The organism is Nitrosopumilus sp., from assembly GCF_025699125.1.
Lineage (GTDB): Archaea > Thermoproteota > Nitrososphaeria > Nitrososphaerales > Nitrosopumilaceae > Nitrosopumilus.
The window spans coordinates 57672-173014 of the sequence record NZ_JAILWC010000002.1 but is presented as its reverse complement, the minus strand read 5'-3'; the positions used below and the strand labels follow the sequence as shown (position 1 = coordinate 173014).

Annotated in this window: 133 protein-coding genes, 8 tRNA genes and 1 rRNA gene (2 of these 142 cut by a window edge); 77 read left to right on the top strand and 65 right to left on the bottom strand. The window is 34.2% G+C overall.

Annotation, left to right across the window (positions count from 1 at the left end; genetic code table 11):
- From K5783_RS06410 to K5783_RS06380, 7 genes are all read right to left on the bottom strand, one after another.
- A protein-coding gene (locus tag K5783_RS06410) for a fibronectin type III domain-containing protein (protein ID WP_297473130.1) crosses the window boundary here: on the bottom strand, positions 1-1341 show its 5' portion. Its footprint begins 1263 nt before the window's first position; the window shows 1341 of its 2604 coding nt (coding positions 1-1341); it begins with the start codon at positions 1339-1341; the stop codon falls past the left edge of the window.
- Positions 1342-1434: 93 nt separating this feature from the next.
- Positions 1435-3069, bottom strand: coding sequence for an Ig domain-containing protein (locus K5783_RS06405; protein ID WP_297473127.1), 1635 nt, complete (start codon positions 3067-3069; stop codon positions 1435-1437).
- A gap of 79 nt (positions 3070-3148) precedes the next feature.
- On the bottom strand, positions 3149-3565 hold the full coding sequence (locus K5783_RS06400; protein WP_297473125.1) for an archease: 417 nt from the start codon (positions 3563-3565) through the stop codon (positions 3149-3151).
- 71 nt (positions 3566-3636) lie between these two features.
- Positions 3637-4197, bottom strand: a complete 561-nt coding sequence (locus tag K5783_RS06395; protein ID WP_297473124.1) for an HD domain-containing protein — start codon at positions 4195-4197, stop codon at positions 3637-3639.
- Positions 4198-4438: 241 nt separating this feature from the next.
- On the bottom strand, positions 4439-4570 hold the full coding sequence (locus tag K5783_RS06390; protein WP_263970059.1) for a hypothetical protein: 132 nt from the start codon (positions 4568-4570) through the stop codon (positions 4439-4441).
- A gap of 151 nt (positions 4571-4721) precedes the next feature.
- Positions 4722-4856 (bottom strand): hypothetical protein, encoded by a 135-nt coding sequence (locus K5783_RS06385; protein ID WP_278974863.1) that lies wholly within the window; start codon positions 4854-4856, stop codon positions 4722-4724.
- A gap of 130 nt (positions 4857-4986) precedes the next feature.
- Positions 4987-5157 (bottom strand): hypothetical protein, encoded by a 171-nt coding sequence (locus tag K5783_RS06380; RefSeq protein WP_297473119.1) that lies wholly within the window; start codon positions 5155-5157, stop codon positions 4987-4989.
- A 128-nt stretch (positions 5158-5285) separates the two neighbouring features.
- Between K5783_RS06380 and K5783_RS06375 the strand changes: the two genes are divergently transcribed.
- Positions 5286-5834 (top strand): DedA family protein, encoded by a 549-nt coding sequence (locus K5783_RS06375; protein WP_297473117.1) that lies wholly within the window; start codon positions 5286-5288, stop codon positions 5832-5834.
- A gap of 107 nt (positions 5835-5941) precedes the next feature.
- Here the strand turns inward: K5783_RS06375 and K5783_RS06370 are convergent, their stop codons facing one another.
- Positions 5942-6721 (bottom strand): DUF72 domain-containing protein, encoded by a 780-nt coding sequence (locus K5783_RS06370; RefSeq protein ID WP_297473115.1) that lies wholly within the window; start codon positions 6719-6721, stop codon positions 5942-5944.
- 633 nt (positions 6722-7354) lie between these two features.
- Between K5783_RS06370 and K5783_RS06365 the strand changes: the two genes are divergently transcribed.
- Positions 7355-7501 (top strand): hypothetical protein, encoded by a 147-nt coding sequence (locus K5783_RS06365; RefSeq protein ID WP_200829044.1) that lies wholly within the window; start codon positions 7355-7357, stop codon positions 7499-7501.
- Positions 7502-7507: 6 nt separating this feature from the next.
- Here the strand turns inward: K5783_RS06365 and K5783_RS06360 are convergent, their stop codons facing one another.
- Complete coding sequence (locus K5783_RS06360) at positions 7508-8983, bottom strand: sorbosone dehydrogenase family protein (RefSeq protein WP_297473112.1); 1476 nt, start codon at positions 8981-8983, stop codon at positions 7508-7510.
- 605 nt (positions 8984-9588) lie between these two features.
- On the opposite strand from K5783_RS06360, the gene K5783_RS06355 reads away from it, so the two are divergent.
- Together K5783_RS06355 and K5783_RS06350 are read left to right on the top strand one after the other, a co-directional pair.
- Positions 9589-9984, top strand: coding sequence for a DUF6659 family protein (locus tag K5783_RS06355; RefSeq protein WP_297473110.1), 396 nt, complete (start codon positions 9589-9591; stop codon positions 9982-9984).
- 70 nt (positions 9985-10054) lie between these two features.
- Positions 10055-10189, top strand: coding sequence for a hypothetical protein (locus K5783_RS06350; RefSeq protein ID WP_297473108.1), 135 nt, complete (start codon positions 10055-10057; stop codon positions 10187-10189).
- A 195-nt stretch (positions 10190-10384) separates the two neighbouring features.
- Here the strand turns inward: K5783_RS06350 and K5783_RS06345 are convergent, their stop codons facing one another.
- Complete coding sequence (locus K5783_RS06345; protein ID WP_297473106.1) at positions 10385-11044, bottom strand: uracil-DNA glycosylase; 660 nt, start codon at positions 11042-11044, stop codon at positions 10385-10387.
- 483 nt (positions 11045-11527) lie between these two features.
- On the opposite strand from K5783_RS06345, the gene K5783_RS06340 reads away from it, so the two are divergent.
- Positions 11528-12994, top strand: a complete 1467-nt coding sequence (locus K5783_RS06340; protein WP_297473105.1) for an ABC transporter substrate-binding protein — start codon at positions 11528-11530, stop codon at positions 12992-12994.
- Positions 12995-13168: 174 nt separating this feature from the next.
- Positions 13169-13495: a helix-turn-helix domain-containing protein gene (locus K5783_RS06335; protein WP_297473102.1), complete on the top strand. Its 327-nt coding sequence runs from the start codon at positions 13169-13171 to the stop codon at positions 13493-13495.
- A gap of 8 nt (positions 13496-13503) precedes the next feature.
- Here the strand turns inward: K5783_RS06335 and K5783_RS06330 are convergent, their stop codons facing one another.
- The gene (locus tag K5783_RS06330; RefSeq protein WP_297473099.1) at positions 13504-14091 is read right to left on the bottom strand and encodes a hypothetical protein; all 588 of its coding nucleotides are present in this window, start codon (positions 14089-14091) and stop codon (positions 13504-13506) included.
- Positions 14092-14238: 147 nt separating this feature from the next.
- On the opposite strand from K5783_RS06330, the gene K5783_RS06325 reads away from it, so the two are divergent.
- Complete coding sequence (locus K5783_RS06325) at positions 14239-14367, top strand: hypothetical protein (RefSeq protein WP_297473096.1); 129 nt, start codon at positions 14239-14241, stop codon at positions 14365-14367.
- Positions 14368-14530: 163 nt separating this feature from the next.
- Here K5783_RS06325 and K5783_RS06320 read toward each other — a convergent pair whose 3' ends face one another.
- Both K5783_RS06320 and K5783_RS06315 read right to left on the bottom strand, forming a co-directional pair.
- Positions 14531-15847 (bottom strand): dicarboxylate/amino acid:cation symporter, encoded by a 1317-nt coding sequence (locus K5783_RS06320; protein ID WP_297473094.1) that lies wholly within the window; start codon positions 15845-15847, stop codon positions 14531-14533.
- 243 nt (positions 15848-16090) lie between these two features.
- Positions 16091-16861, bottom strand: coding sequence for a PAC2 family protein (locus tag K5783_RS06315; protein WP_297473091.1), 771 nt, complete (start codon positions 16859-16861; stop codon positions 16091-16093).
- Positions 16862-16935: 74 nt separating this feature from the next.
- On the opposite strand from K5783_RS06315, the gene K5783_RS06310 reads away from it, so the two are divergent.
- A complete protein-coding gene (locus tag K5783_RS06310; RefSeq protein WP_297473089.1) occupies positions 16936-17409 on the top strand; it encodes a cupin domain-containing protein in 474 nt (157 codons plus the stop codon).
- A 127-nt stretch (positions 17410-17536) separates the two neighbouring features.
- On the opposite strand, the gene K5783_RS06305 is transcribed toward K5783_RS06310, so the two are convergent.
- Complete coding sequence (locus tag K5783_RS06305; protein WP_297473087.1) at positions 17537-18133, bottom strand: plastocyanin/azurin family copper-binding protein; 597 nt, start codon at positions 18131-18133, stop codon at positions 17537-17539.
- 229 nt (positions 18134-18362) lie between these two features.
- Here K5783_RS06305 and K5783_RS06300 point away from each other — a divergent pair, with 229 nt between their 5' ends.
- The 5 genes from K5783_RS06300 (at position 18363) to K5783_RS06280 (ending at position 22142) form a co-directional block, all read left to right on the top strand.
- A complete protein-coding gene (locus K5783_RS06300) occupies positions 18363-19943 on the top strand; it encodes a hypothetical protein (protein WP_297473084.1) in 1581 nt (526 codons plus the stop codon).
- 3 nt (positions 19944-19946) lie between these two features.
- Positions 19947-20378, top strand: coding sequence for a universal stress protein (locus K5783_RS06295; RefSeq protein ID WP_297473082.1), 432 nt, complete (start codon positions 19947-19949; stop codon positions 20376-20378).
- 27 nt (positions 20379-20405) lie between these two features.
- Positions 20406-20837 (top strand): hypothetical protein, encoded by a 432-nt coding sequence (locus tag K5783_RS06290; RefSeq protein ID WP_297473080.1) that lies wholly within the window; start codon positions 20406-20408, stop codon positions 20835-20837.
- A gap of 60 nt (positions 20838-20897) precedes the next feature.
- The gene (locus tag K5783_RS06285) at positions 20898-21416 is read left to right on the top strand and encodes a CBS domain-containing protein (protein WP_297473078.1); all 519 of its coding nucleotides are present in this window, start codon (positions 20898-20900) and stop codon (positions 21414-21416) included.
- 261 nt (positions 21417-21677) lie between these two features.
- Positions 21678-22142 (top strand): pyridoxamine 5'-phosphate oxidase family protein, encoded by a 465-nt coding sequence (locus K5783_RS06280; RefSeq protein ID WP_297473075.1) that lies wholly within the window; start codon positions 21678-21680, stop codon positions 22140-22142.
- Positions 22143-22483: 341 nt separating this feature from the next.
- Here K5783_RS06280 and K5783_RS06275 read toward each other — a convergent pair whose 3' ends face one another.
- Positions 22484-23470 (bottom strand): aldo/keto reductase, encoded by a 987-nt coding sequence (locus K5783_RS06275; RefSeq protein WP_297473072.1) that lies wholly within the window; start codon positions 23468-23470, stop codon positions 22484-22486.
- Positions 23471-23553: 83 nt separating this feature from the next.
- Between K5783_RS06275 and hisS the strand changes: the two genes are divergently transcribed.
- A complete protein-coding gene (hisS, locus tag K5783_RS06270; protein WP_297473069.1) occupies positions 23554-24837 on the top strand; it encodes a histidine--tRNA ligase in 1284 nt (427 codons plus the stop codon).
- Here the strand turns inward: hisS and K5783_RS06265 are convergent.
- Positions 24818-25483 (bottom strand): translation initiation factor IF-6, encoded by a 666-nt coding sequence (locus tag K5783_RS06265; RefSeq protein WP_109876524.1) that lies wholly within the window; start codon positions 25481-25483, stop codon positions 24818-24820. The genes hisS and K5783_RS06265 overlap by 20 nt on opposite strands.
- A gap of 124 nt (positions 25484-25607) precedes the next feature.
- On the opposite strand from K5783_RS06265, the gene K5783_RS06260 reads away from it, so the two are divergent.
- The 3 genes from K5783_RS06260 (at position 25608) to K5783_RS06250 (ending at position 26924) form a co-directional block, all read left to right on the top strand.
- Entirely contained in the window at positions 25608-26117 is a 510-nt protein-coding gene (locus K5783_RS06260) for a ferredoxin family protein (protein ID WP_109876523.1), read from the top strand.
- Positions 26118-26218: 101 nt separating this feature from the next.
- Positions 26219-26767: a ferredoxin family protein gene (locus tag K5783_RS06255; RefSeq protein ID WP_297473065.1), complete on the top strand. Its 549-nt coding sequence runs from the start codon at positions 26219-26221 to the stop codon at positions 26765-26767.
- Between the two features lie 73 nt (positions 26768-26840).
- Positions 26841-26924: transfer RNA gene (locus tag K5783_RS06250), tRNA-Ser, on the top strand.
- Positions 26925-26927: 3 nt separating this feature from the next.
- On the opposite strand, the gene K5783_RS06245 is transcribed toward K5783_RS06250, so the two are convergent.
- On the bottom strand, positions 26928-27878 hold the full coding sequence (locus K5783_RS06245; protein WP_109876521.1) for a replication factor C small subunit: 951 nt from the start codon (positions 27876-27878) through the stop codon (positions 26928-26930).
- A 192-nt stretch (positions 27879-28070) separates the two neighbouring features.
- On the opposite strand from K5783_RS06245, the gene K5783_RS06240 reads away from it, so the two are divergent.
- From K5783_RS06240 to K5783_RS06220, 5 genes are read left to right on the top strand one after another with little or no spacing between them, the layout of a single operon-like run.
- The gene (locus K5783_RS06240; RefSeq protein ID WP_297473062.1) at positions 28071-28592 is read left to right on the top strand and encodes a DNA replication complex GINS family protein; all 522 of its coding nucleotides are present in this window, start codon (positions 28071-28073) and stop codon (positions 28590-28592) included.
- On the top strand, positions 28582-30669 hold the full coding sequence (locus K5783_RS06235; protein WP_297473059.1) for a minichromosome maintenance protein MCM: 2088 nt from the start codon (positions 28582-28584) through the stop codon (positions 30667-30669). Before K5783_RS06240 ends, K5783_RS06235 begins: the two co-directional genes overlap by 11 nt.
- Positions 30666-32792 (top strand): DEAD/DEAH box helicase, encoded by a 2127-nt coding sequence (locus tag K5783_RS06230; protein ID WP_297473056.1) that lies wholly within the window; start codon positions 30666-30668, stop codon positions 32790-32792. Before K5783_RS06235 ends, K5783_RS06230 begins: the two co-directional genes overlap by 4 nt.
- On the top strand, positions 32793-33785 hold the full coding sequence (locus tag K5783_RS06225) for a glycosyltransferase 4 family protein (protein ID WP_297473054.1): 993 nt from the start codon (positions 32793-32795) through the stop codon (positions 33783-33785).
- Positions 33782-34012, top strand: a complete 231-nt coding sequence (locus tag K5783_RS06220) for a hypothetical protein (RefSeq protein ID WP_297473051.1) — start codon at positions 33782-33784, stop codon at positions 34010-34012. Before K5783_RS06225 ends, K5783_RS06220 begins: the two co-directional genes overlap by 4 nt.
- Here the strand turns inward: K5783_RS06220 and K5783_RS06215 are convergent.
- The 6 genes from K5783_RS06215 to K5783_RS06190 form a co-directional block, all read right to left on the bottom strand.
- The gene (locus tag K5783_RS06215) at positions 34009-34485 is read right to left on the bottom strand and encodes an acyltransferase (RefSeq protein WP_297473049.1); all 477 of its coding nucleotides are present in this window, start codon (positions 34483-34485) and stop codon (positions 34009-34011) included. The genes K5783_RS06220 and K5783_RS06215 overlap by 4 nt on opposite strands.
- A gap of 4 nt (positions 34486-34489) precedes the next feature.
- Positions 34490-34759 carry a Trm112 family protein gene (locus K5783_RS06210; RefSeq protein WP_297473046.1) on the bottom strand — a complete coding sequence of 90 codons (270 nt, stop codon included), beginning with the start codon at positions 34757-34759 and terminating at the stop codon, positions 34490-34492.
- The gene (locus K5783_RS06205; protein WP_297473043.1) at positions 34756-35691 is read right to left on the bottom strand and encodes a Gfo/Idh/MocA family oxidoreductase; all 936 of its coding nucleotides are present in this window, start codon (positions 35689-35691) and stop codon (positions 34756-34758) included. Before K5783_RS06205 ends, K5783_RS06210 begins: the two co-directional genes overlap by 4 nt.
- Positions 35692-36609 (bottom strand): branched-chain amino acid transaminase, encoded by a 918-nt coding sequence (locus K5783_RS06200; protein ID WP_297473040.1) that lies wholly within the window; start codon positions 36607-36609, stop codon positions 35692-35694. It lies immediately after the preceding gene.
- A 74-nt stretch (positions 36610-36683) separates the two neighbouring features.
- Entirely contained in the window at positions 36684-37298 is a 615-nt protein-coding gene (locus tag K5783_RS06195; RefSeq protein WP_297473038.1) for a hypothetical protein, read from the bottom strand.
- 66 nt (positions 37299-37364) lie between these two features.
- Positions 37365-38210, bottom strand: a complete 846-nt coding sequence (locus K5783_RS06190) for an FAD-binding oxidoreductase (protein WP_109876510.1) — start codon at positions 38208-38210, stop codon at positions 37365-37367.
- A 124-nt stretch (positions 38211-38334) separates the two neighbouring features.
- On the opposite strand from K5783_RS06190, the gene K5783_RS06185 reads away from it, so the two are divergent.
- Positions 38335-38408, top strand: a tRNA-Ala gene (locus K5783_RS06185).
- Here the strand turns inward: K5783_RS06185 and K5783_RS06180 are convergent.
- Entirely contained in the window at positions 38409-38942 is a 534-nt protein-coding gene (locus K5783_RS06180; protein WP_297473036.1) for a HEAT repeat domain-containing protein, read from the bottom strand. It lies immediately after the preceding tRNA gene.
- Positions 38943-39056: 114 nt separating this feature from the next.
- Here K5783_RS06180 and K5783_RS06175 point away from each other — a divergent pair, with 114 nt between their 5' ends.
- Positions 39057-39344: a DNA-binding protein gene (locus tag K5783_RS06175; RefSeq protein WP_109876508.1), complete on the top strand. Its 288-nt coding sequence runs from the start codon at positions 39057-39059 to the stop codon at positions 39342-39344.
- Positions 39345-39372: 28 nt separating this feature from the next.
- On the opposite strand, the gene K5783_RS06170 is transcribed toward K5783_RS06175, so the two are convergent.
- The gene (locus tag K5783_RS06170) at positions 39373-40221 is read right to left on the bottom strand and encodes an isocitrate lyase/PEP mutase family protein (RefSeq protein ID WP_366939171.1); all 849 of its coding nucleotides are present in this window, start codon (positions 40219-40221) and stop codon (positions 39373-39375) included.
- A 280-nt stretch (positions 40222-40501) separates the two neighbouring features.
- The gene (locus K5783_RS06165) at positions 40502-41011 is read right to left on the bottom strand and encodes a PadR family transcriptional regulator (protein WP_297473031.1); all 510 of its coding nucleotides are present in this window, start codon (positions 41009-41011) and stop codon (positions 40502-40504) included.
- 91 nt (positions 41012-41102) lie between these two features.
- On the opposite strand from K5783_RS06165, the gene K5783_RS06160 reads away from it, so the two are divergent.
- The 4 genes from K5783_RS06160 to K5783_RS06145 are packed head-to-tail and all read left to right on the top strand — an operon-like array spanning position 41103 to position 44362.
- Positions 41103-42815, top strand: a complete 1713-nt coding sequence (locus K5783_RS06160) for a succinate dehydrogenase/fumarate reductase flavoprotein subunit (RefSeq protein ID WP_297473029.1) — start codon at positions 41103-41105, stop codon at positions 42813-42815.
- Positions 42816-43247, top strand: coding sequence for a succinate dehydrogenase (locus K5783_RS06155; protein WP_297473027.1), 432 nt, complete (start codon positions 42816-42818; stop codon positions 43245-43247).
- 1 nt (position 43248) lies between these two features.
- Complete coding sequence (locus K5783_RS06150) at positions 43249-43593, top strand: succinate dehydrogenase (protein WP_109876504.1); 345 nt, start codon at positions 43249-43251, stop codon at positions 43591-43593.
- A 1-nt stretch (position 43594) separates the two neighbouring features.
- Entirely contained in the window at positions 43595-44362 is a 768-nt protein-coding gene (locus K5783_RS06145; protein ID WP_297473025.1) for a succinate dehydrogenase/fumarate reductase iron-sulfur subunit, read from the top strand.
- On the opposite strand, the gene K5783_RS06140 is transcribed toward K5783_RS06145, so the two are convergent.
- Positions 44359-44682, bottom strand: a complete 324-nt coding sequence (locus K5783_RS06140) for an iron-sulfur cluster assembly protein (RefSeq protein ID WP_109876502.1) — start codon at positions 44680-44682, stop codon at positions 44359-44361. The genes K5783_RS06145 and K5783_RS06140 overlap by 4 nt on opposite strands.
- A 49-nt stretch (positions 44683-44731) precedes the next feature.
- On the opposite strand from K5783_RS06140, the gene argH reads away from it, so the two are divergent.
- The gene (gene argH / locus K5783_RS06135) at positions 44732-46192 is read left to right on the top strand and encodes an argininosuccinate lyase (RefSeq protein ID WP_297473021.1); all 1461 of its coding nucleotides are present in this window, start codon (positions 44732-44734) and stop codon (positions 46190-46192) included.
- Positions 46193-46207: 15 nt separating this feature from the next.
- Here the strand turns inward: argH and K5783_RS06130 are convergent.
- Positions 46208-46281 (bottom strand) — tRNA-Lys (locus K5783_RS06130).
- A gap of 96 nt (positions 46282-46377) precedes the next feature.
- Between K5783_RS06130 and K5783_RS06125 the strand changes: the two genes are divergently transcribed.
- The 6 genes from K5783_RS06125 (at position 46378) to K5783_RS06100 (ending at position 49630) form a co-directional block, all read left to right on the top strand.
- Positions 46378-46455, top strand: a tRNA-Asp gene (locus K5783_RS06125).
- Between the two features lie 275 nt (positions 46456-46730).
- Positions 46731-47033 carry a hypothetical protein gene (locus tag K5783_RS06120; RefSeq protein ID WP_297473018.1) on the top strand — a complete coding sequence of 101 codons (303 nt, stop codon included), beginning with the start codon at positions 46731-46733 and terminating at the stop codon, positions 47031-47033.
- Positions 47034-47247: 214 nt separating this feature from the next.
- Entirely contained in the window at positions 47248-47619 is a 372-nt protein-coding gene (locus tag K5783_RS06115; protein WP_297473016.1) for a response regulator, read from the top strand.
- A gap of 16 nt (positions 47620-47635) precedes the next feature.
- Positions 47636-48040 carry a response regulator gene (locus tag K5783_RS06110; protein WP_297473014.1) on the top strand — a complete coding sequence of 135 codons (405 nt, stop codon included), beginning with the start codon at positions 47636-47638 and terminating at the stop codon, positions 48038-48040.
- Between the two features lie 329 nt (positions 48041-48369).
- Positions 48370-48972 (top strand): response regulator, encoded by a 603-nt coding sequence (locus tag K5783_RS06105; protein WP_297473012.1) that lies wholly within the window; start codon positions 48370-48372, stop codon positions 48970-48972.
- 22 nt (positions 48973-48994) lie between these two features.
- Positions 48995-49630, top strand: a complete 636-nt coding sequence (locus K5783_RS06100; RefSeq protein WP_297473010.1) for a transcriptional regulator — start codon at positions 48995-48997, stop codon at positions 49628-49630.
- A 144-nt stretch (positions 49631-49774) separates the two neighbouring features.
- Here K5783_RS06100 and K5783_RS06095 read toward each other — a convergent pair whose 3' ends face one another.
- Positions 49775-50455 carry a winged helix-turn-helix domain-containing protein gene (locus K5783_RS06095; RefSeq protein ID WP_297473009.1) on the bottom strand — a complete coding sequence of 227 codons (681 nt, stop codon included), beginning with the start codon at positions 50453-50455 and terminating at the stop codon, positions 49775-49777.
- 93 nt (positions 50456-50548) lie between these two features.
- Between K5783_RS06095 and K5783_RS06090 the strand changes: the two genes are divergently transcribed.
- The 3 genes from K5783_RS06090 to K5783_RS06080 all read left to right on the top strand — a co-directional run bounded on the left by K5783_RS06090 (position 50549) and on the right by K5783_RS06080 (position 52388).
- Complete coding sequence (locus tag K5783_RS06090) at positions 50549-51322, top strand: SIMPL domain-containing protein (protein WP_297473006.1); 774 nt, start codon at positions 50549-50551, stop codon at positions 51320-51322.
- 615 nt (positions 51323-51937) lie between these two features.
- The gene (locus K5783_RS06085) at positions 51938-52096 is read left to right on the top strand and encodes a hypothetical protein (protein WP_297473004.1); all 159 of its coding nucleotides are present in this window, start codon (positions 51938-51940) and stop codon (positions 52094-52096) included.
- Positions 52097-52229: 133 nt separating this feature from the next.
- Positions 52230-52388 carry a hypothetical protein gene (locus tag K5783_RS06080; RefSeq protein ID WP_297473002.1) on the top strand — a complete coding sequence of 53 codons (159 nt, stop codon included), beginning with the start codon at positions 52230-52232 and terminating at the stop codon, positions 52386-52388.
- 157 nt (positions 52389-52545) lie between these two features.
- Here the strand turns inward: K5783_RS06080 and K5783_RS06075 are convergent, their stop codons facing one another.
- Positions 52546-53367: a ParB/RepB/Spo0J family partition protein gene (locus K5783_RS06075; RefSeq protein ID WP_297473000.1), complete on the bottom strand. Its 822-nt coding sequence runs from the start codon at positions 53365-53367 to the stop codon at positions 52546-52548.
- Between the two features lie 306 nt (positions 53368-53673).
- Between K5783_RS06075 and K5783_RS06070 the strand changes: the two genes are divergently transcribed.
- From K5783_RS06070 to K5783_RS06050, 5 genes are all read left to right on the top strand, one after another.
- On the top strand, positions 53674-54537 hold the full coding sequence (locus tag K5783_RS06070) for a hypothetical protein (RefSeq protein WP_297472998.1): 864 nt from the start codon (positions 53674-53676) through the stop codon (positions 54535-54537).
- Between the two features lie 23 nt (positions 54538-54560).
- The gene (locus K5783_RS06065; RefSeq protein WP_297472996.1) at positions 54561-55451 is read left to right on the top strand and encodes a TFIIB-type zinc ribbon-containing protein; all 891 of its coding nucleotides are present in this window, start codon (positions 54561-54563) and stop codon (positions 55449-55451) included.
- Between the two features lie 37 nt (positions 55452-55488).
- On the top strand, positions 55489-55614 hold the full coding sequence (locus K5783_RS06060) for a hypothetical protein (RefSeq protein WP_297472994.1): 126 nt from the start codon (positions 55489-55491) through the stop codon (positions 55612-55614).
- A gap of 234 nt (positions 55615-55848) precedes the next feature.
- A complete protein-coding gene (locus K5783_RS06055) occupies positions 55849-56610 on the top strand; it encodes a hypothetical protein (protein ID WP_297472992.1) in 762 nt (253 codons plus the stop codon).
- A gap of 12 nt (positions 56611-56622) precedes the next feature.
- Complete coding sequence (locus K5783_RS06050) at positions 56623-57699, top strand: glutamyl-tRNA reductase (RefSeq protein ID WP_297472991.1); 1077 nt, start codon at positions 56623-56625, stop codon at positions 57697-57699.
- 3 nt (positions 57700-57702) lie between these two features.
- On the opposite strand, the gene K5783_RS06045 is transcribed toward K5783_RS06050, so the two are convergent.
- The 4 genes from K5783_RS06045 to K5783_RS11255 all read right to left on the bottom strand — a co-directional run bounded on the left by K5783_RS06045 (position 57703) and on the right by K5783_RS11255 (position 60667).
- The gene (locus K5783_RS06045) at positions 57703-57870 is read right to left on the bottom strand and encodes a DUF1059 domain-containing protein (protein WP_109876491.1); all 168 of its coding nucleotides are present in this window, start codon (positions 57868-57870) and stop codon (positions 57703-57705) included.
- 109 nt (positions 57871-57979) lie between these two features.
- Positions 57980-58822, bottom strand: a complete 843-nt coding sequence (locus K5783_RS06040; protein WP_297472987.1) for an FAD-binding oxidoreductase — start codon at positions 58820-58822, stop codon at positions 57980-57982.
- Between the two features lie 128 nt (positions 58823-58950).
- The gene (locus tag K5783_RS06035; protein WP_297472984.1) at positions 58951-59751 is read right to left on the bottom strand and encodes an inositol monophosphatase family protein; all 801 of its coding nucleotides are present in this window, start codon (positions 59749-59751) and stop codon (positions 58951-58953) included.
- A gap of 865 nt (positions 59752-60616) precedes the next feature.
- Complete coding sequence (locus K5783_RS11255) at positions 60617-60667, bottom strand: hypothetical protein (RefSeq protein WP_366939170.1); 51 nt, start codon at positions 60665-60667, stop codon at positions 60617-60619.
- A gap of 291 nt (positions 60668-60958) precedes the next feature.
- Here K5783_RS11255 and K5783_RS06025 point away from each other — a divergent pair, with 291 nt between their 5' ends.
- The 5 genes from K5783_RS06025 (at position 60959) to K5783_RS06005 (ending at position 66090) form a co-directional block, all read left to right on the top strand.
- Positions 60959-62116 carry an AAA family ATPase gene (locus tag K5783_RS06025; protein WP_297472980.1) on the top strand — a complete coding sequence of 386 codons (1158 nt, stop codon included), beginning with the start codon at positions 60959-60961 and terminating at the stop codon, positions 62114-62116.
- Positions 62113-62424 (top strand): hypothetical protein, encoded by a 312-nt coding sequence (locus K5783_RS06020; protein WP_297472978.1) that lies wholly within the window; start codon positions 62113-62115, stop codon positions 62422-62424. Before K5783_RS06025 ends, K5783_RS06020 begins: the two co-directional genes overlap by 4 nt.
- A 105-nt stretch (positions 62425-62529) precedes the next feature.
- On the top strand, positions 62530-64077 hold the full coding sequence (locus tag K5783_RS06015) for an acyl-CoA carboxylase subunit beta (protein ID WP_297472975.1): 1548 nt from the start codon (positions 62530-62532) through the stop codon (positions 64075-64077).
- 6 nt (positions 64078-64083) lie between these two features.
- A complete protein-coding gene (locus K5783_RS06010; protein WP_297472972.1) occupies positions 64084-65571 on the top strand; it encodes a biotin carboxylase N-terminal domain-containing protein in 1488 nt (495 codons plus the stop codon).
- 6 nt (positions 65572-65577) lie between these two features.
- Positions 65578-66090: an acetyl-CoA carboxylase biotin carboxyl carrier protein subunit gene (locus tag K5783_RS06005; protein ID WP_278974791.1), complete on the top strand. Its 513-nt coding sequence runs from the start codon at positions 65578-65580 to the stop codon at positions 66088-66090.
- Between the two features lie 15 nt (positions 66091-66105).
- Here the strand turns inward: K5783_RS06005 and K5783_RS06000 are convergent, their stop codons facing one another.
- Positions 66106-66570: a peroxiredoxin gene (locus tag K5783_RS06000; RefSeq protein WP_297472969.1), complete on the bottom strand. Its 465-nt coding sequence runs from the start codon at positions 66568-66570 to the stop codon at positions 66106-66108.
- Between the two features lie 155 nt (positions 66571-66725).
- On the opposite strand from K5783_RS06000, the gene K5783_RS05995 reads away from it, so the two are divergent.
- Genes K5783_RS05995 through K5783_RS05945 form a run of 11 tightly spaced genes read left to right on the top strand, consistent with a single transcriptional unit; the run spans position 66726 to position 77068 of the window.
- Complete coding sequence (locus tag K5783_RS05995) at positions 66726-67058, top strand: NADH-quinone oxidoreductase subunit A (protein ID WP_109876566.1); 333 nt, start codon at positions 66726-66728, stop codon at positions 67056-67058.
- A 40-nt stretch (positions 67059-67098) separates the two neighbouring features.
- Positions 67099-67623: an NADH-quinone oxidoreductase subunit NuoB gene (gene nuoB / locus K5783_RS05990; protein WP_014964441.1), complete on the top strand. Its 525-nt coding sequence runs from the start codon at positions 67099-67101 to the stop codon at positions 67621-67623.
- Positions 67623-68210 carry an NADH-quinone oxidoreductase subunit C gene (locus K5783_RS05985; RefSeq protein ID WP_297472966.1) on the top strand — a complete coding sequence of 196 codons (588 nt, stop codon included), beginning with the start codon at positions 67623-67625 and terminating at the stop codon, positions 68208-68210. Before nuoB ends, K5783_RS05985 begins: the two co-directional genes overlap by 1 nt.
- Before the next feature lie 2 nt (positions 68211-68212).
- Complete coding sequence (locus K5783_RS05980; protein ID WP_297472964.1) at positions 68213-69349, top strand: NADH-quinone oxidoreductase subunit D; 1137 nt, start codon at positions 68213-68215, stop codon at positions 69347-69349.
- On the top strand, positions 69350-70648 hold the full coding sequence (gene nuoH / locus K5783_RS05975; protein WP_297472961.1) for an NADH-quinone oxidoreductase subunit NuoH: 1299 nt from the start codon (positions 69350-69352) through the stop codon (positions 70646-70648). It begins immediately after the preceding gene.
- Entirely contained in the window at positions 70648-71145 is a 498-nt protein-coding gene (locus tag K5783_RS05970; RefSeq protein WP_297472958.1) for an NADH-quinone oxidoreductase subunit I, read from the top strand. The genes nuoH and K5783_RS05970 overlap by 1 nt, the downstream gene beginning before the upstream one ends.
- Positions 71138-71650 carry an NADH-quinone oxidoreductase subunit J gene (locus K5783_RS05965; RefSeq protein ID WP_278974783.1) on the top strand — a complete coding sequence of 171 codons (513 nt, stop codon included), beginning with the start codon at positions 71138-71140 and terminating at the stop codon, positions 71648-71650. Before K5783_RS05970 ends, K5783_RS05965 begins: the two co-directional genes overlap by 8 nt.
- The gene (gene nuoK, locus K5783_RS05960) at positions 71631-71936 is read left to right on the top strand and encodes an NADH-quinone oxidoreductase subunit NuoK (RefSeq protein WP_109876478.1); all 306 of its coding nucleotides are present in this window, start codon (positions 71631-71633) and stop codon (positions 71934-71936) included. The genes K5783_RS05965 and nuoK overlap by 20 nt, the downstream gene beginning before the upstream one ends.
- Complete coding sequence (locus K5783_RS05955) at positions 71936-73489, top strand: NuoM family protein (RefSeq protein WP_297472952.1); 1554 nt, start codon at positions 71936-71938, stop codon at positions 73487-73489. Before nuoK ends, K5783_RS05955 begins: the two co-directional genes overlap by 1 nt.
- A gap of 3 nt (positions 73490-73492) precedes the next feature.
- Positions 73493-75571: an NADH-quinone oxidoreductase subunit L gene (locus K5783_RS05950; RefSeq protein WP_297472948.1), complete on the top strand. Its 2079-nt coding sequence runs from the start codon at positions 73493-73495 to the stop codon at positions 75569-75571.
- 12 nt (positions 75572-75583) lie between these two features.
- Positions 75584-77068 carry an NADH-quinone oxidoreductase subunit N gene (locus tag K5783_RS05945; protein WP_297472946.1) on the top strand — a complete coding sequence of 495 codons (1485 nt, stop codon included), beginning with the start codon at positions 75584-75586 and terminating at the stop codon, positions 77066-77068.
- On the opposite strand, the gene K5783_RS05940 is transcribed toward K5783_RS05945, so the two are convergent.
- The gene (locus tag K5783_RS05940; protein ID WP_225866826.1) at positions 77058-77936 is read right to left on the bottom strand and encodes a polyprenyl synthetase family protein; all 879 of its coding nucleotides are present in this window, start codon (positions 77934-77936) and stop codon (positions 77058-77060) included. The genes K5783_RS05945 and K5783_RS05940 overlap by 11 nt on opposite strands.
- A 14-nt stretch (positions 77937-77950) precedes the next feature.
- A tRNA-Glu gene (locus K5783_RS05935) sits at positions 77951-78044 on the bottom strand.
- Positions 78045-78124: 80 nt separating this feature from the next.
- Here K5783_RS05935 and K5783_RS05930 point away from each other — a divergent pair.
- Positions 78125-78757 (top strand): TenA family transcriptional regulator, encoded by a 633-nt coding sequence (locus tag K5783_RS05930; protein ID WP_297472943.1) that lies wholly within the window; start codon positions 78125-78127, stop codon positions 78755-78757.
- Positions 78758-78798: 41 nt separating this feature from the next.
- A tRNA-Ile gene (locus tag K5783_RS05925) sits at positions 78799-78872 on the top strand.
- Positions 78873-78985: 113 nt separating this feature from the next.
- Here K5783_RS05925 and pyrE read toward each other — a convergent pair.
- Positions 78986-79591 (bottom strand): orotate phosphoribosyltransferase, encoded by a 606-nt coding sequence (pyrE, locus tag K5783_RS05920; RefSeq protein WP_297472941.1) that lies wholly within the window; start codon positions 79589-79591, stop codon positions 78986-78988.
- Between the two features lie 50 nt (positions 79592-79641).
- Here pyrE and K5783_RS05915 point away from each other — a divergent pair, with 50 nt between their 5' ends.
- Complete coding sequence (locus tag K5783_RS05915) at positions 79642-80724, top strand: transcriptional regulator (protein WP_297472939.1); 1083 nt, start codon at positions 79642-79644, stop codon at positions 80722-80724.
- Here K5783_RS05915 and K5783_RS05910 read toward each other — a convergent pair.
- Complete coding sequence (locus K5783_RS05910; RefSeq protein WP_297472937.1) at positions 80716-81822, bottom strand: site-2 protease family protein; 1107 nt, start codon at positions 81820-81822, stop codon at positions 80716-80718. The genes K5783_RS05915 and K5783_RS05910 overlap by 9 nt on opposite strands.
- Before the next feature lie 74 nt (positions 81823-81896).
- On the opposite strand from K5783_RS05910, the gene rimI reads away from it, so the two are divergent.
- Positions 81897-82394 (top strand): ribosomal protein S18-alanine N-acetyltransferase, encoded by a 498-nt coding sequence (gene rimI, locus K5783_RS05905; protein WP_109876470.1) that lies wholly within the window; start codon positions 81897-81899, stop codon positions 82392-82394.
- A gap of 37 nt (positions 82395-82431) precedes the next feature.
- Positions 82432-82650, top strand: coding sequence for a transcriptional regulator (locus tag K5783_RS05900; protein ID WP_297472932.1), 219 nt, complete (start codon positions 82432-82434; stop codon positions 82648-82650).
- On the opposite strand, the gene K5783_RS05895 is transcribed toward K5783_RS05900, so the two are convergent.
- Together K5783_RS05895 and K5783_RS05890 are read right to left on the bottom strand one after the other, a co-directional pair.
- Positions 82651-83478 (bottom strand): class I SAM-dependent methyltransferase family protein, encoded by an 828-nt coding sequence (locus K5783_RS05895; RefSeq protein WP_297472929.1) that lies wholly within the window; start codon positions 83476-83478, stop codon positions 82651-82653.
- Positions 83479-83483: 5 nt separating this feature from the next.
- Positions 83484-85271, bottom strand: coding sequence for a ribosome biogenesis/translation initiation ATPase RLI (locus K5783_RS05890; RefSeq protein WP_297472926.1), 1788 nt, complete (start codon positions 85269-85271; stop codon positions 83484-83486).
- Between the two features lie 91 nt (positions 85272-85362).
- Here K5783_RS05890 and rrf point away from each other — a divergent pair.
- Together rrf and K5783_RS05880 are read left to right on the top strand one after the other, a co-directional pair.
- Positions 85363-85482, top strand: a 5S ribosomal RNA gene (gene rrf, locus K5783_RS05885).
- A gap of 54 nt (positions 85483-85536) precedes the next feature.
- A complete protein-coding gene (locus K5783_RS05880) occupies positions 85537-85665 on the top strand; it encodes a hypothetical protein (protein WP_297472924.1) in 129 nt (42 codons plus the stop codon).
- Here K5783_RS05880 and K5783_RS05875 read toward each other — a convergent pair.
- Both K5783_RS05875 and K5783_RS05870 read right to left on the bottom strand, forming a co-directional pair.
- Positions 85662-87140 (bottom strand): leucyl aminopeptidase, encoded by a 1479-nt coding sequence (locus K5783_RS05875; protein WP_297472922.1) that lies wholly within the window; start codon positions 87138-87140, stop codon positions 85662-85664. The two genes, K5783_RS05880 and K5783_RS05875, sit on opposite strands and share 4 nt — an antisense overlap.
- A gap of 35 nt (positions 87141-87175) precedes the next feature.
- On the bottom strand, positions 87176-87553 hold the full coding sequence (locus tag K5783_RS05870; RefSeq protein ID WP_297472920.1) for a hypothetical protein: 378 nt from the start codon (positions 87551-87553) through the stop codon (positions 87176-87178).
- A 76-nt stretch (positions 87554-87629) separates the two neighbouring features.
- Between K5783_RS05870 and K5783_RS05865 the strand changes: the two genes are divergently transcribed.
- From K5783_RS05865 to fsa, 3 genes are read left to right on the top strand one after another with little or no spacing between them, the layout of a single operon-like run.
- On the top strand, positions 87630-89297 hold the full coding sequence (locus tag K5783_RS05865; protein WP_297472917.1) for a ribulose-phosphate 3-epimerase: 1668 nt from the start codon (positions 87630-87632) through the stop codon (positions 89295-89297).
- Positions 89294-90268, top strand: a complete 975-nt coding sequence (locus K5783_RS05860) for a transketolase family protein (RefSeq protein WP_297472915.1) — start codon at positions 89294-89296, stop codon at positions 90266-90268. The genes K5783_RS05865 and K5783_RS05860 overlap by 4 nt, the downstream gene beginning before the upstream one ends.
- Complete coding sequence (gene fsa, locus K5783_RS05855) at positions 90265-90933, top strand: fructose-6-phosphate aldolase (RefSeq protein ID WP_297472913.1); 669 nt, start codon at positions 90265-90267, stop codon at positions 90931-90933. The genes K5783_RS05860 and fsa overlap by 4 nt, the downstream gene beginning before the upstream one ends.
- 49 nt (positions 90934-90982) lie before the next feature.
- On the opposite strand, the gene K5783_RS05850 is transcribed toward fsa, so the two are convergent.
- Positions 90983-91255 carry a hypothetical protein gene (locus K5783_RS05850; RefSeq protein ID WP_109876462.1) on the bottom strand — a complete coding sequence of 91 codons (273 nt, stop codon included), beginning with the start codon at positions 91253-91255 and terminating at the stop codon, positions 90983-90985.
- A gap of 86 nt (positions 91256-91341) precedes the next feature.
- Entirely contained in the window at positions 91342-92367 is a 1026-nt protein-coding gene (locus K5783_RS05845; RefSeq protein ID WP_297472911.1) for a magnesium transporter CorA family protein, read from the bottom strand.
- A gap of 268 nt (positions 92368-92635) precedes the next feature.
- Between K5783_RS05845 and K5783_RS05840 the strand changes: the two genes are divergently transcribed.
- A tRNA-His gene (locus tag K5783_RS05840) sits at positions 92636-92707 on the top strand.
- A 10-nt stretch (positions 92708-92717) separates the two neighbouring features.
- Here K5783_RS05840 and K5783_RS05835 read toward each other — a convergent pair.
- The 4 genes from K5783_RS05835 to K5783_RS05820 are packed head-to-tail and all read right to left on the bottom strand — an operon-like array spanning position 92718 to position 94503.
- Positions 92718-93065: a hypothetical protein gene (locus K5783_RS05835; RefSeq protein WP_297472909.1), complete on the bottom strand. Its 348-nt coding sequence runs from the start codon at positions 93063-93065 to the stop codon at positions 92718-92720.
- Positions 93066-93105: 40 nt separating this feature from the next.
- Entirely contained in the window at positions 93106-93864 is a 759-nt protein-coding gene (locus K5783_RS05830) for an SAM-dependent methyltransferase (protein ID WP_297472906.1), read from the bottom strand.
- A 25-nt stretch (positions 93865-93889) separates the two neighbouring features.
- Positions 93890-94159 carry a UPF0147 family protein gene (locus K5783_RS05825; RefSeq protein WP_109876458.1) on the bottom strand — a complete coding sequence of 90 codons (270 nt, stop codon included), beginning with the start codon at positions 94157-94159 and terminating at the stop codon, positions 93890-93892.
- Between the two features lie 35 nt (positions 94160-94194).
- Positions 94195-94503 carry a non-heme iron oxygenase ferredoxin subunit gene (locus K5783_RS05820; RefSeq protein WP_297472902.1) on the bottom strand — a complete coding sequence of 103 codons (309 nt, stop codon included), beginning with the start codon at positions 94501-94503 and terminating at the stop codon, positions 94195-94197.
- Positions 94504-94542: 39 nt separating this feature from the next.
- Here K5783_RS05820 and K5783_RS05815 point away from each other — a divergent pair, with 39 nt between their 5' ends.
- Complete coding sequence (locus tag K5783_RS05815) at positions 94543-95331, top strand: GNAT family N-acetyltransferase (RefSeq protein ID WP_297472900.1); 789 nt, start codon at positions 94543-94545, stop codon at positions 95329-95331.
- Here K5783_RS05815 and K5783_RS05810 read toward each other — a convergent pair.
- The 9 genes from K5783_RS05810 to K5783_RS05770 are packed head-to-tail and all read right to left on the bottom strand — an operon-like array spanning position 95328 to position 103392.
- Positions 95328-96197, bottom strand: coding sequence for a fumarylacetoacetate hydrolase family protein (locus K5783_RS05810; RefSeq protein ID WP_297472897.1), 870 nt, complete (start codon positions 96195-96197; stop codon positions 95328-95330). The two genes, K5783_RS05815 and K5783_RS05810, sit on opposite strands and share 4 nt — an antisense overlap.
- A 6-nt stretch (positions 96198-96203) precedes the next feature.
- The gene (locus K5783_RS05805; RefSeq protein ID WP_297472895.1) at positions 96204-97913 is read right to left on the bottom strand and encodes a glutamate--tRNA ligase; all 1710 of its coding nucleotides are present in this window, start codon (positions 97911-97913) and stop codon (positions 96204-96206) included.
- Between the two features lie 20 nt (positions 97914-97933).
- Complete coding sequence (locus tag K5783_RS05800; protein WP_297472891.1) at positions 97934-98914, bottom strand: polyprenyl synthetase family protein; 981 nt, start codon at positions 98912-98914, stop codon at positions 97934-97936.
- Positions 98901-99551: an isopentenyl-diphosphate Delta-isomerase gene (idi, locus tag K5783_RS05795; RefSeq protein WP_297472888.1), complete on the bottom strand. Its 651-nt coding sequence runs from the start codon at positions 99549-99551 to the stop codon at positions 98901-98903. Before idi ends, K5783_RS05800 begins: the two co-directional genes overlap by 14 nt.
- A 1-nt stretch (position 99552) precedes the next feature.
- On the bottom strand, positions 99553-100296 hold the full coding sequence (locus tag K5783_RS05790; RefSeq protein ID WP_297472886.1) for an isopentenyl phosphate kinase: 744 nt from the start codon (positions 100294-100296) through the stop codon (positions 99553-99555).
- A 23-nt stretch (positions 100297-100319) separates the two neighbouring features.
- A complete protein-coding gene (gene mvk / locus K5783_RS05785; RefSeq protein WP_297472883.1) occupies positions 100320-101261 on the bottom strand; it encodes a mevalonate kinase in 942 nt (313 codons plus the stop codon).
- 23 nt (positions 101262-101284) lie between these two features.
- Positions 101285-101908: a 30S ribosomal protein S2 gene (rpsB, locus tag K5783_RS05780; protein WP_297472881.1), complete on the bottom strand. Its 624-nt coding sequence runs from the start codon at positions 101906-101908 to the stop codon at positions 101285-101287.
- A gap of 7 nt (positions 101909-101915) precedes the next feature.
- Positions 101916-103154 (bottom strand): enolase, encoded by a 1239-nt coding sequence (locus tag K5783_RS05775; RefSeq protein WP_297472878.1) that lies wholly within the window; start codon positions 103152-103154, stop codon positions 101916-101918.
- Position 103155: 1 nt separating this feature from the next.
- The gene (locus K5783_RS05770; RefSeq protein WP_048117776.1) at positions 103156-103392 is read right to left on the bottom strand and encodes a DNA-directed RNA polymerase subunit N; all 237 of its coding nucleotides are present in this window, start codon (positions 103390-103392) and stop codon (positions 103156-103158) included.
- Positions 103393-103444: 52 nt separating this feature from the next.
- On the opposite strand from K5783_RS05770, the gene K5783_RS05765 reads away from it, so the two are divergent.
- Positions 103445-103529: transfer RNA gene (locus K5783_RS05765), tRNA-Leu, on the top strand.
- A 14-nt stretch (positions 103530-103543) separates the two neighbouring features.
- On the opposite strand, the gene K5783_RS05760 is transcribed toward K5783_RS05765, so the two are convergent.
- Positions 103544-104158 carry an RNA-binding protein gene (locus K5783_RS05760; protein WP_297472874.1) on the bottom strand — a complete coding sequence of 205 codons (615 nt, stop codon included), beginning with the start codon at positions 104156-104158 and terminating at the stop codon, positions 103544-103546.
- Positions 104159-104231: 73 nt separating this feature from the next.
- On the opposite strand from K5783_RS05760, the gene K5783_RS05755 reads away from it, so the two are divergent.
- The 3 genes from K5783_RS05755 to cobT are packed head-to-tail and all read left to right on the top strand — an operon-like array spanning position 104232 to position 106556.
- Complete coding sequence (locus K5783_RS05755; RefSeq protein ID WP_297472872.1) at positions 104232-104879, top strand: NAD(P)H-hydrate epimerase; 648 nt, start codon at positions 104232-104234, stop codon at positions 104877-104879.
- Positions 104876-105484, top strand: a complete 609-nt coding sequence (locus K5783_RS05750) for a hydroxyacylglutathione hydrolase family protein (protein WP_297472869.1) — start codon at positions 104876-104878, stop codon at positions 105482-105484. Before K5783_RS05755 ends, K5783_RS05750 begins: the two co-directional genes overlap by 4 nt.
- 7 nt (positions 105485-105491) lie before the next feature.
- Positions 105492-106556: a nicotinate mononucleotide-dependent phosphoribosyltransferase CobT gene (gene cobT, locus K5783_RS05745; RefSeq protein WP_297472866.1), complete on the top strand. Its 1065-nt coding sequence runs from the start codon at positions 105492-105494 to the stop codon at positions 106554-106556.
- On the opposite strand, the gene glmS is transcribed toward cobT, so the two are convergent.
- The 4 genes from glmS to K5783_RS05725 form a co-directional block, all read right to left on the bottom strand.
- On the bottom strand, positions 106543-108303 hold the full coding sequence (gene glmS, locus K5783_RS05740) for a glutamine--fructose-6-phosphate transaminase (isomerizing) (protein WP_297472863.1): 1761 nt from the start codon (positions 108301-108303) through the stop codon (positions 106543-106545). The two genes, cobT and glmS, sit on opposite strands and share 14 nt — an antisense overlap.
- A 51-nt stretch (positions 108304-108354) precedes the next feature.
- Positions 108355-108966 carry a 30S ribosomal protein S4 gene (locus K5783_RS05735; protein WP_297472860.1) on the bottom strand — a complete coding sequence of 204 codons (612 nt, stop codon included), beginning with the start codon at positions 108964-108966 and terminating at the stop codon, positions 108355-108357.
- 9 nt (positions 108967-108975) lie between these two features.
- On the bottom strand, positions 108976-109524 hold the full coding sequence (locus K5783_RS05730; protein WP_297472857.1) for a 30S ribosomal protein S13: 549 nt from the start codon (positions 109522-109524) through the stop codon (positions 108976-108978).
- A gap of 122 nt (positions 109525-109646) precedes the next feature.
- A complete protein-coding gene (locus K5783_RS05725) occupies positions 109647-109799 on the bottom strand; it encodes a hypothetical protein (protein WP_297472854.1) in 153 nt (50 codons plus the stop codon).
- Positions 109800-109884: 85 nt separating this feature from the next.
- On the opposite strand from K5783_RS05725, the gene K5783_RS05720 reads away from it, so the two are divergent.
- The gene (locus K5783_RS05720) at positions 109885-110196 is read left to right on the top strand and encodes a hypothetical protein (RefSeq protein WP_297472852.1); all 312 of its coding nucleotides are present in this window, start codon (positions 109885-109887) and stop codon (positions 110194-110196) included.
- Here K5783_RS05720 and K5783_RS05715 read toward each other — a convergent pair.
- Together K5783_RS05715 and K5783_RS05710 are read right to left on the bottom strand one after the other, a co-directional pair.
- Positions 110188-110691 carry a hypothetical protein gene (locus K5783_RS05715; RefSeq protein WP_297472849.1) on the bottom strand — a complete coding sequence of 168 codons (504 nt, stop codon included), beginning with the start codon at positions 110689-110691 and terminating at the stop codon, positions 110188-110190. The two genes, K5783_RS05720 and K5783_RS05715, sit on opposite strands and share 9 nt — an antisense overlap.
- Before the next feature lie 176 nt (positions 110692-110867).
- Entirely contained in the window at positions 110868-112220 is a 1353-nt protein-coding gene (locus tag K5783_RS05710) for a cation-efflux pump (protein WP_297473410.1), read from the bottom strand.
- Positions 112221-112320: 100 nt separating this feature from the next.
- On the opposite strand from K5783_RS05710, the gene K5783_RS05705 reads away from it, so the two are divergent.
- Positions 112321-115343, top strand: the 5' portion of a protein-coding gene (locus tag K5783_RS05705) for a peptidase (RefSeq protein WP_297473409.1). Its footprint extends 172 nt past the window's final position; only the first 3023 of its 3195 coding nucleotides appear in the window; it begins with the start codon at positions 112321-112323; the stop codon falls past the right edge of the window.

Sequence of the window (115343 nt, the reverse complement as noted above, 5' to 3'; positions counted from 1 at the left end):
CTCTGAATTGATAGCATACACTCTATAAAAATAAACATTCTTTGAATCAAGTCCTTGATGAATAAATGATGTAGAAGTGCTAGCAGTATTTGCAGTAATTATCATAAAATCTTCTGAGCCAATTTTGTACTCAATTTTATATCCTGTTATTTCAGGCACGTTTTCATCAATTACGGGTTCATCCCACGAAATTATTACTGAAGTTGGTGATATTGGAAATGCTTTGAGATTACTTGGTTTTTCTGGAATTAATGCAATTGGTTCTGGATTTACATTAAATGCCTGAATTCTATTATTGTCAGAATCTGCAACAAACAGTAATTCATTTGTTGGATCTAGTGTTATTCCTAATGGAGCGTCAAAATTTCCATTACCTGTTCCTAAAGTACCAAACTCGTCTACAAAACATACGCCGTCTACTATTTCTTCTGTTCCACTAGGACATGTTGTACCGTCAATTATTTCAAATATCTGAATTCTATTGTTGTCTGTATCTGCAACATATAACAAATTATTGGTTGAGTCAAATGCTAGCCCTGATGGATCATCAAATTCTCCATTGTCGTCACCTGAAGAACCAAACTCGTCTACAAAACATACGCCGTCTACTATTTCTTCTGTTCCACTAGGACATGTTGTACCGTCAACTAGCTCAAAGATTACAATTCTGTCATTTCCTGAGTCTGTAACATACAACATTTCCTCCGAGTTGTCAATTACCATGTATGTTGGATTTTGAAAATCATCATTTCCATCAAATGAGTCAAACTTGAACAGAAAATCACCTGTAGAATCAAAAACAGAAACTGAATCTCTTTCAATATCTGAAACTAGAATATTCTTTGTTGATTCTTGTATTGCAATTCCTTTAGCTGATCCTAGGTATTCATCAATACCACTATCTGATGATCCAAATTTTGATTGGAACTCTCCATCATCATCAAATATCTGAATTCTTGAATTATCTGAATCCACAACAAAAAATTTTCCTAATGCATCTCTGGCAATACTGATTGGATCATTAAATTGACCATCTCCTATTTCATTTGCTCCATCTGCATTGTTATCACAATTCTGAATTACCGTAATATCACAAAATGAGCCATAAATAAAATCATCATCTCCATCATCTTCAAAGACATTGATTCTGCTGTTCTTGTTATCTATTACATAGATATTTTTTCCATTTTTATCCATTACAAGATCAGTTGGAGTATCAAGTTCGTCATTATCTGAACCTAATGTACCAAACTTGAAAGCAAATTCTGGTTCTGCATGTGCTATTTGGATAGATGCTATACAAAGCACAAACAATAAACTGAAAATTATTTTTCTCTTCAAGTTGTAATTTCCTTGAATACAAATTTAATAAACTGAATAATTAATTTCACTACTCATTTGATCAATTGAGATTTACAATATTTCCAGATTTTTCTAAATTTTGATGTATTTTCTAGATTTTAAAATCACTATGACTGGTGCTACAAAATACATTCCTATGTTCATCAAAATCACGCCTATCCCATATCCCAAGACCTCTGATTCAGACTCAGCATGTGATAAAATAACTAGTGATGATAGCAATGGAGTGATTCCAATCTTTACTGCTTCTCTAAACACTGGATTCTCTCTTTCCATGTCTGCAATTATTGGTGAGAATGAATAGTAGATTTGGTTGAATCCTGCCATAAATGATGCGCCTGAGTGTGTATTCATCAATTGATTGTCTCGAATTTCTCTGAGTAGTTGAACTTGTGGTGCTAATTCAGTCCCATATGTTGCAGTTGCAATAAGACAACCGCCACCTTCGGAATTGTCTATAATGACACACATCCCATCAATCAACTCTGTTCCTTCACCACATTCGCCAAATTCAGATTCTTCAACTACTGGCTCTTCAATTTCAGGCTCTTGAACTCCAACTGCATCATAAATTGTAATGTCAGGATATGTTTTATCAAACCATTTTTTGTAAGTATCTTCTCTGTTGTATCTGTCAATGTAATACTGAGGATCCAGATTTGGATCGACAAATGCTGCTAATTCTTTTGGTTCCTCCAATCCTACTGCTTGATAAATTGACTCATACTCTGCAAAATTATCATCAAACCATTTTTTGTAGCTTGCCTCATTGTTGTATCTGTCAACATAACTTTGTGGATCTTTTGTTTCATCAACAAATGAAGCCGGCACTTGCAATGGTTCCTCCAATCCTACTGCTTGATAAATTGACTCATACTCTGCAAAATTATCATCAAACCATTTTTTGTAGCTTGCCTCATTGTTGTATCTGTCAACATAACTTTGTGGATCTTTTGTTTCATCAACAAATGAAGCTGGAATCTCTAATTCTTTAGGTTCAGGCTCTGGTTCAGGTGTTGTTTGTTTTGGTTTAGGCTTTGGTTCTTCATATGCTTTCTTGACTGTAATTGTAATCTTCTCCCTGTCTTCCTGATTTCCTTTATTTACAACAATATCGAAAGTATAAAAAACATCTTGTATATTTCCTTGCGATTTTGTTGGAGTCCAAACAAAATGACCTGAATTTGGATCAATTGTAGCTCCAGTTGGTTCATTCTCTAAACTAAATATTGCATCACTAATTGAACTATCAGTAAGACTTGCAGTAAATGAAACAGTTTTCTCTACTTCAACTGATTTATCTGCAATTGTATTTAGTTGTAACACAAAGTCTGGAACTTCAAATAGTTTTTTCCCATCAAACTCTAGTTTTATTGTAAAACCTTCTTCTTCTTTTTGATTATCAACAAATGCCGTTGCGTTGTAGATTCCTTCACTACTAAAGAAATTTGGAACTGGTCTTGGAATAGCGGTAAATTCTCCCTGATCAGGAGAAGGATCAGACAGCATTCCTTTGAAGTTTCCACCAGCATCACGAATTATGATAAAAATTGTCTCTTTTCCATCTTGAGTTCCAATTAATTTGAAGCTCTCATCAGTTGTGTAAAATCCTTTTTCCAATGACATTGATGTTACATTTGCGTATGCTGGAGACATTACAAGTACAAATAATGATAATACAAGAAATCCTGTTAATTTAATGAGCACAATAATGCTTATTCCGAGTTTATTTTTAAAAAACACGTATAATTTCTTCTTGCTTTATGCAAAGAAATCTTCACCAAACTTACAAATCAAGCAGGAATCTCATGTAAACTTGACCGTTTGTTCTAATTTCCATGTCATAAAATGTTGGAGCCTTAATCTCTACTTTGAAATTGTGCTTGTGAACATCAAGTGGTTCTCCAAATGCCGTTGCGCTAATTTTATATCCATTATTTTCCTGAATGTCAAATTCAATCCTTCTAATAGCAAATCCTTCGGTAATTATAAGAAATGGTATCTCTTCAAGCCAACTGAAAAGAAGATAGCGTAAATCTTTTCCATTGGCAGAGAATTCTTTTTTATCTTTTTCTTCAACTTTGTCTTGATCAAGTGTGAGATTAATTTCTGCATCTGCTGCTACTGCAAATGCTTCTTTGATATCTTTTGCAGTGACTTCAATAATTGCATCAGTTGCATGATCTAAAAACTTGTAACTCAATTGTATTTTTTGGAAACTTTCTGATTATTAATCTAGTCTATTTTGAATCTCTGTTGAGAGAGAACTATGATTTATCTTAATTCTGGTTGGAAAGAAACAGATTTCAGTCCATATCTCTTTAGGATTTGATTGATTGTTTCTAGTAATGTTGTAATCTTGGGATAGTTGCTATTTGTCAAATCCGTTTTGATTATTGTTAGATAATGTCTTTTTTGTTTTGCTTGACGGATTTTTTGAGATTTTGACGTTTCATAATTTTTTAAATCACTCAAGTTTGCAGAAATATCACAGAGTTTGATTAATTTTGCGTCAAATGATGCTTCTCTGAGTTGTATGCTGTATTCTTTCTCTTTTTTCTTTCTTGGCAGTGTTTTATTTTTACTTAATGATGATACAATTACTGCTATTCTGTTTCCAAATTGCTCATACAAATCATCAAAATTTGTATCCGTCTCTTCAATAATGTCATGAAGCCATCCTGCACTAAGAATCTCTTGATCTATTACACCCAAACTTTTGAGTCTGTTAACAACATCGTCTAGATGTTTTGAATATGGCGTGTTGCTATCTTTTCTATATTGTCCAGAATGTTTTGCTTTCGCAAACAATTCGGCACTTTTAACTAATTCCAAACCTTTTTCCTCTATTGTAAAATTTGAATTATTCCTTATTCTAGTTTAGTACTATTGTACTTTTTCAGTCATTTCGATAATTCTTGATGAATATAGAAAATTGTCAAAAAGGAGACAGCTGATTGTTCGACAAACGGTAATTCCTAAAATTGGATGGTTTGTACAATGCATATACATAGAGGACAATATGTTTTTGCTCTGTCTTGACATTCTCTTTGATAATATTTCTATAATTCAAGAATCATTCTAAGGGAAAATCAATTTTACATATTGTGCATTTGCCTCTTTGACCTTTGTATCGTTCCTCAAAATATTCAATAATCTCAGCGCTGCATACCAAACAGGTTATTTCTTCATCGTCTTGTTCTTCCACAATATGATGTACATTTCATTACTTTTATCCATATTCGTACAAATATTCACAAATACTTCAATATGTTTAGCATTCTTGATTTTTTTAACATTGGTAGAAAAAATGAATGAATTCTGAAAAATTAAGTCACTAAACAGTAAAATCTAAAATATCAAGTTACTTTGACATCTATTATCTTTTCAAACAAGTCGTCAAACTTTTTTAATTCGTCTTTTGTAAATTCTCTTTCTTGTTTAATTGCAGTCTTTAACATGTCTACCATTAGGTGAAATTCTTTTTGTTCCATTACTCCCCTAGCATACAAAAATATTTTGAGTATAAATCCTTTATTTTGTTATTTTCCATTTTATGGATCACAATTATTCAAAATAAAGATCGACAAAATTTATTCATTTTACAAATTTTAACTCGAATAATCAAGTGATCCCAATTTCCAAAAAATATTTTTTAAAAGATCGATCATAATCCAAAATATTTTTTAATTTTCTGAAACTTGCTAGTTTTTCAAATTCACATAATCCTGCATTTTCCTGATCTGAAATAGGGTTTTTAGTTGGCACTGCAAAATGAATAATGTGGTTTGCCATATTATAAAATCAACACATGCTCAATAATTCTAATTAACACATCATCTCAAGTTGTCATCTCAAAGTGACTAGTCTGTCTTAGTTTACACTCGTAAAGTAATTTAGTAAGATTTCACTGGCAGAAGCAAATGGAACCATTTGATTCGTTTCTAGTCTGGATTGCAGAGTTTCTGGGTGAACATCTCTACGAAGGAATTTTCCTCGCTGCCTTGCTTGAGACTATAGTTCCGCCTATCCCGACACTTGCTGTTTTTCCTACTGCTGGATTCTTGGCATCACAACAGGGAATTTCTGTCATTGGTCTTATTCCAATGATTATACTGGGAGCAATTGGTGCTACTATTGGTACTTCGGCTATTTACCTAATTGCATTAAAACTTGGACGAGTTGTTCTAATTCGTTATTTACGATATGTTCGCGTATCTGAAAAAAAATTAGAACGAGTTGAAATATGGTTTGAAAAATATGGTGACAAAGCTGTATTTTTGGGAAGAATGGTTCCAGTGATGAGAGAAATGATTTCAATTCCTGCTGGATTATTGAAAATGAGAATTCCTAAATTTGTGGCTTATACATTTGCTGGATCATGTGTTTGGTCTACTGGAACAATTCTATCTGGATATTATTTTGGAGAAGCGGTAGGACTTGGTACCAGTGCTATTTCATCATTGCCTTAAATATCAAAAATGCTCTATGTATAATACCATCCTATTGTTTGGCGGATGTTTGACAGGAATTCTTCAATGCTCCCCTAGTTGTTGAAGAATTCCTGTTTAAAAATTACCTAATGTTTTCTGTTTTTTTCGTCCCACATTAATTCCCTCATTCCTAATTCCATTCTTAAAGAATTAGCAGTTGCAGGACCAAATCCTTCATAGTGATTATTTGTCATTACCATTGCAAGTGGAACATCTTGAATGTTTCCTAGTCTCTCTGCCCAGTTTCTAATTGCTTCTTTTTTGCTTTTTGAAACTTTACCAAATTCTGAATCTGGAATAGAGTGATCTCCAATTAATCTTACATACAGATAGCTTGCAGTTATTGGCATTGGATTTGATACTCCCTCGACATCATTCCATACAAGACAATGTTTGTTTTGTTTAAGATATGATGTCGCTTCATCAGTAAACCATGATTCGTGTCTGCCCTCGATGGGATATAAAAAATCGTTAGGCAAAATATCAAACAATTCTTCCAGTCTTGGTTTTGCCTCATCAAATGATAATGATGGAGGCAGTTGAAAAACTAATGCTGAAATCTTTTCATGAATTGGAATGAGTGATGACATGAATGAGAAAATCTCTGAATTTACCCTTTCTAGTCTCTTTTCATGCGTAATTAATGATGGAAATTTGGCTGTAAATCTAAAATGTCTTGGAGTGTCTGCATTCCATTTTCTTACTATTTCTTGAGAAGGTATCTTGTAAAATGTGGAATTAATTTCAGTAATTTCAAAAATCTGTGAATAGTATTTGAGCCATTCTGAACTCTTTAGATTTCTGGGATAAAATGTGCCGGACCATCCTTTATAGCTCCATCCGGTACACCCAATTTTGATATTCATTAAATGAATAGGGTAAACTCTGTTTTTAAAAATTTGAAAGCTGACTAGAGCGGATTAATCTTTACACAGCCCTGCTGTATGCACAGACCGGTAAACAATCACCTGCATTCAGACAATAGGATATTGTGTCAGCTTTCCACACTACTATACGCAGTTATTAAATAAAAAGTAGATCCTCATTCTCAGATGTGCCAATGATTATAGATCTAAAGCATGATGTTTCTTTTTGTGTTGGTAATAGACATGTTTGAACCTTAAATCAATGTTCAAAGAAGGAAAAGGCTACAATTGAATATGATCTTAGTATTTATGATATTTTTCATATGTTGGTATGTATAATTTCAAAGTTAAATGGATGATTTCTACTTGAAGTTTATATGAAAATTTTGATAAATTAATCTATGTTTAATCTAAAAAAGAAAAGAGAATCCAAATTCATCTACATTCCACCCGTATCAAAAAATCAAATTTATCAAAACTAGATTCGAAGTACAAAGATTAAAATCAGTTTGGTTTTACTCTTGTTAATCATCTCATAACAACTGTTTGCATTTTTTATTTTGAAATAATTTTATACGAAATAGATGTGGTTTTTATACTGAAAATCATCTTTACATAAATAGAGAAGTTAAGATGGCACAAAGAATAACCGTAGTTTTACAGGATGATATTGTAAAGAGGCTAAGACTCAAACAAGCTAAAATGATCCAAGAATCCTCTAAAAACATAAGTTTCTCACATGTAATTAATGCAGAATTAAGCAAGTCTCTAAAAAAGTAATTTTTATTATTTTAACCTAAGTTCTGTTTTGATAAAATTGTTATTTATCATCCATTGGATACTTTTAAAATATTCTTCATCTGATATTAATCCCTGACTCCACCATCCTGCATCTTTTCTTAACCATGATGGCAGTTGCTGCTCGGAGGATCCTTCAGCTAGAGTTCCTGCCGGAATAATAATGATATTTTTTTCTATGAGGTATTGTAAGCCTGAAGCGTATTCTTCATCTGCAATTTGATTTAATGACCACCATTTTGCAGTTTTTCTGACCCAATCAGGAATTTCAGAAATCACTTCCACGAAATGTTTTCCATCTTCAGTCCTACATTGTCTAGGATATGATTCCATTATAGGGTTTCCAAATGCAACACAATCCTCAAAATTATTAATTGAATTTATTGGAATGATTCGGAGAATTTTATCATCATTAGCATTTGGAAATCCCCTGCCGTCTTGATTACTTGTGAGAATATACAAAAATCCATCTGGCCCTGTTTGCACATCTCGCAGCCTTCCAAATTCATCCTGAAAAAGTTTTTCATGTGACAGCACCTTTTTTTCTTGTAAATCAAAATCAATCATATGCAAATGACTTCCCCTTAATGTTGCAACAAAATATTTTCCAGTCCATTGTGGAATTTTATCATCATAATAGAATTCTGAACCAGATGGTGCCCATGTATCATCCCCTGTATGCAAGATTGGATTTTGCAAACCCTCTGCAGTTTCGTCCCCAATAATGTCTGGCCACCCATAATTCATGCCTGGAAAAATTAGATTGATTTCATCATGTGCTACCCCTCTCCATCCTGATGGTCCATGCTCTGTTGCAACAAGATTTCCAAATTCATCCCAGTCAATCCCTTGTGGGTTTCTATGACCAATTGAGTAAATGGAAGAATTCTCCCAGGGATTGTCTTCTGGAATTGTTCCATCTGAATTTATTCGAAGAATTTTCCCACCAAGTGAATTTAGATCTTGCGCTAATTTTGGATCCCCTGCTTCTCCTGTAGTTATGTATAATTTTCCATCCGGTCCAAATTGAATTCTCCCTCCATCATGAAATGGCCCTCCGGGAATACCATCTAGCAATATTTTATCTTCAGTCAATTTTCCATCTGCAAGTTGAAACCGAACAAGTTTGTTTATGGTTGATAGAAATTCATTGTATGTATAATATAGATATATGAAATTATTCTCCTCAAAATCTGGATCAACTGCAACTCCTAGCATCCCTCCTTCTACTCCACCAACTCCCAGTGATAATAATGGGTCTTCCAACAATTCTCCGTTTTGAATTACTCTGAGATGTCCATTTCTTTCTGTAAACAATATTGTTCCATCAGGTAACCAATCAATACTCCAAGGTATGGTTAGATTTTCAGCCACCGTCTCCACTTTCACACCAATTTCAGGATATTCTTGAGCAAAAGCTATTGGAATTGAAAATAAAATAACTACAAAAATTATCTCTTTCACTAGAGTTTGTTAGTTTCTTTTCCAATTAAGGTTTAATGAATATTTTATATTTTTAATTACTTTGTTTACCTTGTGTTGTCCTTCCTCGCAAGATTCACAAATCTCTTTGATTATTGACACAGCTTTGAATCGTTTTCAAATTCTGCTTGAACTATCATATTTTCTTCATACATATGATCAAGCTCCTTGATCTAATTTGAATAATCACATTTGTTACATTGGCATTTTTTCATATCTTTTTGGATACTGTGAATCCGGGCATTCTTTCAATTATGTAATTGAATTGGTACGAAATAGGAAACGAGGTATACTGGAAAACTACGAACTTTAGATGCTTCCATCTTTTTTCGTGTTTTCCTATCTGTCTACCTCCTCAAATTTCCCTTTTTGAATTTCGGCAGATATGATAGACCTCGTCATGTACTTTATGTAAAAATGAAATTTAAAGTATTCTAAGAAAATTCTTAATATTTATTCATTATTTATAAAATATTCAAACAAATATACATCAAATTAATTATTTTAATTGTTATTTAATTTTTCTCTCTAACTAATCTCATCTATGAATAGTTGTATTAAATACACAAAAACACATCTGATTTCATATGTCTGATGAGCAATTTTCAATTGAAGATGTTAAAAATAAAATTAAAGATATTTTGGCAGAACCTGAAATTCGATATTGTGGTTTGATTGATTGCCAAGGAGAACTAATTGCAGGAGATTTTAAAGAAGGAGTTATTCCTTTTGAAAATGATGCAAGACGAAGGCAGACATTTCAAGAACTAGCTCACCGAGTTGCAAACAGAAAAGGATTTGATGCCAATTTGGGCAGAGTCAAATATTCCTCTTCAAGGAGAGAAAAGGTTGTGATGATGAGTTTTCCTTTTGGCAGATACATATTATTGGTTATTGCTGAACCCAGCGTAAACATAGATAGGCTTGCTTGGAAAATAATTTACAAGCTAGAACATCAATGGTCTGAGTTTCATGGGATGTAAATTCTGAAAAAGTATATTTTTTTGAGTCATTGGTACATTGTTTATAATCAAACAAGATAATCTTTGAAACATGGCAAATCAGATGGAAAACAGAATGTTATTTCATGATGAGGAATTAGATGAACAAGATTTACAAAAGTTTTTTGAAAAGTTAGATCCCACAACTGTTGAACAAATTAAGAAACTCTATGAAAAAAATGATTGAAAAAAACCTTTAGATTTTAATTAACTTATTTCTAACCTACAATTTCCCTTGCAATTCTATCATGACAAGAACACTTGCAAAATCTGTAAAAATCTCCGTCATGCTCTGAATTGCATGTCAAACAACCCTTACCTGCGGCCATTTTAGCAGTCTGAGTATTTACAATATTTTTATTTTTCGCTAAAAATCATTAATTCAAGCCATAGTAAGTTTTTTAGCTTTTGCAAATACTGCGGACCATTGTGCCCAAGTCAGTCGTCCTGTCTGGGTGTTTTGTTTTGAGGGATGGTAAGATGTAAGAATTCTGATTTTATCATATTGGAATAACTTGTTATGCCCAAATTTTTCAGGTTTTATCTTGTACAATTTACAAGCAGCATCATATGCTATTTTTCCAAGACAAAGAACTGTTGTGATGCTTTTTAGAATCTCTTTTTCTTTCTCCAAGTAACCAAAACACGTATTCATCTCCTCCTGTGTAGGCTTGTTTTGTGGTGGTGCACATCTAACTGCAGCAGTGATGTAGGCATTTTTGAGGATCAGTCCATCATCAATTCTCTGACTGGTAGGAATTGATGCAAATCCATGTTTGTGCATTACTTTGGCGACCCAATCCCCCGATGAATCCCCCGTAAACATTCTTCCCGTTCTGTTTCCTCCATGTGCAGCTGGGGCTAAACCCACTATGAGTAATTTAGCATTGACATCCCCAAATCCTGAAAGGGGCTTTCCATAGTATCTGTCCTCTTTGAATCGCCTGACCTTATTTTTTGCAACATCTCTGATGTATTTTGATAATCTGGGACATTTTTTACAACTTGCAATTTTTTTGTTTAGCGATTCAATTGATTCCAACTGAAATGAATTGATTCATTCCATTAAAAATTCTATTGAGATTCATGTTCAATAAAATAGGATTCTATATTTCCACTACTGTTTGAATAGTGATATACAATTCCATGTGGTAGTTTTGTTTGTCCTATTAGTTTCATGACTTTCCTTCAAATTTCTTTACTTAACAAAATGCGTGTTCAAAAACTACACCTGTTCAGGATCTCTATCTAGATTAATCCCAACTGATTCTGCCCATTTCACTATCTCATCTACAAACTCATTTTCTTTCTGAGAAAACATAAAAAAATTATCAATTATAGAATAAAAGAAATTACTATTCACTTATCTTTTGTTCATAAAATCAATTTGATTACACATTATTTTTTTGACTAAAATTAAACAATGCCAGTCAGGCATGATTTTTCAAAAATTGTCTCATTTGTAATAATACTTGCTATGATGTTGACCGATATTCTTTATATACTAAAATAAAAAATTCTTGTAATGAAAAATACACAACTTCTAAGCGTTGTTTTTTCACTGATCATGTTTACTGGAGTAACTGCCAGTAGTACAGCATTTGCTGATACTGATGATCTTGAAGATAGACTAGAAGACTTTTGTGAAATGAACATCGAGCAAAGAAGCGACTTTTTAACTGACTATCCAGATATGGCAGAATATGATGAAAAACTTTCTGCAATTTGTGAGATAGAAGATGAGGATGAACGTGAAGACGCTCTTGATGATTTCATTTTCGATGTTGTTCTAGCTAGAGACGAAATTGAAGACGACTTTGATGACGAATATGATGAACTAGAAGATGATAGAGACGAAGAAAACGATGTAGACGACAAATATGACCGACATGCAGATCTTGAAGATAGACTGAAATATTTCTGTGACATGACTGACGAGGAAAAACGTCAATTATTTGCAGACTATCCAAGACTAGAACAGTTCTCAGACAGACTAGCAAACTATTGTGATTTGTCTGAAGATGAACGTGACGACAAAATTGACGATTTCATCAGAGAGAATGCCCCAGATACTAGAGTTCATGACAAATATGATCTTGATGATATGCTGGAACGATTCTGTGATATGACAAACGAGGACAAACGAAAATTCTTTGATAACTATCCAAGACTAGAACAGTTTTCTGACAGAATTCTGAACTATTGTGAAATATCCGAAAATGAAAGAGATGACGCAATTGACAAACTTATTGCAGAACACAAAGATGTTATGCGTGATTACATGAACGAGAAAATTCATGATAAAGTGACAGACATCATGGATTATGATAGATTGTGCTCAATGACAGCATCTGATAGAGCCGCAGAAATTACTGATGTTGCAACACTTGATAGAATCTCAAAATGGTGTAATATGACACCTGAAGAAAGAGATGACTACAAAGAAGAACATCATGATGACATCAAAGACAAAGTTACTGACAGAATCCGAATGTCTGACATGTCCCCACGACTCAAGGCAATGATCATGGAAAACCATGAAATTTCAGATGAGAAACGTGAAGAAATCAAGATGAAATACAGAGAAAAACACGGTGAGATAACAGATGAGATAAAATCAGAATTAAAGATGAAGTTCAAAGATCACATGACAAAAGTCAAAATCAAAATGTCTGATGAGCGAAGATCTGCAATTCATGACAGACTGGCTGACATGAAGGCATTCAAGGCAGAACTTCGTGAGAAAGCATCTGAAATGACTGACGAGGAAAAACAAAAACTTAGAGAAGAATTCATTGAAAAGGCAAAAGACATGCAATTAGCATGGATTTCCCCACGTACACAAATTACTGCAGGCATTGATGCTTCAGACGTAGAGTGTCGTGAAGGATTCAGTCTGGTAATGAAAGCATCAAACGGAGTACCAATGTGTCTCAAATCAGATACTGCTCTTAAGATGATAGATAGGGGAATTGTAGTTCCTGCTAACTAATCTTTCTTTTTTATTTTTGAGTCATTTTGGTATGAAAACCTGCATTCTATAGCAAGACGATGGTTGATTTGTTGATCTTTTTAAAGTAAATTGTTTAGGCATTAAAAATAATATCAAATATTTGCAATACAGTGTGTACTGAGTCGTTATATCAAATGTTGTTTGATATTACTTATGCAAACATTACAACATGTCTTCAAAGTTGAAGAAGCAGAGCAAAAAGATAGCCTACTTGAAATTTTATCTGACAAGTATTGTAGAGCCATCCTAGAATCTACTATGGACAAGCCAAAGTCCGCAATTGAGATAACCGCAGAGGCTGGAATCCCAATGAGTACGGTGTATAGAAGAATTCAAACACTTCATGACAACAAATTACTCAAAACATCCGGAATAATTACAGATGATGGTAAAAGACTATTCATGTACAAAAGCAAGATCAAAGGAATTCAAAGTAGATACAATGATGGCAAGACGGAAGTTGAGTTAATTCTCAACTAGTTATTTTTCTAATAATCATGCTCGTTAAAGTCCTCGCCCAATGAGATAGTGGTGATCACAGTAGTTTCAGTTGTTTGTGATTTTACATTCTTTTCTGGCAAGAATTCGTGGAATATTTCTTTTAGCAGTTGTTCAGTGAGTAATGACCAATTCATCCCAAGTCCGTGCTGAACGATAAAGTGGTGCAGCGATCCTTCCACTCTGTGATCTGATTTCATTCCAGATGCCCTCATGTAATCCTCCATCGTCTCTATGCATCTTTTTAGATCATACTTTCCTTTCATGAACATCACATTATCTTTGATGACAGGCTTTAGAAGGTCTACAACCATGTTGATGTCTTGGCTTTCCAAATCAATACCAAGTGCTGTCAGCACCCCCTTTGGAACAGGTATCATTCCGATTTTGTCGCCAAACCTATCCCACTGGATATATTTTTCTGCAATCTGATTCATCAAAACATTGTGAGAAATTCCTTTTTGCATAGCCTCGTTTTCTAGTTCTGCAACAAGTTTTTCTGAAAGCCTGTATGTTATAGTTCTTGTTTTTTCCTTTTTTGGTATGTGAGGTTTTCGTTTTACTGTTGAGACATCCACTTCAATACTATCATATGATCATACTTAAACTAGGATCAAACGAATTAAGTATTAGCTCATTATCAAATATGAAAAACTGCGAACTTGCTTTATTTTTAGAATCAATCATCACACATGGGCAAATTCTGCAAGAAATGTGGAAGATTAATGAAGAATGTAGAGGCCACCCATTGCTCTGATGAATGTCTTTTATCTGACATCAGAAATAGTAAACCTGCTGATGAATCATCAAAAGGTATAGAATCATGGAATGAAGAATCTGATCCTTGGAAATAATATTATAAAAAATGATTATCATTATTCTATAATTCAACCTATGATCTCATCCATTTGATGTGATTCCTACAGTTGATCCTAGAGATAATTAAAAAGTAATTGAAATAATTTCAAATCCCGACTTGTTGAATTAAAAAAAGTGTAATTTGCATCAATATGAAAATTAATCTTCGACATTGTCCTCTTCTTTTATCCTCTTATCGAAAACCAAACATGCAGTAAGATCTCCTGTAACATTGACCATTGTTCTTGTCATATCTAATATTCTGTCTACTCCAAGTAATAATACAACTGCAACAGGCGGAATGCCTGCAGTGATGAGAATTGTTGAAAGAATTACAATGCCTGTCCCAGGTGCTGACGGTGCACCAATAGATGCGGCAAGTGCAGTTAATGTTATCAAAAGAATTGTTGTAAATCCTAAATCTATACTGAAAAGCTGCGCAAGAAAAAATACTGCTACAATTTGATAAAGTGCAGTTCCATCCATATTAATTGTAGCACCCAATGGGATGATAAACTGAGAAACTTTTGGTTTGATTTTCATTTTTTCTTCAGCAGTTTTAATTGATAATGGCATAACAGCTGCCGAACTAGAAGTTGAGAATGCAAGAAGCTGAGCATCTTTCATCATTTTAAATGTGGAAGATAGTGGTCTCTTTGCAAAAAACTTGATGATTAGCATGTACACCAATATCATTACAAAAAGACCTATCACAACAGTCAGCATGTATGCCCCAAGTACCCCCAATGCAGAAAGACCGATTTTAGACGTAATTCCTGCGATTAGACCAAATGCTGCAAATGGTGCAAGACGCATGGCCCATGAAACTACTTTCAGGGTAATTTTTTGTATGGATTCTAACAAATCTAGAATTGGTAGAGAACTTTGTTTAGGAATTGAAATCATAGACACACCTACAATTAATGCAAAAATTATGATGCTTAACATCTCTCCAGACATAAAAGAAGCTAAAGGATTACTTGGGATCAAACCCACTATGCTTTGAGGAATATCTTGTATGCTAAATTCCGCTTTTTCAACAGGTTCGACATCTTCAATTCCAAAACTTTCTCTAATCAAAGAACTGTCAATAAAATTTCCTGGTTCTATTGTTGATACAAGTAGAATTCCTATTGTTAATGCAATGATTGTTGTTGCAACAAAATATACTGATACACCTAATCCTAGTTTTTGTAATTGTTCCATACTTCCAGATGATGTTATTCCTCGAATGATTGATGCAAAAATTAACGGAATAATGATCATTTGAATAATTTTTAAAAACAGATTTGCTGGAATTGATAGCCAATCAGTGATGACCTCAGCAGTTTCTTTCTCAACTAATCCTATTTCTGGACCTAAAATTATCCCTACCACTAATCCTAAAAACAATGCAAATAGAACTTGAGCCCAAAGTCTTTTCTTTACTAGATAAGTAATCTGTGGAATGGGATATTTGAAAGACTTTATGACCATAATTTATCAATTTATGTATATGTAATAAGAATAGGTACATGTTCTCGAACTTGAAAATCTTATTTTGGATTTTAACTGATTATTGATAATAATAGAAACATTCATCCTTTCTGAGATTTGAATGCTGTCTTTACTATTCTCCAAATGGTCTTTTATTGTGATGAAATAATTTTTATTTGATTTGAAAACCAATATTGAAAATCATATTAAAAATATTATTTTTAATTTTCTCTAAATAACAATTTATCGGTATATTACATCATAGAGATCTTTTGATTCTTTTTGTGTTTGTTTGATCATTTTTTCAACTTTTACTGTTTCTCCTTCGATGAGTTTAATGTTACAAGGTAAATTTGGAACAAGCATGCCTATTGTCAAGCATAACTTTGCACCATATTCCAAGTCTGTATTCTTGCCGCTTTTCTGGGAAAACAATAATACTATTACATCTTGATTTGAAAACCTTCCTTCGACCAACAATACCCCTGGAATTCCAGGCATGGTTGCATTCAAAGCAATATCCATTCCTAGTTTTTTAATTGTATCTCTAGCATTTTTTGTACTGCCTACTGCATTGAATTCTTTTGAAATTTTGGCACCGGTAATCTTCATACTGCTGATAATTAGTCTGCAATTGTGTTTTTTTGCAAATTGTAAAATAGATTTAGCGATTTCTTTTGAAAATGATTCAGGCAAATGAAGGTGGGATAGAAATACTGCAACTTTGAGTTTTTCATTTACAAATATGTTGATAGGATAATTTGCTATTCCTTCTCGGATGATACTTACTGGAGGAAAAGACTTTGAATCCATAAATCCTACAAATTTAAATTGTGAAGTTCTAACCATTGATTCGGCAGATATGCTTCCTACGTATCCATCATATGGAAAACCATCTATTATGTAACCATCATTCAAATCAAAATCCTCTATCTCTGTAATTTTGATTTCATCAGTAATGATCATTATGACAACTAGAACACTGCATATCTCAAACATTTCTACGAAAACCAACTTTGGAATATTGCACAATCTTTTTTAACAATTAAAAGATATTTTTCTCATGGCAGACAAATGTAACTGTTCAGATGAACATTGTAAGGGAGACAAAAGTACACACAAACATGATGCTGGAAACTGCATCCATGCAGATGGCACAAAACATCCTATTCATGACAAACATTAAGAAAATCATAATTAATGAAAATCTGGAGGATGATAAAACTGGGCGTGAGTCTGGCAATGTCTACCTTAATCGTATATCTGAAAACTTATCTACAGATGAATTAAAATCGTATTTTATTAAATTTGAAAAGGGTTCGAAATCCAAGATTCATCTTCACGATTCAGATCAAATCATTATTGGAATGAAAGGCATTGGTCAAATAGTAACTTTTTCAAAAATTAATGATCATAAATTCAAGATAGATGAATCTCTGGAACTTGGAGAAAATGAATCTGTTTTAATTCCGTCTGGAACACCACATTGGCATGGTGCAACTGAAAATCACTCCTCATCACAACTATCCTTTATGAAAAGCGGTAAGACATTTTGGTTTTGACGAGGACATTTTAATCAAATCGTAGGCAGTATAGACAAAGCTTTTGAATCGATTACCCTCGTCGTAGTTCTTTTCACATAATTTTATTTAATATTGATGTTGTTTTTCAAAAATGAAATAAAAAAAGTTAGTTTACTTGAACAATTCCAGTCATCCAGGGATGAACCATGCAGAAGTAATCATAACTTCCTGTTTGCTCAAACGTAAACTCGTAAACAGCCCCACTCATGACTAGACTACTGTCAAAGTTTCCATCAGGACCTTCTGAAGGAGAACCACTAGTTACAGTATGTGCTGCAGTATCATCGTTTGACCAACTCACTGTATCTCCTTTTGAGATTGTGACTGAATATGGAAGATAACATTCGTTTGTTTCTTCACATCCTGGTACTGATGTTCCAGATGGTATTGACACGTTAACTGTCTTAGGGCCTTTCTGCTCCTGTTCTTTCATCTGCTTCTGCTCTTTGTCTTGTTTTGACATTGATTCAGATGTCATCTCTTTGTTTTGTTCTTTTACTTCAGCAGCAAGATCTGCAAATGGATCTGTTTTGGGTTTTGTTTCTTCATAGCTTGGGGTTTCTACAGTTCCCGGTCGTATTACTGGTTCAGGTGCTGGAACGTCTGCAATTCCCTGAATGGAATCTCCTGCAGCGGCCAAGGCAACAAATACTGCTACAATTCCGAGTGACCAAGTTATGGCCATTTTATCTATTGATGTCATATGAGCAAATTCAATTATTTACTACATTAAAGTTATCATCTAATTACCAACAATGAAAATTATTGTAATTTTTTCAAAACCCTTTCTGAGAATCATCTACCCTGCTTTTATTATTTTTATTGTCATACATCATATGAAACAAATTCTAACTAGTACTAAAGATATTTTTTATATTCATATTTGAGAATCGTGCTTTCTATTTTAGTATACTTTCTCCAAAATTTAGGTCATGAGAACTATTATTGTGCTAGTATTGAGCTTGGCAATTATTTTCTCGTTATCTGTAAATCAAAATGCATTTGCACATCATGTGCTTGAAAAGATTTCAGTATCTGAGAATCCAATGGGAATGTCACTTACTGATGACTTTCTATATGTTTCCAGTTTCCAATATCCTCATATCGATATAATTGACATTGATGAAAACACAAATGTTGACTTTATCACTACCTCTTCTTCTGGAATTATGGCTGTTGAGGCAGTACCTGAACAAAACAAGATTTATGCTGCACCATTTGAAAGTGGCGGAATTGACGTTTATGATCTAAATACTAGATTCCTTATCAAAACAATTTCATTACCTGGTTCTGAGATTGATTTTCCCACAACCTCAAACCAACCATACGGACACAGATCTAATGTCCATTTTGTCACTGGAGGCTGGTCTCTTGATTACAATCCATCAAATGAACTCTTGTATGTAGCAGATTACAATTCTAATTCCATTCATGTAATTGATGGAAAAACTGATGAAGTTATTCAAACCATAGATGTCCCTAGACATCCATTTAACGTACGTGCAGATCCTCTGAGCAATGTTGTATTGGTTGCAAGTCTTGCCGGAAATGAAATTACTTTCTTAGAAGATGTAACTGATGAATATTCTGTTTTTCCAATACACGAAATAACAGGAACACTAACTGCATCTGGAGGTCCATGGGGTCTAGAACTTGATCCACTACATCATCTTGCTTATGTCACAAACAGGGGCTGTGAATGCATTACTGTGATAAATATTTTGGAAAAAGAAATTACCGGAGAGATTCCTTTAGGAGACAAAGCAATGGCAATTGCAGTTGACACTAACGACCATGTGATTTATGCATCATATCTAACTCAAAACAAAATTGTAAAGATTGATGGGCAAACAAACAAAATCATGTCTAAGTTAGATCTTCAATCAAATCCTTGGGATCTCAAAGTAGACTCAAAATCCCAAAAACTCTATGTTGCATTAAAATCTGAAGACAGCGTACTTGTTTTAGGTCCTACATCATACTCTATTCATTTGCCTGTGTTGACTATGCAGACTCCTGCTGCACTTGCAGGAATGATTCATGTTCACGGCCAGGATGTAATTGCATCAAATGCTGTTGTTGATGTTGAAAACAATGTACTTTCTATGAATATAGGAACAGATGATGGTGGAAAAATCGCAATTACCATTCCAAGATATGTCTTAGATTCTAAACTACTTGACACCGATTTACCATTTGAGATTTCGGTAGACGGTAAGACTGCAAAGCATCAAGAATCCACAGGTCCTGACAATAGTAGAATTGTTTCTTTAGATGTGGAATCTGGTTCTAAAATCATATCTGTTTCTGGAACCACCATGTCCATAGAAACACAAGAGTCTCTTCAAACTATTGCAACTCCTATTACACAGGAACCATCAATTTCAAAAGGATATGATATAATCTGCGAAGGCAAAGTTTGGGTTGAAAGCCTCAAAGGAAAAATAGCATGCACATTTCCTGAAACTGCCAAGAAACTAGTAGAGCGTGGATGGGGAACAATACTGGAGTAAGATATGGGCAATAAGAGAATAATGGTCTGTCTGGATGGTTCAAAAAACTCTCTTCGAGGACTAGACACTGCAGTTTCATTTGCAAAAGAATCAGATGCTATGATTGTTGGGGTTCATAGTGATACAAGCTACAGTGCATTTTCTGCTGTTCGTACACCAAAACTCAAGGAAGAAAAATGGACAAACGAAATAAGGGGGTTTATGCATGTTGCACAAAAAAAAGTAGAAAAAAACAAAATTAACTTTGAAGGGATTGTAATTGGTGGCCATACTGCGGGATATGATTTGGCTACCTTTGCCAACGACCCTATAAACAAAATTGATCAAATTGTAATTGGTTCAAGAGGGATGGGATTTCCAAAAGAAGTATTTTTTGGAAGTACGTCCAACTTTATTTTGCACAAGGCAAATGCTCCTGTAACCATAGTGAAATAAAATGAGAAATACTTGATGTGGTTCTGAATGTTCTTTAAAGGTATAATAATTGTGGCAGGAATCATATTGGTTGCTATTTCTATAGTTGTTTTAACATCATATGATTTTCAAGACTCTCCGATTCAGTTTGATGAATTATCTTCAGATAATTCTAAAAAAATGATTGCTATTGCTAAACAGTTTATTGTGTCTAGTCCTACGTTTTCTTATGATGGAATTTCTGATACATTAGAAATTGAAATCATCTCATCTAATGTTGATGATTCAAAATTCTTTTTGAAAGGCAAATTCAAAACACTACATGCTGGCTTTGGAAATAGAGAAAACTTGGATCTTTCTGAAGACATCACACTACATACAATTGATGTGATGATAGTTGATGGAAAAATCATTTCTGCTGTAATTGACAATCAATGGGATGAACTTAATCAAATTACATGCAATACTGCAACATGTTAATTTCAAATTTGGAAATTATAACACATGTTAAATTAATTTTATGTGGATGAAAATACCATCATGAATCCTGATCCTCTGAGAACTTTGGTAAAAGATTTGATGACTCATGATGTTGAAATGGTTCATTCAGAGCATACAATTCAACAGGCGGCAAAAATTATGAAAAATGACGGAGTAGGTTCTGTGATAGTGATGAAAAACAAAGAACCTGTAGGAATCATGACTGAAAGGGATTTTGCAGTTAAAGTGGTTGTTGATGAAATTTCTCCGTCTACAAAAATCTCTGAGATCATGACCTCTCCTGTTATTCATATTTCAGCTGAGGCATCTGTTTTACAGGCTTCTGATATCATGATTGAGAAAAAGATTCGAAAGATTCCTGTTTTTGATGCAGGAGAAATTTCGGGAATTATTACTGCCACGGACATATTGCGATTTTTTAGATTTTCAACAACAGAACAACTCAAAAACACATGTCCCCTTCATACTGATGAGAGACTTGTGAAAACCGAATTGACTGACGGTACTTTTAGATTGTATTGCTCAAAATGTGAAGAGTTTTTTGAAATAGATGAATAGAATTTAACTTTAAAACAAGATTTATTCCTGCAAATTGGGTGTACTAGAAAGATCTCAAATATTTATTATATGATGTTTGCATTTTTTGTTTGCTTGGCGGTTATCTTTTATCAGATTCGTCTATGAAAAATTAGAATTTTTTAAATTCAATTACTGCAAAAAACCTTCATACTTGAATACCATTTTTGAAAAACATCCAACATTCCTCGTATTTTAAATTAAAATTATGTCTTTATTACCAACTTCAATTCATTATATCGTGTGCAGATTCCAGACACGATTAAAGATTTCATTGATACGCAAGGAATTTTTGTTGTAGGAACCGTTAGTGGCACTACAATTGCAAATGTGTCTCCTAGAATATTCTTCAAGGTGGACGAAAATGCAATTTATTGGCTTGATTTTTTTAAACACAAATCATACAAGAATTTCCAAATAAATTCATGGGTTACTGTTGCTGTTTTTAACAAAGATGATTTGGAAGGTTATCAGCTTCGTGGAAATGTAAGTTTTATTACAGACGAACCTACCAGAACCGAGATTAAAGAATCAATAATTAAAAATATACTGCAAAAAAATCCCTTCCCAAAAATAAAATCATTATCTGAAAAAGAAGCTACTATAATACAATTTGAGCCCAGTGTGTGTTATTCTTTGAATCCAGAACAATACTCTGATCTGTCAATTGGTTCTGACATTGATTCTACATTTTTTTATAATAATTAAAACTGTATTTTTACACCTAAATTAAGGGGGCATTAAAACCAAACCAATTCATTTTCAAAAACTGCATAGTTATAGCTAAAATTCCACAGTTAGGATTACGTAATTTACTGAGAAATCGACCATCGGGGTTAAATACAAATTTTGAAAATCAAATCACCTAACACACCATGGGTTTTGATGAGCAATCATCAAAATTCCATGAATAATTTTTATCAAAACCTCAAGCCTGCAAAAAATTAACTTTACAGGATTCTTGAAGGATGTTATTTCATTACTCCTTCTGATATATGTACATACAGAAAATTTATTGCAAAAGTAACAACCCTCTTTTTCACTAATTTTTATCTGTATTCGTCTCCACAATCACCAATAATCTCAAACAAATCATTTGATTTTTCAGTGATGGCATTAATCATTGAAATATCATTGTTATCTAATTTTATATCAAAAACTTTGGCATTATCATTTCTGTGATTATTGATTCCGAGTCTTGCACCAATAATCACTCCTGCAACTTGTGGCCTATCTAATACAAATCTTGTTGCAATATTGGCAATGCTGCAACCATGTTTCTTTGAAATTTGATCTAAGGTACAAAGCAATTCTTGAAATAAATTCCATCCTCCCCAAACATCAATCATGTTCTTGTATTTTTGCAGACTGGATGTGGTTAATTCTCCTCTATGCGGTTCATCTAAACCAAGATATTTTTCAGAAAAGAATCCTCCAAGTAATGTTCCATATGTTAAAATCTTTATTCCGTGTTTTGCAAAAAACGGAGTCATGATTTTTTCTGGCCTTTGATCTAAAATTGAATACTGAACTTGGTTTGATACAATTTGAAAACCACGCTCGATCATTATTTTTACTCGTTTGGTATCAAAGTTTGTCAATCCCAGATGTTTAATTTTCCCATCTTTTTGTAATTTTGATAAATGATTCAATGCATCAAGATAACTAGAATCATTATAATCCCACCAGTGAAACTGGAGTAAATCTATACGATCTGTTTTCATTTTTTTTAATGATTGCTCTATATGATAGGTAACAATACTATTGCTCATAGGGCCTGGATTGGGAACAAACTTAGTAAGTGCTTGAGATTGAGTCTTGTCTATTTTTTCTTGGAATTCTCCAATTAATGATTCTGCAGGACCATAAATGTCTGCCAAGTCCCAAGTTGTAAATCCTGATTTGTGGTATTCTATCATGTCTGCTATTGCCAGTTCTTTGTCAATTTGACCGTGACCTCCCGCAACTTGCCACATTCCATTTAGAATTCTACAAATTTCCAAATCTTTTGCAATAGTGATTTTCTCAACTGTCACAAGTATTCTTAGAAAAAATCTCTTTAAAAAACTGGCATTCTTAGAGAAATATCTAAATCACAACCATCTAAGAAAGAATCATCTTGGAACTACCACGAGGAATGAAAGATTTTGAGGGAGCAGAAAATGCAAACATTGAGCATGTCAGGTATCATTTCAAGCAGTTATCAAATTTGTATGGGTTTTCATTTATGGATCCATCTCCCATTGAACTGCTATCAACTCTAGAGACAAAGTCAGGTCCAGGAATACGAGACGAAATTTACTATTTCAAAGACAAAGGAGATCGAGAGGTTGCATTAAGATTTGACTTTACAATGGGACTAACAAGATATGCTGCATCTCAAAAATCGATGAAACTTCCTGCAAAGCTATCCAGTTTTGGAGGTGTCTTCAGATACGACGAACCACAAAAAGGTAGATATCGATACTTTCATCAATGGGATATCGAAGTATATGGAAAACCAAGCATTGAATCAGAAGCTGAAATCATTGAATTAACCTCTAGATTGTTTGATTCGCTTTTACTCAGGGAAATCACAATTGACATTAATCACCGAAATCTGGTAGAGTCCTACATTAACAAAATATTCGATTCTAATGATCCAGAATTAGTTGCTGATATTTTACGAGCAGTTGACAAAATTGCAAAAAAATCAAAAGACGAAATCCTAAAGGAATTTCAAGAAAAAGGTTACCAAACAGAAAAAATAGAAAGAATACTAGAGTTCTCGCAAATCAAAGGAACAATTTCAGAAGTTGAAAAAATATTTGACACGACACAATTAGAATCATGGGATGAACTAAAACAACTATTTGATTCGCTTGAGAATCGAGGAGTATCCAATGTTAGAATTAATTTTGGTATTGTTAGAGGACTGGATTACTATTCCGGTACTGTCTTTGAAGTATTTGACAAAAATTCCACACTAGGCGCACTAGCAGGTGGTGGTAGATATGACACACTAACTAAAGCATTTGGAAGGGATGATATTGGTGCAACTGGAGTTGCAGGAGGTGTTGAAAGAATAATCCTTACAATGCAAGAACAAAAAATAATTCCAAATATTTTACAAAAGCGGGTTGCAGTATTGTACATAAATGAAGAAATGCAAAAAGTTGCATATTCAATTGCATCGCTGTTAAGACTAAACAACATTCCAACTGATATTGACTTGGCAGGGCGAAATCTAAAAAAACAAATGGATATTGCAAGCAATGCACAATTCTCAATTATAGTTGGTCCTGATGAACTTGAAGAAGGAAATGTCGTACTCAAAGATATGATTAATGGAACTGAAGGAACCATTTCACTGGAGAAATTAACTGAGGATCCAAAGTCTGTTCTTAATTTAGAAAAGCCCTAGTCAACATCATTATTTCAGGACCAGTAGTTAATGACCCGACAACAAGAGAATGATTGTTTACTAGAATTCCTGATGCCACATATGGAATTCCATTATTTATGGAGCATTGCTCGATTTTTACGCCTAACAAATTGGAGAATGTCTTCATATCTTCTTCATCTGCTTCCGGATGAATTGCTGCACCGGAATTGTTTGCTACCATTACAGCTCCTGTCTGATTAAAACCTGCAATTTTTTTCTGAATTACCTCAACTCCCAAAACATCTGAAATGTTTTTGCAGTCTTGAGGAGATAACCAAGGAGACACAACTGCTCCTTTGTCATTAGTACAAATGACATTTCCTAAAGCAGATAATTTTGAATCAAGAACACCTACTTCCAGATCTGTTTCGTTTTTGAGAAAGTCAAATTCATCTTGATATGCAGTTTTTGGAATCAGTATTCCTTTGTTGTTCATTACACATAATGCTCCAATTAATCTTGTGTTGGCAATTGACATGAATCTATATTCTACACCAAGATATTTTGCAAGTTTTTCTGCTTTTGATTGTGCATATCCCATCGGAAGTAAAATTACACTGTCATTTACTTTAGTGTAAACTCCAATGTTTGGTCCACGATATACATCGTACTTGATAATATCCATATCCAGAGAATTGATCGTTCAGCGTTATGAACGTAAGGAATTCATTCCTGAAAGATCGATTGTTACTGGTGCATTCGTAATTTACCTTATCTAGCTTTAAATAATAACTCTGAAAAATTATACTATGCCAATAGCAGAAAATTTCCCAGAAGGCCTAAAACCACTTGGAAAAATAAAACTCGATGATGGAAATTTCCATATCATGTGGGGTCCAGGCAAAGAGAAAAACACAGACGGCTCTCAAGCTGAAGTGTTTGCAGATGCCGATGTAGTTGCTGCATATGCTGCAAGAGGTGAAGAACAAGTTCCTCTAGGTGTAAGTGGTACGATGGTTGCAGTCGATTGGGATTCTTGTGTTGCAGATGGTGCATGTATTGAAGCATGTCCTGTACAAGTATTCCAATGGTATAGAACTGAAAAAGACATTCCGGCCAAAGATGTTGTTGGTCAAACTTTTAACGGAACTGGCAGCAATGTCAAAGACGAAAGAAAAGATCTAACTGACAAGGCAGATCCAATCAGAGAACATGATTGTATTTGGTGTATGGCATGTGTATCAGTTTGTCCACCACAGGCAATCAAAGTTGATCAGTCAAATGTTGAAAAACATGAGTCTGCAGCCAAAACTCTTTAGAAATTCAAGACAAAATCATATCTGTAATTTTTATTTTCTTTTTTATTTAGTCTTGACTAATTATATCTAGATTTAAATAATATTTTGGGGGTAGTTTGTATATGGCAGAATTACAAATACCAGAAGACTTTTGTCACAATGATGTAAAACCAATAGGAAAAACGAGCCATGCAGATGGTGAAAATTTCCACTGGATTTGGGGCAAGGGAAGAACTGACGGTGCCGCATTTTCAAATGAAGATGTAAAGGCAGCTTATGAAGCTCGAGGAGAAAAACAAGTTCCTCTTGGAATTCATGGAACAACTGTCGCAGTAGATTGGGATTCCTGTGTTGCAGCAGGTGCATGCATGAGTGTATGCCCAGTTCAAACATTCCAATGGTACAGAACCGAAAAAGATATTCCAGCAGAAAAATGTCTGGGTGAAACTTTTGAAGGTACTGGTAAAACAGAACAAGATGAAAGATTAGACTATACAGACAAATCACAACCAATCAGAGAACATGATTGTACTGTTTGCATGGCATGTCAAGAAATCTGTCCTGAAGGCGCAATTCGAATTGAATCAGCTAACCAAGAATGGCACGAGAAAGCAGCCGGTACATATGTACTTATGAAATCTGGCTCTGAAAACCCACACGCACACGATTAAAGAAATTTTTTCTTTTTTCTTATTTTTCTATTTCACACCAACAAATTTTAATCACTTCTATCGAAGAGTTTTCGCAGAGGTCGCCTAGCTCGGTAGGGCGCGGGCCTTGAGAGCCTGTGTGCGCAAGCATACGGGGGTTCAAATCCCTCTCTCTGCGTTCTTATTTTTCTATCTTTCCAAGTTCTGCTAGCATTGCAGATAACTGAATTTCAGAATTTGCGCCAACTAGAACTCTGTAATCGTATTTTGCGATAATCTCTAAAATGTCTGATAACTTTTCATGCTTTGACTTGAAAACTGCCGAGTTGAGATATTTTAAAAAATCAGATTCCGACATTCCGTAAACTTTGATTAATTCTATCATCTTCTCTCTTGCTTCTGCAACTTTACCCAAAAGAGCAATCTTTAGAACCTCGTCTACATCGCTAGTTTTAGTTAGGCCAGCTGATCCCTTTACATGCTCTTCTGTAATCCCGCCAAGACTTGCAGTTGCCTGCATTAGATTAATTGCGTGCCTCATGTCTCCTTCTGAGTAATCATAAATTGCCTTGAGGCCTTTTTTATCAAATTTTATTTTTTCATTTTTTGCAATCTCTTCTAGTCTTTTAATGAGATCTTCTTCTGGAATGGTTGTGAACTTGAATGTGGCACACCTACTTTGAATGGGGTCGATGATTTTTGAAATGTTATTTGCAATGAAAATAAATCTACAAATTTTTGCAGTGTCTTCTATGATTCTTCTTAGGGCAGTTTGTGCATCTGCTGTCATCTCATCTGCTTCATCTAAAATGATAATCTTGAATGGAACTTCACCCATTCCAGCAAATCTTGAAAATTTCTTAACTTTTTCTCTGACCATGCCAATTCCTCTCTCATCTGATGCGTTTAGCTCAAGCGTATAGTCTTTGAAATTGTCTCCTAAAATTTGATTTGCAATACATAGTGCAGCAGTTGTCTTTCCTACTCCTGCAGATCCTGAAAACATCAGATGAGGCATATCTGTTGGATCTTTGATTAGGGCCTCCAAGCTCCCAATAATCTCAGTTTGGTTTACAATCTCTGAAAGTTTTGTTGGTCGATACTTTTCAACCCACATGCCGCTTCCTAACATGAGTTCTTAAGGCCTAATCCCCATTAATAAATCCGAATTGGTTATTGTATCATACCATATTTTAAAATCAAATTCATTATAATCAAGATGCGATCAGCCTGAGATTAATTAGGATCAATTGATCTCACTAAATTGTTAACAGAATTGATCGATCCGATACTTGAGGATCTAAAAGAGGATAAGTAGTCTCGCATGGAAATTGATAAAGTAGAAAAAGTTCACAGTATTGGATATCGCCTAAAGGATGCTAAATTCACTGTAAATCAGGATTTTAAATTTAATGTGGCAGGTGTAAAAATTGATGCAACTCAGGGTGATACTGATAACATTCCACGATGGGTAGGAAAGATTCTATCTGATAATAACTTGGGTGTACTGGATTCTCCTGATATGATTACTGAATTAAAACAAGCACTGTCAAAAGAAAAGATGGTTGGAGAGTATCAAATATCTACACTTGATCCCCATTTTTACATAAAATTAAGAGAGTCTATGAAAGAATTGAATCGTGATGATTTTGATAAAGTTGAAAGCATGATGCTAGAATTATTTAGAATGAGAAGAGGAAAACTAGTAAAGACGGCAGACTCTATCAAACTGAATTCTGAATTATACAACAAACTAACTGTTGAAGAAAACATCTTTTACAAAACTATCTATGATAACAGCAAAGAGTTTGAAAAACAAATAACTGGGGGCTTAAATGAGCAGTAAACAGACTAGTACTTTTACAGATTCTGCCTTATCAGATAAAGTAAAAGAATTTCTGACTAGATTCAAAGATAAGAATGGTGTCTACAAGTATGTAGATGCAATCGATGAGATGATGCCAAAGAATGCAAAATACATTATCGTTGATTATAATGATTTGGTAGTAGAGCCACAAATTGAAGTAATGTTTTCTAAAAATCCTGATAGGATATTTGATGCATTCTCTAGAGCAATCAAAGAAGCATTACAAACTAGATTTCCTGATTATGCAGAAAAAATCAAAGATGAAGTTCGTGTAAGATTAATTAATTTCCCACTAGAGCGTAGTCTAAGACAAATCAATGCTGAAACAATTGGACACATTACAAGTGTTTCAGGCATGGTAGTTAGAGCATCAGAAGTAAAACCACTTGCAAAAGAGCTGGTCTTTGTATGCCCTGATGAACATACAACAAAAGTAATTCAACTAAAGGGGATGGATGTGAAAATTCCTGTTGTATGCGATAATCCAAATTGTAAACAGAGAGATTTTGAGTTAAAACCGGAAGCAAGCAAGTTTATTGATTTTCAAATACTCAGATTACAGGAACTTCCTGAGGATTTGCCTCCAGGTCAACTTCCTCATTATATTGATGTCACAATTAGGCAGGATTTAGTAGATAATTCAAGGCCTGGTGATAGAATTATTCTTACTGGTGTAGTTAGAGTAGAACAAGAGTCTGTTGCAGGAATTCAGCGAGGTCACAGCGGATTATATCGATTAAGAATTGAGGGAAATAATATCGAATTTTTGAGTGGTCGTGGTTCTAAAACTGATAGAAAAATAGGAAGAGAAGAGATTTCACCTGAGGAAGAAAAAATGATCAAAGCTCTCAGTCAAAGTTCTGATGTATATCAAAGACTAATTGATTCATTTGCGCCACACATTCAAGGACAGTCATTAATCAAGGAATCTATTTTGCTACTCATTGTAGGTTCTAATCAGAGATTACTTGGTGATGGAAGTAAGATTAGAGGGGACATTAACGTATTTCTAGTTGGAGATCCTGGTACTGCAAAAAGTGAGATGTTAAAATTCTGTGCAAGAATTGCACCACGAGGTTTGTATACTTCGGGTAGAGGTTCAACTGCTGCAGGACTTACAGCTGCTGTAGTTAGAGATAAAACAGGAATTATGATGTTAGAAGCTGGTGCAGTAGTTCTAGGGGATCAAGGTCTTGTAAGTATAGACGAATTTGACAAGATGAAGCCTGAAGACAGAAGTGCATTGCACGAAGTAATGGAGCAGCAGTCAGCAAGTATTGCAAAGGGCGGTATTGTTGCGACACTAAATGCTCGAACTTCAATCTTAGCTGCTGCAAACCCCATGTATGGAAAATATGATCCTTTCAAAAATATCACTGAAAATGTAAATTTGCCAATTCCATTACTTACAAGATTTGATTTGATCTTTGTTGTAAGAGACATTCCAACTAAAGAAAGAGATGAAAAGATTGCAAGACACATTATACAAAGAAACACCACTCAAGGAACCGATAAAAAATCTGTCATTGAGGTTGATTTACTTACAAAGTACCTATCTTATGCAAAACGTGGTATTCCTGAATTAACAAAAGAAGCAGAAGAAAAAATTCTGTCGTATTACCTTCAAATGAGAAATGTAGAATCTGAAGAAATGATTACTGTAACTCCAAGACAACTAGAAGGAATTATTCGACTTTCTACTGCACGAGCAAGATTACTCATGAAAGACAAGGTAGAAGAAGAAGATGCTGAGCGTGCAATATTTCTTATTCAAAGCATGCTTCAAGATGCTGGTGTTGATGTGAATACTGGCAAGGTAGACCTTGGAGTATTACAAGGAAAACCAAGAAGTGAAGTTTCAAAGATGCAACTATTCATGGATGTTCTAAAGAGTCTTGAAGGAGACAACAAAGTTCCAGTTGAAGAAAGAACATTTGTCAAAGAACTTGAAAAGAGTGAAAAATTCACAGAAGAAGAGGCAAGAAACTATATCCGAAGAATGCTCAGAGAAGCATCTATTTATGAATCAAAACCCGGTCACTATAACCGAGTATGAAAATTGAGCAACTAGATCTTCCAAAATCAGCAATTGATTTTTTACAATCACAAGGTTTTGAAAAATTATATCCTCCACAAGCAGATAGTGTAGAGTCTGGATTATTATCTGGAAAAAGTATTCTAGTTTCTGCTCCAACAGCAAGTGGAAAGACTCTGATTGCAATGCTTGCCATGATTAGTTTTCTTTCTAAAAATGACGGTAAGGTGATTTATCTTAGTCCTTTGCGAGCATTAGCGGCTGAAAAGTTTTCAGAATTTAAAAAATTAGAAAAAGTCACGTTAGGGAAAAAAATCAAAGTTGGAATTTCAACTGGTGATTTTGAAAATATTGAGAAAAATCTTGAGAAAAGCAATGTCTTAATTCTGACAAATGAGAAGATGGATTCAATTATTAGACATGGTGTTGAATGGGTTGAAGAAATTGGATTGGTGATTTCTGATGAAGTGCATTTGATTGGAGATGAAAGCAGAGGTCCAACACTTGAAATGATTTTGACACAGCTAAAACTATTAGATACAAAGCCTCAACTTGTAGGCCTTAGTGCAACAATTACAAATTCTGATGAGATTGCAGATTGGCTAAACTGTAAACTAGTAAGAAATGACTGGCGACCAGTGCCTCTCTCTGAAGGAGTATGTGATGGGGGTGAGGTTACTATGAGTGATGGTAAAACCTTTGAAGTTGAGCGGAGTTTACGGGGAACGCCAATTGATTTAGGTGTGCAATCAGTACAACAAGGTGGCCAATCATTGGTATTTGCTGAAACCAGGACTCGCTCAAAATCCCTTGCTACAAAAGCTGCTGATGCTATATTTCAGATTCTAAAAAAAAATGAATTGGTTGAATTAGAAAAAACATCAAAAAAAATTCTATCTGAAAATGAGCATACAGAATTAGTAAAAACATTAGCACACCTTGTAAAAAAAGGAGTTGCATTTCATCATGCAGGACTGAATCAAAAATGCAGAGAGATAATAGAGACTGAATTTAGAAAAGGCACAATCAAACTATTGTCCTCGACTCCAACTTTAGCTGCAGGTGTCAATCTTCCTGCAAGAAGAGTTGTAATTTCAAATATTAATCGATACAATGCAAAAGTTGGTGCAAATAGACCAATTAGTATTCTAGAATACAAACAACTTTGTGGCAGAGCTGGTAGACCACAATATGATGATTTTGGCGAATCAATAATTGTTGGAAATGGAAACACTGATGATCTTATAGAATATTACATTAATGGGGAACCAGAACCAATAGTTTCAAAGATCACTGATGATAAATCTTTGCGAACACACATACTTAGTGTAATAGTAACACACCCTGGAATTAAAAAAGAAGAAATTTTGGAATTCTTTTTGCAAACGTTGGGGGGACTACAATCAAGAAAACCCACTCTGAAATTTGCGATTGATATATCTCTACGTTTTCTTTCTAGCAAATTTTTGATAATCAAAAAAGGTGAACGATACGCAGCTACTGAGTTTGGCAAAAAAACATCAATGTTGTACATTGATCCTTTAACTGCTACATATTTTAGAGATGCAATTGAAAACGTATCTCAAGAAAGAAAACACACGTTCGGATTTTTGCATTTGATTACAAATTGCGATGAATTTTTTCCAAAATTTTCATTACGCCAAAAGGATTATGAGTCAGCAAGCTTGATGATAGAAAATAATTCTTCAGAATTACTTGAACCAATTTCTGAGTATGACTGCTCACGAAGCCTTTTGGCCTTACAGTCTTGGATTACCGAATCTTCTGAATTGTCTTTGTCTGACACCCTTGGAATAGAGTCGGGAGACATGCATAGGATGGTTGAAAATGCCAATTGGCTATCCTATTGCCTTAGGGAAATTTCAAAACATGTTGAAAGAGCAGATTTGCTTGAAGAATTAGCCGATCTGAGAAATAGAATTGTCTATGGAATTCGAGAGGAGTTATTGGACCTAGTTAAAGTCAAAGGAATTGGAAGGGTGAGAGCAAGAGTTCTATTCAAACATGGGATAAAAAATCTGGATGATTTGGCCAAGATTCCTGTAAATAAATTGGCAGAAATTGATAAAATTGGTTCAACCATAGCGGATAACATAAAGACGGAGTTACGAAAGGTTAGATAATTGATTGAATTAATACTTCCTGTAATAGTTTCATGCTTTATTGCATTTTTTCTAGTTTTTGTAATGACACCACCGCTGATTAAATTTCTTGAAAAAAGAAATCTTACAGTCAAAGATATGAATAAGAAAGAGAACGTGATGGTTGCAAGACCTGGTGGAATATCTATTATTGTGGGAATTATTGCATCTGAAATTACACTTTATGCATTTTTACAGTTAAATGAAATTCTTGCGATAACTATTACCACATTTGCAGCTTTTCTAATAGGATACGTTGATGATCGAAGAGTTATGGGTGGATGGTTTAAACCCGTAGCGCTTGGAATTGCTGCAATTCCAATAATCGTTTTTGGTGCATATGATTCAGATCTTGCTTTTCCTATATTTGGAACTGTTCAAATTCCAGCATTATATCTTGGGTTAATAATTTTCATGATCCCGATTACTGGTAATACAATTAATTCAATTGATGTTCTAAATGGAGTTGCAAGTGGCTTTATGGTAATTGCAAGTTTTTCATTATCATTATGTTTGTTTATAATTCAAAATTATGACATTGCAATCATAAGTCTGCCATTGGGATTTGTTTCTCTAGCATTTTACAAATACCATAAAATCCCAAGCAAAATTTTTCCTGGCGACTCTGGTGCACTAACTCTTGGTGCAATGTACGGAGCAATTGCAATTGTTGGTGGCGTTGAAATAATTGCAGCAGTAGCACTGCTGCCTGCAGTGATCAACTCCTTTTTGTTTCTGTCAAGTGTAAAACGTATAGTTGAACATAGACAAATCAAAGGAAAACCTGTAGAGCATACTGATGATTTTAAACTAAAAGCAACTGATGACAAAACCGCACCCGTAACTTTGGTGAGATTAATTCTTGCTGGAGGTCCACTAACTGAAAAACAGGTTGGATTTGCTATCTTTAGACTGGCTATTTTTTCAGGAATTTTGGCAATAATTACGGCATTTTTGATGGGAGCATCTCTTTGAAATCTGGTCTGTTTGGATTCTTGTTTGCAATGTGGATTCTGATTCTTCTTGGGGGTGGAATTCTTGTTACAATTTTAGGCCCAATCTCAATTACCGGTTACGGAGAATTTAATCTGTTTATAGCATCTATCATTAAAGCTATAGTTGCTATTGTTCTTGTTGTAGTCTGGATTCTAATATTATCAAAACTGAAAAATTGGATATTTAGAAAAGAAATTAAATCTTAACTTTCTTTCCATTTTCTTTGTTTCTTGTCGTATTCTTCTCTGCTGTATCTTATCGTAGCAGGAGAACCAATTACCACAGAATTTTCAGGAACATCTCTTGTTACAACTGCCCCCATTGCAACAACGCTATTCTTTCTTACAGTGACACCAGCTTTGATTACTGCTCTTGCACCAATTATTACATTATCCTCAATTGTAACTCCGATCATTTTATCACACATTGGATAAGGATCATTTGTCAGGGCTGCTGCTGGACCTATGAAAACATTTTTTCCAATTCTAGATAATGGTGGAATGTATGCTTGTCCTTCTATCTTTGTGTTTTCTCCAATCTTTACATCATAATCAATATGTGCAAGAGATCCAATTTTGACATTGTCTCCAATCTCTACATTATCCCCCACATATGAAAAATGCCAAATCTGCACATTTTGACCTATTTTTGCTTTATCTGAAATGAAATTTGTAACCATTGTCTCACAAGTGCCATGGATTTCCATGTGTAATAATTTTTTCAGGTAATTCTTTTTTGTAATTTTTTAGGAAATCCATCTCTTGCTTTTTGTCCCTTAATTCATCTGGAAGCATTATTGGAATACCTTCTATAATCGGATAAAATCTAGAACATTTTTCACAAAATAACGCCCCTTCGGAAATTACGTTGTCTTTTTCTTTAATTTCAAATAATTCTAACGGGTGATTTTTATCAATTGGGCATGCTAAAATATCCATCATTGTTTTATTCATTTTAAATCCAGATAAATTGGAATTCCCTTTAAACTAGATAAGAGTGCCGCTTCTGCTATTTTTGTCACATTTACTGCTTCTTGTGATTTTACAATATGCTCATTTTTGCCCTCGATTGCTCCAAGGAAACTTTGAATCTCTAGTAATAATGGCTCTTGTTTCTCATTTTGAATAGTTTCATTATGATTGTCTTTTTCTATAATAATCTCTTGAGTGATAAAATCTGATGAAATAATCGCATCTGTACATACTGCATTAAATTTTCTAACTTTTTTGGGTGTAATCCAATTTGATGAAATTATTGCGACCCTGTCATCTTTGTATCCTAGCATTATGCTTGCAAAATCTTCATGTTCATGCTTAATTTTACCTGCCCTTGCAAAAACTACGTGTGGCATGTCATCAAACAACCAATTAGCAGTATCAATATCATGGACTGATGTGTCATAAATTATTCCAACATCTTTGATATGTAGAGGCATTCTATTTTCACGATGAAATTCTAACATTACTAAATCACCAAATTTTTTTCCTTTAACTAATTTTTTCACTTCATCCACTGCTGGATTAAATCTCTCTATGTATCCACATGTGAGAATAACTTTGTTCTTTTCTGCAAGTTTAGCAAGTAATTCACCGTCCTCCGATTTGTAGGTCATTGGTTTTTCTACAAAAACATGTTTTTTTGCCTCTAACAATTTTTTTGCAATTTCAGTATGAGTAGATGTTGGTGTTACAACAAAGGCACCATCAAATTCTTCAGAATTTAGCAATTCATCTAATGAATCATAATACTTTACAGAATATTTATCTCCGTATTCTTTACTTTTTTGAGGGTTTGCATCACAAATTGCTGAAAGAACTCCTAGTTGAGATAAAATTCTAGTATGATTTTTCCCCCATCCTCCTGTCCCAATTTGAACAATTTTCATTTAGTACACTTCCGTTAGCCAATGAGAATAATCGCCATTTTTGTTCATAACTATGTCTGTATATTCCTGCATCATTTTCTTTGTAATGTCGCCTGGTTTGCCATCACCGATCTTTTTTGCATCCATTGATATGATGGGTGTGATTTCAGCTGCTGTTCCAGTAAGAAAAATCTCTTCTGAAATGATCAGTTCACTTCTAGTAACATCTCTTTCTATAACATCAATATCCAAATCTTTTGCAATTTTGATAATCGCATCACGTGTAATTCCTTCAAGTGCAGATGATGATAATGTAGGTGTTACTAGTTGTCCTTCTCTTACAATGAAGACATTTTCTCCTGGTGCTTCACTCACATTTCCATTATGATCAAGTAAAATTGCTTCATCAAAACCATTTCTTTTTGCTTCTTGAGTTGCAATGATTGAATTCAGATAATTTCCACCCATTTTTGCTTGTGGCGGTGTAGACATGTCTGAGAATTTTCTCCAAGATACAACTCCTGCCGTAATTCCATTTTTGTTAAATAAATCCCCAAAAGGAAATGTAAAAATTGCAACATTTGTTGGAGCCTTTTCAGTAACATGGAGATTAATCCCATAATCACCTACAAAATAAAATGGTCTTATGTAACATGATTTTTTGATAGTGTTCTTCCTACAGATCCCAACAATAGCATCTGTTATTTCTTTATCTGAAAAATTCAATGAGATATTGTAGAATTGTCCTGATCTCCTAAATCGTTTTACATGCTCATCTAATCTAAAAACATAAAGGTTTTTTCCATTCCAATAACCTCTAATTCCTTCAAATATTGATGTCCCATAGTGAATTGCATGTGTAGTAATTGGCACTTTTGCCTTTTCAGTAAGGACATATTTTCCATCAAACCATACATATTTTGAAAGTGGAAGTTTCATAAGAAAATTTTACTTGATGTGTATTAATCTATTTTCAATTATTCATATTTCACTAATTTAGTAATTGGAAAAAATCACTTTGAGCTATTCTTTGACCACCCTTCTTTAGGAAATTTCATTCCTACTACACGGGTAGTCAAATCTTCAGAATTTGAAAATCTCTCAACCGTTTCCCACTCTTCTTCAATTATCTTGGCAATACTTTCTGGAACGTATTCTTTCCATGAAGATTCTTTTCCAAGAGCCGCATCATATAATTTCTCTTTAACCGATGCAGCTGAAAGGGATTTTCTTTCTCCTACTTTGGGATTTAATCTGTATATTTTTAGCATGTATCCTTCTGCTTTGTCACCCGTATATGAGAAAAAATCCCCTTGAACTCCTCTGAGAATTTGTTTTCGTAGTTTCCATGATTTTGGTGCTAATAACGGTGGCATGTATTTCTTAAACGGAGCAAAAAAAGCATAATCATCTGTTATTTGAATTGAATCCCCAAAAACTGACAAAAGCATTTTTTTCCTGATTTCAAAATTAAATGGAAAACTTTTACTGTTAATCTCCTTGTCTCCATCTCTGAAAACTACTGGCATTACCTTGACTATGTCTGCCTCTTTTTTTAGATCAGAAATTATTTCTACATGAGCATTAGTAACTGGATTAAGATGTGCAAGATATAATGCTGTAATCAAATTAGTTTTCTTAGATAAATCTCATATTTCAATGATTGATTTTTAGAGAATTTTCTTTTTTTAAAATCATCCGTAAGATTCGTATTTGACTTCAAAGCTTCCGTCTTCACGTTTATCGTGTTCTGTTACAAAGCCTTTTGGTTTTAGGAAGTCCATTACTCCGTCAATGGTTCCCTGCCAACCACAAACATAAAACATTGTATTTTCTTTTGTGATTTTATCCCCGATTAATTCTTCCAGTGGTGACATTCCATTGTCTCTAGGTCTAAGGAATGTCTCAACTCTGCCAACTTGACCTGCCCATGATCTGTTAAACCATTCTTGTGGTCTACTGATGGCGGCTCTATATTTGAAATTCCATTCATCCTTGCCTCTTGCAATACTTTCATTTTCAAGTCCAGTAAGCAAATCTTTGTAACTTAACTCATCAACATAACTTGCACCATGCAAAACAATGATCTCTCGTTTATCTCCTATATCGTGAAGATGTTGCGCATAGCTAACAAATGGTGCAAGACCAGTACCGCCACCGATACAAATAATTCTCCTGTTGTCTTTTTCTCCGTTTGGAAGTTCTTCATTAATTAACAACGCTCTACCTGTAGGCTTTAACCAAAGAATCTCATCTCCCTCTTTTGTATTAAATATCTGCGTAGTTAATCTTCCAGGAAGGGGTTTTCTTACCCACCTAATTACCAGCTCAATGTAATCTCTATTTTCTGGATGAGATGCAATAGAATATGCACGTCTAACAATTTTTCCACCTTCTGCAGGATTTGGTAATCCTAGTGTGATAAATTGGCCGGCTTGATAATCTGGAACAGGTCCTTCTTTTGGAACTAATCTAATTATTACAAGATCTTCTTTTAGTAATTGTACATAGGTGACAGTCGCTTTGTTATCTACTACCATAACGATTGAATCATCATTCTCGAGGTTAAATATATTGTGTTAATTTCATAGGTAGATTTCAATAAAACCGCTAAACGTTAATAACCAATTTGAAAAATCTTATTCAATCAGATTTCTGATTATTGGGCCGGTCGTCTAGTCTGGTAGGATAGGTGCATGGCATGCATCGGATCAAGGGTTCAAATCCCTTCCGGTCCACTATTTTAATTTAGAAATTAATTTTTCCATTTCCAAATCTTTCAGTTTATTGATTTCATTTCTTTTGTCTTCTGGAATTGAAATTTTTAGATCAATAATTGCTTGAAGAGCACTTTTTCTTACTTCTAAATTTGAATCTAAAAGAGATTGAAGGAAAATTTCCTTATCTTCCTTTGCCTTGAGATGTCGTAACGCGCCTATTGCACATGATCTGACCATAGAACTCTCGTCTTTGACCAGTTTTACTATTTCTGGAATTGCCTCTGTTTCATTTCTGTTTGCTAATACTAGTAATGCAAAACCTCTGATGTTTTTACTGGTGGAATTCAAACTTTTAATCAAAAAATTTGAAATATTATTTTTATTTAATACGAGGGAACTAAATGCTTCTCCTCTTACTTGAATATCATCATCATTCAATTTTGAAATAATTTTTTCTAAAATTATTGGATTATCTGTTTTGTCTAGCGTTTCTAAAATTTTGATTTTTTCTTGACTATTTCCTGATTCTAAAACTTTTGAAATATTTTCCAAGTTCTTAAGAAATCCTTGTTTCTGGTTAATATTAGTTAGAATTTTTCAATATTTTTTTATCAAATTCCAAAAAACCCTTTTAGCTTTAAATTATCCTTAAATAGTAAAAATTCTATGTCAAACGAAGCCAGAGACACCATATTCATTGGTAAGAAACCATTGATGGCATATGTTACATCAACGCTAATTCAATTGGCAAACTTACCATCCGTCAACATCAAAGCTAGAGGACTCAGCATAGGCCGTGCTGTAGATGTAGCTCAAATCATTGCAAGAAAAACTGAAAATGCAGGCTACTCTATCGGAGAAATAAAAATTGGCTCTGAATCACTAGAGTCCCAAGACGGTAGAACCAGAAACGTTTCAACAATAGAAATTGAAGTAAAGAGAAATACAGCATAACTGTATGCTTTACTTGAAATTTTTTCTTTTATTCTCTCTTTGAAAACCCGTACTTTTTTTCCATCTTTCTAAACTTTGGTAGTTCTACAAGATCATTGAATTGATCAAAATTAACCACTTTTTGTTTGAATTTCGCAGTGGAACCTGTTTTCTTTAGCTCTTGTAAAATATTCATTGTTGCAAATGTGTTGGCAAACAATACGGACAGTGGATACAGTATTATTTTAAATCCCATTTTGTTTAACGCTTCGGCTGAACTTAGCGGTGTAGCTCCTCCTTCAATCATGTTTGCAACAAGTGGTGCTTTGATTGCTTTTCCAATTTTTTTCATTTCATCTAATGTTTTAGGCGCTTCAATAAACACTGCATCAGCTCCTGTTTTTTTATTTTGAATCCCTCTCTCTATTGCAGCATCTAATCCTTCGGTTGCTCTGGCATCCGTTCTTGCAACAATGATGAAGTCTTTACTTTCTCTTGCATCAATTGCAGCACCTAGCTTTTCTGTGTATTCTTCTTGTGGGATAACTTCTTTTCCTTGCATATGTCCACACCTCTTAGGCCATCGCTGATCCTCTAGAAATATTCCCGATGCTCCTGAGGATTCTAATTCTTTTACCAACTTCCAAACACTTAGTGCATTTCCATAACCTGTATCTGAATCAACAATTACTGGAACTGAAACTGCTCTACATATTCTTCTTGCATTATCCACTGTTTCAGATGCACCAATAAATCCATAATCTGGCATTCCAAACAGGGTTGCTGATGTGCCATATCCTGTTTGGAACATTGCATCAAATCCAACTTTTTCTGCAATCTTTGCACCTATTGCGTCATAAACTCCTGGAATTACAAGTGGTTTTTTTGATTTAAACATACTTTTCAAATTTTTCATAATTGTGTTCTCTTGTTGAATTATTTATCATTTTAAAAATAATCTCAACTATACCCATCTTTTGTTTCGGACTTGATTTTAGCACCAATTAAAATAATGATTGAATCAATAATTACATCAATTCCAAGTATTGGAATCAACTCCTTCTCTTTTGATGTTATTTACTGCAATTAATGATGCCTATGAACCAAAAATTTTGAACTTTTGTTTAGTAAGAATCATCGGCTTTCTAAAAAATAGATTAATTTACTTTTCAAAAATATTATTCTATTTTGATCTCTTTTCCTTTCTTTGATCTTTTTTCCTCTATTTTTTTTAATTCATCTTGAAGGAATTTTTTATATTTTTGAGTTTCATCATCAGTCATATTTGTTAAATTTGAACTTAGAATTGATCCCATTGTAGAGATCTTTTCTAACAAATCTAATGCAACAAATCTTCCTACATTCCCCAATCTAAAAAGAACCTCTAGCTGTTTTTTTACAATGTCATTAATTTTATCTACATCTGCAGCAGTATCTAGGCCTTTTTTTGTTAGTTTGTATTTTCCGTCTTTTGTTTCATCAATTAGTCCTTCATCCAATAATCTTCCCAACAATGGATAGATCAATCCTGGAGATGGTTTCCATATCCCATTACTTTGTTCTACCGCATAATCTATGATCTCCTTGCCAGTCCTTTCCTTCTTTTTTAATAATTCTAAAATGAAATATCTGGAAAATCCTCTTGGAACTGAGCTACCTACTCTCTGAAACCATTCAGAAATCATCATTAATAATATCACTAGTGATATATTTTAAATTTTTGGCTCGTGCCTGACAATTACTACATATTTAACTCACCTCAAGAAAGTTTGTCTAAAAATGGTTGATTCACTAGAATTTGATTTAATTATTTGTGGTTCGGGCCTTGCAGGTTTGAGAGCTGCAATATCTGCTGCTAAAAAAGGACCTCATCTCAAAATTGGGGTTGTTTCAAAGGTACAAGTTATGCGTTCTCATTCTGTCTCAGCTGAGGGAGGAACCGCTGCAGTTCTATTTGAGGACGAAGGCGATACAATTGAATCCCATGTTTATGATACTGTTAAAGGAAGTGACTTTCTTGCAGACCAAGATGTTGCTGAAAGACTTTGTGTTGAAATGCCACAACAAATTCATCAGTTAGATCATTGGGGAATGCCATGGTCTAGAAGACCTGATGGCAGAATTGATCAACGAAACTTTGGAGGATATAGTTTTCCAAGAGCTACATATGCATCTGACAAAGTTGGTTTCTTTGAAATGCAGACATTGTATGACACATGTCAAAAATTTGAAAATATTGAATATCTCAACGAATGGTTTGTCACATCAATAATACATGATGGAAAACGTTTCATGGGAGTCACTGCTATTGAATTATCTTCAGGAACGTTTTACACAATTAAGGGAAAGGCTCTCATCATTGCAACGGGTGGTGCTGGACGATTGTATAGTTTTTCAACTTATGCACTTTCATCTACACCTGATGGTTTGGATATGGGATTACGTGCTGGTATGGCACTCAAAGATATGGAGTTTGTACAATTCCATCCGACAGGAATCATGCCATCTGGAATTTTGATTACGGAGGGTGCACGAGGAGAAGGCGGCTATCTTCTAAATAACAAAGGGGAACGATTTATGAAAAATTATGCTGCAGGAAAAATGGAATTAGCTCCTCGTGACATTGTATCAAGATCAATTATGACAGAAATTCAAGAAGGACGTGGATTCAAACATGAAACAGGTGTTGATTGCATGAAACTTGATTTGAGACATATTGGTGATGAAAAAATCAAAGAGAAATTAGGCGGTATTAGAGAAATATCCATCAAGTTTTCTGGTGTTGATCCTGCTACCGATTTACTTGACATTAGACCTGTTTGCCATTATATGATGGGTGGACTTCATACTGATATTGATGGTGCAACAGAAATCCAAGGCGTTTGGGCTGCTGGAGAGGCAGCATGTAATAGCGTTCATGGCTCAAATAGATTAGGTGCAAATTCCACATCTGAGTGTATTGTTTGGGGAAAAATTACCGGTGAATTGGCTGCAGAATATGCAATGAATAATACATCATCAAATCCTTGGCCACACCACTTAGTTGCAGCAGAAGAAAAGAGAATCTACGATGGAATCTTTCGTGGGAATGGGGATGTAAATCCATATGAAATTAGACAGGAATTGACTGACACAATGAATGAAAAAGCCTATGTTTATAGAAATGAAACTGATCTAGTTGCAGGTCTGAAGAAAATTCGTGAACTAAAAACAATGACTTGGAAACACGTTGATGATAAAGCAAAAGAGTACAATACTAATTTTGCAAATGTGATGGAACTAGATTCCATGTTTAGGGTAGCAGAGATTGTTTTACTTGGCGCAATTAATAGAAAAGAATCTCGTGGTGCACATGCAAGAACTGATTATACTAAACGTGATGATGCAAACTTTTTACATCATACCCTAGCTTACTATGATCCAAATGAACCAATTATGAAAACACATCCTGTAACAATTACAAAATATCAGCCCGTGGAGAGGAAATATTAGATGACTGAAGACGAACACAAAGAAGGAATCAAAGGAATGGCTAATCCTAGCCGTTATGGAATTGAAAGAGTAGCTTATTGGTTAATGCGACTAAGTGGATTAGGACTATTGGCATATTTTGTGGCTCATATTTATGAAACAAGTAATATTCTAAGAGGACAAGTAGGATGGAATGAATTTCTTGAATTAACTCAAACTACTGAAGGACACATTTTCTTGGCAATTGTAATTGCAATGTGTGTGTTTCATACAGTTAATGGAATTAGAGTAATGCTGGGACATGGAGGTGTTGGTGTAGGAAAGCCTGCAAGACCTGATTATCCGTATGATCCTGCATCCCAAAACTACAGACACAAAATAGGTATCTATTCTGCAATAGTTCTTGCAGCAATTGCTATGATGTACGGACTAGCGGTAATGTTTGGTGAATAATATGAGAGAAAGCACAATTATGAAAATTCATTATGGAACTGCCCTGGCAGCTGTGGCTTTAGTTGCAGTACATGTTTTAATGCGACTTACGATGGGTTTTGCAGAGTCTTTAGAATATGAATCCGTTATTGCAAACTACAAATTTATTCCATATGCTGCAATGTTAGAATTAATTCTCATTCTACTTTCAATTCATGGATTTAATGGATTACGAGTTATTTTATTGGAATTAAAACAAGGCCAACTTTATGAAAAAGCTGTTTCATATGGTTGCTTAGCTGCAATGTTTGGTTTAATAGCGTATGGCTCAAGAACAATTATTATGACTAACATGGGGATGATATAACATGGCACAAGTATCTCATATTGCAAATGAACAAACATCGACACCAATATCTTCATCAAAATCAATTACACTTAGAATTGCAAGATATAATCCAGAACACGATGATTCAAGTAAATTCATGGAGTTTACAATTCCATATGAAAGATGGACTACAGTTTTGGAAGCTATTCTTGAAGTCAAAAAACATCTTGATCATTCTGTAGCAGTTCGTTATTCATGCAGACAAGCCACTTGCGGTTCGTGTGGAATGATGATTAATGGGAAACCCAGATTGGCATGTTTTACAAAAATCAGTGAACTAAATTCTGATGTTATCACAGTCGAACCAATGAATAATTTTCCAATTATCCGGGATCTTGCAGTAAAATTTGAACGATTATTTGATACTCATCATAAAATCAAACCATATCTAATTCGAGATGATGCTGATTTAGTATCTGATGAGCGGGAATTTTTACAATCTCCTGAAGAAGTTGAACAATACATACAATTTGCAAACTGTATAAAATGTGGGTTGTGTAACTCTGCATGTCCAACCATGGCAACTGATTCCTCTTTTGTTGGACCTCAGGCATTAGCTCAGGCATATAGATATGTTGCAGATAGCAGAGATAAAGGAAAAGACTCTAGACTAAAAATTATTGATGAATCTCATGGTATCTGGAGATGTCATTTTGCTGGCTCCTGTAGTCAGGTATGTCCAAAAGGCGTTGATCCCGCAATGGGCATTCAGTTACTTAGAGGATACCTGCTCGGTTTTAGAGGCTAGCCTGATTTTTTTGGATTTGGACTATTGTTAACTTGGTTGTTAATCTGTTCTGCCATAAAGTGATTTGAAACATTCACTTTCACATCATCTACGCCATCTACTTTCAATAGATTATCATGAATATCCTGACAAATCTTAAAACCAAATACTGCAGGACAGAATGGACTGGTAAGATGCAAATCCACTTTAACATTGTCATTATTGATATCTACTTCATCAATTAATTCTAATTCTACAATTGACGTATTGATTTCTGGATCTACAATCTTTGATAATTCATCGAAGATTTTCACTCTAAGCTGTTTGATATCTTGACTCATGTGGGCAAAAGCGTCGATGCTATATATAACCATTCTAGAACCTTAGATAATGTATCGTTCACGTCTTGGTACTGATTTGAGTGATATAACTTTAGATTATGTTTCATCAATTAATGATGATTCTGAAATTGCTTATTATGATATTATTGGAAGTCAAGCTCACACTTTGATGTTATATCAAAATAACATAATTACAAAAAATGATGCAAAAAAGATCTTATCTACATTGAATTTTTTAAAAAATGAAAAATTTGATGTATCATCAGGAGCAGAAGACATTCATGAATTAATTGAATCACTAGTTATCAAAAAAGCTGGTATGGCAAGCGGTGGCAAGATGCATACTGCAAGATCACGTAATGATCAAGTTTCTTTAGATATGAGAATGAAAATTAGAGATGATATTAACATCATTTGTAGTTGTCTTTTAGATACTATTGAAGCACTAGTTTCGGTTGCTAAAAATCATCAAAAAACAATCATGCCTCTTTACACTCATCTTCAGCAAGCTCAAGCTGGTTTGTTTTCTCATTATCTTTTAGCTCACGCAGATGTATTGTCTAGAGATTTTCAGAGACTTTATGGAACCTTTGAACGAGTAAATCAAAGTCCACTTGGTGCAGGACCTGTTGGTGGGACAAGTATTCCTATTGATAGACATAGTACAGCAAAGATGCTTGGTTTTGACGATGTTGTTGAGAATTCTATTGATGCAACAAGTACGCGTGATTTTGTAGCTGAATATATTGCAATGATTTCAATTTTGATGACCAATCTAAGCAAGATGTCTGAAGATTTTGTAATTTGGTCAACATCTGAATTTTCTTTTATTGAGCTTGCTGATGAATTTACGTCTCCATCTAGTGTTATGCCACAAAAGAAAAATCCAGATATTTTAGAATTAACCCGTGGTAAAACATCTGAAATTATTGGCAATCTTACTGCAATACTTACAACCATCAAAGGTTTAGCATCTGGTTACGGACGTGATTTACAACAGATTAAATCTTCTATTTGGTCAACATCAAAAACATCCATCAGTGCATTGTTGATACTAAAATCTATACTTCTTACTTTGAAAGTAAATGAAAAACAAATGAAAAAAGTTACTGAATCAAGTAATCTAATTGCGCTTGATATTGCTGAAAAATTAGTTAAGGAAGGAATTCCTTTCAGAGTGACTCATCAAATTTCAGGATCTTTAGTCCAGATGGCTTACCAATCAAAAAAATCTATTTCAAAATTAACTCCAGATCAAATAAAAAAATCTGTGTCTGATACTAAGGTTGATCCAAAACTTGTATCGAAAATCATCTCAAATACTACTGTTGTTTCTTCTTTGAAGGATAGGAAATCATTTGGATCTTCGGGATATGATGAACAAAAAAGAATGATTTCTGACAGAACTCAAAAGATTAATCAATATAGAATAGATGTCACTAAAAGAGAAAATAAAATTAGTTCTGCTATTGAATCATTGACAAAACAAGTCAATGAAATTATTGAATAAAATAAAGAAAAGTAGCGGGTCTAAAGGGATTCGGACCCTTGACAACCGGATTAAAAGTCCGGTGCGCTACCTGGCTGCGCCATAGACCCTCATCAAAAATGCTTTTCGCGTATAATTTAGTCTTTTACAAAATTTTTTGTTGTGACAGAAACTTTTAATCTGGCAATTTTGTTCAAACAACTTGTGCCCTTGTAGTATAGCCCGGTCTAGAATTCGGCCCTGTCACGGCTGAGACGCGTGTTCAAATCCCGCCGAGGGCGCCATCAATTCTCTTTAAATTCCTACATTACAAAAGAGAATTATTGAGCCAAAAAGCCTCAAATCCAAAAAATATCGGCATTTATGACTATGACAAGCGAATATCAAGAACCATGATTCTACTCAACAAGGAACTATGGCAATAAATTATCATTCTGATTTAACAGTATATAAAAACAAGGTAACACGCAGAAATAATTATCCTATATACTTTCATGTTTGAAAATTATTAATGAAAAATATCTACGTAGTTTATAAGCAATTTAGAAGAAGAAGTGATATGTCTGCAATAAATAACAGATCTGATAAAAAATCAAGTAAAAACACTACCTTCATCATTGCCGGAGTAATTGCGTTAGGAGCTGGTCTTCTTTTTGCATATTTGATGTTCTATACTGCACCTGAGCACAATATGGAGATGGTCAAGGTAATTGCAAATACTGAAAGTGGTTGTATTGCTGAAACTATGGATGGCTTTGCAGTAAATATTGGCGATTGTAATGCAGAACCAGGCAAATATGTCAATGCATTAGTTGATCAAAAAACAAAAGAACGCGCTGCCTTGATGAATCCTACAAATTAATTTTTTTGCAATAATCAATCTACAACGTAACAATGTCTGAAACCAGACAGATTATTCTTGTAGAATGGGAGTATCTTGCCAAGAAAATCTAATGTTGGCGTTGTGTAATCTAACTTCCAAGAATATAATATCGTATGAGTCTAATAAAATTTTGATATTGTTTGGATTTTTTATACAGACACAATATCATGTGGTAGTAACATCATAACAATTCATGGGATTGAGTGCTTTAGTTATAGATGACTCTAAATTCATGAGAGAAAGCATCAGAGAGACGCTATCTTATTTGAAAATTGGCTCAATAATTGAGGCTAAAAACGGCATTGAAGGAGTCAGGGCTTTTATTAAACACAGGCCGTCTTTGGTGACACTTGACTATGAGATGCCAGGCCTAAACGGCATTGAGACTGCAATAAAAATTCGAGAAATCGACAAGAACGTCATGATGATAATTGTCACCTCCATCAAATCAAATATGATAGCAGTAAAAAGCGGAAAGATTCCAAATCTAGGATATGTTACAAAACCCATAGATCCAATCATGATCAAAGAAGCATTATCTAAACTAAGACAGGATGTTAATTGATGTGGAAAAAATGAGCATGAAAACAATGAATCCGTTACGATTTTGTAAAATTCTCATAGTTGATGATTCAGCATATATGCGAACGTTCATTAAAAGAACCCTCAGTGATGCACAAATTGGAAGTAGATATTATGAGGCAAATGATGGAAAAGAAGCAATTTCAAAATATATTGCTTTCAAACCCGATGTAACAATAATGGATATCATAATGCCCAACGTTGATGGAGTAAAAGCTTCAATGGCCATAAACCACTATGATCCTAATGCAAAAATCATTGTCATATCTGCAAAAGAAAATAAAGAAACAGTAGAAGATGTAGTTAAGAAAGGAGGCGCCAAGGACTATATTCTCAAACCATGTGATTCAAGTGCAATTGTAATGTCTGTATCAAAGCAAATAGTAATGAACAGACACAGGTAATAATCGCCTTGAAATCCCTGAAGACATTCTATTCCAAATGATGTCATTAAAAAATACCTGCGATTGATCTAAATATGGACATCTGTGTTTTATTTTATGCCATTTAGTCCGCCAGATAGATGCAAAGCCAAGTGCGCTGATGATGAAAAAAGATGCTTATTGTATGAAGGACACACTATATCGCATTACTTTGGAAATAAAAAACCTCTCACTCAGTTTTGACTTCTTATTGATCTGGATAATTATTAACATGATATAATAATGTAACACGATAAAGTATGAATATAACATGTTAACATTATATATTGTGACTGGGAGAAAACTGTACAATGGTTAGCTGTATTGTAATAGACGATGATCAAAATATTGTGGATCTGTTTTGCGAACTATTATCTATAATCAAAGTAGATGTTCTGGCCAGAGGATATGATGGCAGAGATGCAGTCAAATTGTATGAAAAACACGTACCTGACATAGTTTTTACAGATTTGCAGATGCCTGCATATGACGGATTGTATGCAGTTGAGAATATAAAAGAGAAATACCCAGATGCGAAGATAATCATGGTTACTGGAGACATTAATGCCACAGAATCTGAACTTCTTGAATCGTTAAATGTACATGTAATTGACAAACCATTTGATATCCATACAATAAAACAAACAGTAACAGATGTTTTTCTTGATGAAGATCGCAAATCATCAATTAAGATTCAATACATGTTCAAAGAGGATGATTCCGTTTACTCATGTGTGGTAACTTATGAGCAATACAAGAATTTGAAAATATTGCCAATAATCCAAGAATGTAAAATCATAGGGCCTGAGCAAAACAATCTTGAATCATATACAGAAAGTATGCAGAAAGCACTAGATTTAGCATGCAAGAACAATACGACGAACATTCGCAAATTATCGGAGATTGTAGGTTGATTTTAAACAGAGGAGAATTAATATGAAAGTATTACCTCATGAAGGTATGTCTGGAGTGGATTCCCTTCTTGCAGAATCATTGGAAAGAATAATTCGAGACAATTTGGGTGAAAATACATTTCGCAAGATACAGGATAGGCTATTTGAAAAATTTGGCATATCAATTACTTCTGCAATGAGAGAGTTTGACAAGATAGACCATGTTTTGAGGGAATTTTTTGGCGCAGGCGCAACGGGTCTGGAAAAAAAATTCCTCAAGGAGATTTGTAGCATCAAATCAAACAAAGACAAATCTGAGAAGAGATTTGCAATATCTGATTCAAAAATTAGCCAATCAATCATAAAGGCGTTCTGTGATGATGAAATGTCAAAAATTCTCAACGCATCAATTGGGGAACCATGGACAATTTCTGAAATTATTGAAAAGCTAAACCTTCCTAGAACTTCAGGATACAGGAAAATCAATTTCCTCATAGAACAGGGATTGCTTGTAAAAACTGGATTTGGCTTTACAGGAAACAGAAGAGCGGTAGATAAATACAAATCATTGTTTGATAATGTGAACATTGATTTTAACAACAAAGTTACAGTCAATGTTCAGTTTACGCCAGAAGTTGTCAGGAATAGCTCTATTCTCCAAACTGTTTATGGTGAATAAATGAAATCAATGTATAACAGTTTTAGAGGTAATTCGGCATTGTTCCCTTATCTGTTATTCGTACATGAAATTTATTCATAAGCAATCTACGACGTAAGTGTGCAGAAATTATTTTTTATGTGTTTATATAATGATCAGTTCCAGCTAGTTGCACTTTGCAGCGTTTAATTTTTGTTTGATTATTAATTCAATTATCAATCCTGAAACTACGACTGAAAGAACTACAACTACAGACAATAAAACCCCAATTTGCGGATCAGATGAGCTTAATGGTAATGTGTCTTGTATATTTTCTGACTGTTCAGGGATTGAACGCATCATCATAGACTCTGATGATTCAGATATCTTAGATGATGCCTTGGATTGTACTGCTGGAATGCTAGTCTGATTTTGAAGAAATTGTGATGAAAACCATGCTGCAATTGAGACTCCCCCAAGCGTTGCGAGTCTATGAATTCTTGTAAAGGAATTAAACAGTGATTTACTTTTCTTTGCAGATTGGGTCATGGCAGTAGGAAGAATTACAATTGCAAATTTGTCAATTGTGTAATATTTCATGTCATGTGATTTTGAGTTTTTACCAACATTTGTAATCTTTACCACTTGAGCTGATTGCATTTTTTTTAAATGGTGTATTACCAGTGGTAAAGACATTTCTGTTCTTTGTGCTATTTGGTTTGCAGTAAGTGATTCATTAAACAAAATCTTGAGAATATTCCTACTCGAATCAGATGACAGTATTTCTCCAATTGTTTTTAGTTTTTCATCTTCAGTAGATAAAATATCTACCCTGTCCGATAAATCTGGAATATCATCTGAATTCATTGAACCATTGTTCTTCTAACTTGTGTTATTAAGATTTCTGGTTAAATTGAAATTTAATCAAACCTTATTTTCAAAATATCATTACCTAAAGTCATGAAGAAATCAAAACAGCTAGTTATTGCTATGCTTGCAGTACTTGCAGTGTCTATTTCTTTTGGAGCATTGTATCCTGAGGCAAGTGCACAACCGGCATCAATTCTCTCATTGGAAAAGACCATATCAGTTACAGGCATGGCAACAGCATCAGTAGATCCTGATCTTCTGAATGTCACTTTTGGCATAGAAATTCAGAAACCTACTGCAAAACAAGCACTAGAGGAAAATTCCAAGATGATGGAGAATGTAATTTCAGCACTAAAATCTGTTGGAATTACAGAGTCAGAAATTAGTACATCTTCTTTGAATATCTACCCTGTCTATGAATATATCAATGATGAGTTTTTGGGAATTCAGACAAGAGAACTTGTGGGATACAAGGTGTCAAACATTCTCTCCGTAGAAACAGAAAAACTCAATCTTGCAGCATCCATCATAGACAATGGTGTGGATGCAGGAGTAAACAGAGTTGATTCTGTGTATTATTCTCTATCTCCACAAAAACAAATGGACCTCAAAGATGATCTATTAGAACAAGCAATAACAAATGCAGAATCAAAGGCAAAAAAAGCATTAGCTCCACTTGACCACACTGTAATTGGAGTAAAGAGCATTTCCCTTTCAGAATTTGGAATGCCATACCCACAACCAGTGTTTAGTGGAGATTTTGCAATGGCTGAATCAAAGATTATGTCCTCAACTCCGGTGTTTTCTTCCGAGCAAGACATCACAACATCTATTCAAGTTGTGTTTCTTATCGGAAGCAACTAATTTTTTTATATTCAACTTTTAAATGACTTGCGTTATTTTCCAAGTTAGCTTGGATTTCTGATTGCTGTTAAATGATAGTATTGGAGTTTTCACAATATTTCAAAAATTAAAACTATTTGACTCTGTTCTTTTGAAAATTATGAATATCTAATTTGGTATGATGAAATTTAGTATTAGTTGTTTGAATAATCTCTTATATTTTGTATTCTGATATCTGATTTACTATTGAGAACTAATCAGAATCATTGCCCATTGGTACTAGTAACTACCAATCATTGTTTGGTAATGTGAATATTGATCTTAACAACAAAGTTACAGTCAATGTTCAGTTTACGTCAGTATATATCACAGGGCAACTTGATAGAGTATGTTTAAAAAAATAATTGAAAAACTGAAATTTGGTTCTTGTAAAACCACCGCCACAACTGACGTAAATACACTCACTGCATCTGAAAAAAAGAAATCAGAGGATGCAGAAAAATAGATGAAATACAAATGCCCTAAATGTGATTTTCATTGGATTGGAACCTCATACACATTTGACGAGGTTCGTCAACATGAAAAAAATCATATAAAAAACAATGTAATTAAAACAGTCAGGAAACCTGTGCTCTGATGTCTATTTCTCCTAAAGGCACTAACATTCTTGGCTTGTATAGAAAATGTGAAGAAGTAGAATGTCCTAGACTGATCCCATGTCCGTATGTGAGATGTCAGGAACATAGAACAGATATGGCAATAAAAGACTGGATAGTCTCGCATTTAGATCCATGAACAGTATACCCTAACCAATTAACTAACTCTGTTATGATAAAATTGAAACATTTGGAAATACTATAATAAAAAAATCCGATGATCGCGTTATACAATAAATCTTAAATGGGTTTCTTTTTTGGACATTTTTTAGTTGACTGATGAAATTATTAAAAACATTGAGAAATTTGGTCTGAAAATCAATCATATGTTAAATCACATGAATAAAAAAGAATTAGAAAACATCAATCAGGCAATAATTGAATACAAAAAGAATCTACAAAATTCAGATTATATAGATTACATGTATTGATCATTTTTTATTCTAGAAATGACATATTATGGTATGAGACTAGTAAAAAAATGTGTAATATGTAACAAAGAGTTTATCGGATTTGAAAAATATTGTGATGTCGGATGCCTAGAAAACATATTAGATGAAAAATAATATCTGTTAAGATGAAAAAATTCTATCGTGTTCTACTTTTTTTACGTTTTAGATAGTCTGATATTATCTTGCCTGCTAATTCATCCGGCTGTATGTCCTTCTTGTTTGATTCAATTGCTAGTTTTTTGGCATTTGTTTTGGATAACTTCAATGATATATTCTGTTTGACTCGAAGAGATCTTGCACGTTTCAAAAGTTTCTGATGCGATGATTTTGGAGTCTGAGACAATGCGATGAGATATTTTTTCCGTAAGGTATGATCCAAACTGGATATTCTTTGAACTATTTTTTCAGCTTTTACTACATTTGGAACAATAAAGTATAATCTTGTAATTTCGTCTCTTGAAACTAGTGAAGGTACTAATAATTTCAGTCTTTCAGGAACACCTGCAAACCCAAGATATTTGTTTAATGTTGCAGGTGACATTCCCATTGATTTTGCAGCTGATGATTTGCCAACCTGTTCAGTCAAAAACTTACACGCGTCTGCAATTTCTCTGTGGTTCATATCGTTTCGATGAATGTTTTCAACTACCGATGCAGCCTTTGCATTTTCAAGATCATACTCTGTTTTTTTACTAAGCAAGTGTACTGGAATCTTTTTTGCCCCCAGCCTTTTCATTGCTGCAAGTCGCCTCTGTCCCGACATTAACAAGTATGTATCTTTGTTTTCTTTTTGTACTAAAGGCGGATTCAACAATCCTTCATTTTTGATAGATTTTGCCAGTTCTGAAATATTTTCTCTGTCAAGCTTTCGTGCCTGAGCTTCTTTCCATATTTTGATCTGTTTTATTGGGATTTCTCTTAATCTATATGAGATTTTAGGTTTGTATCTCCTCAACACTAATTTAAAAACATCATCTTTAATGTAATCATTGGTCTATTGAAAATAATCAAAACTCTAATTCTTTCAACACATTTTTTGTTGATTTATGAGTACTGTGAAAATTGAAAAATTAACTTCCTGAGCTCAATCCTATGGTTCTGTTTCGTTGGGGGACATATTCCTCGTGTTTTCAGTTGGAGCATGAGAATTACTGTATGTCCAAAAATATGGATTATTCCTTATATTCACTTTATGATGTTATTACAATATCCAACCATCTCATCGATGGTTTTATAACGGGTGGCATGATAACATTTTGCCAACATGGAAGAGCTGGCAGTAAAAAAAGATTTTACAAACATTTACACACAGAAATTTCCAAATGCATATCTCAAAGAAATGAAGAGGTTAGACTATCGCATTCCTGATAAAACAAAACCGTTGTATCTTTCTATTGCAAAACAACTTTACAAAAAGCTTTCAAAAAAAATTAACATTATGGATATTGGAAGTTCTTATGGAATCAATTCTGCGCTAATGAAATATGATTTGAAAATGTCTGAATTAGATGATTTCTTTTTAGAACAAGAGCCTTCAATTGAACAATCAAAACAAATTTTTGAAAATCTTTCATATGATGACACCCTTGATTTTTATCAAATAGATATATCTGAACCTGCACTCAAATTCTCTGAAAATATGGGGCTTTGCAAAAAAGGAATATGTGTCAATTTAGAGTCTGGGAATCTACCCATCAAAGATATCCCACGATCTGATATGATAATTGCAACTGGCTGCATTGGCTATATTGGATACAAGGCATTCTCAAATCTTTTTGAATTAATTAAAAAACAGCAATCTGAATCTGATTTGGGATTCTTAGACAAAGACCCTGTCTTTGCGTTCTCCGTTTTGAGGATTTTTGATATGGACAAAATTGAGAACACCTTCGATCATTATGACTACTCTCTTGTAAAAAGTGACCTAAAACCAATCAGACAGAGAAGATTCTCAGATTCTGAAGAAAAACACAAAACAATCTCTCTTTTGCATAGCAAGGGAATTGATACAAAATGGCTTGAAGATGATGGTCATTTTTATGCCGATTTTTACATTGCAAGCCCTAAAAGACTTGAAACCAGTTTAATTACAATGTCTGAAAAACTGAAGAGACATGCAGAACACTAGTGCAAAATATTTTTGATTTTATTATGAGTTTACAAGAAACAAAATGTCCTAGATGTGGAAAAAATACTGTGATTACAGATGTAGACTCTCAGGAAGTATTCTGTTCCAACTGTGGTGTGGTGCTGGATGAAAAAGTAAATGACAGTAGATCTGAGAGGATATTTACAAATTCTACCACAAGCAGATCTCATACTGGTGATAAGACAACCTTGGCACGACACGATCGAGGTCTAAGTACTATGATCAATCCCTTTGACAGAGATTCTTCTGGAAATCCATTGTCTGCTTCAATGAAATCTTCTTTGAAACGCCTTCGAAAATGGGATAATAGAAGTCATATGAAAAATAATGATGAGCGAAATCTTCAACAAGCATTATCAGAGCTTTTAAAATTAAAAGAAAAACTGTCCTTGCCTGACGCAGTTGTAGAAAAAGCATCTTACATCTATAGAAAATCTTTGGAGAAAAAACTAATCAGAGGACGTTCTATTGCCGCCCTTATTGCAGCTGCTCTTTATGCTGCATGTCGTGAATCTGAGACTCCACGTACATTGCAAGAAATTGCATCGTCAATGGGAATAAAAAGAAAAGAACTTACTGCAAGCTATAGATTAATTTTCAAAGAATTAGAACTGAAAATACCCGTTGCTGACTCTGTTTCATGTATTGCAAAAATTGCAAGTAATGCTGAATTGTCAGAAAAAACAAAACGACATGCCATGAAAATTCTAAAAAAAGCAGAAAAACAAAACGCTCTTGCTGGGAAACATCCTATGGGATTAGCTGCATCTGCGTTATATCTTGCAAGTATAGATTTGGAAGAAAACCGAACTCAAAAAGACATTGCCGATGCTGCAGGCATTACTGAAGTAACAATAAGGAATAGGTGTAAGGGTCTCAGGACAATACTATGACACAAATATTCAAAACTTGTGAGTTGTTTTAAAAATCATGGTAAAAGCAGATCTTAGAGTGTGTACGGATTGTGGTTGTATCTTTAACAGAGCGATAGGGTTGAAAACAATCCCTAATTGTCCTGCATGTGGTTCTGGAACTTATGAAACTTTGGAATTATAGAATTTTATGTCTCTTTTATCACAAAATAATAGAAGTCCTTGGACTCATGCCTAAGTCAATAAAAGTATCGAACTGATCTCATAAACCCTGATGAGGGTACATCATATTTTCTATTATTCCTGATTTGAGTTTTTTTATCGCGATCAATCAGAATTTTCATGATTGAAGACAAAAAACTAGCGCTTTGAATTATCTACAAGAATATTAAAATTCAGGCAATTTTAGTAAAATTTGATGTCTGAAGAGAAAAAAGAATCTGTAGATTCGTCTTCTGATGAGACATCCGTCAAAGATACTGCTGTTGGTGTTAAAGCCGCTGAAGAAGCAGCAGCAAAAGCTGTAGAATCTGCTGAAGCAGCAGTAGAAGAGGCTGAAGAAGCAAAAGCAGCTGGAGAAACAAAAGCAGCTGAAGAAGCAATTGCAAAAGCAGAAGCAGCAGCAAAAGCTGTAGAATCTGCTGAAGCAGCAGTAAAAGAGGCTCTTGCAAAAGCAGAGGCAGCTAAAGCCGAAGCAGAAGCAGCAGCTGAGGAAGAATACAAAGCAATAGCTGCTGAAGTTAAAGCCGATGCGGCAAAGAAATCTGATTACACGTTTAAGAGACAAGGTGAAGAAATATTCAGACGGGAAATGGGTGAGCCTGAATTCTTCTTAAATAAAAAAGACAGATTCCCTAGACCAATCCTCTCACAAGAAGAACAAGAATCCCTAACAAGACAAGCAGAGATTCCTCAGGATCAAACTCCTGTATATGTTCCAGAACATGTACTTAGTCCAGAATTTGGCGGAGTTTCAAATTACGAGCGTGGTGTTGATTCATTTTTAGAAGAATCAAAAATAAAACTTGAAAAATTAAAAAATAATCCTAATGCATCTGAAAAAGAACTTAAAGATGCTGAAAATGAAATTATTTATTTGGAATCTTTACATGAAAATTTCTATATCGGAATGAATGTTTTTAGAACAGCCAAAGGTGGACGGGATAAAATAAAGGCATAATGGGTGGATGATTTGAGCAAAATATCTTTTGATGTGATGAATGCAAGAGTAACTTTCAAAAATGTCCCTATACATACATTATCCAAATTTTCCTTTAAAGATGTGAACGCTGCATGTACAGAGTTTAAAAAAATTCCTGGTGTTGAGGAATGTGTGATTATTCAATCGGCAACTCGAGTTGAAATTTTTACAGTTAGTAATGTTGAAACTGATGATTCACCTGATGCAAGAAGACCTGAAGGTAAAGTACTTGTGTTAAATCAAATTAAAGACACTTGGATATCTTTATCTTCATTAGAACAAATTGATATAGATCATTTTGATCAAACTCTGGAGGTTTACAAAGGTGATGATGTATATCTTAATCTTTTACGATTAACTTCTGGTTTAGATGCCTTAGTTGTTGGATGGCAAAATGTATTTGATGATGTTGTTAACGCAATTACAAATGCAAAAAATGCTGGTACATCAGGACCAATTCTAAATAAATTATTTGAAAGCGTAATTCGATTATCAACTAGAATGAGGGACACAACAGGAATTTCAAAAGATGTTGTATCTTTAGGTGATGTTGCGGTGAAACTTGTGGATGAAAAAGCAGGCCTTGATTCTAAGAAAAAAGTGTTACTTATTGGAACTGGTGAATCTGCAGCAACACTTGTAAAGGCTTTAGATAAAAAGGGTATCTCATTTGATGTCACAAGCAGAACTCTTGAACGTGCAACTGGTTTTACAACTATTCTGGGTGGAACCCCTATAGATTTTAACGATGTTTTAACAAGTTTTGATAAGTATGATATTGTTTTTGTTGCAACTACATCTGATTACTTCTTAATCACATATGATAGAATTAGATTAGTGATGGAAGAAAAAACAAAAGGTACCCTCATTTTAGATTTATCTGAACCTCGAACTGTTGATGAGGGGATTACTGCTCTCCCCGGAATCAAATTATTGTTTAGAGATCAAATTGCGGAAATTTATGAAGAAAGTGTCAGGACTAGAACTGGTATTGTTCCAGCAGTTGAGAAAATCATTGAAAAAGAATTACCTGTTTTGTCTGCTAGAATGAAAAGATTCGATGCTTAATTTTTACAAGCCTTGTTTTCTTAAAAGAAATTGCATAACGGCTTCTTTAGAATAATCTATTCCATGTTCGTCATCTGTGTGTGTTCTAAAGTTTTCAATAACTTGTTCCATTTCACCATCTGCAACAAAATCACATTCAAAACCGTAATCTCTACACTTCAGTTGTGCCATGTTTTGATGAAAAATAATCAATATAAAAATCCACAGGTATGCATTAATTCAACTATTCTAGGTTTCATGGATTGAGAAACTTGCATACCTGATGATTCTTTTGAGAAACTCATCCGTAAGACTCATACTTTATAGCAAAACTACCATCTGGCTTTTTTTCATGTTCTGTCACAAATCCCTTTGGTCCTAAATGTTCCATTACGCCATCAATAGTTCCTTGATAACCACAAATGTAGATGATTGTATTTTCTGGAGTTATTTCTTCACCCACCATTTCTTCTACTGGTGATAATCCTGTTTTTTTATTGGGTTGGAAAAACGACTCTACTCTTCCAACATGACCATTCCATGATCTATTGAAATACTCTTTTGGTCTGCTAATTGCGGCTCTATATCTGAAATTCCATTTGTCTCTTCCTCTTTTCTCACTTTCTAATTCTAAATCAGTTAAGAGGCGTTTGTAGCTTAATTCGTCTACATAACTTGCACCATGCAAAACAATTACTTCTCGTTTATCATTTGTATCGTGGAAATGTTTAGCAAATGCAATAAATGGTGCTAATCCTGTGCCTCCTCCTACGCAAATTACTCTTCTATTGTCTTTTTGTCCATTAGGCAGCTTGTCACTAATTTGTAATGCAGCACCTGTTGGTTCACCAAGGTACACTTCATCGCCAACGCTAAGATAAAACAATTCAGTTGTAACCCTCCCTGGAAGTGGCTTCCTTACCCATCTAATTACAAATTCAAAATAATCTCTATTTTCTGCATGTGATGCAATTGAGTATGCTCTTCTTACTATTTTTTTTTCTGACGGTATTGGAAGTCCTATTGTTAAAAATTGACCTGTTTTATATTGAGGCATACCATTTTCTGGTACTAGTCGTATGATTACTAGATCTTCTTTTAGTAACTCACTATAGACGACCTTTGCTTTCATCTCAGTTACCATACAAGAAGTTTTTTCGTGACTTTGGATAAATATATTTCTGTTATGATTGATTCAAAAGTTTCAACACCGTTCTAACTTATCAAATTAACTGCTAAATTTATCGATATGATTCAACTAAATAAAATCTGTTATTGATCGATTAATGACATTATTTCGTCAAGAATTTTCTGATTCGATGCTGCAATGAAAGAAATCCTTGCATCATAACTGAGATCTGCATCTAGTGGATTCAAATCTGCATCTAATAATAATCCTCCAGCTTCTTTTACAATTAGATATCCTGCAGCAATATCTTGAATTCTAATTTTTCCTCGTAAATCAATAAAAATATCAAGCAACCCTCTAGCAAAAAATGCCATTTCTAAAGCATTTGCCCCAAAATGTCTAAGATGTTCGTGTTTCTCAAATATGGGAAGTAATCGCTTAACCAAATCAGTTGATGCCCCAGATATGTTTACTCCCACTATTTTGTATATGGGATCATTACTACGAACTTTTATTTGCTGATCGTTAAAAAATGAACCATTGTTTTTTGAAGCCCAATACATTTCCCCATTTGCCAGATTTGTAATTACGCCATCAGTGATTGAACTTAGTTTATTTTCAGTTGCAAATGCCAATGAACTGCAAAAAAATGGAACCCCTCTAACTGCGTTTGCAGAACCATCAATTGCATCCATTATGATAAACCCCTTGGGATTGTCTGATAATTCCACTCTTCCACATTCTTCACCTAAAACAATACATTCAAAATTAATTTCTTTAAGATAATCTAAAACTGTTTTTTCAGCAACCATGTCTATGTTTCTTGAAATATCTCCTCCTGCACCTATTCCAAAATCTCCTGCAGCATGTTCTGTACCTGCAAGATTCTTTACATTTTCAAAAATTCTATTTGATGCTTCCCTGAGAATATCCACTGTTTGCATAATGAATATTTTTTACTTCGTAATTTAAGTGAAGAAAATTTTTTGTTTTGAAAGCATAAATAACAATAAAGAAGCTTACGTTTGTGAGTGGTAAAGATCAATCTGTTGTGAGTAAAGAATCTCTGATGAGTACCAAGCCTGGAAAACAAATAATGAAACAGGCTCTGTTTAAATCAAAAGGTTTCAAATTATTTAACAAGTACAAGGAAGAAACAGAAAGTGAATTTCCTAACTTTGCAGAAAGATTCGCACAAGGACTACTAAATGAAATAAAATCTGATACAAATCCTAACTCTACTCAACAAGCCTTTGGTGATGAAGTAGGTTCAACTGAAATTATTCTTAATGCATCTGAAATTGAGCCTATAAAATCTAAATTAGAAACCATTGAAGTTATGCGAGATAGAGTAAACCGAATATTAAATTCTAATTTTGTAAAAATGACATTTCCTGTTTTTAATGGATTGTTTGATGCTGCGGCAGAATATTCTGGAAGGAATGATCCTCAATTAAAACAAGATGTTGTTGAAGGACATATTCTGGCAATTGATTTGAGTGAACCTATGGATAGAATTGTAGATAAAGATGAAGACTTGGAATTTCTTGACGATTACAAACTCATGAATCCTTATATTCTAAAATTAGCTAGAGATAAAATTTCAAAAGGTGGTGAACAAGTTCTAAAAGAATTTGAAGACGGATTTAAAGATGCTAGAGTTGGACAGTACTTAGATGAGAAATTAAAGTCAAAACCAACTACTATTACTGAAGAAGAAATGACTTTATCTTACAAAAAATACCGTGCTGTCATGGGAACTGCCGGTAGAAATATGGCTCTTGCTGAACGACCTTTGGGAGAAATTTTCTATTTAGGTATGGCAAGAGCTGCCGAAGGTGTTGGGTGCGGAAATGAAATTGAAGATTCTATAAAAAATGGATTTGTAAAAATCCCTTCCTGGCCACTTTACTATTCTTTGTTGGCAAATGATGTGAAAAAAGGATTCGAAATAACCATGGAAAAAAGTAATCTGTATTTGCAAGATGCAAGGCTAACTCTAGAATTATTGCCTCAAGATTTCACACACAAAGAATTTCTGGAATTTTTATTTTTAACTGTTGAACATTACAATCAATTTTGGTACAATAAATTACAAAAGATCAACAAATGGTCTGAGTTCAACTCTAAACTTCCTAAGTGATAAAATTGATGTGGTCTGAAAAATACCGACCTCAGAATATTTCTGATATGGTGGGAAATGAAGAATCGCGTGCTGCAATTATGGAATGGTTTGCAAAATGGAAAAAGGGTACCAAACCTCTTCTTCTAGTTGGCCCACCAGGTATTGGAAAAACTACGATTGCGTATCTTGTGGCCAAGCAATTTGGATATGATATGATTGGACTAAATGCAAGCGATGTTAGAAGTAAATCTAGAATTAATGAAATCCTCATGCCTGTTCTGGGTAATGTTAGCGTACTGGGAACTCCGATGATTTTTGTTGATGAAGTTGATGGAATTCATGGACGTGGTGATTATGGTGGAGCTTCAGCACTTGTTGATATTTTGAAAGAACCTACAGTACCAATTATTCTTGCAGCAAATAATGATACATCCGATAAAATGAAAAGCATCAAAAAAGTAGTTAAAGTAATCTATTTCAAAAAAATTCCTCCTAGGTTACTTCGAGTCTATCTTGAAAATATTCTGAAAAAAGAAAATGCAAAACTAAGTCCTGGTTCATTAATCAAAGCAATTGATAAATCTAAAGGAGATATTCGTTCAATGATTAACTTTGCCCAATCTTTAGTTACTGGTTTTAATCCTCAAACCGAAACAACTTTTGAAAATATCAACGTCGAAGATGGTGTAAATGCTTTCTTTAAAGCAAATTCGATTGAAGAAGCTAGAATTGTTTTATATTCAATGCAAATTGATCCAAGGGAAAAAATTAATGCGTTTTATTCCAGTATTATCTCTAGTACTTTGGATAACTCAAGTCTTGCAAACTATTTGGAAACTATTTCAAATGCTGATATGCTTTTTGGAAAGATTATGAAAACTCAGAATTGGAGACTTTTGAGATACCTAAATGATATTCTGATAAAATTATATAAAAATGATGATCGAATTAGATATGCACAATACAATCTTTCATGGCCATTACTTAATAGAATTCGTTGGGATGGTGCAAAAATCAAATCATTATCATCTGTAATGGCAAAAAAATTACATATGTCTTCAAGTGCTTGTGTAACTTTGTGTCTTCCTTATGTTTTATTTTGCATTAAAAATAAAACTCTGGAATTAGAACTCGAAGAAACTTTTGGAGATATTATTGAAAAGGAGATTGAACTAATTCAATGAGTTGGCGAAAAATTCCTATGAAATTTCCAGGCACATGTATTGTCTGTAATGAAAAAATAGAAATCAATGAAATTGGATTGTGGGCAAAAGGATTAGGTGTAAAACATGAAAAATGTGCTCAAATTAATGAATTACAATGTAGCGTTTGTGGAGGATCAGCTGGTTGTCTTCAATGTGAATTTCAGGAAACTTGTGATATTTCTAATGTTTCCCAATTATGTATATGTAAAAAGTGCAGTGAAGAAAAAGATGCTTTTATTTCTTATCAGAAATCCACCCACAAGAAATTTCCAATTCTTAACTCTTGAAATTCTAAAAAAACAATGATCTATGAATTTTTGCCAAAATCACATGATATTTTAATTCTAAAACTAAATTAATATAGTAAACCATCCTTGAGTTAGATCACTGTTATGCATTCTGAAAAGATTGAAGGATATACTAAAAGAAATAACACAGCATTACAAGGCGGGGGACAAGATAGAATCAAAGCCCAACATGATAAAGGTAAATTAACTGCCCGTGAAAGAATCGATCTTTTACTTGATGAAGGAACTTTTACTGAAATTGATCCATTAACTACACATCATTACCACGAATATGAAATGCAGAAGAAGAAATTCTTTACAGATGGTGTTGTTGGAGGTTATGGAAATGTAAACGGTAGGCAAATCTTTGTCTTTGCTTATGATTTTACTGTTCTTGGTGGAACCCTAAGTCAGATGGGTGCCAAAAAAATTACTAAATTGATGGATCATGCAGTAAAAACTGGTTGTCCAATTATTGGTATTATGGATTCTGGTGGTGCAAGAATTCAAGAAGGAATTATGAGTCTTGATGGATTTGCAGATATCTTTTATCATAATCAATTAGCTTCAGGAGTTATTCCTCAAATTACTGCAAGTATTGGTCCTTCAGCAGGTGGTTCTGTATATTCTCCTGCAATGACTGATTTTGTAATAATGGTGGAAAAAGTCGGAACAATGTTTGTTACCGGACCTGATGTGGTTAAGACTGTTCTTGGTGAGGAAATTTCATTTGATGATCTTGGTGGAGCCATGACACATGGTTCAAAAAGTGGCGTTGCTCATTTTGTTGCACAAAATGAGTATGAATGTATGGATTACATCAAAAAATTAATCTCTTATCTGCCTCAAAACAATGCTGAAGCACCTCCAAAAATCAAAACTGATGATGATCCAAATAGATTGGATCACAATTTGATCAACATCATCCCTGAAAATCCTTTACAGCCTTATGACATGAAAGAAATTATTAATTCAATTGTAGATAATCATGAATTCTTTGAAGTACATGAACTATTTGCACCAAATGTTGTTGTAGGTTATGGAAGAATGGACGGTCAAGTTGTAGGAATTGTTGCTAACCAACCAATTCATCTTGCAGGCGCACTTGATATTGATTCATCAAACAAAGCAGCAAGGTTCATTCGATTTTGTGATGCATTTAACATTCCAATAATTACTCTGGTTGATACTCCAGGATACATGCCAGGATCTAATCAAGAACATAACGGAATCATCAGACATGGAAGTAAGTTACTATATGCATATTGTGAAGCAACTGTTCCAAGAATTACTCTAGTAATTGGAAAAGCATATGGTGGTGCATACATTGCAATGGGAAGTAAAAATCTTAGAACTGATATTAATTATGCATGGCCCACTGCTAGATGTGCCGTTTTGGGAGGAGAGGCAGCAGTTAAAATCATGTATAGAAAGGAACTTGATTCTGCAGATGATGCAGAAGAACTAAAAAAACAATTAATCGGTGAATTTGCAGAAAAATTTGAGAATCCATACGTTGCTGCATCTCATGGAACTGTTGATAATGTAATTGATCCAGCTGAAACAAGGCCTATGCTAATCAAAGCATTACGTATGCTTGCAAACAAGCGTGAAAAACAACTTCCAAGAAAACACGGAAACATCAATTTGTGATAGAACATGATTGAGAAAGTACTGATTGCAAATAGGGGGGAAATCGCTTTACGTGTTATTAGAACTTGTAAGGCACTTGGAATCAAAACTGTTGCAGTATATTCAGATGAAGATTACAACTCTATGCATGTAAAACAAGCCTCAGAAGCATATCATATTGGAGAAGCAGCTCCTGCAAAATCCTATCTTAATCAAGAAAAAATTCTTGAAGTGATGTTATCTGCAGGTGCTGATGCTGTTCATCCCGGTTATGGTTTTCTTTCTGAAAATGATGATTTTGCAAGATTATGTGAGAAAAATAAAATTAATTTTATTGGTCCTTCAGCTGATTCAATGAATCTCTGTGGAGATAAAATGAGATGTAAAGCTGCAATGCTAAAAGCTAAAGTTCCAACTGTTCCAGGAAGTCCAGACTTGGTAAAAGATGTTGAAGAAGCTGTATCTATTGCAAATGATATTGGATATCCAGTTTTACTTAAATCAGTTTATGGTGGTGGGGGACGTGGAATTAGACTTGCAAACAATGACAAAGAACTACGAGAAGGATTTGTATCCGTTACTGGAGAATCAATTGCGGCTGTAGGAAAATCTGCAATACTGGTTGAAAAATTCCTAGAGAAAACAAGACACATTGAATATCAAATGGCAAGAGACAAGCATGGTAACACTGTTCATATCTTTGAGAGAGAGTGTTCAATTCAAAGACGTAATCAGAAATTAATTGAACAAACCCCCTCTCCTGTCGTCGATGAAGAGATTCGTGAACGTATAGGTGAAATTGTTTGCAATGCCGCAAAAGCTGTAGATTACACAAATCTGGGTACAGCAGAATTTCTAAGGGCTGATAATGGTGATTTCTATTTCATTGAAATTAATGCCAGATTACAAGTAGAACATCCAATTACTGAATATGTTTCTGGATTAGATTTGGTAAAATTACAATTAGATATTGCAAATGGCGAGGAAATTCCATTCAAACAAAGCGATTTGAAAATGAATGGATATGCAATAGAATGCAGAATTAATGCCGAAGATACTTTCTTAGACTTTGCACCCTCAACAGGACCTGTTCCAAATGTTACAATTCCTGCAGGTCCAGGTGTTAGGTGTGATACCTACTTGTATCCTGGTTGTACAGTATCTCCATTTTATGACTCACTTATGGCAAAACTTGTAACATGGGGCCAAACATTTGAGGAATCAAGAACAAGAATGCTTGCAGCATTAAATGATTTTTACATTCAAGGTGTTGAGACATCAATTCCATTATACAAAACAATTCTGTCTTCTGAAGAATACAAAACTGGTCAACTTTCTACTGATTTCCTTAAACGATTTGATATGATTAATCGATTGACTGAAGACCTAAAGAATGAAAAAATTGATAAAAGTGAAGCTGCAATTGCTGCGGCAATAATTCATTCTGAATACCTTAAGAGTCGTATACAAAATGATGCAACTGCAAGCTCTAATTGGAAATACAAATTGGATTGATGATAAATGGATTACAAAATAACTGATATTGAAAAATCATTTGAAGGAAAAATTCTACAAAATCTAGGAAATAATGATTATGTAATTAAAGTAAATGATAACGAACATCAATTAAAAATTATTAGTATGAATTCAAGCGGAATTGAATTTATTTTAGATCAGAAATATCATAACGCAAAATATCTTGAACAATCAACCAATGAAATGAATATTGTTGTAGATAATGTTCCAATTATTATTAATCGTCACTCTCACTTTGATGAAGTAGTTTACAAACATTCAGGTGGAGCTGGTGCAGGTAATGCACAGTTATCATTGAAGAGTCAAATTCCTGGTAAGGTTGTTTCGATTGCAGTATCTGAGGGTGATTCGGTAAAGAAAGGTGATGTTATTTGTACACTAGAATCAATGAAGATGCAAGTTTCGGTAAAGGCTCACAAAGATGGAGTTGTAAAATCTATCAAAATTAAAGAAACAGCAACTGTTGCCAAAGGCGACCCTATTGCTGATATTGAATAAAAAAATTATTTTTTCCTATTTCAGGAAATTTTTAATTTCTTCATAGTTTGGTTCTTTTAATGGATCTTCTGAAACCCATTTGTAACCAATTTTTCCATCTTCATTAATAATAAAGACCGAACGTTTTGCTGCATTGTAGCCTTTAATGTGCAGTAAGTCTGGCATTAAAATTCCGTAATCCCGAATTGTCTTACTACTGTAATCTCCCAACAATGGAAAATTAAAGTGATTTTTTTCTGCAAATGCTTTGTTTGCAAATGGACCATCATTACTGATTGCTACTACTTTTGCACCTAAATCTGAAATTTCTTTCCAGGAATCTCTAAAATTACACAGTTCGGTTTCACAAACTGGGGAACTTGCAGCAACTATGAATGACAAAACAATTTTTCCGCCTTTAAAATCATCCAAAGTCCGCAACTTTAATTCTGTATCTGGAAGCTCAAAGTTAGGAGCAATATCTCCGATATTCAATAACATGATCGCTAATTGATATTGTCCTATAAAGTACTTTAGAAAAATATTTTTTTAAAAATTTGATCGGGAAAAAGGAAGAATACCTTTTTATACAAAAATCAGGGTCAGAAGTTGAATTGGTCGGGGAATTAGCGGGCAATTATAGTACCGTTGTATTGATGTTTGGCTTTGCTGTAGCAGCAATGGCTCCTGCATTAATTATTTCTAGAATGATTTCTCCAAGAAAACGAAGTAACCCTGTCAAGTTTTTGCCAATGGAATGTGGCCAAGTTCCAACAGGTGAAGGAAGAACTCATTTCATGATGCAGTATTATCCATACATTCTGATGTTTGTGGTTTTTGACGTGATGGCAATTTTCTTATATGCGTGGGGTAGTGCTCTTTTGGAACTTCCTAAAAGTGCAACATTGCCCATGATGGGATTTTTAGCAATTATGTTTGGAGCGATGGCATTTGCGCTATACCAATCAGGGAGAAGGAGAATATGGTAGTTTTTTATATAAATTGTATTTACGGGGGTATGGGATAAGATTGCTTAAAGATTTAGTTACACCAGAAAACGCAAATGTCTTTGTCGGAAAGTTAGGAGATATTTTAGAAAAAGCAATTGATAAACCATTGGGCTATGCCATCAATTGGGGTCGAATTTGGTCACTCTGGCCTGTCCATATTGAAACAGCTTGTTGTAGTGTTGAATTTGGCGCAGCATCAAGTCCTAGATATGATGTTGAAAGATTTGGTATCATAGAAGCATTTGGTTCACTTAGACAATGTGATCTAGTTGTTGTTCAAGGAACTATTACGAGAAAAATGGCACCACGTCTTAGATTAGTTTATGATCAAATGCCAGAACCAAAATATGTTATTGCTATGGGAGCTTGTGCCATTACTGGAGGATTATATTTTGATTCATACAATGTACTTCCAGGAATTGATGGAGTCATTCCAGTTGATGTCTATGTTCCAGGTTGCCCACCTAGACCTGAAACTCTCATCCAAGGATGTATGTTGTTACAAGAGAAAATCAAGAGAATGAAGGCTAGGAAGTTTGTATAATGAGTTCTGATTCTGAAAAACCATCTGTAGATGTAAAACCTGAAGAGAAATCTACACCACCCACAAAAAAACCTGAAGAAAAACCTGTAGATTTACCTGCATTTGAAAAAGGAATTTCAGAAAAAATTGTAGAAAAATTTGGTGATAAAGTTCAAGTTACATTTGTTAAAGTGAATAGAGTTGGAATTAATGTAGGACGAGAAAATGTTCATGAAGTTGCTGAATTCATTCGTGATGGATTAAACTATGATCATGTAGAATCTGTTTCTGGTGTAGATTACCCTCAAGACAAAGAAATAGAAGTTGTTTACCATATTGGATCTTATACCGATTCTTCATTAGCAAGCCAGATTCTTGTTTTGTCAACTAGGGCACAAAGAGAAGAAAACCCAATTCCTGGAAATGATGCAACTAAACTTCCAACTCTAAGAGATGTTTTTTACAGTGTAGAATTTCATGAAAGAGAAATCTTTGAAATGTTTGGGGTTTACTTTGAAGGACATCCTGATAATAGACGATTACTTTTACCAGAAGATTGGGCAGATTTACCGCCACTTAGAAAGGATTTTGCAATAAAGGGAAGATGAACATGACAACTGAATTGCCTCCAGGATTAGCACTCCAAAAAGTTGACGAGAGAATTATGACTCTCAATGTTGGACCACAACATCCTGGTTCTGGTCACATGAGAATTATTGTTCAAATTGATGGTGATTATATTGTTGCATGTGATCCTGATCCGGGATATGTTCATCGTGGTGAGGAAAAAATGGCAGAATATAGAAACTATATTACAAATATTCCTCACTTAGAAAGACCAGTAATTCATGATTCATGTAATATTCTTTATCCATATGTTTTAGGAGTTGAAGAAATTGTTGGAATTGAAGTTCCTGAACGTGCAAAGTATGTTAGAGTAATTGCATCTGAGCTGAATCGATGTATTTACACAATGTATTGGCTGGCAATTTATGGTATTTTCTTAGGCCATTCTACAATGTTTATGTGGCCAGCTGGTGATCGTGAACTCTTAATTGATTTAATGGAAAAAATGACTGGTGCCAGAGTTACACATGCACACTTTGTTCCGGGTGGAGTCAGAAATGATTTGCCACCGAACTTTGAAGATGTTTGTTTGCGCCAAGTAAATTATTTTGAAAAACGTATCAAAGAATATGCTGCAGTGTTCTATGATAACCCGATTCTAATTTCTAGAACTCGAGATACTGGTGTTCTTTCCCGTCAAGATGCTATTCGACTTGGCACAACTGGTTCTGTACTTCGTGCAAGTGGTGTAGATTATGATCTTCGATTGAAAGAACCATATGATGTCTACGATGAATTAGATGTTCACACTAATGTGATGAAAGAAGGTGATTCTTATGCACGATCTAGAGTTCCATGGCTTGACATGATGGAAAGTTGTAATATCATTAGACAAGCATTACAAAAAATGCCCAAGTCAGGATCTGTTAGAACTAAACTAAAACCAAATCCAAAAGGTAAAGGACTTAATTCAGTCTATAAACGGGTTGAATCTGGAAGAGGTTCTTTAGGATGTTATATTGTATCTGATGGGAAAACAGAACCATACAGACTTAAGATGAGTGTTGGTTCTTTTAGAAACTTGATTGCATTACCATATCTACTCAAAGGTGAAAAGCTTGGCAACATGCCATCTGTTTATTGGAGTCTTAACTATTGGCCAGTGGAGGCAGACCGATAAATGTCCGTAATTGCACCAAAATTCAAACTAAGTGAATTTATCAAATCACTGCTTGACAATGCATTCTGGATATTATTACTTTTAGTTTTGGTTGGCATTCCAGCAATTTCCATTCTTTTATTTGCAATTGAAATGCCAGTAATTAATGGTGAATTACTTACACCATTTCTTGCTCTCACATGGATAGCAGACCCATCTAGAACACTTCCAATCATCAAAGCATTCATGGCCACTGATATTTTCAGAGTAATGGCATTTCCAGGATTTGGTTTTGCAGCATTGCTTGCTGCAGGTACAATATTTGTTGAAAGAAAAATGCTTGCAAAATTACAATTACGAGTTGGCCCTTTTTACTGTGGAAAAGTTGAAGGTATATTACAATTAATGGGAGATGGACTAAAATTAATCTCCAAAGAAATTATTATTCCAGCAAAAGCTGACAAACCAATTTTTTGGGCAGCCCCTGTGATGTTTGTTGGTGCTGCTGCTGCATTTGTTGCATTAATTCCTGTTGCTCCAGGTTGGGTAGTTGCAGATGTAGATCTTGGTTTACTTGGAGTGTTTGCAGTAATTGGATTTTTCCCAATCATTACAATTCTTTCTGCATGGTCTGCAAATAGTAAGTTCCCCTTCATTGGTGGTATCAGAGCTTTATTCCAGATGGTTTCATTTGAAATTCCGTTAATTCTATCTTTGTTAGGAGTTGTTATCCTAACTGGAACTCTAAACTTGTCTGAAATTGCAGCAAGTCAATCTAGCTTCCCATGGATTGTATTTTTGCCCGTTGGTGCTGTTGTCTTCTTTATTACCATGCTTGCAGAACTAGAAAGAATTCCATTTGACTTGCCAGAGGCAGAAAGTGAAATCGTTGCTGGTTGGTTAACTGAATTATCTGGAATGATGTATGGTCTTGTTCAATTAGGAACATATCTGAAACTTTATGCATTTGCAGCATTGTTTGTTGTCTTGTTCCTTGGTGGGTGGAATGGTCCAATGGTTGTACCTCCATTCCCTGCAGAAATCATTACAGATGGAATTGTAATGGGCCCAATTACTGCCAAAATTCCTGGATTGCCTGTATTTACACAAGAAATGCTTAATGGAACACTTTGGTTTGTTCTAAAAACTGTAGGAGTAATCTTCTTCATATTATTGCCAAGAGGTGTATTTCCTAGAATTAGAATTGACATGTTGTTGAGTCTTGGTTGGACCAAACTAATTGGTCTTGCATTCGTTAACATCTTTATTGCTCTAGGCTTGCTTTACGCTGGAGTGCTAGGACCAGGAGGATTACAATAATGGGAACTGCAACAGGTATTATTCGCGCATTAAACTCTGGAATTAAACATCTTGCAGTAAAGCGATTTACACTTCGTTATCCTGAAGAGAAATTAAAATTTGTAGGTGATGGATATCAATTTGATCCTTCAACAGGTGTTGGAATTGCTGGACTTAAGGGTCGTCATATGTTATTTCATGATCACTGCACTGGTTGTCAATTATGCTCTATAGCATGTGAAGGTGTTGCAGAAGCTATTGCAATGGTAAAAGTCCCAGAAGAACAAAAACAAAATAAAAAATCCATCATGCCTCAAATTGATTATGGAAAATGTGTCTTCTGTGGCCTTTGTGTCGATGCATGTCCCTTTTATGCACTTTACATGACAAATGATTATGAACTTTCTTCATTTTCAAAAGAAGGTTTGATCTATACTCCTGCTCAACTTGCTGTAAAACCATATGTTGCTCAAGATAGCGAAATTCAGATTACTGATAGAGGTGCAACACATGGCTGATGCCGTATTTTTAGCATTAACCGTAATAACAATTGGTTCAGCAATTGCCGCACTTGAATTAAGATCATTGATTTATGGCTCAATTGCTTTAATGGGAACCCTTGGTGGTATTGCGGGATTCTTTTTCTTGTTGGATTCTCCATTTGTTGCGTTATTTCAATTGGCAGTTTATGTTGGTTCTATAGCCGTCTTGATTTTGTTTACTGTTATGTTAGTAAAAAGAGAATTAATTTTCAAAAAAATTGAAGATAAACGAAGAAAGTTTGCAGGAATTGGATTAATGTTAGTAGTCATGGTTGCATTGGGAGCTGTATTCCTAGATTCTGGAATAAAAACAATGACTACTGATGAACCTCCAGTTGATTTTAGAGATATTGGTACAGACTTTGTGACCTATTATTGGCCTGCATTGATATTGATGGGATTAATTTTAGCCGGTTCTGTAACTGGCGCATTAGTTTTAGCCAAACGTGAGGATGTGGAGAATGACCAGCGAACTAGTTGATTTTACCCTTGTATCTGTTGCTTTACTGGGCATAGGAATTTACGGTCTTGCAGTAAAACGTAACTTTATTCGAATGTTGTTTGCAGTTGAAATAATCATCAATGCTGCAAATCTTAACCTTGTGGCCTTTGGTAGATTTTTACCTCACAGTGGTGGTCAGACTTTGGCTTTATTCTCAATCGCAATTGCCGCGGCAGAAGTAGCAGTTGGGTTATCGTTGATTATTGTTGCTTATCGTATGTATCAAAATGTCGATATTGCAGACTTTAGGAGTTTGAAAGGCTAATGGAATATGCGTTATTACAGGCAGTTTTCTTGCCGTTACTTCTATCTCCAATTGCTTACATCATTGGAAGAAAAGTAGGTCCTACACCTGCAATGTGGTTTACATTTGCAATTTTACTTTACACCACAGTTCTTGTAATTAATGCCGCACTTTCTGGAACTGTAGAGGAACATTATCCATGGACAGAACAGTTTGGCGAATTTGGTTTCTTGTTGGATGGCTTGGCATCACCATTTGCAATAATGATTTATGTGCTATCTACAATCCTGGTACTTTACTCAAAGCCATACATGATTCACAAATTCCATGAACAGTTTGAAGAAGAACACCACGTCAATGCATCTTCAAGTGGCCAAACTTCTGTAGTTGAATCATCCTCTCTTTCAAATTATGTCAATGCTAAATCTGGCCTATACTTTGCATTGTATCTTGTCTTTGCAATGGGAATGCTTGGAACCGTTCTCTCAACTAATTTAATTGAATTTTATATTTTCTTTGAAGTGATGTTGATTCCTGGTTTCTTTTTAGTTGCACTTTGGGGTGATGGACCAAGAAGAAAAATTGGTTTAATGTTCTTGTTTTGGACTCATGCTGGAGCAGTTGTTTTACTATTGGGCTTTTTGATGATTGGTCTTTCTCTAGGCAGTTTTGATTTTGTAGATATTCGTGAATCAGAAATTCCTCAAGATATTGTTATGATTTCTGCAGTAGCAATTGCAATAGGGCTTGGAGTTAAACTGGCTGTCTTTATGTTCCACATCTGGCTTCCTTATGTTCACGGTTCGGCACCAACACCAATCAGTGCATTATTGTCTCCAGCGATGATCGGAATTGGCGCATATGGTATTTTTAGATTAATTGTTGAATTCTTACCTGCAACGTTTGCAGAACTTTCAATATGGTTCCACATTTGGGGACTAGTTACAATGATTTATGGTGGTGCAATGGCACTGATGCAGGATGATTTGAAACGCCTTCTTGCATATTCCAGTATAAGCCAGATGGGTTATCTTTTGTTTGGAATTGGTTCAATGTCTGCTCTAGGTCTTTCAGGTGCCGAAATGATGTATGTAACACACGCAATAGGAAAAGGCATCCTCTTCATGATGGCTGGAATTATTATTGTTAAAGTTGGAACGCGTAGTATTTCTAAACTTGGAGGATTGGCAGGAAAGATGCCAATTACAGCAGTATGTGCGGTAATTGGTGCGTTAACAATTATGGGTGTGCCACCAACTAGTGGATTTATGGGTGAATGGGTTCTGTTTTATGGTGCATTGGAGACTGCAATTGAAGAGGGTTCTACAATTAGAGCAGTAACGTTTGGTTTGGGTCTTGTTGCAACTGCACTTACAATGTCTTACATGCTTTGGATGCTAAAACGTGTATTCTTTGGTAAAACTCCTGAGCATCTTGAAAATGTAAAAGAAGGAAGTTGGTACATGACTGCCCCTATGATGGTCTTGGCAGGATTCTCTATTGTGGTTGGAATTTATCCAGATATTTTCTTCAAAACAATTATTCCGTACATGAATGGAGTGTTGGGAGTTTAGAATATGGCTACAGAATCTTTTGGATTGCCATTTGAAGTTGGAACTCTCAGTGCGTGGTTAGTTTGGATTTTACCATTTGCTGCTGCACTGATTATTCCAGCTGTTGGAAAATTATCAAAACATGCAACTGGATATGTTGCAGTTGCATTTGCTTTGATGAGTGCATTATCTGCAGCAACAATGATCCCAGTTGCTTTAGAGGCTCATGAGTTACATCATCAAATAATGTGGATTGAATCAATTGGTCTCAAAGGTGGTGTATTAGCCGATCCACTTTCAATTATCATGGCAAATGTTGTGGGTTGGATTTCTTTCTTGATTATGATATACAGCACAGGATACATGAAAGGGGATAAAGATATCACGAGATTCTGGTTTTGGATGATGTTCTTTATTGGCTCTATGCAGCTAATTGTGTTGTCTGATAACTTACTTCAAGTATTCTTTGGATGGGAAGGTGTAGGACTTGCATCATATGCTTTGATCAGCTTTTGGTATAGAGATAAGAAGAAAGATCATGTTGGTGTTGAAGGACGAACTGTTCTTGGCATGTTAGATTACTACGCTCCAACACATGCAGGTATGAAGGCATTCATCATGACCAAAGTTGGCGATGTTATGATGATTGCAGGTATGCTTTTGATATTTTTGTTTGCTGGAACATTTGGATTCAAAGAATTAATGGGTGATACTGCATGGGCAACTGCAATGTCTGCTCAGGGACTTTTGGTTCCTGCATTTGTATTACTGTTTGGAGGTGCGATAGGAAAATCTGCACAATTCCCACTAAACGAATGGCTCTTAGAAGCAATGACCGGTCCTACTGCCGTTTCAGCATTGATTCATGCCGCAACTATGGTCAAAGCAGGTGTGTTCTTAGTTGCAAGAATTGGACCGCTTGTTTTTGCATTAGGTGCTGCAGGTATTATGGCAGATCAGTTCTTTGAGATTGTTGCTTGGGTTGGTGCAATCACTGCTTTGTTGTTGGCAACACAAGGAATGGTCAATCCTGAAATTAAGAAAGTTCTTGCATATTCTACTGGTTCTCAAATTGGTTATATGATGATGGCAATGGGTGTTGCGGGATTGTCTCATCAATATGTGGATGGTTATACTGCAGGATTTTTCCACCTGATTTCACATGCAATGTTCAAAGCTTCATTATTCATGGCCGCGGGTTCTCTATTGCACATTGTAGGTTCTAGATTCATGACCGATATGGGTGGCCTTAGAAAACACATGAAGAAGACTTATGCGTTCATGTGGGCTGCAGGTCTAGGTTTGATGGGTGCACCATTTATCTCAACTGGTTTCTGGAGTAAGGATGCAATATTTGCAGCAGTATATGAATCAGGAAACGAATGGGCAATTCCACTTTACGCAATTGCAGTATTAACTGCCGTAATTACAGCATTTTACACTACAAGAATGATTGGCATGGTCTTCTTTGGAAAGAAGAGTAAACATATTGAAAAGATGGAAGAAGAGGGACATCATATTCATGAAGCGTCATTATCAATGTGGGTTCCATATGGAATTCTTGCAGTGCTTACAATTGGAATTGGATTGATTGGATTATCCACTGAAGAAGGATTACATCATTTGTTTACAGATTATCTTGAGCATTCATTTGGTATCCACACTGAGCATATAGCTGCAGAAGCATCAATTCTGCCTGAATTCTTGCAAGGACTCAATCCTGTTGCTCTTGGTTCATCGTTAGCTGCATTTGCAATTGGAATTGGATTAGGTTACATCTTCTATATTGGCAGATGGGTTGATCCAGTAAGGTTTGTTAACTCTAACATCTTCTTTTATGCAATTCACAAAATTATCTTAAACAGATGGTATCTTAATGCAATTATCTACTGGTGCTTTGTTGTAGCACCATTATGGTTGGCAAGGGGTATATTCAGATACTTTGAAAAGACAGCTATCGATTACGGTATGAATGATGGAGTTCAAAAAGCAGTTGGTTGGAGTGCAAGAGTTGTTCAAGGAACCCAAACTGGTGTATCACAGTCATATCTATTCGTATTTGGAGCAGGACTGCTATTCGTAGTTCTGATATTGTTGATATAGGAGATTGATGAATTGTTAGAAATTACTTCGACACCATTGGTATTGATTGCAATATTGGGTACCGTGGGGGTTATTCTTCCTATAATTAGTATTGCAAGAAAAGAAAAAGGTTCTAATTCATTCTATGCTGTAATTGCATTTGCTGCATTAATTGCCTCCTTAGGGTATGTTGGATATCAATTCATTAACGACAATGTCTCTGCATCTGCTCTTTTCTCTGAAGATGTTTTAGTTGATGATGGATTTGGTGGATTCTTTGCAATAGCAATGTTGATTGTTGCCTTGTTCACCACAGTTGGTTCTTTCAATTACATGAGGAAACATAATTCTCCTGCTGTATACTATTCTCTAATTTTACTTGCAACGATTGGTATGGTGTTAGTAGCATATTCTACTGATTTGGTAATGTTGTTTGTTGCGTGGGAACTTATGAGTATTCCAACATATGTTTTAGTTGGATTCATGAAAAAGAATCCAAGCTCCAATGAGGCTGCTCTAAAGTATTTCTTATTTGGTGCATTATCCTCTGCAATCATAGTTTACGGAATTTCTATTTCATATGGATTGACTGGTTCTACAAATATCGGAGAAGTCATTCAGGGTTATTCGACACTTGATCCTTCTCTATTGCCTCTTGCTTTACTTTCTGTTGGAATGTTTATTGCAGGATTTGGATTCAAGATGGGGCTTGTGCCTTTCCATCAGTGGTTACCTGATACTTATGAAGGCGCACCTTCACCAATTACTGCACTCCTTGCAGCAGCAACAAAGAAAGCTGGATTTGCAGCAACAATTCGAATTGTAGTTCTTGGAATGGTAGTTCTAAATCTTGATTGGACATTAGCTCTTGGTATTATTGCTGTAATGACTATGACTATAGGAAACGTTGCTGCGATTATGCAGAAGAATCTGTCAAGAATGTTGGCATATTCCAGTATTGCTCATGCAGGGTATATTTTGATTGGACTTGCAGTTGCACCACATAGTTCACTTGGGTTACAAGGTTCATTGTACCAAATTATGAATCATGCTGTAATGAAAGGTGCTGCATTCATTGCGATAGCCGGAATTGTTACAACGCTTGCAGTAACTAATATCGATAAACTCAAAGGACTTGGAAGACGAATGCCAATAACTGCTCTAGGTTTGGTAATTGCATTATTTGCATTAGCTGGAATTCCACCACTATCAGGATTTTGGAGTAAACTTATGTTATTTGGTAGTGCATTGGATGCAAGTTCTGCATTGTGGTGGGCTCCTTGGCTTGCAATTGCTGGAGTTCTTAACAGTGCATTATCTCTTGCTTACTATGGTTGGATTACAAGAAAAATGTACTTTGAAGGAGAATCAGAAAAAAGAATTGCAGAACCAAAATCAATTATTGCAGTAATGATCTTCTCAACTATATTCTTAGTAGGATTTGGTGTGTATCCAGATCCGCTCATTAAGTTTGTAGAATTTGCAACTCCGGTAATTAGTTTGGGCCTTATGCCTTAAATGAAGTAAATTTAATTAAATTATCTAGATTCATCTTTGCATCATTGTCTGGGATTTTTCTTAAACCTGCTCTTGCTTTCTCAGAATATTCTTTTAACAACTCTTCCATTTTATTAAAAACATCTCTTGGATCAGAACTCTTTTTGATTAATAGATTAAACAGTTTATCTTCATTTTTCCAATCCAACAGATCATCTCTTATTTGATATGCAATCCCTATGTTTTTTCCATATTCTGTTAATGCTTCGATTTGTTCTTCGGTACCATTTGCAATAATTGCCCCTGTTCTCGCAGCTACTTCAAAAGCAGTTGCTGTTTTGTATTCAATTACCTTAAGATAATCATCAAACGTAACATCTTCGCTGGTCTCTAATCTATTTTCAATCATCTCTCCTTCGCTCATTAACATTGCAGTTGTGGCTAAATCTTTTGTAATTCTGGCGTTATCTAATCTGGATGATATTGCAAGAATTAATCCTAAAACAAAATCTCCTGTAAGTACACTGGTATTGTAACCATATTTGATATGAAATGGATCCTTTTGTCTTCTCATAGTTTCATTGTCAATAATATCATCGTGAATGATTGATTCCATATGTAAAAATTCAACAGCACAAGATGCCGATAGTGTATTTTCATCAATTTTTCCTACGCTTTCGGCTGCGAGAGTCAAAATAATGGGTCTAATCCGTTTTCCACCGTCCAATGAATATTTTAGCGGTTCAATGAATTCGGATTCGGAATAAAGAGAAAGCTCATTATCTAACGCTTCATCAATTTTTTGAATGTATCTTCCATAGGTTTCAAGTAGAGGATTGATCTCAATATTTTTCCTGTCCAAAATTGCCTGATCAAAAAACTTTGTCATTAGTAAATAAATCTTGGTGCTCCAGCCGGGATTTTCATCGTTTGATTTTGAACCCGGGATCACTGCCTTGAAAGGGCAGTATGCTTGACCGGTCTACACCACTGGAACCCAAGAAAATTCTGCGTTTTGACCATAAAATCTTTTGTAAACAACAAAGATTTTTTTATTGGCAAATTTGGAGATGAAACATGAGTATAATTAAAAAAATTGATGAAATGATTGAAGAAAGAAGTTTACTAAAACATCCTTTCTATCAAATGTGGTCTGATGGAAAATTAACACAAGAATCTTTGGCAGGTTATTCTAAAGAATATTTTCAACTTGTAAAGGCTGTTCCAAATTTTATGACTCCTATTATTGAAAAAGCACCAAATTCAGTCACAAGTGAATTAATTGAAAATCAACAAGAAGAATATGATCATATCAAACCATGGATTGCGTTTGCAGGAGAACTTGGTATCTCTGAAGATGAATTGATCTCATATTCTGGTTTGCCTAAAACTCAGAAAGCCGTTTCTATTTTAAATGAATTAATGGATTCTTTTGAAGGCGGTGCCTGTGCAATGTATGCCTTTGAAAAAGAAATTCCAAAAATAAGTCAAACCAAACTTGATGGGTTGGCTGAATTTTATGGAATGACAAGTAATGATGCAACAGAATACTTCAAACTTCATACAGAAGCTGATATCCGACATGCTGCTTCATGGAGAAACATTTTAGAAAAATCTTCAACTGACTCAAACAACTTGATAGAAATTGCAGACAAATCTATCTCTGCCCAAAACATGTTGCTTGATAGTTGCTATGAAGAATATTGTTAATCTCATAACATTTTAAACCTAAGAAAAAATTCATCTGCTTAGGGCCCGTAACTCAGCTTGGTAGAGTAACCGGCTCATAACCGGTGAGCCAAGGGATCGAAGCCCTTCGGGCCCATCTATTTTCCATTAGTTTTAAAATGAGCCAATTCAAAATTTATCGGCCGCAATGAAGAATCAGAGTTATATCTGAAATGGTGATTGGAAGGCATTTGTCTGAGCTGCCAATACTCATTTGTTGATTTGTTTTTTCACTTTTTCTAAAATACTTTCATCCACTAAATTTTGTTCATGTAAGGTTTCTGTTATCTGCAAAATATTTAGAATTGAATGCATGTTGACTTCTAAATCTGCCAAAGCCTCCTCTGCTCCTTCCATTCTATTAACAATTACATATGCATCCTTTACTGAAATATTGACTTCTTTTAGAGATTTTATTGCATTTACAACTGAACCGCCAGTAGTTGCCACATCGTCAATCATGATCACTTTCATCCCCTCATGAATTTTTCCTTCAACTGCTTTTGAAGTACCATAATCTTTGGGTTTGCTTCTGACATAGATTAACGGTTTTACAGTTTCTATTGCTAACGCTGATGCTATCACCAATCCTCCTGTTGGTACAGAAACAAAAGAATCAAAATTTTCTAAACCAATTTTTTGAGCAATCTCATTTTCAAGATATTTCACCATTTTCCTAAATTCGTGAGGATAGCTTGGAACTAGTCTTAAATCTACATAGTATGAACTCTTTTTTCCACTTGCAAGAGTAAAATCTCCAAATTTTATTATTCCTTTTTGATACAAAAAGGTTGCAAACTCTTTTACAAATTCCATACCAAAGTTAACTACACTGGATTTATTTTGGTTTGTATTATCAATGAATTATGCCTGAAATCTGGTTAAATTATGGTGTCACAGACGTTGTTTTGGATATAAGAGCAGAAAATTTAGAACAAAAAATCGATTCTGATGGAAAAATTTTGGAAGATTCTGCGATCAATGAAAAACTAAATTCTCTTGATTTGTCCAAACCTATGGAACTTGTTGTTTTGCATAATTCAAAATCCATTCAAAAAATCATCTCTTCTTTGTTCACATTATGTGAGCAAAAATCAAAACCGTTCCCGAAAATTTTTGCTGAGAAGAAAATCTTGAATTTGGTCAAAGCAGGACTTCCTGAAGGAAGCTCTATAAACGAATTTGATGGCGTTGACATTTCTAATTCAAATCTTGTCTTCATGGGAGAAATGGAATTTGATGGATTATTCGGTTATGAAACCATTTCAACTCGTCTAATCAAAAAATTTGGTTTGGATTCCATGCTTTCAGCATATGCAAAAAGACAAGGCAATTTACCAGTTCCTGGACAGCATACTGAAAGTTTAGTGGAAGCAAAAAAATTTACTGATAATTTTGAAATTCAAGGGATCGAAATCGTAGCAAATTCCAAAGGCATACTTGATTTTTCAATTGGCCATCCATCAGAAACTCTTTCAACATCAAAAATTTTGGAATCTAATTCAATCAAGGATATAGGGGAACATAAAACTATGATAATTAGTACAGGTAAGGATGCAAGTAATTTCAATTTGGGCAAATCACTTTCATCCCTTTGGAATTGTTATAGTGCAATCAAAAAAGACGGTCTTGCAATTTTAGTAGCTGAATGTAAGGGTGGATTAGGTTCTGATGCAATTCAACAATATATTGAAGACAGATTAACTTTGGAACAACTGCGAAATCCTACAAAATATCTCAGTGGAATGGAAGATTTGTTATTTCTCACAGAAGTACAAAAGAATTTTCAAATTGGATTAGTTTCAATTTTACCAGAATTTTACGCCAAGAAACTGAATATGATTTCACTACCTGGAATAAAATATTCCATGGATTATATTCTAAAAACACAAGGAGTAAGACAAAAGGTTGCAGTTGTTACAGATGGCGCTAGACTTTTGCTAAGGTAGAAAGTTCGGTAGAAAATCTGATGGTAACGGTGCACACAAAATTGCTAATCCTATAATTCCAATGTATGCAAGTTTTCTATTTCTTGAAAGTGGCGATATATCATCAAGTGGTGTGGCCCCGGGATTTCTTGAACTCATAATGAGAATTAACATTGCCATTAACCAATAATTTAACAAAATTAGAATTGCCATACTTCCAAAAGTTGCGTATCTATGCAGTTTTGGTCCAAGTAATGTTCTTGCCATATGTCCTCCATCTAATTGCCATGCTGGAAGCAGATTCAAAAATGTAATTAAAAATCCAATCCACGCCGCAAACATTACTGGTGTCATTATTACTTCCTGCCCATCTCCTCCTTTTCCAAATAACGCCAAACTCGCTGTCATTAGAAGTGGTTCTCCTTGATTCCATTCAATTAATTTCGATTCTGCAAATAATCCTGCTGCAATATCTTGATCCAATATTGGCGCAGTATATGCTCCGTAAATTGAAACTATTATCGCAATTACCAATCCTGCAATTGGACCTGCAATGGCTACATCAAATAATATTTCTCGGTTAATTGTTAAACCTCGTGATTGAATAAATGCTCCAAAAGTTGGAATTCCAATCACAGGTAATCCTGGAATGAAATAAGGCCAAGTTGTTTTCAGCCTGTGTATTTTTGCAGCAATAATATGACCGAGTTCATGAATTCCTAAAATTCCTAACAATGATAAAGTATAGACCCCTGCCATCTCTAGAGGATCACCGATCTCTATTATCGAATTTGTTCCTGATGTCCTATAATATCCATCAATCATTACAAATGAAATGACAATTGCGAATAATATTCGAGGAGTCCAAGAAGAACTCATCCATCTTCTCTGTTTTTTTGGTGAAAATTTCTGAATGATTACGTATCTTCCGTTATCTATTTCTTCTAACTTTCCAGCATAACTCATATTCTCTAATTTTCTTGCTAAATTTTCAAACTTTGATTTGAAATCATAATCTTCTATTCTAAACTCTAAGGAAAATTCTGTTTTTGTAAAATCACTTACCTCAAATATTGATTTGACTAATGAAATAATGTCTTCTTGTGAGGTGTCTTCCATCTCTTAAATGCTAAATCTTTCCATTAAATGGTCTTTTGGTTTAAAAATAAATATTGATACTCTTAATCTATAATATGCAAGTAATTCTAAGGCAATTAGGGGATTGCAATATTAGAAGAGCAGAACCCAGCGATCTTATCTCTGTGATGGAAATCAATTTGAAAACCCTTCCAGAGCATTACTCTGATTATTTCTATGAGAGTTTGCTTGCAGAACTTCCAGAAGCTTTCATTGTTGCGGAAATAGGAGGAAAACATGTAGGTTACATAATGTGTAAAACTGAATACGGATTTTCAAACTTCAAAAAATTAGGGTTTGTTAAAAAAGGTCATGTGGTCTCTATTGCAGTTCTTGACGAATATCGAAGAAAAGGTATTGGACAAGCACTTGTAGAAGAATCAGTTAATGGTGTCAAATTAAGAAAGTGTGATGAATTTTATCTCGAAGTAAGGTGTAGTAATAATGAAGCTGTCAGGCTATATGAAAAACTTGGATTTGTAATTCGACAACAATTAAACGCATATTATCGAGATGGTGAAGATGCATATCTTATGGCCATTGAATTAGATTAGTTCAAACCAATAAATAACTCACAAAAAATTTCTCGCCATGGATAAACGTAAAGGAACGGGTATCATAATTTTTGTTCTTTGTATAGGTGGATTTTTCCTTTATGCATATTTGTTGATGCTTTCAGAATGGAGTCCGATTGTACTGCAATTATCTGTGTTGATGATTGCAGGAGGAATCCTTGGAGTTATTGCATGGATTGGATACGTTATGGCAACAACCAAACCATCATCTGCATCAATTACATCTGAAGATTAACTATTTAGAAATTTTTACATCAACTACTGTTTGATAATATCTTGGACCTACTGCCCTTACAATTTTTGATCCTAGAATTTCTGATTTAACTGGTGTGACTTGAAGGTAATGCTCTTCTGAAAGTTTTCCAGCTTCCGATTTTTTATCAGCATGAATATGGGAATAATAATGAATTATTCCTTCATTTTTAGTTGTGCTAATTGCAGATTTTAGAAATTCATCCGATCTTTCTGGCAATAACATCAATGTTCTATCTGATTTATTCTCTAACTGATCCTCAATAATTCTGGATGCATCTCCATTAATTGATATTATTTTTCCCGTTAATTTGTTTAGTTCTATATTTTTTTCACATAGTTTTGAGGCAACTGGATTGATATCTAAACTATAAACAGTGCATTTTTTCTTTTTTGCAGCCATTATCGAGAACATTCCAACTCCTGCAAACATGTTTGTCACTACCTCTTCATCTTGAATCAAATTTGCAATTCTTTCTCTTTCTGTTGATAATCTAGGTGAAAAAAATGCCTTTTCAACATCAACTATGAATTTACATCCGAATTCTTTGTATTCTGTCTCAGTATTGTCTTCTCCTGCTAGGATTTCTAAATTCCTTGTGCGAAAATCTCCCTCCACATCTGATGCTTGATAGAATACACTCCTGGCAATTTTTACTTCATTTAGCAAAGTTTCCCCAATGATTTTTTTCTTTGACAACAGGGAATCTGGGATTCTTACAATAATTATGTCTCCAATTTGATCAAATGCTGAGATCAAATCCACACTTTCTTTTTCAGAAAGCACACTTGAAAGTGCTTTTTTTAACATCCGAGTCAATGCTTGTAATAGAAATTTCCTGATGTTTTCTGATTTTTATCCAATCTACTATCTAGTTTGTTCACACGAGGTCTGAGACTTCTTTCGTCTCTTCTAAATGACATATCAAGGGATTTTAGAAATCTATTCATTGCTTCAGCTTTTCTCATTGGGGTAGTAGCTCTTCCTTCCACTCCTGACTCTCCCTCAAAAATTACTATTGAATCTGAAATCAAATCCATCAACTGTAGATCATGATCAATGATTATTGCTGATTTTCCAAAAGAACGAACAAATTTCTGTATGAATTTTGCAACTGCAATTCTGTCTTCTACATCTAAAAATGCAGAGGGCTCATCTAATGCGTACAAATCCACTTTTTGTAATAGGCATGACGCAACTGCAATTTTCTGCAATTCTCCACCAGAAAGATTTTTGATAGATTTATTGTATAGTTTCTTGATTTTTAATGGCTCCAGTATTTGTTCTTCTTCCATACTTCCTTCCACTGGATTGCCATTTGCTTTGTCCAATACTGATATGACATCTACGTCAATGTCGTTTTGGAGATATTGAGGTTTGTATGCTATCTTTATTTTTTTATTAATACTGCCTGAATCTGGTTTTTCAACTCCTGCAATCATCTTCATCATTGTTGTCTTTCCTAGTGCATTGGCTCCCATTATGCCTAGGACTTCGCCTTTTCTTACTTCTCCAGCTTCAATAGTTACTGAAAATGTAGGGTATTTTTTTACTAATTTAGGATATGTGACAATTGTACTTCCTTCTTCAAATATGTCTGTAGTAGATGATGACACATCAAAAGAAAACTTTTTGTCTCTAAATCTGACATTTTCGTTTGGCAAATATCCATCAAGAAATACATTGATTCCAATTTTTGTAGAAAGTATGGTTGAGACAATTCCGTAAGCCCCAGGTTCGCCATAAAGAACTTCGATATAATCACTAAGAAAATCAAGTAATGTTAGATCATGTTCTACAACCATTACGCTTTTCCCAATTTTTGCCAAGTTTTGAATTACACGAGCAACTCCTGTTCTTTGAAAAACATCATTATACGATGATGGTTCATCGAAGAAATAAAATTCCACATCTTTTGATGCAGCAGCAGCTACTGCAATCCTTTGTAACTCTCCTCCACTTAACTCCTTTAAACTCTGTTCCATAGAATTTTCTAATCCTAATTCTTTGATCAAGTCTCTTGAAACTCCTCTTTCATCATATTTGTCAAGAAGTTCTTTTCCTGTTCCGTCGAAAGCTTGTGCAATGTGATGGACCTGCTGTGGTTTTATAGATGCTCGAATTTGTTTTTGTTCAATTTTTTCAAAATGTTGTTTGAGTTCAGTTCCGCTATAGTGTTTTAAAATTTCATTCCATTCTGGTGGATTTTCATATCTTCCAAGATTTGGCTTTAAATTTCCTGATAGGATATTTACTACAGTACTTTTTCCCATTCCGTTTCTTCCTAATAATCCCACGACTTCGCCTTTTTTTGGAGTGGGTAATTTGAACAGTCTAAATGAATTTGCCCCGTATTGATGTATTTTATCGGTAGCTAACTCGCTTGCCAAATTCACAATGGTGATGGCGTCAAATGGACATACTTTTACACAAATCCCACACCCATTACAGATGTCTTCGTCTATCTTTGCTTTCTTTGACTCCTCGTTCAGAACAATACATTCTGCTCCTGATTTGTTTACTGGGCAGTATTTTATACATTCTAGACCACATTTTTTTGGTTGGCATAGATCTTGATCTAAAACAGCTACCCTGTGAGTCATGATGTAACCTCGTATTTTCTTCGCTTTATACCTATTTTGAGCATTTGAAATCCTGCGTTACGTTAATAGATGAGAATTCATCATCATTTTTCAAGCCGGCCATAGCGTTAGGGTGCGACCCAATCCCATTCCGAACTTGGAAGTCAAACCTGACGTCGCTGTTGTGCTACTAAAATGCGAGAGCCTTTGGGAAGCAACAGTGCTGGCATTTTCTAATTTACAATCAATCTTTTAATATCCAATTGCTTGGGTTGAAATGAATTCAATGCCTAACTGTAGCGTTTGTGGGGAAATGTGTGATAATGACATTAGATTGCTAAATCACATGATGGACAAACATGGTTGGAGAAATCCAAATGTTGGGATTCCTGACAGAAACAGTAGAGGGTACTAACTTTCCAATTTTTGTAAATAATCTAAAATTAACCTTACACCAAATCCTGTTGCACCTTTTGGATTGTATGACTTTTCTTTAGTTGCTGTTTGAGTCCACGCAACTCCTGCAATATCAAAGTGTATCCATGGTGTATTATTAATAGCATTTTTCAAAAATGCTGCAGCTGTAATGGTTCCTGCAGCTCTTCCTATCCCTACATTTTTCATATCTGCAACATCTGATTTTATCATATCCATATAGTCTTGATTTAGCGGAAGCTCCCAAATTTCCTCACTTGTTCTTTTAGATGCATCGTTGATCTTTCTTGTTAGTTTTTCATCGTTTGATACTATTGCAGCAACATTGGTTCCTAATGCAATAATACATGCACCAGTAAGTGTTGCAAAATCAATTATTGCTTTTGGAGAAAATTGTTTTTCTCCATATGACAATGCATCAGCTAAAATCAATCTGCCTTCTGCGTCTGTATTGAGAATCTCTGCTGTTTTTCCACTGTATAATTTTATAATATCGCCTGGTCTATATGATTCTCCTCCTGGCATATTCTCCACTGAAGGAACTATTCCTACTACGTTGATTGGCAATTTTAATTCTGAAACTGCTTTCATAATTCCTAGAACTGTACATCCACCACATTTGTCAAATTTCATTTCATCCATTTTATCCCCTGGTTTCAATGAGATTCCGCCTGTGTCAAATGTTACAGCTTTGCCTACTAGAACAATAGGCTTTTGATTTGTTGGTCCATTATTATGTTCTAAAACAATTAGTTTTGGTTCGTTTTTGCTTCCTTGTCCAACTGCAGAAATTCCTCCAAAACCTTTCTTTTTTAATTCAAGTTTAGAAATAACACTGCATTTCATTTTGTTCTTTTTTGAAATCATTTTTGCAAAGTTTGCTAAAGTAGTCGGAGTGCATTCGTTTGGGGGTAAGTTTGCAATACTTTTGGTAAATATTGCACCATCTGCAACAATCTCAGAAGTTCTGATGGCCTTTGAAATTTTATTTGATTCTGAAACAATGATTGTAAGATTTGGTTCATTTTCTGTTTTCTCTGCCTTGAATTTATCAAATTTATACAGAGCCATTTTTGAGCCTTCGATAATTTGAGAAATTGATGAAATTGGATCAATTTCAAAACTTGGAGGCGAAATTATTGAAAACTCTTTCAACTTTAACTCTCGTGCTTTTTGTGCAATTTTACCTGAAACATTTCTTAAAGTATCTTCTGTCCATTCTTCTTTTTTTCCTAATCCTGCAAGAAGAATTCTTTTAGCATATTTGTCCTCGGGCAAAGGAATGATACTCAATTTCCCTAACTTTCCTTCCATGTCTTTTAGAGATTGATTTACTGACAGTGCTATTTTTCTATCAATCTTAGATAGTCCTAACACTTTGTTTGAATTTTCTAGGACAAATCCACAAAGTAAATCCGTTTTCTTTTTTATAGAACTTTCAGTTTTTATTTTCACTAAATTTGATAATTTTGAAGTATTATTTAGATTTACTAAAAATTAATTTTTTTGCTATTAGTTAGTAAACTAGAGGATCTAACAAAAACTGCATTTACGGTTTTGCAATTTTGTTCACAACTATCATCAATTTTAACTGAAATTAATTTTTTTGTTCTTTTAGAAAAAAATGATTTTAATAATGGGTATATTGCTGCTCTTCCTCCATATGCAGTTTTTTTATCAATAAACCAAAACATTTCCAAAGCCGATTCATCTAAAATTTTGTCTCTTATCTTTTTTCCAAAATCTGAATAATGACCTACCATTGAAATTTTACCTCTGGCAAAAAAATCTACAGCTTTCGCAAATTTTATACACAAATAGCATTGATTATCAAAAACTACTATCGGAACATTTTCCATAATTTCCATATCTTCTCATATTGCCGATCCAATTAAAATATTGCAGAAGTAGATTTTTATTCAATTTACAAAGATAACGTTCGAGATGGGACTCAATTATTATCAAATCAAGAAAAATATTCTTAAAGCCAGAAAATTAGTTATCACGGCAACAAACGCTGCAGGTTCTGGTCATCCTGGTGGTTCTTTCTCAATGGCAGAAATAATGGGATGCTTATTCAATAAACATTTGAAATTTGATCCTCAAAATCCTCAATGGGAAGATCGAGATCGTTTAGTTCTATCCAAAGGCCATGCAGCACCTGGTTTGTTTTCTAATATGGCAGTAGCAGGTTATTTTCCAGAATCTGAGCTTGATACTTTACGAAAATTTGGAAGTAGATTACAGGGGCATCCAGATCTTAAATGTCCTGGCGTAGAATTTTGTGGCGGTTCATTAGGTACTGGATTGTCATATTCTATTGGAATTGCACTGGCTGCAAAAATTGACTCCAAAAATCATCATATTTACACAATTATAGGTGATGGTGAATCTGATGAAGGTCAGATTTGGGAGGCAGCAATGACAGCTGCAAAATACAAAGTTGACAATCTGACTGCTTTTCTTGATAGAAATTTCATTCAACAAGATTCTTACACTGAAAAAATTATGCCCCTTGATGAAAAATTAGAAGGCGATAATCTTTCTGAAATGTGGAAAGATGCTTCAAGATGGAAGACCGGCGATAAATGGAGATCTTTTGGTTGGAACGTAATTGAAATTGACGGTCATCGAATTGAGCAAATTAACTCCGCAATAGCCAAAGCAAATGCTACAAAAGGAGTTCCTACAATGATAATATCTAGAACAATAAAGGGCAAGTCTGTTGAACATATGGAGGATAATCCACAATGGCATGGCAAATCTCCAGACTCTGATGTTCTCCAAATTATTAATCTTGAATTAGATTCTCAATTTATGATTGCTCCATCAATCATTGCAGGCGATATGACAAATTTAGAAAATGAAATCAAAAGATGTGTTTCAGGCAGGGCTGACTATATTCATCTTGATGTGATGGATGGTCAATTTGTTCCAACCAAAACTTTTGATCATAATAAAATAAAAGAACTAAGATCACTTACTGTAATTCCATTTGATTCTCACTTAATGATTAATGAGCCTGTAAAACATGTTAAGGATTACATCGATGCAGGTAGTGACATAATTACAGTTCATGCTGAAGTAACTGATGAATCAAGTTTTGGAGAAATTCATGATTTACTTAAACAAAATCAAGTAGGTGTGGGTTTTGCTATAAATCCAGAAACTGAATTACCTGAATGGTTTTACAAATTCATACCATCACTGGATCAACTAATTGTAATGTCCGTAGTACCCGGAAAATCTGGACAAAAATACATTGAAGAGACGCACTCAAAAATGAATAGATTGAACGCCGTTTTAAAAGAACACAATTTTTCGGGTTATATTGAGGCTGACGGAGGCATAAATCTAGAAAATATTGGTTCTGTATTTACTGATGGAGCACGTGTATTTGTTGGCGGTGGAGCAATTATTGGACAACAAGATGTAAGATCTGCAATTAGAGATTTTAGAAATGAAGTTTTAAAATCTAGACGAAGAATTTTGCTTGATAAAGCAAATGAGTTAGGTGGAATTGATTTAGTGAAAAAATGGATTGGTTTGCATGTGGTAGGAGAAAAACAAGATCAAATTCAAAGAATTGCAAAGGAGGCAGGATATCTTTGAATGATCCTATAATGACTGATATGCGTTCAGCATATTCTAAAGCACTTGTACAACTTGGAAAAGAAAATCCCAATGTTGTAGTTTTAGGTGCTGATACAACTGATTCACTAAAGATTTCTGATTTTGGAAAAGAATTTCCTGATAGGTTCTTTAATGTAGGTATTGCCGAAGCAAATCTAGTTACAATTTCTGCAGGATTAGCTGTTTCAGGAAAGATCTCTTTTGCAAGTACTTATGCTATATTTTTACCCGGAAGAGCAGTTGATCAAATTCGTAATAATGTTGCATACCCATCACCTCCAGGGAAAAAAGGCCTAAATGTAAAATTAGTTTCATCTCATGGTGGTCTGTCTGTTGGACCTGATGGTGGCTCTCATCAGCAAATTGAAGATATTGCAATAATGAGGGTGATTCCAAATTTCAGAGTTTTAATTCCCGCTGACACTGTGGCCGTTTCTAAATTGACTCAATTAATGGCAAGAGAATATGGTCCTTTTTACATGAGAATGGCAAGATCTAAAACTCCATTGATTCATTCAGAATCTCAAGAATTTCACATTGGAAAGGGAATAACATTACGAGATGGTTCTGATTGCGCTATTGTAGCATGTGGAATTACTGTTAGAATGGCATTAGAGGCAGCTGATGCATTGCAACACGATGGAATCTCATGTAGAGTTTTGGATATGTTTTCAATAAAACCTCTTGATAATGAGTTATTGGAAAAAGCCGCAAGAGAAACTGGTTGTATGGTAACTACTGAAGAACATAATATTTTTGCTGGAATGGGTTCTGCAGTAGCAGAATCTGTTTCTGAATCTTACCCTGTTCCTATCAAGAGAATTGGCGCTCAAGACATGTTTGGGGAATCTGCTAGAGATGATGAGGTTCCTTTACTCTTGGAAAAACATGGAATAACATCTTTTAATATAGCAAAACAAGTCAAAGAAATTAGGAGCAAAAAATTATGAAGATTTTTCTTGACACTGCCAATTTAGATTCAATTAAAAAATTCAATGATATGGGATTGCTTGATGGAATTACCACCAATCCGTCTTTGATGTCAAAGGAAGGCGGAAATCCAAAGAACGCGATGGAGGAAATTACAAAAATTATCAAAGGTGATGTTAGTCTGGAAGTTGTCAGTACTGAATATTCTGGAATGATTGAAGAAGGTAAGCGACTACGTGAATATGGAAATAATGTTGTTGTTAAAGTTCCTATGACTCCTGATGGACTTAAAGCGTGCAAATCACTTTCCTCTGAAGGAATTCCTGTTAATGTTACATTGATATTTTCTGCAAATCAAGCTTTACTTGCAGCAAAATCTGGTGCAAAATATGTTAGCCCATTTATTGGAAGGCTAGATGATATTGGTCAGGATGGAATGAAACTAATTGCAGATATTAAAGAAATTTTTAAAAATTATCCTACATTTAAAACTCAAATTCTTGTTGCAAGTGTGCGCCATCCTGTACATGTAGTTGATGCTGCAAAAATTGGAGCTGATGTGGTAACTTTACCACCTGCCGTGTTAGATAAGATGTTGCAACATCCCTTGACAAAAATTGGGTTGGAAAATTTTCTTGCAGATTGGGAAAAGCTAAAAGCTGGAAATCCTGATGTTAAAATCTAATAAAATATAAGCAATCTTGAAAAAATCTTAAAAATGAAAAATTGAGGTACTATTTTGAACCTTTGTTAGTACTTTTTCTTGAACTAGTTCCTCTGCCTGTAACTCTAGTCATTCCTTCTGTTGAAGGTCTAGCTTTTGGATCAGGCATATCACCTAGCTTTCTTGAACCAGTTCCTCTGCCTGTGTGAACCATTCTATTTGCTGCTGCTTTTTTCCTTGCTTCTTGGATTTTCCTATATTCATCTCCTGACCATTTAGATGGATCATCATCAACTTCGATGGTTCCTGTACCTCTACCAGTTCTAATTCTAATTTTCCCCATAATTTAGTTTAAAACATCTCTTATTTATCTAAGCTTCTTTTTTGCATCTGTGGTTTTCAACTAATGAAAAACCTGTGGTTGATATTTTAACTGCTGATCCAGCCCAATCTTCTAAAATATACGAACATCAGAATTGCAGGTATTGCTGATGCAAGTATGACAATAACGAATGTTGTAAAAGGACCTAGAAACATAACATCATCTCCAATTCCTCCTGGTAAGTTTACGTTCATACCGTAAAATGTCCCGATCACTGTTGCTGGGATTGCTAAAGTAAAGATAATTGTTAATACTCCTAACACCTTGTTTGTTTTTTCAGTACTTAACACAAAGTCAGTATCTTTGTAAATCTCCATAGTTTCTCGTGATTCTTCTAATGTTTCAATTACTTTGTCTATGTGATCAATTACATCGTCAAAATACAGTGTAAGCTCTTCATGTTCTTTATCTGAATATCTTTCAATATTTTTTGCAATTTCTAAAACAAATTTTTTCAATGGATTGGCAATTCTTCTTAATCTGTTAATTTCTCTTCTTAATAGTGAGATGCTTCTTGCTACGGATTTTCTTTCATCAAATACTCTGTCTTCCATTTCATCTAGGTTTGCAATAATCTTTCTAGATGTGTGCAGGAGATCATCTACTAATACATCTATTATTTCGTGTAGCAAATACCCTGGAGATTTTTCTAAAAGTCTGTTTTTTCTTTCTTGATCTGAATCACCCATACATAATTCAACCAATTCCACCAATGGGTTAAGATCTCCTTGATGAACTGTGATTAGAAAATCTTTGCCTACAAAAATGGACAATTGACTATTTTTTGATATTCCTACTTTTTGTGAAAGTGGAGGAAAATGTAGAATTACAAAGAAATGATTATCATAACTATCTAATTTTTGGAGTTCAAACTTTGTTAAACAATCTTCTACATTAAGTGAATTTAGATTGTGTTCTTGAGCCAGTTTTTCCATTTGCTCTCTGTCTGGATTTTGAAGATCCAACCATGTGAATTTTCCACCTTGAATTCTCTCAATTTTTCTTTGACTAGAATCCTCCTCAAGGGTTCTTTTTCCTGTACGTAATTTTTTAGTGATGAATCCTTTTTTCAAGTTGAAAAATACCCATATACAACAAATTTAAAGCGATCGACGTTATTTGGTAGAAAAACTATAGTTCATCACGAATAAGACATTTTTGAAATAATCTTTTACTTGAATGGAAGTAAGTAATTCATTCCGACCCATGTTAATCCAATTGCGATTGCCATTGCTACCCACCATAATCTCATAACACAAATCCCACCTAGTTAATAATAAATCTACAGTCTAATTTCCAGCTAAAAGATTATTACAGGATAAACAAGATTTCTTCTTTGTGGCCTTCGTAGTACAGTGGTTAGTATAGAGGATTGTGGATCCTCGGACAGGAGTTCGATTCCCCTCGAGGGCCCGCTCAAATTTTAGAATATTCCAAATTTGCTAGATTCCATCTCTTCTTTTATGGCAATTTTGAATCTAGGTGATTTACTTTCTATGTTCTTTGTTAACCATGTGAGGAATTTTTTTTCGATTCCCCTTCCTTTTAATTTATCAAAATCCGAACCCATCATTTCTGCCAGTTTTTGAACAAGTGATTTATTCACACTTAATACAAAAAAGTGCCAACCAAAGGCAAACTCGGAGTCTGTCATCGTAAAGTCTTCTTCGCCATGAACCATTTCTTCTAAAAGTGATAATTGATGTGTTAAAGCTTTGCTAGTTTTATCGTAATCTACCGCAGAAACATTGATGTTGATTCTTCCTTCCATACTCAATTTATGTTAAAACAAAATAAAAAGATTGCATGCATTATTCATCCAACAAGTGTTCAAAATCAATATCAAAATGCATTTTCATAATGTTAATGTATGTTTGAATGGATTCTGGAATTTCTTCACCACATGCCACCCCTAACTTTTTTGCATTAATCCAAATCATCAGGGTTTGAATTATTGTTAAAAATCGATCATTTTGAATCTCAGGCATTCCAATTGACTTTGTATACCTTTCTGCAAATTCCCATGCTGTTACAAAATCTATACATTTTACCCCAAAAATAGATAATAATTGCTCTTGTAGATTTTCTGCTCTTTTGAATGGTGTTTTATTGATGATGTATGGAAAATTCACTTCATCTGGGAGACAGTCCTGAAGTGGTCCCCAAATCGTAATTATTTTTGTTTCTGGTTTGAGATTCTCAAATTTTTTCATCATTTTATTTATCATGTTTTCATCTGTAAACCAAAATAAGATCACTGATGCTTCTGAAATGTCTGAATCCTCTATGCTCGTACAAATGAATTGTACGCGATTACTCTCTTCAAAAGTCTCTTTTGCATGCTGAATTTTTTCATCATTATTGTCTATTCCTATGGCCTTTTTTACATTGAATTCATTAATTGCCATCTTTACCCCTTTTTCATTTCCGCAACCTAAATGATAAAAAATATCATTTTTCCCCAAATTCACAAACTTGAAAATCTCTCTCAATGATTTTTCTGGAAGATGAACATCTTCTCCATTAAGTATATTCTCAGGAAGTGTTTCTAAATATTCTTCGATTTTCAATATTCAACATAAAGTAAACGAGAATTTATTCTCTTATGCTTTCTAATTTTGAAACTGCTTGCCATAATTGAGTTCTTACATATGATGGCATGTTAGGATCTTGTGTAACATCGTCTAATAGGCTGATTGTATTTGCAGCTCTTACTGATAACGAATATTCTTCATTGTTCAAATCTACGATTAAGTCTGTGATGGATTTTTTTATTGTCTTTGGAGTTGAATTGCTAGAAACAATTTGATTTAACGTGTCAATTGCTTCTTTCATAGATTCTTTATTCTGAGCGTTATCGGCCATTTTATCACATTCTATTAAAAATTAGAGGTATATAGTTACATCTCTACAAATACGCTATCTGATTCTACGATAACATTGTATGATGTTAAATCCCTTATTTTTGCTGGAAATTTTACCAATTTTCCAGTTTTACAATCAAATTGTGCTGCATGCCAACCACAAGTAATTATGCCTTCTTCTAATTTTCCTTCGGATAAACTAGAACCTGAATGAGTGCAAGAATCATCTGTAGCACAATATTCTCCATCAATATTTGCAACTAGTATATCTCTTCCATCGATGGAAACTTTAATCATTTTTCCAGGAGGAATATCTGATGTTTTTCCAGCAATTATTTTTCCCATTGAAGTTATTATCTAGCATTTCTTAATATTTTTTCGTATATGGCAAAAATGATGATCCGAGAGGCAACAATAGGTGATAAAATTCCAATTTTAAAATTTTGTCAAAATACTTTTTCTTGGGGTGACTATATAGAACAAGTTTGGGATTTTTGGCTATCTGAAGGAAATCTTTTCGTATTTGAAAAACAATTCCCAGTTGGAATTTGTCACGCATTTTATTTCAAAGATCAAATTTGGATTGAAGGTATTCGAATTGATCCTGATCATCGTAGACAAAAAATAGCCTCTAAACTAGTAATGCATGCTGAAATTGTAGGTAAGGCAAAGAATGCTTCTTTTTCATATATGTTAATAGACATTCAAAATTCTTCATCATTGAAAATGGCGCATTCTTTAGATTATGAAATATTTCAAACATGGAATTTTTTTTCACTGTTGCCAAAACATAATCTGAATCATAAAATACAATTTGAAAAATCACTTAACTTAAAACGTTATAATCATTATGTAAAATCTTGGAGATGGCTTCCTTTGGATGATTCCACTCTTTCTAAATTTTATGATGAGAAAAAAATTATCAAATCCACAAGCCTTGAAAATGATTCAATTGCTATTCTTGCTGATTCTGAACATTTCACTAAAACCTTGATTGTTACATTATTTTCAGGTTCAGAAAACTCTGTTCTAGAATTAATTTCATTTTTACAAAACTATGCAATGGAAAAAAAATATGAACGAATACAAATTTTAACACAAGAGTATTTGCCAACATTTGATACACTAGAACATAAAATTTCGTTTTATTTGATGAAAAAATGTTTGGTTTAATTTGATTTTACAAACTTTATTGTGTTACTTAAAATTCCAAGACCTTCTATTTCCATCTCTACTTTATCACCATCTTTTAAAAATACCGCATTTGGTTTGTTTAACATTACTCCAGCTGGAGTACCTGTAGAAATTATATCTCCCTTTTCCAAAGTCATCACCTGAGATATTTTTGAAATAATTTCTGGAATTTTTATGAACATGTTGTTTGTAGAAGAGTCTTGTCTTAATTCTCCATTTACCTTTGTTGTTAGTTTTAGATTTTGTACATCCTTAATTTCATCTACTGTTGTGATCCATGGTCCACAAGGAGCAAATGAATCAAAACTTTTTCCTCTTGTGAATTGCTTATCTTTGAATTGAATGTCTCTTGCTGATACATCGTTGAATATCATGTATCCAAAAATAGCACTTGATGCATCTTTTACGCTGATATTTTTACAGTTTTTTCCAATTATTAGGGCTAATTCTACTTCGTAGTCTAATTGTTTAACAAAATCTGGGCATACGATGTCCGATTCTGTGCTGTTAAGTGTAGTTCTTGGCTTTATCACGATGGCAGGATCTTCTGGTGCTTCCAATCCTTGTTCTAATGCGTGATCTACATAATTGAATGCTAAACAGATAATCTTATTTGGATTTGGAATTGGAGGCAATAATTTGTATTTTGAAATATTTTCTGCATATGGTAAATCATTAATTTTATTTTTAATTTCATCATACCATCCGTCAAAAAGAAAATCTTTAACATTTTGTGGAATTGGAACTCCTGTAAGGTATGTGATCTCATCTTTTGTAGCTACATTGTCTCCATTTACAAAACCGTATGTTTCATTATTCTCATATAACAATCGCGCTATTTTCATTTTAGATCACTTGTGTGTGAAAATTGCCTGATTTTGTGAATCTTTTCTACAATATCCAAATCTAACAAATTGAATTTCTTCACCTTCTTTTAATTGTAGATAATGCGGTTCTGTATACACATCTAATTCTTCTAAGCTCTCTTCATTAAATTCATCTCCTATGAATAATGCTTTTGGAATGATCATCTTTATTCCATGAGCAGTTTTTTGAGGAACCCATTGTATTTTTGGAATGTCTTTTGCATTCTGAACATCAACTAATTCTCCTTCGAATTCTGAACCAATTTTTTTAATCATAATGTTTCCAACACCTAAAAGTCTGATCAGATCTCCTTCTTTGAAATTATTACCATCTTCTCCAGAAACGTAAAAGTTTTCATCAATCTCAATTTTTCTTTTTCCCATATCATTAACTGGATGATTTGGAATTTCCACATATGAAATTGACAAATTTTTGACTAGGAGTTTTTTTGCATCACTAACCATGAATAATCTGATACTTTCTGCATCCACAAATTTTCGATTAAATGCTTCAAGAGAATCAAATGGTGCAAGAGTATTTGCTTTAGTTAGACCTAACGACATGATGAATTTTCTAATCGCCTCAGGTTTTATTCCCCTTCTTCTAAGCGCTTCAAGAGTGGGCAATCTTGGATCATCATACCATGAAACCTTTCCTTCCTCAATCAATGGTTTGATGATTCTTTTTGAAATTGGCATTCCTTTGAATTCTAATCTTGAGAAAAACCCTTGGTGTGGTTTACGCATGTTTAGCGCATCTAAAATTTCATCAATCAATTCTTTTCTAAGTTCAAATTCTTTTGAACGAAAGGCATGTGTTACTCCATCAATGCTATCTTCAATTGCTACTGCCATATCATAACTGGGCCAAATTCTAAATTTTTCTCCCAACGTGTAATGCTTCTCATCAATTATTCTGAATAATACAGGATCTCTCATTACTGCATTGTCTGCTTTCATATCTCCCCGAAATCTAACAATTGCCTCTCCCGCTTTGTATTTTGAATTCATTTTTCCCCAATTTTGATTGTTTTTATCAATGTCATTCATACTGCATTTACAGGATTTTCTTTCTCTTCTGTTCCTGCTGATATCTTCTCTTTTACAAGTACAAACATACGCCTTTCCAGAATTAATCAATTCTCTACATTTTTCGTAAAATATCTCCATATCGTCTGAAGTATTCTTCACCTTGTCAAATTTTATTCCCAACCATTCTAATCCAACTTTAATGGCAGCATGATATTCCATACGTTCCGCTTCAGGATTTGTATCATCCATTCTTAGAATAAATTTTCCGCCATACATCTTTGCATATTCTGAATTTATTATAGCGGCTTTTGCATGTCCTATGTGAGGATATCCATTAGGTTCTGGAGGAAATCTTGTGACAACTTTTCCCTGTACAGCATCTTTTAATTCTGGAAGTCCCTCCCTTTCCTCAATTTTTTCCTTAGGTTGTAAAATTTCTGGAAAACATTCTCGAATCTCTTTTTCTTGCTCTTCAGATGATAATTGATTTATTGTGCTGACAATTTCGGAAATATCTTTTGAAATTTCTTTTACCTTGTTTCGATATTCTGGTTTTGTGCCGAGAATTTTTCCTAAAATTATTTTATCTTGAGTTTTCCCTCCATGTTCAAATGCATTTTGAAGTGACATTTTCCTAATTTCTTTTTTTAATTCTTCATCCATTCTTGTTTTTCCTATTCCTACTATACACTTCTTTTTACTACAAAATCTAACAACGATATGAGTTCTGTTTTGGCAGGACCCGAGTATATTGAAAGAGATTTTTCAGCCCTATCTGCATATTTTAGAGCTTGTTTTCTTACATTTTCCTCAATATTGAGAGAACGAATTACATCTATTGCCTTGTTAAGATCGTTTTTTGAAATTTTTGAATTTCCAAATGCCTTCAAAATTATTTTTTTATCTTTTCCTTTTGCTGATTTTATTGCTATTAAAATTGGAAGAGATTTTTTGCCCTCTCTGAGATCATTTCCTACAGGTTTCTTTGTAAGTTTTGGGTCGCCCATGACTCCAATAAGATCGTCTGTAATTTGAAATGCTATACCTAAATTTCTTCCAAATGATGAAAGATTTGAAATATCTTTGATTTTACTTGTTGCACATATTGCCCCCATTGCACATGACACATCAAATAGTGCTGCAGTTTTTTTGCTTACCATTGTGATGTATTCTGCCTCTGTTGGAATTTTTCCTTCTTCTGCCATTTTTACATCTAACAATTGACCTTCACATACGTCCACGCACGCTTTAGCTAGTCTAGACACGAGTTGAATTGTAGCATTTGGTGATAATTTAGAATCTGTAATTACTTGAAATGCTTTTGAAAATAAAACGTCTCCCGCAAGAATTGCAATTGGCATTCCAAATTTTTTATGCACTGTTGGTACTCCATGACGCATTTCATCATTGTCCATGATGTCATCATGAACCAAAGTGAAATTGTGAACCATTTCTACTGCACTTGCAGCTGGCATCGCATTGGAACTTTTGCCTCCTAAAATTTGGCAACTTCTAATCACCATGTATGGTCTAAGTCTTTTTCCTCCATTTACAATTAGATGTCCTGCTGCATCATAGAGTTTTTTTGGATTTCCTTTTAGTTTTGAATTAAGATACCTGTTTACTGTTTTTGCATTTTTTTCAATCTGTTTAGTTTTTTTCATTTACTAACCTCCATTTCTCTTTTGGCAGATGAGTCTCTATTGCTTTTTGTAATCCTTCATGCACTTCACTATTCATCCATGTAGTTAGGATGTTTGCATATTTTTCAAGCATAGATTGATCAGATTTCTCTAGTAATTCTAAAGCAATTAGCATCCAAGGACAATAGTTTTGAGGATTTGTATTTAATTCTGAGAGTAATTCCTTTGACGAAATCCATTTTATTTCATCAATTTCTCCTTCAATCTCTTTTAGTTTTGAGGATTTGTCAATTACTCCAACCAATGTTCCACAAATTTCGTTTTCAGAACCTATGTCTTTGTACGGAACATGATACTCAAATTTATGCAAATAATCTAATGTTCCTGTTATTCCTAGTTCTTCAGGCATTCTTCTTTCTCCTGATGACACATATGTCTCTGATTCTCTTGGATGGCTTGCAAATGTTCCGTCCCAATCGTTTGGCCAAAGCATTTTTTCTTTTGATCTTCTTGTAAGTACTAGCCTCCCATCCTGATCAAACAATAGTGCGGTGAATGCTCTGTGAAGTTTTCCATTTGGTAAATGGCACTTTACTTTTTCTTCACTGCCAATTGGGTTGTCATTTTCATCAACTAAAATAACAAATTCATCCGTCATTTCATTTACTCCTGAACAATGTTCCTTCGAATTTCCTATTTTTAACAGCTTTTACAATTCTATCTGGCTTATTTCCATTCACAAAGAACACATTCATTCCCATTTTTGAGATTTTTGATGCTTCCTCTACTTTTCTAGTCATTCCGCCAGTGACATCCATCTTATTTTCTGATATTGAAGGAAGTTCACCTTGTAATTCATAAATTAGTTTTTTTGACTTTAGATCTGAATAAAGCCCATCTTCATTTAATGCAAAAATGCAGAGTCTTGGTTTCAATATTTTTGCAAGGTGTGTCATGATTTTATCTCCAGATAAAATGAATGTTTTTTTCTGACCATACCATAATGCATCTCCATATGTTACTGGAACTAACCCCGATTTGGCAATTTTTTCAATCTCTTTGATTTTTTTAGTAATTGGTTTATTTCCTGACATGAAATCTGTTGGTGGCAAGCAATATGGATTTAATTTAAAGTATAGTAATGAATCTAAAATTATTTTGTTTAATTCTATCATTGAATTTTTGACAATTGCAACTCCTCTTGGATTATATTTTTTTTCTTTTGTGTGCATATCATATTTTACAGACCAATAATGTCCATAAGATCCGCCGCCATGAACAATAATTATTGGTTCCTTGATTTTCTTTAAACTCTTTGAAAGATTATCGATTGATTTTTTTCGTGGTGATAATGGTTTTTCTTTATTCGTGATAATTGAACCACCCAATTTTATTAGAATCATGCTGTTCACAATTATTTAGTTAATTAAAAAGTATCCAGTCCTTTAAAATCAATTTTTACTGAAAAGCAATCATAATTGTTATTTTTGAATCGTTTTATTGTATTATCCAAATTTGAATCATCGGTGAGAGCAAAAATACATCCTCCGCCACCAGCACCTGTTATTTTTGCCCCAAAAGATTCACTGTGACCTATTTTTACCATTTCTTTTAATTTGTTGTTTGATATTCCTATTTTTTCAAGATATTCTTGATTCTGAATAACTTTTTTTCCTATTTCTATTATGTTATTTTTTTTTAATTCGTTTAAGACATCCTCGACCAATTTGGATTCTTCTTTACATAATCTGGAAAACTCTTCCTCATTATTTTCTTTAAATTCTCTAACTCCAGCAACAATCGTTTCCGTTGAATGCTCTATGTTGGAATTTGCAATTACTAAATGAAAATTAGGCTTGGATTTTATTGTAGTAAACCCGTCTTTTTTATCATACTCCATTATTCCTCCATATGTGCAAACAGTACAATCTGCACCTGAAGTATTTTCAAAAATTGTTTTTTCCGCCTCAATTGCTAGTTTTAGAATTTCTTCTTTTGTGGTATTTGAAAATAATCTGGAAATTGCTGCAGCACCAGCCACACAACATGCAGATGAAGATCCTAAACCCACTCCTAATGGGATGTCTGATTCTACAGTAATTTTAATTCCTGTTTCATAATTTTTTATTATTTTGTTTGCTAAATAATAAAATGGTTTTAATGGAGAATTAATCTCTGAAATTAATTTATTTGGTTCTAATTCCAATTTGCCAATATTTGATTTGATGGAAATTTTTCTCTCTTTTGTTTTTTCTGCAGTGACTGTTATTCTTTTATCAATTGCACATAGTATTGCTTTTACTCCATAAACAACAAAATGTTCTCCAAAAAGAATTACTTTTCCTGGAGCAGAAGCTTTAGATTTCAAGTGAATGCTTAATTCTGATTAATTTATTCGATTTCCTCTTCGGTAATCTTTGTTTCAAAATCATCAATTTCATACTTCATTGATTCATCTTCTTTTAGTTCTCCTCTTTCTATGAGAACTTGACGTACTAACAACCAGTATACTGTAGCAAGAGCTTTTCTTCCTCTATTGTTTGCTGGAATGATCACATCTAGATTTGATGTGATGTTATCTGTATTTGCAATTCCTATGATTGGAATCCCTGCATTTGTTGCTTCAATAATGGCTTGTTCATCTACTTGAGGATCTGAAATTAATACTAACTTTGGCTCAATGTAATATGGTAATGAAGGGTTTGTCAATGTTCCCGGCATAAATCTCCCAAGAAGTTTCTTGGAATTTAACATCTCACAGAATCTCTCAATTGGTGTTTCTGCGTATTGTCTTCCTGAACATACTATGAGATTCTCCGCACCTAATCTGTTGATAAATTTCGCTGCAGTTTTAATTTTCTCTAGCGTAATGTCTAGATCAAGCATGTAAAGCCCTTCAGGGCTGGCTTTGGTGATAAATGATCTCATGAATTTTGTCTTTACTTGTGTTCCTACTCTAATTCCAGTAGCCAAGATCTTCTTTTTAATGTCAGTTGTTTCTGTTTGTTGGCTCATGACGATTTTAAATCTCTGCCATACCGCATATTAAATCATGCTCTGAGAGGCGTAATAATTCATTTAATTTTGCTACTCTTTCTCCCCCAACCACTCCTACTTTGAGCATTTTTGACTTTGTAGCAAGACCAATATGCGAGATTTGTGAGTCTGTTGATTCTCCCGATCTGTGTGATGTGATTAATTTAATGTTGTTTTGGTTTGCAACGTTGGCAAATTCTAGTGCATCATATAGACTACCTGCCTGATTAACTTTGAGAATTGCTGCGTTACATGATTTTAAATCAATTGCTTTTGTCAAAATGTCTTTGTTTGTGACTGTTAAATCATCTCCTGTAACTAATATGTCTGGAAATTTCTTTGTCAGTTCTGCCATTCCTTCAAATGCTTCTTCATGTACTGCATCTTCTGCATAAATTAATTTGAATTTCTCAATAATGCCTGCTGCAAAATCAATTTGTTCCTCAGGAGAATTTTCAAATCCTGCTCTGTCGTACACATATTTTCCTTTTTCTTCATTCCATTGAGTAGATGACGCAAAATCAACCCCTAATGACACTTCTTTTCCTAATGTAAATCCTAAATTCTCACAGGCTTTTGCTGAAACTTCCAAAGCTTTTATATTTTCTAATTTTGGTGCCCATCCACCTTCGTCGCCTCTGCCATTTGTAAAATGTGGGTCTTCTTTTTCTAAAACACTACGTAATTCTTTATGAACTAACAAATTAGTTTCAATGGCGTCTTCAATTGTTTTTGAACCTGTAGCACAAATAAGTATCTCTTGAATATCTGGAGTGCCGGGACCTGCATGTGCTCCGCCCCCTAGAATATTCCCTATTGGGAATGGAAATTTGAATGATGATTCTTGCGACAGTATCTGAAACAGTTCTTGTCCCAAAGCTTTTGATGCCGACTCCATTGATGCAATTGTTACTGCAAAAGCTAATGCTCCTCCAATGTTTGAGTAATTTGTAGAATTATCCAAACTTTTCAAAACACTATGGATTCCTTTAAGATCTGATGATTCTAATCCTATGAATTTTTTTGAATTTTCTTTTAAAATTTTTAAACTCTCTTCTGGTTTTCCATTGGGAAAACTAACTGCTTCATATTTTCCTACACTTGCTCCTGATGGTGCACAAACCCTTCCTACAAATTTGCCCTCGGATTCAACATCTACTTCAATTGTTTTTGTTCCTCTACTATTGTATAGAATACGTCCTTCAATTGAGGATATTTTGGCCAAGTTATTCTAACTCAGATTGAACTTCTTGTTTTCTTCTCTGAATTGCTTCATAAAATGGGATTACTTGCTGAATTGTTTCAACAGTTGTCAAAAGCATTCTTCTGCAACAATATCTCTCAATTCCTAAAGAATCCAATGTTTTTACTGGATCTTCTCCAGATTTGATTTTATTTTGATAATCCTCAAACTTATCTGCAACTAAATTTCCACAAGTAAAACATCTAACAGGAATTAACATACGAACGAAAAAGTAATCAAGGATTATAAAAACCATGCAAGGGAGTTTCACTGCGGGCGTCGCCCAGCCTGGCCAAAGGCGCTAGCTTGAGGGGCTAGTCTCTTAGGAGTTCGTGGGTTCAAATCCCATCGCCCGCATTAAACTTTAAAAATTATTTTTCTAGTTTTTGTAAAGTTTTAATTAATTCACTTCGTCGTTTCTCTTCTGTGATTGCAGATCTAACATCATCTACTAATATTCTGTTTACGTCGATTTTTCTTCTGGCCTCTTTTACTACTTTATCATATAATGAAAAAGTATACAGCTGAAGATACAAATTTTCCATTATATCGAAAATTCTTGTAGCTTCGTCAATTTTTCCAATCCTAATTTTATCAAACACCATTCTTTTCAATTCTCCTACACAATCCAGCAATCCTAGGACATATGATTCTGGCATTACTGATAATTTTTTATCTGATGGAATTTCTTTTTTTTCAACAATTGCTATGAGAGATGCCGCCTCTACAAATTCTTGTTCTGGTGTTATTAGATATCTTTCGAGTCCTCCTGTTGATTTTTTCTTATATTTTTTTAAGAGAATATCTGCCTGTTTTAAATTATTTTTACCTGTTGAAAGTTCACCTTTATGAACTGCAATAATTGCTTTGCTACAAAGAATGATTATTTCTCTAGTATTTTTTAATAAAAATTCTCTTGAATCCTGAATGTCTCCTAAAGATTTTGAAATTTTATTTAATGAAATTTTGACATTTTTTAGCGTCATAATGAAAATATCTAAAAACTAGGATAAAGCCGTTTGCCAAACTCTTATTTTGGATATGATTTTCATTTACCGTATGGAAATTACTGTGGATCAAATGTATCGAATTGAAAATAAAGGTCATGATATGGGATTTTTAAAAAAATTCATGATGGAAAATGCAGGTGCCGCATCAGTTAGAAGATTAGTTGACAAACTTGGGAACGTAGAATCAAAAAACATCATAATTTTCGTAGGTTTGGGAAATAATGGTGGTGATGGTTTAGTTATGGCAAGACATTTAGCTGGTTATGATGCAAAAGTAATTGTTGTGCTTCTTGGAACTTTTGAAAAAATAAAAACTGAAGAAAGTAATTGGAATTGGTCGATATTAGAGAAAATGACTTCTGTTAAATTAATGACTGGAAATTCTTTTAATTTTGATTTTACTCCTGATGTGATAGTTGACGCTATCTTGGGAACTGGTATTTCTGGAGAAATTAAAGAACCATATGCATCTGCAATTAATTTTATCAATCAAACAGACTGTTTCAAGTTTGCAGTAGATGTTCCATCTGGATTAGATCCTCAAACAGGTGAGACTGCAAATATTTATACAAAATGTGATATGACTGTGACATTTCATAAAATGAAACAAGGAATTCCTAAAAGAAAAGATTTGACAGGTGAATTGTTTGTAGAAAAAATTGGAATTCCTCCAGAAGCTGAAGAGGGAATACTGTGAAAGTTCATCAAATTCAAGTTGGGAATATGCAGAATTTTTCTTACATTGTAGAAGATGAAGATACGGGTGATGCAATAATTATTGATCCCTCTTGGGAATTAGTAGAATTGGAAATGATCATTAAAAGAAATAACCTTAAAGTCAAATACATCGTAAATACTCATCATCATTTTGATCACACTTTGGGAAATGAAGCAATGGCAAAATCAACAAAATCTCCAATTATTCAACATGAGTTTTCTGAATTACCGCATGATATTTCCGTAAAAGATGGTGATTTTATTGAATTTGGTAATTCAAAATTAAAGGTACTCCATACGCCAGGGCACTCAAAAGACAGCATTTGCCTAATAGGTGATGGCAAAATTTTTTCAGGTGATACATTGTTTGTTGGAAATTGCGGTCGAATTGACTTGCCTGGAGGAAGTGTACAAGATCTGTACCATAGTCTGTTTGATGTTCTGTATTCATTAGATGATAATCTGGTATTATATTCCGGTCATAATTACGGTCCATCAGAAGTGTCCACTATTGGACAAGAAAAGATCACTAACCATGTTATGCAAAAACGAACTGAACAACAATTTATTGACATGATGGGATAGTGATTTCTTGGAAAATTTTGAACTGCATGGTAATATAGATCGGGCAAATAATTTTTTTGAAACTATGAAATCTGGACGATTTCTTTTTTCATTTGTTATTTCATATACTGAAACATGTGAAATTCCTGGAATAACTTTTGCTGGCGCAGATATGAACTCTATTCAGTTTACTCCGCCTGCTGATGCAGAGTATCTTCACTATGGATATTGTAAAACAATTGATAAAATTCCAATGACTCCTGATGGAAAACCTACTCCTGGTTTACTAACAAAAACTGCATTAGAATCTGCTAGTATTCCTCATCTAACTATTAATGCGGGTAGTAAAATTGTTCCACAATTACCCTTTGTTGAAGCAGGTTTGTCATTTGGAAAAAATATTTCGATTTGTGAGGCTATGACTGATTCTCAAGTTTCTCATGCTGTAGATTATGGCAGAATTGTTGGAAGAAGTTTGGCATCTCTCACTGATTGTCTAGTGATTGGTGAAAGTATCCCGGGAGGAACTACAACTGCGTTGGCTGTATTGAGAGGATTAGGATATGACGCCAAGGTAAGTTCTAGTATTCCAAACAATCCTGTATATTTAAAAAACCAAATTGTTGATTCTGCACTTGAACGAATTGATTCAGTTCACCCTTATAGTATTGTGGCAAAGGTTGGTGATCCTATGATTCCCTTTGTTGCTGGCATGCTTAGTTCTGCCTCTGATGTATCTAAGGTTATGTTGGCTGGTGGAACCCAGATGGCTGCAGTTTTAGCTTTTGCATCTAAAATTGGATTCAATGAAGAAAATTCTGTGATTGGAACAACATCATACATTACACATGATGAAAGTGCAAATTTTACAAATCTGGTTCAAGAAATTGCTGACATTCCGGCAATTTCTGTAAATCCTAATTTAGAAAATTCTAGATATTCTGGTCTTAAGGCATTTTCAGAAGGATTTGCAAAAGAAGGTGTAGGTGCTGGTGGAAGTATCATATCTTCCATGATAAAAACTGGAAATGATTCTATAAAATATTTGGATTTAGTTGAAAAAGAATACCATCGACTATTTACTTCACTGTGACTGATTTTGCTAAATTTCTAGGATAGTCCGGATCTGTATCTTTTTCAAGTGCTGCATAATATGATAACAATTGTATGGGAATAATTTCTGAAATTGGAAACATTAACTCTTCCACATTTGAAATATCAATCCAATAATCATACACATCACTTTCTATGTCTGAAATTCCTATGATTTTTGATCCTCTAGCTTTAATTTCTCTCGCACTAGTTAGTGTATCTAAATATGTTGAATCATTTGGATTGATGATTAATACAAATACACTTTCATCCATTAAAGCAAGTGGACCGTGCTTTAATTCTCCTCCTGGAATTCCTTCTGCATGAATGTATGTGAGCTCTTTTAGTTTCAAGGCAGCTTCAATTGCAATAGGATAATGTATTCCTCTTCCTAGAACATAGATGTCTGAAATATTTTTTAATTTTTGTGCAACAATCTGAATCCTTATGGGTTTGTCCAATGTTTTAGAAATTGATTTTGACATCTTATCAAAATCAATCTTCATTTCATTATTACTTAATTTTTGTACAATCTTGTAAATTATCACAAGTTGTGATGTAAAACTTTTAGTTGCTGCAACTCCTATTTCTGGCCCACAATTCATCCCAATAACCACATCTGCTTCACGTGCAAGAGATGATGTGAGAAGATTGACAATAGCTATGATTTTACATTTTGCTTTTTTTGCAATCTTTACTGCGTCTAAAACATCTGCGCTTTCTCCACTTTGGGATATTGCAATTAGAATCGAATTTTCTTCAATACTATCAGGTGAAAACTGAAGTTCACTTGACATAATGGGTTCTACCTTAATTTTGGCATATTTTGAAAACATTTGTTTTGCAATTAGTGCAGAATTATAACTTGTTCCACTTCCCGTGATGTATACATTTTTTGCATGTCTAAGATAATCTGCAGTTTTATCAATTGCGTCTAATGTTTTTTCTCCAGCTTTCAAAATTGTCTCAGGTTGTTCATAAATTTCTTTTAACGTAAAATGTGCATAATCTCCTTTGTATGCATCTCCAAATTCTTTAGATACTTTGGTTATTCCATATTTTGCATGATTTCCATCAAAATCCAAGATCTGAAATCTATCTTTATCTAAAATTACAAAATTTCCATTTTCCATGTAAATTGCATCATCTGTATACTCAATGAATCCTAGAACATCACTTGACAAAAAGAAATCATCTTTTCCAACTCCAATAATCAACGGTTCATGATATCTTGCTGCTGCAAGCTGCCCATTTTCAAACATTGCAACAAATGCATAATGGCCTTTGATCTCTGAAACTGTTTTCATTATTGTTTCTTTGACATCTCCGGTCAACTCATAATTTTTTTGAAGCAAATTTGCAATTATTTCACTATCTGTTTCACTTTTGAAACTGTACCCTTCATTTTCTAATCTTTGTTTTAATTCCTCAAAATTCTCTATAATTCCATTATGTACTATTGCAATTTTTCCTGAATTACTTGGATGAGGATGTGCATTGGTATCTGTAACTTTTCCATGAGTTGCCCATCTTGTATGACCAATACCGATTTTTCCAGGCATTATGTCCAATTGAATTTTTGAATTTACTTCATCGACTTTTCCAATACCTTTCTTTAATTCAATTCTGTTATCTGATTCCGTTGCAACTCCAACACTATCATATCCTCTATACTCCATTCTTTTTAATCCCTTAACAAGAATTGGTGCTGCACTAGTCTTTCCATAATAGCCGATAATTGAACACATGTTAATCTCTCTGATAATGGGGGTTATTTACTGATAAGCCTATTTTTTTGATTATTCGGTTGAAGAACTTTCATCTTTTATTGGTTCTTCAACAGCAGTTTCTTCAACAGCAGTCTCTACAGTTTCTTCAACAGGAGTTTCTAATACTGGTTCTTTTGATTTTGTTTTCTCTAACATTTCTGGTATTTTGGATTCTGGTGAAAAATGAATGTTGTTCTCTTCCTCAACTGTAACAGTATATGATGGAATGTCTACTTTTCTTTCTCCAATCATAATGTGACCGTGAATCACTGCTTGTCTTGCTTGATATGGTGTCTTAAATCCCAACTTCTTTGTTACAATAGTTTGCAATCTACGTGAAAGCAAATCATTGGCATTTAGATTGAGTACATCATCTAATGTTGCATCGCTACTTACCAAACCAATTCTTGCAAGAGATTTCATTAGAATTGGTTCTTTCTCTTCTCTAATTTCTTGTCTTAGTGCAAGTAATGATCTTGCTTGGTGTCTTACACGTGACAATTCTGTATGTGCTTTCCATAATTCTCTTTTTGTTCTTAATCCAAACGTACCAAGAGTTTTTAGCTCTTCCATTTTTAATTCATAATTGAGTGGTCTCTTTGGTTTTCTCCAAACTCTTCGTGGATATTTTGGATCTCCCATTCAAAACACCTATTCTGATTTCTCCGGTGCCGGAGCTGCCGCTTCTGCCGTTGGAGCTGCTACTTCTGCTGCAGGTGCTCCTGCACTTCCTTTCTTTACTGGAGCTGCCATTCCTCCTTTTGCAACTCCTACTGCTCCGCCTTTTCTTCCTGATGTTCTAGTTCTTTGTCCTCTAACTTTCAAACCGCTAAGATGACGATATCCTCTCCAACTTGCAGTTATTCTTTCTCTTTCAATATCATTTCTTAATGTAAATGGAATGTCTGATGTCAATAAATGCAAATTTGCACCTGTTTCAATATCTTTTCTTCTGTTGAGAAACCATGTTGGAAAATTCCCTCCAACTGGATCTGTAATTAATTTTTCAATTGCTTGAACATTTTCTTCTGTAAGATTTCCTATATTGGAATTTGTGTTTATTTTTAATGTGTCTAGAATCGCTGTGGCAAAATTGTATCCTATGCCTTTTATCTGGGTCAATCCTACAAGCATTTTACGCTCTCCTGGGATATCATTACCCACAATCCTTACAATGTGTCTATATTCTTGAGTACTCAAGTATTCAAAAATTCAAAGAAACCCCGATAAAAACCATGCTAGGCACCAAATTGAACGAATTTTCCATGTTTCTTAGATCTAATTGCCTTCTTGGCTTTATTTTGGTATGTTTTTGATAGAAATTATCTAAAGTCTTCATCTTCTGTCCAATCATTTCCTTGAACATTCCATATGGTACATTTACAGCATTTTTTAATTCCTCGTTGGGCATCTATATCTATACAAAAACAGTGCTCACCTTTACCTGATGGATCGTAATTACAAAGTTTTTGCATGATTCTTTTACTCTCTTTTTCTTAATTATCTTATTGGAATCAAAATTTAAAAAGTTAATAATTTCTAAAACCTTTGTTATTGTAAATGGAATCTACTTTTGATAAAGAAAAAGTTGTAGATTGTATGTTTGATCCAGTCACTTCTTCAATTTTGGCCGAACTTGAAGATGGTGAAAAAGAATGTTCATTTTTGGCTAAACAATCTTCTATATCTGAAAATGATGTTTTAGAAAGACTTTCTTATTTAATTGAACATAGATTCATTTTAAAAAATTCTGATGGTGAAAATTGCATACTTTTAGCAAATGCAGAAAAACTCAATAGTATAGTTGAAAACAGTGATAACTTTGATGCTACTATTAGCGGTCTAGAAAAAATGGATAGTTATCTAAATTAATCTTTTTCTGTTTTTAATTTCAATAATTCCTATTGCAGCTAATCCTATCATCCCCGCAACAATCACATAAACTGGAATAAAACCAAGTGCTTTTTTTCCTGAATCGGGAATTGGTCCAATAGCCCCAAATACTTGGGTTTCTTCATTACTGTTACTTTGAATAATTAGTTTGTATGTGCCAGAATCTACAACATCAAATTCTCCTTCAACAGTTTCTTCATTGATTTCCTGAGAAATTATTTCAATATCAAATGGATTCAAAATTTTTGCATAAAATGTATTTTCTTCAAATTCTATTATTTGAACTGCAAAAATTCCAATCGATGTAATTTGTGAATCAAAATCAGTGGAGATTGTGAGTGTTTGTTCGGAGCTTATCATTCCGTTATCTTGAACCATTCCTTCCAATATCGCTTGGTTTCCTAAAACTAGGATAAATAATCCTGCAATTATTAAAATTCCTGACCCAACTATCAGGACTCCTGATTTTCGCACAAATTCATAACTATTTTCTTTAGTTTAAACCTAATTTTTCAATAAATGGAAAGCCTTCTATGAAAAATTAGGTTAGATTAAATTTAAACAAAGAATCTGCGAAATAATGTTCTCTTGAAAATCCCTTCTGGAATTGCACTAGGGATGTTAGTCGTGTATCTGACCCGTATTTTGGATTAGATGGGCTCTGGATGAATTGTTATTACAGAATCGCTTATCTCTGCTCTGATTTTATTCTCTATTTCTGAAACCAAATCATGAACTTTTTCAATTGACAATTCCCCATCAAACGAACAGTCGATATCAATTTTTAGAATATTTTCAAAATTCAAAGACATTATTCTTCCAATCTTTTTGATTTCTGAATACTTTTCTAATATTCTCTTTATTTGATTTTCAGTAATTTTATCCTCCAAGTTTAAATTTTCTGGTATTTTTACAAAAGGCTCCAAATGGATTGTAGCATGTTCTATTTCTGGAATGTTTTCATAAATCTCATGTTCAATTATTTCAGAAATTTTATGTGCAGACAAAAGATTCATCTCTCTATCCACCATTACGTGTAAATTCGAAAATATTTTTCCTTTGGTCTTGTGAGTATTTACATTGTGAACTTCTTTAACTCCTTTTACCCTTTTTGCAATTTCCAGAATTTTTGAATCTAATGGTACATCTTGCCAATTTGGTTCAAAATGTACAGTTATGGTTGAGTTTAAAATTTTATTTTTTATGTTTTTCTCAACATTATTACTGATTTCATGAGCTTTGTCAAAACTTGTGTCTCCCCTTAATGATATTGTAATATCTGCAAATATTGTATCGCCTGATCTTCTCATTAGTACTGGATCTGCGTTTATTACGCCTTCCGTAGATGCAGCAATCTCCTTTACCTTCTTTACAAGTTCGGGAGAAATGATGTCCGTTAAATCCAGCGCCGTTTTGTAGACTAGCTTTATGCTGAGAACTGCCAAAAATCCTCCTAAGATTAACGCAGCAACAAAATCTCCGAAATACAATCCATAAGTTACAAGAACTATTCCGATAATTGCAACTAAAGTAGATCCCAGATCCATGAATGCATGATAAAAATCTGCCTTGAGTGTGGATCCTCCAATCTTCTTAATTGAATTTCTTAACAGGATCAATCGGAAAATATCAATGCCTATTGTGTACAGTCCTGCAACTATTGCAAAAAGACCTGGCAGAATGGTTGGTGGAGGACTTTGTAATCTGTTGATAGATTCATAAACAAAAAAACACGCTATCAAAAAAATTGCAATTCCTCCAATCATTCCTCCCAATGATTCAATTTTGCCATGTCCGTAGGTATGCTCTGCATCAGCCGGCTTCATTGCCATTCTAGCTGCCAAAAGTAAGACGACTGTTACCACACTATCTAATAATGCATGAATGCTGTCTGTAATTAGGGCTAGACTGTTTGAGATCAACCCGAAAATTAATTCTACTAAAAATGCTGAAAATATGGCTAATAATGAAATCTGTAATACCTTGGTTCTCTGAACAAACATTTTCTCATTTTTAATAATTCTAATCATGTATTACAAGTTTCTAAGAATGAATGATACGACAATGTTATTTGTGATAAAGTGATTTTTTGTAATGTTGGGCATGAAATTCTTGTTTATCGTGATGATTCTTTCTCTAATTACTCTAATTCCAATTATGGATGTTGATGCTTCAAGCAATCCTAATCTCTTTGTCTCTGCTGAAAATTCTCGATTTGCCAATCATTTTTCAGGTTCTATGGTGATTGAAGTTGTAGTAAATGATCCCAACCTCAGAGATACAGATGAAGGAAAGGGGGAACCCGATGTTACAATTAATGGAAAATCATTACGAATGGTTCAAGCTACAAATGGTAACTGGTATGCCTATTTTGCAAATGTACAAAAAGCAAAAGCTGCAGATTCTACAGTTGGCTCTGATGGAAAAGGATTGGATTTTGGTGTTTTCTGTAGTAGAGACACATCATCTACCGTATTTGGAATATCTCTTTCTGAAACTAATGGCTTTGCAGTACCACGTTCTACTGGTTTGGCTGGTTTTACCAATGGTGATTCTTCATTTAATTCATGTACTGGAATTCCTACTGGTTCTTCAAATCTGAACAATGTCATAAGAAAGGCAAAATCGATTAACACAAATTCAAATATTCCTGTTGGCCAAATTGGTTTAAATTCAAATGCATGGCCCTTGATTCAACTTTATTCATTTGATGATGTGATAATTCAATATAATCCGGGTGGTCCAACACAACAAGTATCATTAGAATATGATGAAATGCAGAATATTTCTTTGAATGTTGATAGATCTCTTTATCCAACGAATGCTGAAGTTTTTCTAACTGTTAATGATTTTCAATTAAACCAGGATCCTACTGATGAAGATTCTTGGACATTTGATGTTGGTTCTAGTCCCTCGACATTCTATCAAGCCTTTGATAATACGGGGTCTAATGATGCAAATGGCGGCTCTGGATTAGTAGATTTGGTACCGCACCTTTCATCTTTGGGATTTGAAAATAATGGAAAACTTTCATTGAATGTTGGAAATGTAATGGAATTAAAAACAAACAGTGATCAACCCGCAACATCCGTGAATGACGGAGGTGCAAATACATTTTCAGAAATAGTCACACTAGTTGAACGACAATCTAACTCTGGAATTTTTGAAAGCTTTGATTTTAATGATCAGTCTGTAATAGGAATACTTGATAATGCCCCAAGAGGGCAAACTGGACAAATTACTTACAATGATGAATCTGTTTCTATTTTGACTGGTTCATCAACTGCCTCTGTTTCCGTAAATGATGAACCAGTACTAACCATTGGAAATGGTGCTGAACTGCGTCCAGGAACTAAATATCCCGTAATCTTGATTGATCCAGATCAAAATCTGAACACTGGCGCAAATGATGATTTAGATGTATTCCGAGAAACTGCAATAATCCCTACAATAACTATTGGAAATCCAATAACTCTGGAAAATGCAAATACTGTCCAATTTCATTCAACTTCCCCCACCCTAACAGGTGGCACTAGTGTAACCTCTACTGTGCCTGACTCTAATTCTGATAGATTGCTAATTGACTCCACGACATTGGGAAATGCTTCATATGACATGTTTTCTGCAAACTTGGGAGTTTCTGTATCAACTCTTGCTTCAATTTTACTTGATGATTCTGAATCTAATACAAGTGGAACAAACTGGATAAATTACGATTTAAGATCATTTGAAAAAGAGTTAGGTGTTTCTGACTTTAGTGACACTTCAATTAATATGGCTTTTGGAACCCTTGGTTCCTCGCCAATCACAATTGTTGACGCAGGTGATCTTTCATCAGCACAAGGATTTATCCAAATTGATAATTCTGATGTAAATGCCATATTGGCTGAAAGTGGAAATGTATTTCTTGTAATTGACTTTGATTCTTCTAATAATGATGCTGGTGTAATTGATATTTCTAGTGAAACCAAAAAACAACCAATTGTTTTTGATTTGTTCTCTTTTGGACTAAAAAATGATCAAAGTATTAATAATTCCATTTATCGTTTTGAATTAGAAGAAACTGCTGATAATTCATCAACTTTTGAAGGTACTTTGGAATATGCTGTTACAAATCAATTGAATATACTTGATCCTGGATTTATTCAAACTATAGATACTATTAGTGATGATGTGAAAATTATTGTTACCAATAGATTAATTGATGAATCTGGAATCACTATATCTTATTCAGATATTGATGTAACTGGTGTTACTACTAGGACTTCTGCACAATCTGATATCTCGACACACTCTGGTGCTGTTTCAACTGCAAGCACATTTCGATTTGGACAACCAGTAACAATTACTCTAAAAGATCCTGATCTAAATTTGAAACAAGACTTGGTTGACATTTATTTTGTAATTAACGATCCAAATTCTGAGAATGTCGACACTGTTGGAAAGGATGGGATAAAATTACTTGAAGTTTTGATTAAAGACATTCGTTACAAGCGTTGTACGATAGATGGGGTTGAGTATGGTGGCTTGGGTGCTACTGGATTCACTCTTGTGGAAACAGGGCCTGGCACTGGAATATTTCAAGGAGTTTTCAAAATGCCTTCACAAATCTGCAACAAGTCTGGAACTGCATTAATTTCTTCAGCTGGTGGGAGTTTAGATGTAAAATATTATGATTCTCGTGATAGTTTTGGTAATGCCAACACATTCAGTTTGTTGAGAAGCCAATCGTCTGCTTCTTTTTCTAGTTCACCACAACTAAGTTCATATGAAATAGTAAAACCTCTTTCAGGAAATATTGAGGAAATTATTCTCTCGGGTAGTGTAAATAATCATAGACGTGGAATTCCTTTGGAAGTGAATATTGTTTCTCCTGATGGAAAATCCCAGATTTTTGGAGCAACTCTTTCTAGTGGAGGTAGTTATAGATCGATAATCTCAATTAATGAAAATTCTTTATCTGGAGTTTATGAAATTCAACTGTCTCACAATAACTTTGATTTGGGTTCTATATCCTTTGAAGTAATCTCGCCAAAAATTCCTAATTGGGTTAAGAATACTGCAAAATCTTGGGCTTCTACTTCGATTTCAAATTCTGAGTTTTTAGACGGACTTGAATATCTCAT

Bases quoted from the DNA above. Each gene is read 5' to 3' on its own strand.
- K5783_RS06175 (WP_109876508.1), top strand. From the start codon at position 39,057: ATGTCAAACGAAGCCAGAGACACCATATTCATTGGTAAGAAACCATTG.
- K5783_RS06285 (WP_297473078.1), top strand. From the start codon at position 20,898: ATGAATCCTGATCCTCTGAGAACTTTGGTAAAAGATTTGATGACTCAT.
- K5783_RS06145 (WP_297473025.1), top strand. From the start codon at position 43,595: ATGGCACAAGTATCTCATATTGCAAATGAACAAACATCGACACCAATA.
- rimI (WP_109876470.1), top strand. From the start codon at position 81,897: ATGCAAGTAATTCTAAGGCAATTAGGGGATTGCAATATTAGAAGAGCA.
- K5783_RS06200 (WP_297473040.1), bottom strand. From the start codon at position 36,609: ATGAAACTTCCACTTTCAAAATATGTATGGTTTGATGGAAAATATGTC.
- K5783_RS05770 (WP_048117776.1), bottom strand. From the start codon at position 103,392: ATGTTAATTCCTGTTAGATGTTTTACTTGTGGAAATTTAGTTGCAGAT.
- K5783_RS05900 (WP_297472932.1), top strand. From the start codon at position 82,432: ATGGATAAACGTAAAGGAACGGGTATCATAATTTTTGTTCTTTGTATA.
- K5783_RS05995 (WP_109876566.1), top strand. From the start codon at position 66,726: ATGTTTGGCTTTGCTGTAGCAGCAATGGCTCCTGCATTAATTATTTCT.
- K5783_RS05825 (WP_109876458.1), bottom strand. From the start codon at position 94,159: ATGGCCGATAACGCTCAGAATAAAGAATCTATGAAAGAAGCAATTGAC.
- K5783_RS05820 (WP_297472902.1), bottom strand. From the start codon at position 94,503: ATGGGAAAAATAATTGCTGGAAAAACATCAGATATTCCTCCTGGAAAA.
- K5783_RS05815 (WP_297472900.1), top strand. From the start codon at position 94,543: ATGGCAAAAATGATGATCCGAGAGGCAACAATAGGTGATAAAATTCCA.
- K5783_RS06325 (WP_297473096.1), top strand. From the start codon at position 14,239: ATGAAGAATGTAGAGGCCACCCATTGCTCTGATGAATGTCTTTTATCT.
- K5783_RS06190 (WP_109876510.1), bottom strand. From the start codon at position 38,210: ATGGTAGTAGATAACAAAGCGACTGTCACCTATGTACAATTACTAAAA.
- K5783_RS06320 (WP_297473094.1), bottom strand. From the start codon at position 15,847: ATGGTCATAAAGTCTTTCAAATATCCCATTCCACAGATTACTTATCTA.
- K5783_RS06385 (WP_278974863.1), bottom strand. From the start codon at position 4,856: ATGGAACAAAAAGAATTTCACCTAATGGTAGACATGTTAAAGACTGCA.
- nuoH (WP_297472961.1), top strand. From the start codon at position 69,350: ATGTCCGTAATTGCACCAAAATTCAAACTAAGTGAATTTATCAAATCA.
- K5783_RS06335 (WP_297473102.1), top strand. From the start codon at position 13,169: ATGCAAACATTACAACATGTCTTCAAAGTTGAAGAAGCAGAGCAAAAA.
- K5783_RS05970 (WP_297472958.1), top strand. From the start codon at position 70,648: ATGGGAACTGCAACAGGTATTATTCGCGCATTAAACTCTGGAATTAAA.
- argH (WP_297473021.1), top strand. From the start codon at position 44,732: ATGTATCGTTCACGTCTTGGTACTGATTTGAGTGATATAACTTTAGAT.
- K5783_RS06000 (WP_297472969.1), bottom strand. From the start codon at position 66,570: ATGTTATTGAATATCGGAGATATTGCTCCTAACTTTGAGCTTCCAGAT.
- K5783_RS06150 (WP_109876504.1), top strand. From the start codon at position 43,249: ATGAGAGAAAGCACAATTATGAAAATTCATTATGGAACTGCCCTGGCA.
- K5783_RS06240 (WP_297473062.1), top strand. From the start codon at position 28,071: ATGGAAATTGATAAAGTAGAAAAAGTTCACAGTATTGGATATCGCCTA.
- K5783_RS06235 (WP_297473059.1), top strand. From the start codon at position 28,582: ATGAGCAGTAAACAGACTAGTACTTTTACAGATTCTGCCTTATCAGAT.
- K5783_RS06170 (WP_366939171.1), bottom strand. From the start codon at position 40,221: ATGTTTAAATCAAAAAAACCACTTGTAATTCCAGGAGTTTATGACGCA.
- K5783_RS05940 (WP_225866826.1), bottom strand. From the start codon at position 77,936: ATGACAAAGTTTTTTGATCAGGCAATTTTGGACAGGAAAAATATTGAG.
- K5783_RS06340 (WP_297473105.1), top strand. From the start codon at position 11,528: ATGAAAAATACACAACTTCTAAGCGTTGTTTTTTCACTGATCATGTTT.
- K5783_RS06305 (WP_297473087.1), bottom strand. From the start codon at position 18,133: ATGACATCAATAGATAAAATGGCCATAACTTGGTCACTCGGAATTGTA.
- K5783_RS06295 (WP_297473082.1), top strand. From the start codon at position 19,947: ATGGGCAATAAGAGAATAATGGTCTGTCTGGATGGTTCAAAAAACTCT.
- K5783_RS06115 (WP_297473016.1), top strand. From the start codon at position 47,248: ATGGGATTGAGTGCTTTAGTTATAGATGACTCTAAATTCATGAGAGAA.
- K5783_RS05835 (WP_297472909.1), bottom strand. From the start codon at position 93,065: ATGGAAGGAAGAATCAACATCAATGTTTCTGCGGTAGATTACGATAAA.
- K5783_RS06290 (WP_297473080.1), top strand. From the start codon at position 20,406: ATGTTCTTTAAAGGTATAATAATTGTGGCAGGAATCATATTGGTTGCT.
- K5783_RS06300 (WP_297473084.1), top strand. From the start codon at position 18,363: ATGAGAACTATTATTGTGCTAGTATTGAGCTTGGCAATTATTTTCTCG.
- K5783_RS06010 (WP_297472972.1), top strand. From the start codon at position 64,084: ATGATTGAGAAAGTACTGATTGCAAATAGGGGGGAAATCGCTTTACGT.
- K5783_RS05985 (WP_297472966.1), top strand. From the start codon at position 67,623: ATGAGTTCTGATTCTGAAAAACCATCTGTAGATGTAAAACCTGAAGAG.
- K5783_RS05965 (WP_278974783.1), top strand. From the start codon at position 71,138: ATGGCTGATGCCGTATTTTTAGCATTAACCGTAATAACAATTGGTTCA.
- K5783_RS06230 (WP_297473056.1), top strand. From the start codon at position 30,666: ATGAAAATTGAGCAACTAGATCTTCCAAAATCAGCAATTGATTTTTTA.
- K5783_RS06165 (WP_297473031.1), bottom strand. From the start codon at position 41,011: ATGATGATTTCTGAATGGTTTCAGAGAGTAGGTAGCTCAGTTCCAAGA.
- K5783_RS06060 (WP_297472994.1), top strand. From the start codon at position 55,489: ATGGTAAAAGCAGATCTTAGAGTGTGTACGGATTGTGGTTGTATCTTT.
- K5783_RS06095 (WP_297473009.1), bottom strand. From the start codon at position 50,455: ATGAATTCAGATGATATTCCAGATTTATCGGACAGGGTAGATATTTTA.
- K5783_RS06210 (WP_297473046.1), bottom strand. From the start codon at position 34,759: ATGAATAAAACAATGATGGATATTTTAGCATGCCCAATTGATAAAAAT.
- K5783_RS06215 (WP_297473049.1), bottom strand. From the start codon at position 34,485: ATGGTTACAAATTTCATTTCAGATAAAGCAAAAATAGGTCAAAATGTG.
- K5783_RS06070 (WP_297472998.1), top strand. From the start codon at position 53,674: ATGGAAGAGCTGGCAGTAAAAAAAGATTTTACAAACATTTACACACAG.
- K5783_RS06160 (WP_297473029.1), top strand. From the start codon at position 41,103: ATGGTTGATTCACTAGAATTTGATTTAATTATTTGTGGTTCGGGCCTT.
- K5783_RS06040 (WP_297472987.1), bottom strand. From the start codon at position 58,822: ATGGTAACTGAGATGAAAGCAAAGGTCGTCTATAGTGAGTTACTAAAA.
- K5783_RS06375 (WP_297473117.1), top strand. From the start codon at position 5,286: ATGGAACCATTTGATTCGTTTCTAGTCTGGATTGCAGAGTTTCTGGGT.
- K5783_RS05880 (WP_297472924.1), top strand. From the start codon at position 85,537: ATGCCTAACTGTAGCGTTTGTGGGGAAATGTGTGATAATGACATTAGA.
- K5783_RS06120 (WP_297473018.1), top strand. From the start codon at position 46,731: ATGTCTGCAATAAATAACAGATCTGATAAAAAATCAAGTAAAAACACT.
- K5783_RS06035 (WP_297472984.1), bottom strand. From the start codon at position 59,751: ATGCAAACAGTGGATATTCTCAGGGAAGCATCAAATAGAATTTTTGAA.
- K5783_RS06140 (WP_109876502.1), bottom strand. From the start codon at position 44,682: ATGAGTCAAGATATCAAACAGCTTAGAGTGAAAATCTTCGATGAATTA.
- K5783_RS05790 (WP_297472886.1), bottom strand. From the start codon at position 100,296: ATGATTCTAATAAAATTGGGTGGTTCAATTATCACGAATAAAGAAAAA.
- K5783_RS05850 (WP_109876462.1), bottom strand. From the start codon at position 91,255: ATGGGGAAAATTAGAATTAGAACTGGTAGAGGTACAGGAACCATCGAA.
- K5783_RS06055 (WP_297472992.1), top strand. From the start codon at position 55,849: ATGTCTGAAGAGAAAAAAGAATCTGTAGATTCGTCTTCTGATGAGACA.
- K5783_RS06005 (WP_278974791.1), top strand. From the start codon at position 65,578: ATGGATTACAAAATAACTGATATTGAAAAATCATTTGAAGGAAAAATT.
- K5783_RS06365 (WP_200829044.1), top strand. From the start codon at position 7,355: ATGGCACAAAGAATAACCGTAGTTTTACAGGATGATATTGTAAAGAGG.
- K5783_RS05760 (WP_297472874.1), bottom strand. From the start codon at position 104,158: ATGACGCTAAAAAATGTCAAAATTTCATTAAATAAAATTTCAAAATCT.
- K5783_RS05950 (WP_297472948.1), top strand. From the start codon at position 73,493: ATGGCTACAGAATCTTTTGGATTGCCATTTGAAGTTGGAACTCTCAGT.
- K5783_RS06085 (WP_297473004.1), top strand. From the start codon at position 51,938: ATGTCTATTTCTCCTAAAGGCACTAACATTCTTGGCTTGTATAGAAAA.
- K5783_RS06205 (WP_297473043.1), bottom strand. From the start codon at position 35,691: ATGAAAATTGTTCAAATTGGGACAGGAGGATGGGGGAAAAATCATACT.
- K5783_RS05870 (WP_297472920.1), bottom strand. From the start codon at position 87,553: ATGGAAATTATGGAAAATGTTCCGATAGTAGTTTTTGATAATCAATGC.
- K5783_RS05755 (WP_297472872.1), top strand. From the start codon at position 104,232: ATGGAAATTACTGTGGATCAAATGTATCGAATTGAAAATAAAGGTCAT.
- K5783_RS06015 (WP_297472975.1), top strand. From the start codon at position 62,530: ATGCATTCTGAAAAGATTGAAGGATATACTAAAAGAAATAACACAGCA.
- K5783_RS05710 (WP_297473410.1), bottom strand. From the start codon at position 112,220: ATGTTTGTTCAGAGAACCAAGGTATTACAGATTTCATTATTAGCCATA.
- rpsB (WP_297472881.1), bottom strand. From the start codon at position 101,908: ATGAGCCAACAAACAGAAACAACTGACATTAAAAAGAAGATCTTGGCT.
- K5783_RS05915 (WP_297472939.1), top strand. From the start codon at position 79,642: ATGCCTGAAATCTGGTTAAATTATGGTGTCACAGACGTTGTTTTGGAT.
- K5783_RS05810 (WP_297472897.1), bottom strand. From the start codon at position 96,197: ATGAAAATAGCGCGATTGTTATATGAGAATAATGAAACATACGGTTTT.
- K5783_RS05930 (WP_297472943.1), top strand. From the start codon at position 78,125: ATGAGTATAATTAAAAAAATTGATGAAATGATTGAAGAAAGAAGTTTA.
- K5783_RS05805 (WP_297472895.1), bottom strand. From the start codon at position 97,913: ATGGATGAAGAATTAAAAAAAGAAATTAGGAAAATGTCACTTCAAAAT.
- K5783_RS05910 (WP_297472937.1), bottom strand. From the start codon at position 81,822: ATGGAAGACACCTCACAAGAAGACATTATTTCATTAGTCAAATCAATA.
- K5783_RS05720 (WP_297472852.1), top strand. From the start codon at position 109,885: ATGGAATCTACTTTTGATAAAGAAAAAGTTGTAGATTGTATGTTTGAT.
- K5783_RS06020 (WP_297472978.1), top strand. From the start codon at position 62,113: ATGAGTTGGCGAAAAATTCCTATGAAATTTCCAGGCACATGTATTGTC.
- K5783_RS05865 (WP_297472917.1), top strand. From the start codon at position 87,630: ATGGGACTCAATTATTATCAAATCAAGAAAAATATTCTTAAAGCCAGA.
- K5783_RS05800 (WP_297472891.1), bottom strand. From the start codon at position 98,914: ATGAAAAAAACTAAACAGATTGAAAAAAATGCAAAAACAGTAAACAGG.
- K5783_RS06100 (WP_297473010.1), top strand. From the start codon at position 48,995: ATGAAAGTATTACCTCATGAAGGTATGTCTGGAGTGGATTCCCTTCTT.
- K5783_RS06025 (WP_297472980.1), top strand. From the start codon at position 60,959: ATGTGGTCTGAAAAATACCGACCTCAGAATATTTCTGATATGGTGGGA.
- K5783_RS06265 (WP_109876524.1), bottom strand. From the start codon at position 25,483: ATGGATATTATCAAGTACGATGTATATCGTGGACCAAACATTGGAGTT.
- K5783_RS06245 (WP_109876521.1), bottom strand. From the start codon at position 27,878: ATGTTAGGAAGCGGCATGTGGGTTGAAAAGTATCGACCAACAAAACTT.
- idi (WP_297472888.1), bottom strand. From the start codon at position 99,551: ATGACGGATGAATTTGTTATTTTAGTTGATGAAAATGACAACCCAATT.
- K5783_RS06105 (WP_297473012.1), top strand. From the start codon at position 48,370: ATGGTTAGCTGTATTGTAATAGACGATGATCAAAATATTGTGGATCTG.
- K5783_RS06370 (WP_297473115.1), bottom strand. From the start codon at position 6,721: ATGAATATCAAAATTGGGTGTACCGGATGGAGCTATAAAGGATGGTCC.
- K5783_RS05955 (WP_297472952.1), top strand. From the start codon at position 71,936: ATGGAATATGCGTTATTACAGGCAGTTTTCTTGCCGTTACTTCTATCT.
- K5783_RS06260 (WP_109876523.1), top strand. From the start codon at position 25,608: ATGCCAATAGCAGAAAATTTCCCAGAAGGCCTAAAACCACTTGGAAAA.
- K5783_RS06310 (WP_297473089.1), top strand. From the start codon at position 16,936: ATGAACATTGTAAGGGAGACAAAAGTACACACAAACATGATGCTGGAA.
- K5783_RS06110 (WP_297473014.1), top strand. From the start codon at position 47,636: ATGAAAACAATGAATCCGTTACGATTTTGTAAAATTCTCATAGTTGAT.
- K5783_RS06090 (WP_297473006.1), top strand. From the start codon at position 50,549: ATGAAGAAATCAAAACAGCTAGTTATTGCTATGCTTGCAGTACTTGCA.
- K5783_RS05895 (WP_297472929.1), bottom strand. From the start codon at position 83,478: ATGTTAAAAAAAGCACTTTCAAGTGTGCTTTCTGAAAAAGAAAGTGTG.
- fsa (WP_297472913.1), top strand. From the start codon at position 90,265: ATGAAGATTTTTCTTGACACTGCCAATTTAGATTCAATTAAAAAATTC.
- K5783_RS06380 (WP_297473119.1), bottom strand. From the start codon at position 5,157: ATGGCAAACCACATTATTCATTTTGCAGTGCCAACTAAAAACCCTATT.
- K5783_RS05890 (WP_297472926.1), bottom strand. From the start codon at position 85,271: ATGACTCACAGGGTAGCTGTTTTAGATCAAGATCTATGCCAACCAAAA.
- K5783_RS06355 (WP_297473110.1), top strand. From the start codon at position 9,589: ATGTCTGATGAGCAATTTTCAATTGAAGATGTTAAAAATAAAATTAAA.
- K5783_RS05735 (WP_297472860.1), bottom strand. From the start codon at position 108,966: ATGGGAGATCCAAAATATCCACGAAGAGTTTGGAGAAAACCAAAGAGA.
- nuoK (WP_109876478.1), top strand. From the start codon at position 71,631: ATGACCAGCGAACTAGTTGATTTTACCCTTGTATCTGTTGCTTTACTG.
- glmS (WP_297472863.1), bottom strand. From the start codon at position 108,303: ATGTGTTCAATTATCGGCTATTATGGAAAGACTAGTGCAGCACCAATT.
- pyrE (WP_297472941.1), bottom strand. From the start codon at position 79,591: ATGGAATTTGTAAAAGAGTTTGCAACCTTTTTGTATCAAAAAGGAATA.
- K5783_RS06255 (WP_297473065.1), top strand. From the start codon at position 26,219: ATGGCAGAATTACAAATACCAGAAGACTTTTGTCACAATGATGTAAAA.
- K5783_RS05980 (WP_297472964.1), top strand. From the start codon at position 68,213: ATGACAACTGAATTGCCTCCAGGATTAGCACTCCAAAAAGTTGACGAG.
- K5783_RS06350 (WP_297473108.1), top strand. From the start codon at position 10,055: ATGGCAAATCAGATGGAAAACAGAATGTTATTTCATGATGAGGAATTA.
- K5783_RS05725 (WP_297472854.1), bottom strand. From the start codon at position 109,799: ATGCAAAAACTTTGTAATTACGATCCATCAGGTAAAGGTGAGCACTGT.
- K5783_RS06155 (WP_297473027.1), top strand. From the start codon at position 42,816: ATGACTGAAGACGAACACAAAGAAGGAATCAAAGGAATGGCTAATCCT.
- K5783_RS06045 (WP_109876491.1), bottom strand. From the start codon at position 57,870: ATGGCACAACTGAAGTGTAGAGATTACGGTTTTGAATGTGATTTTGTT.
- K5783_RS06065 (WP_297472996.1), top strand. From the start codon at position 54,561: ATGAGTTTACAAGAAACAAAATGTCCTAGATGTGGAAAAAATACTGTG.